General features: G+C 45.9%; 94 protein-coding genes and 1 tRNA gene (1 of these 95 running past the window's edge). 52 read left to right on the top strand and 43 right to left on the bottom strand.

The window, feature by feature from the left end; genetic code table 11:
- From A3EU_RS0110240 to A3EU_RS0110225, 3 genes are all read left to right on the top strand, one after another.
- Positions 1 to 652: the 3' portion of a glycosyltransferase family 4 protein gene (locus A3EU_RS0110240; RefSeq protein WP_020536066.1), read on the top strand. 464 nt of this gene lie to the left of the window's left edge; 652 of the gene's 1,116 nt are visible here — the last part of the coding sequence; the start codon falls outside the window, past its left edge; the stop codon is at positions 650 to 652.
- A 314-nt stretch (positions 653 to 966) separates the two neighbouring features.
- Positions 967 to 6,834, top strand: a complete 5,868-nt coding sequence (locus A3EU_RS0110230) for a hypothetical protein (RefSeq protein ID WP_020536064.1) — start codon at positions 967 to 969, stop codon at positions 6,832 to 6,834.
- Between the two features lie 125 nt (positions 6,835 to 6,959).
- Complete coding sequence (locus A3EU_RS0110225; protein WP_020536063.1) at positions 6,960 to 9,038, top strand: fibronectin type III domain-containing protein; 2,079 nt, start codon at positions 6,960 to 6,962, stop codon at positions 9,036 to 9,038.
- A gap of 1,923 nt (positions 9,039 to 10,961) precedes the next feature.
- Here the strand turns inward: A3EU_RS0110225 and A3EU_RS0110215 are convergent.
- Together A3EU_RS0110215 and A3EU_RS0110210 are read right to left on the bottom strand one after the other, a co-directional pair.
- A complete protein-coding gene (locus A3EU_RS0110215; protein WP_020536061.1) occupies positions 10,962 to 12,122 on the bottom strand; it encodes a prolipoprotein diacylglyceryl transferase in 1,161 nt (386 codons plus the stop codon).
- Positions 12,123 to 12,201: 79 nt separating this feature from the next.
- A complete protein-coding gene (locus tag A3EU_RS0110210; RefSeq protein ID WP_020536060.1) occupies positions 12,202 to 12,696 on the bottom strand; it encodes a c-type cytochrome in 495 nt (164 codons plus the stop codon).
- A gap of 156 nt (positions 12,697 to 12,852) precedes the next feature.
- Here A3EU_RS0110210 and A3EU_RS0110205 point away from each other — a divergent pair, with 156 nt between their 5' ends.
- Genes A3EU_RS0110205 through A3EU_RS0110195 form a run of 3 tightly spaced genes read left to right on the top strand, consistent with a single transcriptional unit; the run spans position 12,853 to position 16,438 of the window.
- Positions 12,853 to 13,974 carry an alpha/beta hydrolase gene (locus A3EU_RS0110205; protein ID WP_020536059.1) on the top strand — a complete coding sequence of 374 codons (1,122 nt, stop codon included), beginning with the start codon at positions 12,853 to 12,855 and terminating at the stop codon, positions 13,972 to 13,974.
- 18 nt (positions 13,975 to 13,992) lie between these two features.
- Positions 13,993 to 15,489, top strand: a complete 1,497-nt coding sequence (locus A3EU_RS0110200; RefSeq protein ID WP_020536058.1) for a leucyl aminopeptidase family protein — start codon at positions 13,993 to 13,995, stop codon at positions 15,487 to 15,489.
- A gap of 4 nt (positions 15,490 to 15,493) precedes the next feature.
- The gene (locus tag A3EU_RS0110195) at positions 15,494 to 16,438 is read left to right on the top strand and encodes a GNAT family N-acetyltransferase (RefSeq protein WP_020536057.1); all 945 of its coding nucleotides are present in this window, start codon (positions 15,494 to 15,496) and stop codon (positions 16,436 to 16,438) included.
- Between the two features lie 83 nt (positions 16,439 to 16,521).
- Here the strand turns inward: A3EU_RS0110195 and A3EU_RS35260 are convergent, their stop codons facing one another.
- The 6 genes from A3EU_RS35260 to A3EU_RS32690 form a co-directional block, all read right to left on the bottom strand.
- Positions 16,522 to 16,728: a GDCCVxC domain-containing (seleno)protein gene (locus A3EU_RS35260; protein WP_071596856.1), complete on the bottom strand. Its 207-nt coding sequence runs from the start codon at positions 16,726 to 16,728 to the stop codon at positions 16,522 to 16,524.
- Complete coding sequence (gene merTP / locus A3EU_RS0110190; RefSeq protein ID WP_020536056.1) at positions 16,713 to 17,327, bottom strand: mercuric transport protein MerTP; 615 nt, start codon at positions 17,325 to 17,327, stop codon at positions 16,713 to 16,715. Before merTP ends, A3EU_RS35260 begins: the two co-directional genes overlap by 16 nt.
- On the bottom strand, positions 17,324 to 17,698 hold the full coding sequence (locus A3EU_RS0110185) for an ArsR/SmtB family transcription factor (RefSeq protein ID WP_020536055.1): 375 nt from the start codon (positions 17,696 to 17,698) through the stop codon (positions 17,324 to 17,326). The genes merTP and A3EU_RS0110185 overlap by 4 nt, the downstream gene beginning before the upstream one ends.
- Positions 17,699 to 17,819: 121 nt before the next feature.
- Entirely contained in the window at positions 17,820 to 19,082 is a 1,263-nt protein-coding gene (locus tag A3EU_RS0110180) for a hypothetical protein (protein ID WP_020536054.1), read from the bottom strand.
- A gap of 2 nt (positions 19,083 to 19,084) precedes the next feature.
- Positions 19,085 to 20,080 carry an HlyD family secretion protein gene (locus A3EU_RS0110175; protein WP_020536053.1) on the bottom strand — a complete coding sequence of 332 codons (996 nt, stop codon included), beginning with the start codon at positions 20,078 to 20,080 and terminating at the stop codon, positions 19,085 to 19,087.
- 4 nt (positions 20,081 to 20,084) lie between these two features.
- Positions 20,085 to 20,777, bottom strand: coding sequence for a DUF4956 domain-containing protein (locus A3EU_RS32690; RefSeq protein WP_020536052.1), 693 nt, complete (start codon positions 20,775 to 20,777; stop codon positions 20,085 to 20,087).
- Positions 20,778 to 21,000: 223 nt separating this feature from the next.
- Here A3EU_RS32690 and A3EU_RS0110165 point away from each other — a divergent pair, with 223 nt between their 5' ends.
- Together A3EU_RS0110165 and A3EU_RS0110160 are read left to right on the top strand one after the other, a co-directional pair.
- A complete protein-coding gene (locus A3EU_RS0110165) occupies positions 21,001 to 23,061 on the top strand; it encodes a S9 family peptidase (protein WP_020536051.1) in 2,061 nt (686 codons plus the stop codon).
- 193 nt (positions 23,062 to 23,254) lie between these two features.
- Entirely contained in the window at positions 23,255 to 23,602 is a 348-nt protein-coding gene (locus A3EU_RS0110160) for a VOC family protein (RefSeq protein ID WP_020536050.1), read from the top strand.
- A 68-nt stretch (positions 23,603 to 23,670) separates the two neighbouring features.
- On the opposite strand, the gene fumC is transcribed toward A3EU_RS0110160, so the two are convergent.
- Positions 23,671 to 25,062 carry a class II fumarate hydratase gene (fumC, locus tag A3EU_RS0110155; RefSeq protein ID WP_020536049.1) on the bottom strand — a complete coding sequence of 464 codons (1,392 nt, stop codon included), beginning with the start codon at positions 25,060 to 25,062 and terminating at the stop codon, positions 23,671 to 23,673.
- A 398-nt stretch (positions 25,063 to 25,460) separates the two neighbouring features.
- Between fumC and A3EU_RS0110150 the strand changes: the two genes are divergently transcribed.
- Positions 25,461 to 26,318, top strand: a complete 858-nt coding sequence (locus A3EU_RS0110150) for a DUF4349 domain-containing protein (protein ID WP_020536048.1) — start codon at positions 25,461 to 25,463, stop codon at positions 26,316 to 26,318.
- A gap of 92 nt (positions 26,319 to 26,410) precedes the next feature.
- Here A3EU_RS0110150 and A3EU_RS35485 read toward each other — a convergent pair whose 3' ends face one another.
- The 3 genes from A3EU_RS35485 to A3EU_RS0110135 all read right to left on the bottom strand — a co-directional run bounded on the left by A3EU_RS35485 (position 26,411) and on the right by A3EU_RS0110135 (position 34,249).
- Positions 26,411 to 28,207: a T9SS type B sorting domain-containing protein gene (locus tag A3EU_RS35485; RefSeq protein ID WP_425412674.1), complete on the bottom strand. Its 1,797-nt coding sequence runs from the start codon at positions 28,205 to 28,207 to the stop codon at positions 26,411 to 26,413.
- A gap of 4,612 nt (positions 28,208 to 32,819) precedes the next feature.
- Entirely contained in the window at positions 32,820 to 33,515 is a 696-nt protein-coding gene (locus A3EU_RS0110140; protein ID WP_020536046.1) for an SDR family oxidoreductase, read from the bottom strand.
- 20 nt (positions 33,516 to 33,535) lie between these two features.
- Positions 33,536 to 34,249 carry an SDR family oxidoreductase gene (locus A3EU_RS0110135; RefSeq protein WP_020536045.1) on the bottom strand — a complete coding sequence of 238 codons (714 nt, stop codon included), beginning with the start codon at positions 34,247 to 34,249 and terminating at the stop codon, positions 33,536 to 33,538.
- 201 nt (positions 34,250 to 34,450) lie between these two features.
- On the opposite strand from A3EU_RS0110135, the gene A3EU_RS0110130 reads away from it, so the two are divergent.
- The 3 genes from A3EU_RS0110130 to A3EU_RS0110120 all read left to right on the top strand — a co-directional run bounded on the left by A3EU_RS0110130 (position 34,451) and on the right by A3EU_RS0110120 (position 36,171).
- A complete protein-coding gene (locus A3EU_RS0110130) occupies positions 34,451 to 35,197 on the top strand; it encodes an MlaE family ABC transporter permease (protein WP_020536044.1) in 747 nt (248 codons plus the stop codon).
- A gap of 15 nt (positions 35,198 to 35,212) precedes the next feature.
- A complete protein-coding gene (locus tag A3EU_RS0110125) occupies positions 35,213 to 35,974 on the top strand; it encodes an ABC transporter ATP-binding protein (RefSeq protein ID WP_020536043.1) in 762 nt (253 codons plus the stop codon).
- Between the two features lie 113 nt (positions 35,975 to 36,087).
- Positions 36,088 to 36,171 (top strand) — tRNA-Leu (locus A3EU_RS0110120).
- A gap of 71 nt (positions 36,172 to 36,242) precedes the next feature.
- On the opposite strand, the gene purD is transcribed toward A3EU_RS0110120, so the two are convergent.
- Entirely contained in the window at positions 36,243 to 37,511 is a 1,269-nt protein-coding gene (gene purD / locus A3EU_RS0110115; RefSeq protein WP_020536042.1) for a phosphoribosylamine--glycine ligase, read from the bottom strand.
- Positions 37,512 to 37,684: 173 nt separating this feature from the next.
- Between purD and A3EU_RS32685 the strand changes: the two genes are divergently transcribed.
- Entirely contained in the window at positions 37,685 to 38,431 is a 747-nt protein-coding gene (locus A3EU_RS32685) for a glucosaminidase domain-containing protein (protein WP_156825721.1), read from the top strand.
- On the opposite strand, the gene A3EU_RS32680 is transcribed toward A3EU_RS32685, so the two are convergent.
- Positions 38,428 to 38,964: an SH3 domain-containing protein gene (locus A3EU_RS32680; protein ID WP_020536040.1), complete on the bottom strand. Its 537-nt coding sequence runs from the start codon at positions 38,962 to 38,964 to the stop codon at positions 38,428 to 38,430. The genes A3EU_RS32685 and A3EU_RS32680 overlap by 4 nt on opposite strands.
- 148 nt (positions 38,965 to 39,112) lie before the next feature.
- Here A3EU_RS32680 and dprA point away from each other — a divergent pair, with 148 nt between their 5' ends.
- Positions 39,113 to 40,210 carry a DNA-processing protein DprA gene (gene dprA / locus A3EU_RS0110100; protein ID WP_020536039.1) on the top strand — a complete coding sequence of 366 codons (1,098 nt, stop codon included), beginning with the start codon at positions 39,113 to 39,115 and terminating at the stop codon, positions 40,208 to 40,210.
- Positions 40,211 to 40,252: 42 nt separating this feature from the next.
- Positions 40,253 to 41,410 carry an alkaline phosphatase gene (locus A3EU_RS0110095; protein ID WP_245569349.1) on the top strand — a complete coding sequence of 386 codons (1,158 nt, stop codon included), beginning with the start codon at positions 40,253 to 40,255 and terminating at the stop codon, positions 41,408 to 41,410.
- A gap of 13 nt (positions 41,411 to 41,423) precedes the next feature.
- On the opposite strand, the gene A3EU_RS30000 is transcribed toward A3EU_RS0110095, so the two are convergent.
- The 6 genes from A3EU_RS30000 to A3EU_RS0110065 form a co-directional block, all read right to left on the bottom strand.
- The gene (locus A3EU_RS30000) at positions 41,424 to 41,849 is read right to left on the bottom strand and encodes a VOC family protein (protein ID WP_245569348.1); all 426 of its coding nucleotides are present in this window, start codon (positions 41,847 to 41,849) and stop codon (positions 41,424 to 41,426) included.
- 33 nt (positions 41,850 to 41,882) lie between these two features.
- Complete coding sequence (locus tag A3EU_RS0110085) at positions 41,883 to 43,184, bottom strand: M43 family zinc metalloprotease (RefSeq protein WP_169433338.1); 1,302 nt, start codon at positions 43,182 to 43,184, stop codon at positions 41,883 to 41,885.
- Positions 43,185 to 43,235: 51 nt separating this feature from the next.
- A complete protein-coding gene (locus tag A3EU_RS0110080) occupies positions 43,236 to 43,607 on the bottom strand; it encodes a nuclear transport factor 2 family protein (protein WP_020536035.1) in 372 nt (123 codons plus the stop codon).
- Between the two features lie 10 nt (positions 43,608 to 43,617).
- The gene (locus A3EU_RS0110075) at positions 43,618 to 43,947 is read right to left on the bottom strand and encodes a TfoX/Sxy family protein (RefSeq protein WP_020536034.1); all 330 of its coding nucleotides are present in this window, start codon (positions 43,945 to 43,947) and stop codon (positions 43,618 to 43,620) included.
- Between the two features lie 44 nt (positions 43,948 to 43,991).
- Positions 43,992 to 44,834, bottom strand: a complete 843-nt coding sequence (locus A3EU_RS0110070) for a TPM domain-containing protein (protein ID WP_020536033.1) — start codon at positions 44,832 to 44,834, stop codon at positions 43,992 to 43,994.
- A 98-nt stretch (positions 44,835 to 44,932) separates the two neighbouring features.
- On the bottom strand, positions 44,933 to 45,382 hold the full coding sequence (locus A3EU_RS0110065) for a TPM domain-containing protein (RefSeq protein WP_044085675.1): 450 nt from the start codon (positions 45,380 to 45,382) through the stop codon (positions 44,933 to 44,935).
- A 116-nt stretch (positions 45,383 to 45,498) separates the two neighbouring features.
- Between A3EU_RS0110065 and A3EU_RS29995 the strand changes: the two genes are divergently transcribed.
- Positions 45,499 to 48,786: a UvrD-helicase domain-containing protein gene (locus tag A3EU_RS29995; RefSeq protein ID WP_020536031.1), complete on the top strand. Its 3,288-nt coding sequence runs from the start codon at positions 45,499 to 45,501 to the stop codon at positions 48,784 to 48,786.
- 105 nt (positions 48,787 to 48,891) lie between these two features.
- Here A3EU_RS29995 and A3EU_RS0110055 read toward each other — a convergent pair whose 3' ends face one another.
- The gene (locus A3EU_RS0110055) at positions 48,892 to 49,656 is read right to left on the bottom strand and encodes a LytR/AlgR family response regulator transcription factor (RefSeq protein ID WP_020536030.1); all 765 of its coding nucleotides are present in this window, start codon (positions 49,654 to 49,656) and stop codon (positions 48,892 to 48,894) included.
- Positions 49,653 to 50,768 carry a sensor histidine kinase gene (locus A3EU_RS32675; protein ID WP_020536029.1) on the bottom strand — a complete coding sequence of 372 codons (1,116 nt, stop codon included), beginning with the start codon at positions 50,766 to 50,768 and terminating at the stop codon, positions 49,653 to 49,655. The genes A3EU_RS0110055 and A3EU_RS32675 overlap by 4 nt, the downstream gene beginning before the upstream one ends.
- 603 nt (positions 50,769 to 51,371) lie before the next feature.
- On the opposite strand from A3EU_RS32675, the gene A3EU_RS0110040 reads away from it, so the two are divergent.
- Together A3EU_RS0110040 and guaB are read left to right on the top strand one after the other, a co-directional pair.
- Complete coding sequence (locus tag A3EU_RS0110040; RefSeq protein ID WP_156825720.1) at positions 51,372 to 52,394, top strand: CotH family protein; 1,023 nt, start codon at positions 51,372 to 51,374, stop codon at positions 52,392 to 52,394.
- A gap of 192 nt (positions 52,395 to 52,586) precedes the next feature.
- A complete protein-coding gene (guaB, locus tag A3EU_RS0110035) occupies positions 52,587 to 54,065 on the top strand; it encodes an IMP dehydrogenase (protein ID WP_020536026.1) in 1,479 nt (492 codons plus the stop codon).
- Between the two features lie 74 nt (positions 54,066 to 54,139).
- Here guaB and A3EU_RS0110030 read toward each other — a convergent pair whose 3' ends face one another.
- Positions 54,140 to 54,733: a GIN domain-containing protein gene (locus tag A3EU_RS0110030; RefSeq protein ID WP_020536025.1), complete on the bottom strand. Its 594-nt coding sequence runs from the start codon at positions 54,731 to 54,733 to the stop codon at positions 54,140 to 54,142.
- A gap of 85 nt (positions 54,734 to 54,818) precedes the next feature.
- Here A3EU_RS0110030 and A3EU_RS0110025 point away from each other — a divergent pair, with 85 nt between their 5' ends.
- A complete protein-coding gene (locus A3EU_RS0110025; protein WP_020536024.1) occupies positions 54,819 to 55,436 on the top strand; it encodes a DNA-3-methyladenine glycosylase in 618 nt (205 codons plus the stop codon).
- Positions 55,437 to 55,471: 35 nt separating this feature from the next.
- Positions 55,472 to 56,770, top strand: coding sequence for a type IX secretion system plug protein (locus A3EU_RS0110020; RefSeq protein ID WP_020536023.1), 1,299 nt, complete (start codon positions 55,472 to 55,474; stop codon positions 56,768 to 56,770).
- 6 nt (positions 56,771 to 56,776) lie between these two features.
- Here the strand turns inward: A3EU_RS0110020 and lipA are convergent, their stop codons facing one another.
- From lipA to A3EU_RS0109995, 5 genes are all read right to left on the bottom strand, one after another.
- Positions 56,777 to 57,664 (bottom strand): lipoyl synthase, encoded by an 888-nt coding sequence (gene lipA / locus A3EU_RS0110015; RefSeq protein WP_020536022.1) that lies wholly within the window; start codon positions 57,662 to 57,664, stop codon positions 56,777 to 56,779.
- 171 nt (positions 57,665 to 57,835) lie between these two features.
- Positions 57,836 to 58,654 carry a hypothetical protein gene (locus A3EU_RS0110010; protein ID WP_020536021.1) on the bottom strand — a complete coding sequence of 273 codons (819 nt, stop codon included), beginning with the start codon at positions 58,652 to 58,654 and terminating at the stop codon, positions 57,836 to 57,838.
- A gap of 111 nt (positions 58,655 to 58,765) precedes the next feature.
- Positions 58,766 to 59,263, bottom strand: coding sequence for a Rab family GTPase (locus A3EU_RS0110005; protein ID WP_020536020.1), 498 nt, complete (start codon positions 59,261 to 59,263; stop codon positions 58,766 to 58,768).
- A complete protein-coding gene (locus A3EU_RS0110000; protein ID WP_020536019.1) occupies positions 59,260 to 60,075 on the bottom strand; it encodes a hypothetical protein in 816 nt (271 codons plus the stop codon). Before A3EU_RS0110000 ends, A3EU_RS0110005 begins: the two co-directional genes overlap by 4 nt.
- Before the next feature lie 15 nt (positions 60,076 to 60,090).
- The gene (locus A3EU_RS0109995; protein WP_020536018.1) at positions 60,091 to 60,387 is read right to left on the bottom strand and encodes a hypothetical protein; all 297 of its coding nucleotides are present in this window, start codon (positions 60,385 to 60,387) and stop codon (positions 60,091 to 60,093) included.
- 174 nt (positions 60,388 to 60,561) lie between these two features.
- Here A3EU_RS0109995 and A3EU_RS29985 point away from each other — a divergent pair, with 174 nt between their 5' ends.
- From A3EU_RS29985 to A3EU_RS0109950, 9 genes are all read left to right on the top strand, one after another.
- Positions 60,562 to 61,857, top strand: coding sequence for a polysaccharide deacetylase family protein (locus A3EU_RS29985; RefSeq protein WP_156825719.1), 1,296 nt, complete (start codon positions 60,562 to 60,564; stop codon positions 61,855 to 61,857).
- A gap of 91 nt (positions 61,858 to 61,948) precedes the next feature.
- On the top strand, positions 61,949 to 62,599 hold the full coding sequence (gene upp, locus A3EU_RS0109985) for a uracil phosphoribosyltransferase (RefSeq protein WP_020536016.1): 651 nt from the start codon (positions 61,949 to 61,951) through the stop codon (positions 62,597 to 62,599).
- Between the two features lie 260 nt (positions 62,600 to 62,859).
- Complete coding sequence (locus A3EU_RS0109980) at positions 62,860 to 64,665, top strand: HSP90 family protein (RefSeq protein ID WP_020536015.1); 1,806 nt, start codon at positions 62,860 to 62,862, stop codon at positions 64,663 to 64,665.
- 31 nt (positions 64,666 to 64,696) lie between these two features.
- A complete protein-coding gene (locus tag A3EU_RS0109975; RefSeq protein WP_020536014.1) occupies positions 64,697 to 65,770 on the top strand; it encodes a hypothetical protein in 1,074 nt (357 codons plus the stop codon).
- A gap of 55 nt (positions 65,771 to 65,825) precedes the next feature.
- Positions 65,826 to 66,560, top strand: a complete 735-nt coding sequence (locus A3EU_RS0109970) for a hypothetical protein (protein ID WP_020536013.1) — start codon at positions 65,826 to 65,828, stop codon at positions 66,558 to 66,560.
- A gap of 8 nt (positions 66,561 to 66,568) precedes the next feature.
- The gene (locus A3EU_RS0109965; RefSeq protein WP_020536012.1) at positions 66,569 to 67,123 is read left to right on the top strand and encodes an RNA polymerase sigma factor; all 555 of its coding nucleotides are present in this window, start codon (positions 66,569 to 66,571) and stop codon (positions 67,121 to 67,123) included.
- Complete coding sequence (locus tag A3EU_RS0109960; protein ID WP_020536011.1) at positions 67,113 to 68,336, top strand: hypothetical protein; 1,224 nt, start codon at positions 67,113 to 67,115, stop codon at positions 68,334 to 68,336. Before A3EU_RS0109965 ends, A3EU_RS0109960 begins: the two co-directional genes overlap by 11 nt.
- 18 nt (positions 68,337 to 68,354) lie before the next feature.
- On the top strand, positions 68,355 to 69,290 hold the full coding sequence (locus A3EU_RS32670) for a dioxygenase family protein (RefSeq protein ID WP_020536010.1): 936 nt from the start codon (positions 68,355 to 68,357) through the stop codon (positions 69,288 to 69,290).
- Between the two features lie 72 nt (positions 69,291 to 69,362).
- Positions 69,363 to 70,667: an APC family permease gene (locus A3EU_RS0109950; RefSeq protein WP_020536009.1), complete on the top strand. Its 1,305-nt coding sequence runs from the start codon at positions 69,363 to 69,365 to the stop codon at positions 70,665 to 70,667.
- A 79-nt stretch (positions 70,668 to 70,746) separates the two neighbouring features.
- Here A3EU_RS0109950 and purQ read toward each other — a convergent pair whose 3' ends face one another.
- The 3 genes from purQ to A3EU_RS0109935 all read right to left on the bottom strand — a co-directional run bounded on the left by purQ (position 70,747) and on the right by A3EU_RS0109935 (position 73,193).
- Positions 70,747 to 71,454 (bottom strand): phosphoribosylformylglycinamidine synthase subunit PurQ, encoded by a 708-nt coding sequence (gene purQ, locus A3EU_RS0109945; protein WP_020536008.1) that lies wholly within the window; start codon positions 71,452 to 71,454, stop codon positions 70,747 to 70,749.
- 52 nt (positions 71,455 to 71,506) lie between these two features.
- Entirely contained in the window at positions 71,507 to 72,496 is a 990-nt protein-coding gene (locus tag A3EU_RS0109940) for a hypothetical protein (RefSeq protein ID WP_020536007.1), read from the bottom strand.
- Positions 72,497 to 72,890: 394 nt separating this feature from the next.
- A complete protein-coding gene (locus tag A3EU_RS0109935) occupies positions 72,891 to 73,193 on the bottom strand; it encodes a hypothetical protein (protein ID WP_020536006.1) in 303 nt (100 codons plus the stop codon).
- 195 nt (positions 73,194 to 73,388) lie between these two features.
- Here A3EU_RS0109935 and A3EU_RS0109930 point away from each other — a divergent pair, with 195 nt between their 5' ends.
- The 7 genes from A3EU_RS0109930 to A3EU_RS29970 all read left to right on the top strand — a co-directional run bounded on the left by A3EU_RS0109930 (position 73,389) and on the right by A3EU_RS29970 (position 80,007).
- Positions 73,389 to 74,267, top strand: coding sequence for a T9SS type A sorting domain-containing protein (locus A3EU_RS0109930; RefSeq protein WP_020536005.1), 879 nt, complete (start codon positions 73,389 to 73,391; stop codon positions 74,265 to 74,267).
- 371 nt (positions 74,268 to 74,638) lie between these two features.
- Positions 74,639 to 75,211 (top strand): DUF1990 domain-containing protein, encoded by a 573-nt coding sequence (locus A3EU_RS0109925; protein ID WP_020536004.1) that lies wholly within the window; start codon positions 74,639 to 74,641, stop codon positions 75,209 to 75,211.
- 33 nt (positions 75,212 to 75,244) lie between these two features.
- Positions 75,245 to 76,138 (top strand): YndJ family transporter, encoded by an 894-nt coding sequence (locus A3EU_RS0109920; protein ID WP_020536003.1) that lies wholly within the window; start codon positions 75,245 to 75,247, stop codon positions 76,136 to 76,138.
- A gap of 250 nt (positions 76,139 to 76,388) precedes the next feature.
- A complete protein-coding gene (locus tag A3EU_RS0109915) occupies positions 76,389 to 77,024 on the top strand; it encodes a hypothetical protein (RefSeq protein ID WP_020536002.1) in 636 nt (211 codons plus the stop codon).
- A gap of 3 nt (positions 77,025 to 77,027) precedes the next feature.
- A complete protein-coding gene (locus A3EU_RS29975; RefSeq protein WP_083937351.1) occupies positions 77,028 to 77,585 on the top strand; it encodes an FKBP-type peptidyl-prolyl cis-trans isomerase in 558 nt (185 codons plus the stop codon).
- Between the two features lie 187 nt (positions 77,586 to 77,772).
- Complete coding sequence (locus A3EU_RS0109905; protein ID WP_020536000.1) at positions 77,773 to 79,521, top strand: alpha/beta hydrolase-fold protein; 1,749 nt, start codon at positions 77,773 to 77,775, stop codon at positions 79,519 to 79,521.
- A gap of 60 nt (positions 79,522 to 79,581) precedes the next feature.
- Positions 79,582 to 80,007, top strand: coding sequence for a lysozyme inhibitor LprI family protein (locus A3EU_RS29970; RefSeq protein ID WP_020535999.1), 426 nt, complete (start codon positions 79,582 to 79,584; stop codon positions 80,005 to 80,007).
- Positions 80,008 to 80,069: 62 nt separating this feature from the next.
- On the opposite strand, the gene odhB is transcribed toward A3EU_RS29970, so the two are convergent.
- Positions 80,070 to 81,296: a 2-oxoglutarate dehydrogenase complex dihydrolipoyllysine-residue succinyltransferase gene (gene odhB, locus A3EU_RS0109895; protein WP_020535998.1), complete on the bottom strand. Its 1,227-nt coding sequence runs from the start codon at positions 81,294 to 81,296 to the stop codon at positions 80,070 to 80,072.
- Between the two features lie 107 nt (positions 81,297 to 81,403).
- A complete protein-coding gene (locus A3EU_RS0109890) occupies positions 81,404 to 82,327 on the bottom strand; it encodes an SdiA-regulated domain-containing protein (protein ID WP_020535997.1) in 924 nt (307 codons plus the stop codon).
- A 384-nt stretch (positions 82,328 to 82,711) separates the two neighbouring features.
- On the opposite strand from A3EU_RS0109890, the gene A3EU_RS0109885 reads away from it, so the two are divergent.
- The 9 genes from A3EU_RS0109885 to A3EU_RS0109845 all read left to right on the top strand — a co-directional run bounded on the left by A3EU_RS0109885 (position 82,712) and on the right by A3EU_RS0109845 (position 91,669).
- Complete coding sequence (locus tag A3EU_RS0109885; protein ID WP_026211319.1) at positions 82,712 to 83,359, top strand: O-methyltransferase; 648 nt, start codon at positions 82,712 to 82,714, stop codon at positions 83,357 to 83,359.
- A gap of 180 nt (positions 83,360 to 83,539) precedes the next feature.
- Positions 83,540 to 84,742, top strand: a complete 1,203-nt coding sequence (locus tag A3EU_RS0109880) for an ATP-grasp domain-containing protein (RefSeq protein ID WP_026211318.1) — start codon at positions 83,540 to 83,542, stop codon at positions 84,740 to 84,742.
- Positions 84,743 to 84,750: 8 nt separating this feature from the next.
- Positions 84,751 to 85,668 carry a site-specific tyrosine recombinase XerD gene (gene xerD, locus A3EU_RS0109875; RefSeq protein ID WP_020535994.1) on the top strand — a complete coding sequence of 306 codons (918 nt, stop codon included), beginning with the start codon at positions 84,751 to 84,753 and terminating at the stop codon, positions 85,666 to 85,668.
- Positions 85,669 to 85,705: 37 nt separating this feature from the next.
- Positions 85,706 to 86,245: a TlpA family protein disulfide reductase gene (locus tag A3EU_RS0109870; protein ID WP_020535993.1), complete on the top strand. Its 540-nt coding sequence runs from the start codon at positions 85,706 to 85,708 to the stop codon at positions 86,243 to 86,245.
- 67 nt (positions 86,246 to 86,312) lie between these two features.
- Positions 86,313 to 86,879 carry a nucleotide exchange factor GrpE gene (locus A3EU_RS0109865; RefSeq protein WP_020535992.1) on the top strand — a complete coding sequence of 189 codons (567 nt, stop codon included), beginning with the start codon at positions 86,313 to 86,315 and terminating at the stop codon, positions 86,877 to 86,879.
- Positions 86,880 to 86,887: 8 nt separating this feature from the next.
- Complete coding sequence (gene dnaJ, locus A3EU_RS0109860) at positions 86,888 to 88,051, top strand: molecular chaperone DnaJ (RefSeq protein ID WP_020535991.1); 1,164 nt, start codon at positions 86,888 to 86,890, stop codon at positions 88,049 to 88,051.
- Positions 88,052 to 88,136: 85 nt separating this feature from the next.
- Positions 88,137 to 88,613, top strand: coding sequence for a gliding motility lipoprotein GldH (locus tag A3EU_RS29965; RefSeq protein ID WP_020535990.1), 477 nt, complete (start codon positions 88,137 to 88,139; stop codon positions 88,611 to 88,613).
- 224 nt (positions 88,614 to 88,837) lie between these two features.
- Positions 88,838 to 90,856, top strand: a complete 2,019-nt coding sequence (locus tag A3EU_RS0109850) for a T9SS type A sorting domain-containing protein (protein ID WP_020535989.1) — start codon at positions 88,838 to 88,840, stop codon at positions 90,854 to 90,856.
- A 138-nt stretch (positions 90,857 to 90,994) separates the two neighbouring features.
- Entirely contained in the window at positions 90,995 to 91,669 is a 675-nt protein-coding gene (locus A3EU_RS0109845) for a T9SS type A sorting domain-containing protein (protein WP_020535988.1), read from the top strand.
- A gap of 61 nt (positions 91,670 to 91,730) precedes the next feature.
- Here A3EU_RS0109845 and trmB read toward each other — a convergent pair whose 3' ends face one another.
- Entirely contained in the window at positions 91,731 to 92,423 is a 693-nt protein-coding gene (gene trmB, locus A3EU_RS0109840) for a tRNA (guanosine(46)-N7)-methyltransferase TrmB (RefSeq protein ID WP_020535987.1), read from the bottom strand.
- 176 nt (positions 92,424 to 92,599) lie between these two features.
- On the opposite strand from trmB, the gene A3EU_RS0109835 reads away from it, so the two are divergent.
- On the top strand, positions 92,600 to 94,021 hold the full coding sequence (locus A3EU_RS0109835; protein WP_020535986.1) for a hypothetical protein: 1,422 nt from the start codon (positions 92,600 to 92,602) through the stop codon (positions 94,019 to 94,021).
- Between the two features lie 530 nt (positions 94,022 to 94,551).
- A complete protein-coding gene (locus A3EU_RS0109825) occupies positions 94,552 to 95,292 on the top strand; it encodes a hypothetical protein (RefSeq protein WP_020535984.1) in 741 nt (246 codons plus the stop codon).
- A gap of 21 nt (positions 95,293 to 95,313) precedes the next feature.
- Here A3EU_RS0109825 and A3EU_RS0109820 read toward each other — a convergent pair whose 3' ends face one another.
- The 3 genes from A3EU_RS0109820 to A3EU_RS0109810 form a co-directional block, all read right to left on the bottom strand.
- Complete coding sequence (locus A3EU_RS0109820) at positions 95,314 to 97,044, bottom strand: M3 family oligoendopeptidase (RefSeq protein WP_020535983.1); 1,731 nt, start codon at positions 97,042 to 97,044, stop codon at positions 95,314 to 95,316.
- 81 nt (positions 97,045 to 97,125) lie between these two features.
- Positions 97,126 to 97,530 (bottom strand): DUF5606 family protein, encoded by a 405-nt coding sequence (locus tag A3EU_RS0109815; protein ID WP_020535982.1) that lies wholly within the window; start codon positions 97,528 to 97,530, stop codon positions 97,126 to 97,128.
- A gap of 221 nt (positions 97,531 to 97,751) precedes the next feature.
- The gene (locus A3EU_RS0109810; protein WP_020535981.1) at positions 97,752 to 99,746 is read right to left on the bottom strand and encodes an alpha-ketoacid dehydrogenase subunit alpha/beta; all 1,995 of its coding nucleotides are present in this window, start codon (positions 99,744 to 99,746) and stop codon (positions 97,752 to 97,754) included.
- A gap of 165 nt (positions 99,747 to 99,911) precedes the next feature.
- Here A3EU_RS0109810 and A3EU_RS0109805 point away from each other — a divergent pair, with 165 nt between their 5' ends.
- From A3EU_RS0109805 to A3EU_RS0109790, 4 genes are all read left to right on the top strand, one after another.
- A complete protein-coding gene (locus tag A3EU_RS0109805; protein WP_020535980.1) occupies positions 99,912 to 101,300 on the top strand; it encodes a Gfo/Idh/MocA family protein in 1,389 nt (462 codons plus the stop codon).
- A gap of 51 nt (positions 101,301 to 101,351) precedes the next feature.
- Positions 101,352 to 102,506: a Gfo/Idh/MocA family protein gene (locus tag A3EU_RS0109800; protein ID WP_020535979.1), complete on the top strand. Its 1,155-nt coding sequence runs from the start codon at positions 101,352 to 101,354 to the stop codon at positions 102,504 to 102,506.
- Between the two features lie 432 nt (positions 102,507 to 102,938).
- Positions 102,939 to 105,419 (top strand): T9SS type A sorting domain-containing protein, encoded by a 2,481-nt coding sequence (locus A3EU_RS0109795; RefSeq protein WP_083937347.1) that lies wholly within the window; start codon positions 102,939 to 102,941, stop codon positions 105,417 to 105,419.
- Between the two features lie 126 nt (positions 105,420 to 105,545).
- A complete protein-coding gene (locus tag A3EU_RS0109790) occupies positions 105,546 to 106,601 on the top strand; it encodes a sugar phosphate isomerase/epimerase family protein (protein WP_020535977.1) in 1,056 nt (351 codons plus the stop codon).
- A gap of 655 nt (positions 106,602 to 107,256) precedes the next feature.
- Here A3EU_RS0109790 and A3EU_RS0109780 read toward each other — a convergent pair.
- From A3EU_RS0109780 to A3EU_RS0109750, 6 genes are all read right to left on the bottom strand, one after another.
- The gene (locus tag A3EU_RS0109780) at positions 107,257 to 107,604 is read right to left on the bottom strand and encodes a hypothetical protein (protein ID WP_020535975.1); all 348 of its coding nucleotides are present in this window, start codon (positions 107,602 to 107,604) and stop codon (positions 107,257 to 107,259) included.
- Positions 107,605 to 107,748: 144 nt separating this feature from the next.
- A complete protein-coding gene (locus tag A3EU_RS0109775) occupies positions 107,749 to 108,843 on the bottom strand; it encodes a DUF695 domain-containing protein (RefSeq protein ID WP_020535974.1) in 1,095 nt (364 codons plus the stop codon).
- A gap of 948 nt (positions 108,844 to 109,791) precedes the next feature.
- The gene (locus A3EU_RS0109765) at positions 109,792 to 110,958 is read right to left on the bottom strand and encodes a ligand-binding sensor domain-containing protein (protein ID WP_020535972.1); all 1,167 of its coding nucleotides are present in this window, start codon (positions 110,956 to 110,958) and stop codon (positions 109,792 to 109,794) included.
- A gap of 466 nt (positions 110,959 to 111,424) precedes the next feature.
- Positions 111,425 to 112,471: a bifunctional transcriptional activator/DNA repair enzyme AdaA gene (locus A3EU_RS0109760; RefSeq protein WP_020535971.1), complete on the bottom strand. Its 1,047-nt coding sequence runs from the start codon at positions 112,469 to 112,471 to the stop codon at positions 111,425 to 111,427.
- Between the two features lie 279 nt (positions 112,472 to 112,750).
- The gene (locus A3EU_RS0109755) at positions 112,751 to 113,530 is read right to left on the bottom strand and encodes an ABC transporter permease (protein WP_020535970.1); all 780 of its coding nucleotides are present in this window, start codon (positions 113,528 to 113,530) and stop codon (positions 112,751 to 112,753) included.
- The gene (locus A3EU_RS0109750) at positions 113,527 to 114,444 is read right to left on the bottom strand and encodes an ABC transporter ATP-binding protein (protein WP_020535969.1); all 918 of its coding nucleotides are present in this window, start codon (positions 114,442 to 114,444) and stop codon (positions 113,527 to 113,529) included. Before A3EU_RS0109750 ends, A3EU_RS0109755 begins: the two co-directional genes overlap by 4 nt.
- Positions 114,445 to 115,211: 767 nt before the next feature.
- Here A3EU_RS0109750 and A3EU_RS35480 point away from each other — a divergent pair.
- A partial coding sequence (locus A3EU_RS35480) for a DUF4372 domain-containing protein (protein ID WP_020535968.1) occupies positions 115,212 to 115,343 on the top strand: 132 nt, incomplete at its 3' end.

Here is a 115,343-nt window from a genome sequence, read left to right as displayed (position 1 = left end):
TCATCAACAATACCAGATTCCACTGGGGAAAATTACCGTTGCCTGCAATGCGCCTTCTCCTTCTTTTCAGCCACTTCCAGTACTGGAAAAGGAAAAAATAAAACAAGCTTACGCACAGGGAGAGGATTATTTTTTCTACTTGGGAGCGCTTCACCCACGCAAGAATATTGTACGGCTCCTGGAAGCCTTTGCTTCGTTTAAACAACAAACATCTTCATCACTAAAACTCTTGATCGCGGGGCGGTTTGCTTGGCAAACGAGTGGAATTAAAGAAGCCTATGAAAACTCTCCGGTAAAAGAAGATATCCGTTTTTTGGGTTATGTCAGCGACGAAGAGTTACCGCGCTTGGTGGCTAGTGCGCTTGCTTTGACGTATGTTTCTCTTTTCGAAGGCTTCGGTGTGCCATTACTGGAAGCTATGCAGGCAGAGGTGCCGGTACTGACTTCATCTGTTTCTTCTTTGCCTGAAGTTGCGGGAGATGCTGCCCTTTTAGTTGACCCCACCGATATCTCAGCCATCGCTGTTGGGATGAAGCATTTGTACGACAGTGAAAACTTACGAAATGCTTTGGTTGAAAAAGGCACTCAAAGATTAGAGGAATACAGCTGGGAAAAGGCGGTGGCGGTGATAGAAGCTGCGTTAATGCTCTAAAGGCGGCCGTTTGAAACGTCAGACATTCATTAAATCTTGATAATCAATCTACTAGAGTACAATGTCCGACCTCGCCGAGGTCGCATATTCCTTACTGTATTCGCGATGATATGTGCATGTTTTTTGTGTAGGGAGATTAGCCCCACCAGAAGTAAAAAACAAACAAAAAGCCGCCCTGATTTCAAGCTTATCCACCGTTTGCCCCTCCCATTTTTACACTTTTTTACACTTTTTGCATTTTCGATAAACCTTTGACGACCCAAGGTCGGGCAAATTTGTAGTGCTTTTTATCCTGAACAAAAACACAAAGCACCATGCCCTTACGCAGTTATTCCCTTTTTCTTGGGCTATTTCTCTTCTTGGCGATCCGTGGTTTTGGCCAGTCGGTCAATGTGAGTCTTACCATTAGTCCTCCGTACCCTGTTTATCTGGAGGATTTGCTGGAGTTTCGTAGCCAAACGCTGGTGACGCTTACAAATACTTCGGCGACTACTGTGCAGGTTAAGCTATTAACAAGTATTGAAGAAGCTGGTGGAGAAATCAGCTTAGAAGTAAAAAACAGCTACCTGCCAGCCAGCCCGATTACGCTGATGCCTTTTCAGACTTTAAGTCTAAACGGCGCACAACTTCGCAACCTCAATCAGGGGGTCAATGAAAATGATGTCCAATACCAAGGTTTTGATCGAGAGCAGATCATCCAGAGTGGCGCGCTCCCCGAAGGCGTTTATACGATTTGCTTACGCGCAATGACCTACGAGGTCAACGGTGCGGCTTTGTCCAATGAATTCCAAGGGTGTACCAACCTTTTTATTACCCATTATGATCCCCCAATACTCCTTCACCCCCAAAATGAAGCAGCGGTCAACCCACAGCAGCCCCAGTTTTTGATATTCAACTGGACGCCTAGCGGGTTGCCACAGTATACCCGCTATCGTCTGGAATTGATAGACATGACGATGAATAATATTCCCAATCCTAATGATGCGTTTGAGTATCCGAGCATTGGCGTTTATTTTCAAAGGGACAACATCCTCTCCCCAAATTTAGTCTATGATGCAGGCTTACCGCCACTTATTGCTGGCCGAACTTACGCCGTGAGGGTTACAGCCTACGATCCTTCCCAGACGATTCAGTATCGCAACCAGGGCCATAGTCCTGTATCTGTTTTTCATTACGAAGCAGAAGATGGCGGGCTTGATAACAATGTGCCCGACGATGATGACGACATAGTAATCGTTAATCCACAACCCGATCCCAATCAAAGTTATCAGCCGCCTTGCTCGCCGGTAGATTGTAGCCCTGTGCTTCCTGTTGGCCCCGCGGTTAGTGGTGGTTTTGGTGTTGGTTCTACCCTCAGCCTTGGGTATTTTAATATGGAGCTAACCGAAGTAACTTGGGGCGGAAACAATATTACCGGCAAGGGGAAGATAGAAGTCCCGATGTTCAATACCTGGGTCAATGTTGACTTTGATAACCTTCAGGTCAATGCACAAGGGCAGGTTATCAATGGCCAGGCATTTGCCATCACCGATCCAGGAGCAACGGTTAACGAAGCCATGCGCAATACCAGTGGTCAACTTGCAGGCATCACTGCAACACAGGTGGAGCAAGTAAAGAATTACGTAGAACAAGGTCAGCGTTATACCGAGTTACTCAACCCTGACGGTGCAGCAAATCTCCCCTTCGCGCTCAAAACCGATGTGCAAGACCTGACCCAGTTGCTCAATATCACGGGCATGAGTTTTGGTCCTGATGGCGCTTTGCTCAATGCATTTCTACCTATAGAAATCCCCGAAGCGATCAACGAAATCTTGGCTTTTGGAAGTAAAGGCATTTGTTTTCACCCAACGGGGCTTTCCGCAGAAGGCTTACAAGAATTGACTATGCTGGGCACAGAAGTCGCGCTTCCATTTGGCCCCAATATTGATTTGGTGATAAAACCAGGGCAAGGCGAACAAACTACTCGCGTAAAGTGGGATTGCCAAGGCTATGAATCCCTTCAAGTAGCCGGAGCGTTTGTCTTTAATGGTAATATGCTCACTCCCGTGGAAGGTAATGACCCTGTAGCTGCCGATTTCTTCTTCCTCGCGAGTGTTTGGGGCGATTTTATTGGAGAACTGAGCATGCCCGCTTTTTATGTGAAAGGTCTCAAAGGCCTGGAAGTCAGCGAAGGTCAAGTGATGGTGGATTATTCGGACATTCGTGCAATTGACGGTATCCAGTACCCGGTAGGTTATCAGGGCAACCAAAGTGAAATATGGAAAGGTTTTTATTTTCCGCAGTTAGCACTTCAGCTCCCGACTTACTTACGTAAAAAGAACAATGATCGAATAACGATTAATGCCGAGGATCTACTCATTGATAAATTAGGCGTAAGTGGCGAGATATCTGCTGCACCCTTGCTAGCACTCAATCAGGGAAATCTCGGCGGTTGGCAATTTTCGATTGATCAGTTTCAATTGAAACTCGTGAATAACAGCTTGCAGGAGAGCATCTTCGATGGTGAAGTACGCCTGCCTATTAGCGATACTGGAATTGGCTACAGCTGCTCACTCAGCCAGACGGATCAGGATGTAGGGATGGAATTTACGATCAATCCCCTCGATGATATTTCTGTAGATATGTGGGCGGCTAACCTGACGTTGCTGCCTGGCTCCACGCTGTCGGTCACTGTTGAAGGTCAAGAGGTACTGACCGCTGCGGATATGAGTGGTTCACTAACCCTTGCTGGAGGCTTACCCGATCAGGAGGGCATGACGCTCGATTTTCCAGATATGGCATTTGAGCACCTTGTTGTTCGAAACAAAGCACCTTACCTGAGTTGTGAATTGTTCAGCCTGGCCAGTCCACAAAAGTCATTGAATGGTTTTGAAGTAAGTATTAATCCCGAAAATGAAGGAGAAGGCGTAGCGCTGGTCATCGACGATAGTAAAGCCAGTTTGCAGTTGGGTTTTAGTGTGAAACTCCATAATGCGACCAAATCCATTGAAGGCCTCACGCAGCTGAATATTTCTGGCTCACTGGTAGAGGAAGGCAACGTCCAGAGCTGGCAGTACGATGGTAGCCAACTGGAAAAAATTGTTGTAGATGCTGATCTTGGGTTCATGGATATGTACGGAGAAGTCAATTTTTACAATGGTAGTGACCCTACTTTTGGTAGAGGCTTTCGTGGTGATTTTTCAGCGACCGTCCAGCCTAGTGTGAGCATTGAGACCTTTACCGTGCAGTTTGGCAAAGTAGATGGCTACCGCTACTGGTTTGTGGATGCCAAGGCTATTATTCAACCAGGGATTGTAGTGGCGCCAGGTTTTGCCATCTATGGTTTTGGAGGCGGTGCTTATTACCACATGAAAGCTACAGGATTTCCTTCTGCGGAGAATATGAAAGGTAAGCCGGGAACTACCACTGCTGCCGGCCTCAACGAAGTGGGTGCAACCTCCTCCGGTGTTACTTACCTACCTGATGAAAATACGCTCTTTGGGTTGAAAGCTTCTGTGGTCATCGGTATTTCACCAGACCCCACGCCTTTCAATGCTGACATAGAGTTTAGTATGCAAATCAATAGCAATGGTGGCCTCGACTTTATCCGCCTGACAGGCGATGGCTATTTCATGACCGACATTATGGAACGCGACGACCCCAAGGTCATAGCGACCGTAGATATAATGTATACCCACCCGGATAAGACCTTTGAAGGCAACTTTGGGGTAGAATTCATGTACGGATCGGAAGAGAACCCGGTGCTGGTAGGCGAGGGGAACATTTATACGAAATTTGCCCCCGGTGTTTGGAAAATCCTGGCAGGTACGCCTAATGATCGTATGAACATGAAGATTTTCTCTGCTTACGAAGTAGGCACCTACATTATGATGGGGAACCAAATTCCTCCACCACCTGATTTACCACCTGGTTTTCAAAACAAAGAAGGACTAGAGAATTTCTCCCTGGTACGTAACCTCAGTGGAGATAAGGTATACGAAGGGCTGGCTTTTGGCCAACAAATCAATTTTGCTGCGAATGATTTGAAGTTCTTGATTTTCTATGCAGATATGGACTTGACAGTGGGCTACGATGTGGCTTTACTTAAAAACGCGATTAGCTGTCAAGGTATGGATGAGGTAGGCTTCAATGACTATTATGCTATTGGTAAAGCCTACGCAGGTTTTGATTTTACTTGCGGTATTGATATTGATACCTGGTTTTTGGAAACAAAAATAGAAGTGTTCTCCGCATATCTTTATGCTGCGGTTGAAGTTGGCTTGCCCAACCCCACCTGGGTGAAAGGTGCTGCAACGGGTGGCTACAGTGTGCTGAACGGAAAACTGGAAGGTAACTTTAACTTCAAGTTTGAGGCCGGACAGGTTTGTACACCTTCTTCCGGAGGAGCTTTCCAAGGATTGGAGATTATTGCGGACATGGCACCTAAAGGCAGCGGCGAAGATGTGTTTGTCACTCCTCAGATAGCTTTCAATTTACCTATTGGTAAAAATATATTACTGCAGGAAGATCCTGAAGATCCCAATAGTACGCACCATGAGTTTCGGTTTTTCGTCGATGATGTAAAGCTGGAACGAGTTGCCAAATGGCAAAATGGTCAGTGGGTAAACCTGGCTCAACCGGAAACGGTAGCAGGGAGTTTCTTCCTGAAGCAAACCCAATTGGCCCAGTTTCGCCCAGATGAGGCGCTGAAAGGCTATAGCAAATACCGCCTGACTGCCAAAGTATGGGGTGAGCACCGCAAGTTTAGCGTAGCAGAAATGCCTTGGAAAACCATCACGGTAGCTGAAAATGATCCTGCTACGGCTTACGAAATAAAATCACAGGAATTCACGACTGGCGCACGTCCCCAAGTGTTGACGAACAGCAATATCCTTGATACTTATCCTCGTCGCCACCAGCGGTATTTCTACAAAGGCGATGGAGCAAATGGGGTGATCCGCTTTAAGAGCTGGCCGAGTTATCTTTTTGCTACCCAGCCGAGTGATGCTGAAAATTATCAGTACCGATTTGTGGTTCGTTTCCATCAGATTAAGAATGGTGCGACGGTGGTAGGAGAGGTTCCTTTGCAGCTTGATCCTTCTAAGAAGCAAGTCACGTTCGAGATGCCTGGCCTTGAGCACGAGACCATCTATATGGTGCAGTTGTTGGCATTACTAGAAAAGAAACCTGGTGCATGGTTAGCCAATAACGAGGCTGCTTTGACCACCGAAACCCAGACCACCGATTTTGGGCAGGGCAACACTGCAAACGTCCAATATACTCGAATCAATAGTTCGGCCATTGGTGAAAACGAACACGAGTTGTACGCCCTATACTTTCGGACCAGTAAGTACTCGCATATTCTTACCAAATGGAACAATTACACCAACCAGGCTACTCAGGTCGCTGCTGGTAATGGAAGCATGAAGCGAAGAATTACAGCCACTTATACAGGTGACGAAGCCTGGGATTTTTATGACCTAAATCCAAGTGCTAATGCCTACGGCGCTGTAGCTCCATTGCTAGGTATTGGCCTTACCCGCATACACATCAATGGCGGTACTGGAAATGGAGTTCGCTGGCCGATTCACCACTATTATAAAACACCACTGCAAGAACTGATGGCCACGAATTTGGGGAGTTCGATTACCGCATCTCCTTACACTCGGAATGTACCTGGTGCCGGAGAGTATCCGCTAAATAGTAGCTGGCTGCACGGCAAGCCCATCTCAAATGGCATGGACTTGTATGCTATCGGCATCCGCTACACGGGCAACGGCCAAGACAATAAATTGACCAATAACGAAATCGTAAGCGCCTATAACCAAGGCGGCGGTGGCGTAAATATTCAAAACCTCCAAGTCAATAATGGCGGCGGTGGTGGAAATCTCCTGAATATGAATACGCTGCAACTGGCAATACCAGTAGTTCACAAAATGAACATTCTCTACGATCACGCGCACCATAGCTATTATGCCAAAGAGCAACTGAAGCAGATGATTACTCAAGGCGGCCTTACACCCAATTGGGGCGATGCTGGACAGTATACTCCTTGGAAGTTTTTTGTAGACCATGGCTTCAATCAGCAGTTTATCCCCAAGGTCGGACAAGAGAAATTGTATTACCGGGTTATTCGCAGTTTGCCAGCAGGCGTACAGCACAAGAGTGGCTTACAGAGCAAAGAAACCTACATCACTTATTAATCGGTGTTAAGCTAGTGCCTTGAGTACGAACCGTAGCTTGGGCTTCAGCCCGAGCGTGAAAATTACGCTCGGGCTGAAGCCCAAGCTACGGTTGGCAAACATCAACGGTGTGTCAAAAATAAATTATGAAAAATCTACTTTTCGTCCTTTTGTTATGTATCACTTCTGGTGGATTACTAGGACAATCGGCTACTACGCCAAGCATTAGTGTCATTGGTTATCAAGAGGGAGGCGTCAATCATTTACGTTGGGCCCCCGTAAATTATGCGAGTTGGCAGGTGTTGAGTCAGCAGGGCTACCATATTTATCGGTATCCAATGGGGGAGCGTGGCGCTGATTTCTCAGCAGGTGAACAATTGACAAGTATGCCACTGCGAGCTAAAAGCCTGGAAGACCTCAAAGCGCAATTTGGGCGCGACCATCAATTGGCGGCCATTGCTGCTCAGGGCCTTTACGGCAAAATAGAAATGGCCCCAGAGGCTGGCCTCGCTGGAGGGATCGTTGCTCGGCATACGCAAGAAGAAAACCTCTTTGGGTTTGCCATGCTTGCCGCTGATGCTGAACCTGAATTGGCGCTTGCATTGGCATTGAGCTGGGAAGACAAGACGGCTGTCGCTGGCAAAAGCTATATTTACGAAGTGGCCCCTGCAGTTGTGGAGAATGCAGTAGCTGTGCCAGGTAGGTACTTTTTGGAACCTACTGCTGAATTTCCGCTGCCACGTGTGTCAGCCTTGGAGTTGGTAGAAAAAGAACAAGAAATAAGCCTCCGCTGGAATCCCGCTGAGAACCCCTTCCCTGCTTCTGGCTACTGGATAGAACGCTCGTCGGATGGTGGTCGTAACTTTGAACGCCTCAACGAGGTTCCGTTTATCATTATTGAAAACAGTATCTCTGACTCGCTGGCTGGCGGGTGGGCCACCTTTCGGGTACCACTCACGGAAAATTATGTACCTGCCAGTTATAGAGTACGTCCTTTTGATGCCTTTGGCAGAGTGGCTGAAGATATTAGCTGGGTCGAAGGTATGGGCCGCGATCGTACGCCTCCATCAACGCCTTTGCCTCAGCAGGTACAACAACTTCCGGAGGGATCATTGATCAGCTGGCGGATGTTGGAGGAACCTGCAGATTTAGCTGGTTTCTTTGTGGCCTCGGGACCTACTGCCGAAGGGCCGTATTCGTGGGTCAATGAAAAACTGCTTACGCCCAACCAAAAAGCATGGTTGGATACCAAACCAGCGGCGCCTGGTGAAAAGCGTTACTATACCGTTACTGCTATTGATACCGCGGGCAACTTCGCACAATCACTACCTATCAATAATTTCTGGGTCGATAGTCTGCCTCCTGCTCCACCGCAAGGGCTAAAAGCACACATCGACACCACGGGGCTACTCTCCTTGGAATGGGCACCCAACCAGGAAAAAGACCTCATGGGCTACAATGTATTTTTCGCCAACGCGGATGATCACCTGTTTACCCAATTGAACAGTACGCCTGTAACAAACCCCAGCTACACCCACCATTTGTCACTTAAAACCCTAACGGAAGAAATCTACTACCGAGTGGTGGCGATGGATGGTTATTTCAACGCCAGTGACTATTCGCAGGTCTTAAAAGTGGATAAACCCGACCTAATCGCGCCGGTAGCTCCCCAAATTAAGCAAGTAACCATCGGCGCTACGAGTGTCGACCTACAGCTGCTACCCAGCCCTAGTAAGGATGTGACCCACACCGAAATCCGTCGCCGTGAACCAGGCCAAAGCAACTGGGAAAGCCTCACCCTACTGGAGGGCAAACCAGAGATTTACCAAGATCGTACGGCCCTTGCGGGGAAAACCTACCAATACAGTGTCAGGTGTCATGATGACGCGACGCTGTGGTCAGCTTCTTCGGCGGTTATGCAGGTTCAAATGACGCAGGCTTCCAACCCCGCTGGCATTGCGGCCATTCAATTGCAGATGACGAGCACGGGGAATGGCATCGAGCTTTCTTGGCAAAATCCCGTTGTACCATCCGGTTATCGGTTGTTGCTCTATCGCGCTGTCAATGAGGGGCCACTACGTTTGCTGAAATCATTGTCTGCCGAGGAGACTTCCTACCAAGATTTGAGCACCAATAGTGGTGACAGGTATCAGTATGGCCTGCAAGTAGTCTATGATTACGGCGGTGAATCTTTGCTGACAGAAAGTGAGTTTCTTCAATTTTAAGTTGAACTGTTTTAGGATGCATTAAGTCTCTTTATCCTTTGCCTCAAGGGGCGAAAGAGTCGTCTCGTGTCCCTATACTAAGTTATAAATCCCTATTATGAATTATTGGCAGTCTTCCTTTTTGTGTTTAGCTGTTTTCCTGTTGTTGTCATCAAATATTGCTACCCAGAACCTGGAAAACCTCGGGCAACAACCTGCGGTACAACTCAGTGGTAACTTGCAGTTGGGCACGCAGTTTTATCAAGCCAGTGGCATTGATGGGCGATCAACCTCCCCGAATTGGAACATGAGTGGCAGTGCCAACTTCCAATTGTACGAGGTGTCGTTGCCTTTTTCTTTCACCTTGGGGCAGCAAGGCCAACAGCTCAACTACCCACGATTTGCCCAGTTTGGGATGAGCCCAACTTACCGTTGGCTCAAGGTTCATGCAGGGTGGCGAAATCTCAATTTCTCGAATTACTCACTGGCGGGACACTCTTTCTTGGGGGTAGGCGTGGAGATGGACCCCGGTTTGTGGCGTATTGGTGCCATGTATGGGCGCTTGCGATCGGCACGGATGGCTACCACCAGTGTTGCAGGAGGACAGTTGCCTGCTCGTTACCAACGCAATGGAATGGCTTTCAAACTGGGCATTGGAGAAGATAATCAGTTTATTGACCTGATCTACTTTCAGGCCAAAGACGATCCCAATTCACTTCCTTCCGGAATGATAGATAGTACCTTGAAAGCAGCTGAAAATGCGATTGTGGCCTGTACCTGGCGGTTGCCTTTAGGCAAAAAGATAAACTTCACGGGCGAACTGGCGGGCAATATGCTCAATCGCGATCAGCGATCTAACCTCGCCGCAGATTACTTGTCTGCCAGTATTCCTACACCTTTGGAGGTACGTACTTCTACGCAGCTCAATTATGCCGTAAGGGGAGGGTTGGAGTTTGATTTTTCACCGGTATTATTACGCACAACTTTCGAGCGCATCATGCCCGAGTTCAATAGCTTGGGAAGTTACTTTTTTGCCAATGATTTACAGCGATGGCTGATTGCACCTAAAATCTCTTTTGCGCAACGGAAGGTAAACCTGTCGGGCTCACTAGGCCTGGAACGTAATAATTTGTTGGGTTACCGCTTAGAAACGACACGGCGGGTTGTTGGCAACGCTGTGTTAAACATCAACCCTAACCCGCGGTTTGGTGCGGATATTAATTTCACCAACTACAGCATTGATCAACTCGACAGTCGCTTGGATAATATCGACTCTGTAAGGGTAGCNATGGTGACGACCAACTACAGTGTCAGTCCGCACTGGCAATGGCAGGATAGCCTACGGTCGCAACAGATTTTTGTACTCGGGCAGTTTCAGGCGCTGAATGACCGCAACCCCTTTACGCGTGAATTCACGAACATGGAAACTTGGCTGGCGATGGTTTCTTATAACTTGGGAATACTCCCTAGCCAGTGGTCTTTCAATTTCTCATTACAAGCTCAGCGCATAGATGTTTACCCACTACGCACCAATCGTTTTGGTGGCAGTTTCGGGGTGAATAAATCTACCAAAGATGGTCGTTGGAGCGTCTCGCTACACAATTCTGTGTTTAAAAACTACCTTGATCAGGAAGCGGATGGCCTGTTGTTAAGCAGTAGTTTGAACCTAAGCTTCGCACCAGCTAAACGGCACCAGTTGAGCCTTTACACCAGTTTGAACCACAATAAATCTGAACAGTTTGCTAACTATACGGAGTTGTTTGGTGGCATTCAGTACCAATACAGGTGGCGGTAATTTCTTTTGTAAAGCTATTTTTACTTTGACTTTTCTAGCCACAGAGGCACTAAGACACGGAGTTTTTTTTTAAAAAAAACATCCCAATAGAAACCTCCGTGTCACTGTGCCTCTGTGGCTAAATTTACTACAAAGTGAGTATGGCTGTGTTACACCGCATCCTGTTTCTTTGCCAACAGCAACCATCCCGCCCATACCACACCAATGCCCAGGAGGATCAAAGCAATGAATTCTGCCTGGGTAAAACCTCCCAGCCCTTCGTGGCGATCATTAACTCGGATGCCTTCAATCAGGAATCGCTCCGCACCGTTGAACATAAGGTAGATGGCGAAAAGTAAGCCTGGCCATGCTGTCGTTTTTTTGCGTAAGCTCCAAAGAATGAGCCCGATGGTGAAGGCCATCATGGTTTCGTAAACGGAGGTAGGGTAAACGGCCTCTGCTAAATGATTGCAGTATTTTCCAACACAATCTGCCATTTCAACGCCACGATTGAGCACATTTCGAGGATAATCTTGGGCCCATAGCCAGTCGGGAAGAAACCACCAGTCTGGTTGTGCTGCTGCCGGGATTCCCCAGTCGCCATCACCCGCCAAGTGACAGCCCATACGGCCTACACCATAAGAAACAATTAGCGCCGGAGCAACAGCGTCGATTACCGGTAAAACGGGAATAGCTTTGCGCCGAAGTAAAATATAGACACCCACGAAACCACCAATCAAGCCCCCATAAATCGTCCATCCATCTCCTGAGAAAAGCTGCCCCATAGGATCAGCCAAAAAGGCTTGTGGTTGCTCAACGACAGTAAATAACTTGGCCCCAATAATGCCTGAGATAACCGCCACCGTAGAAATGTCCATGATCCTGTCGTGCGGGTAGAGTGTTTTGAGTTCTTCTTTAATGCCTTGTTTTTTACGCTGGCTATCCAGATAGAAGTAATAAGCAGTAAGCAGGCCTGCACCTATTATTCCAGCCAGCCAGTTTCCCTTACCGGAAATAATGATGCTCGCAGGGTCTGCTTGCATGGCGTCCAGATTTTGGGCGATGTATACGAGCTTAAAACCAACGATAAAACCAAAAAACGCATTGAGTACATAGTCCTGGATGTCCAATGGTGCATTACTGATGATTTTGGCTGGAACACCTTGGAATTGACCGATTTCAGCACGCCGTTGGAGTTCTTTTTTTAGCAAAAATGCTGCTGTCAGTACTGCCATAGCAACGAGCAAACCAAAGGTCTTAAAGATGCTCAGCCAGTTGTCTGTAGCAGTGCCAAAGAGATCGTGAAAGAGGTAGGAAAGATCGGGGTACATGCGCTGTTGGTCTTGGTATTTGGGTAATTAGTAACGCAAGGATAAGATTTATTACCGTTTTTTAGAGAATTTCGGAGCCCTATGAGCTGATATTGTTGCTATAAATCCCCCCGTATCTCATTTCAATGTAGCCTATTACCGCATCAATCTCTTCGTCTGTCAGCTTTTCAAAGCTATTCATAATGGTTGGCCCCCACTCCTCCCAAAGCTTTTGTGCGCGTTGATTTTCGCCCGAAGCGATCATCTCTTGTGAGTTCCTGATCCATGCGTACAAGGCTGTGTCACCACCATGATCCCTCCAGTGCTCACGGATTTCGCCTAGTGCAGGCCCCGTTAGGTTGGTCTTCATGTCGTTAGCATGGCAGGCCGCACAATTGTTGCGGAAAATGCTTTTACCTAATTCTAAATCTTTGTACTTAGGGTCGTTCGCCCATTTTTCAATAGGCGACACGGTTCCACAATAAAAGATTTGTGAGGAGTTTGGTCTTTGCCATTCACTGAAGCACAGTAGGAAAAACAAGCCCGTGAGTAAGAGCCAGCATAAAGTGGCGATTGTTGAAAAGTGGCGTAGCATAGGTGTTTTGCTTTTTTCGGTTACCTTGGCAGATGGTTTTGCTCTACTTTTTACTATACAGAAGGTCAGCGAACCTAAAGTTAAAAGAGATTTTCAAGAATCATATAGCACACATCCCTGAAATCCCTATCTTTGTGAACTTTACGAAAACCAAACATGGCAAGTAACGTTTCAGCCAACAATGGGACAATTTTTACGCTCAATCTTCTGGCAACCAATGAAGAAGAGCAACCCATCTATGTTGTAGGTAACTTTAATCGTTGGCGGGTAGCTGATGAGCATTACCGGATGCGGGAGGTTGCTACAGGTCATTTTCGGTTGGAACTTCCACTCAACGACCTTCCTGAAATACTCGAATATAAATATGCTCGTGGCAGTTGGGATCATGTAGAACTCGACGATAATGGCAATGATCGCCCCAATCGACAGGTTTTGCGCTCCCATCATGAAGTCACAGATAAAGTAGCTCGTTGGAAACAGGACCGGTTTTCTTTCCCAGGGGCTTTCTTGCCCAAGATTGAAATCATCGAGAACGATTTCGAGATGCCGTCATCCGTACAGACCCGACGGATTGCAGCTTTACTTCCTCACGATTATTATGAAACAGATCGGCATTATCCCGTTTTGTACCTACAGGACGGGCAAAACCTTTTTGATGATTATGCACCTTATGGCAACTGGGCCGTAGATAAACGCTTGGCGCAACTACAGCAGGAAGGCCGGGGTGACGTCATCATTATCGCCATTGACCATGCCATGGATAAGCGGATCGTAGAGTTTACACCTTCTACCACTGAAACCCGCTTTGGTAAAGGACAAGGCCGTTCTTATGTCAAATTTTTAGCCGAAAGGCTCAAACCCTATATCGATCAACGGTTTCGAACCCTTACTGATGGCCATAATACCGGTATCGGAGGCAGTTCAATGGGTGGACTGATCAGCATTTATGCTGGTATGATGTACCCGGAAGTCTATGGCCGCCTGATGGTCTTTTCGCCATCACTTTGGGTTACCCCCAATATTCCTTTCCAGCTGCTGAACCTGAAAGATCCTTTTTCAGGAAGGGTTTATCTCTATGGTGGTAAAAAGGAAAGTGCCACAATGATCCCTAACCTGCAACGATTAAAGAAAGCTTTGGAAAATCAGGCTTCAAGAACAAAGCCGGAATTTTTCCTCTCCGTCGATCCAGAAGGGGAGCACAATGAATCCCGCTGGGGAGAAGAGTTTCCTATGGCATTGAGCTGGCTTTTCTTTCACGATCAATTAACCACCACCTAGGATCCCAAAAACCTAAAAATGACGCTACAATTTCAATCGGATTTCCAACAACAAGCACAGCAAACAATTATTATCCCGGTCAGTCAAGACCAGGGACAAATAGCTGCTGCTCCACTTGCAAAGATTAGTCAATTACTTGGGCAACAGAAAGATGTGATTCTTCGCAGCTTTAAAGCTGGAGCCAAAGAAGTGATGAGTCTTCCCAGTGGCGACCAATTATTTGTCCTTCTAGGCTTGGGTGCTAACGTCAATTTTAGTAAAACCTTACAAGCTTTTCAGCACCTTTCCAGCAAGCATAGTCATTTGCTTACTGCAAAGACGACCCTTCTGTGGCCAGCCACGGAAGGAGATGATTTATTTGGGTTGCTTAGTGAAGCTGCTGTCAACGGGCTGTGGCAAGGGAGCTACCATTTAGGGCGTTATAAGACCAGTAATGGTCAATCTAATGTCGTGCAAGGAGCCGATTTCGAACTGAGCATTGTTTTACCTGAAGACCAATTAGCTGCGGCTAAAGAATACTGCCAACGGGGATTAATTATCGCCCAGGCACAAACGGAAGTGATGGCGCTCGTTAATGCGCCCGCAAATTATAAACATCCTCATGACCTTGCAGCTTGGGCAAAAGCTTCGGCAGAGAAGTACGGCTATCAGGCGACCATCTGGGACAAAGACCAGATTACTAAAGCTGGGATGCACGCTTTGTTGGCCGTTAATTATGGAAGCCCTGAACCACCGGCTTTTATTTTTCTGGAATACAAAGGCCCTAACCGTAATGGCACCCAGCCCAAAATCGGTTTGGTAGGAAAAGGCGTAACCTTCGATACTGGTGGCTTGTCCATCAAGCCTTCCACCAATATGCACTACATGAAGAGTGATATGGGTGGCGCTGCAGCGGTTCTGGGAACGATGGAAGCTGCTGCGCGGTTAAAATTGCCAGTACATTTGGTCGCAGCGATTCCTTCGACGGACAATTCCGTGGATGCCTTGGCAGTAAAGCCTAGTGATGTTATTTCCTCTTACAGCGGTAAATCCATCGAGATCATCGATACGGATGCAGAAGGTCGCTTGATTTTAGCTGATGGTTTGTCGTATGTCATCCGTGAACACGCACCACAAGTCATCATTGATTTAGCAACTCTCACGGGCTCTAGCGTTCGGACTTTCGGTTATCAGGCAGCAGCTTTGTTTAGCAATGACGACCAACTGGCGCATCATCTAGAGCAGGCTGGCCGGCAAACCGGCGAACGGGTATGGCGTCTACCTATTTGGGAAGAATACGGCGACGATATGAAATCGGATGTCGCTGATATCAAAAATTTCAGTGGCCGCCCGGTGGCAGGTGCGATCACCGCTGCCAAGTTTCTGGAATTTTTCACGGATAACCACCCTTCTTGGGCACACCTCGATATTGCGGGCACCGCTTTTGGCGATACACCTTACGGGAAAGGCAAGGCAGCTACGGGCTATGGCATACGGCTATTGATCCAGTTTTTGATGTCGGTTACGCAAGAGTAAGGGTTTGGAGATTAGCTATTCCAAAGAAGATTATACGGCTTTTTGTGCCACTTTGCCAGACTTACCACTCTGTTGCGAGCCTTGGTACCTGGATGCCGTTGTGGAAGAGGGACAGTGGTCGGTAGTGTTGGTGATGGATGGGAAGAAGGCACTTGCCGCCTTTCCTTATTTTCACAAGCATCGGATGGGATTGCATTACGTGACGATGCCTTTGTTTACCAAGTATATGGGGTTTATTCCTGGTCTGGAGCTTAGGCAGCATCCATCCCAAGAAGTCCTAAGTTCACTCTTAAAAGCACTACCGCGCTTTGCTGGGATTGACCAACAATTTAGCCCCTTGGCTAATGATTTTATTCCACGGCTTCCAGATAGTTTCCAGACATTCGCCTATCACACGCACCGTCTATCGTTGGGCCAAGGGCAGGACTGGCGCTCGGGGATTAACCGAAATATGCGCCGGAATATTCGCAAGGCCGATGCTTTACTTACGCTAAAAACGGAACTTGATCTTTCTACTTTTCATCAAATAAACGAACTGAGTTTTACTCGGCAGGGGCTCGCTCTTCCTTATTCTTTTGCGCAATTAGAGCGCCACGATCAAGCTTTGGCTAAAGCCGGAAGAAGGCAGATTTTTGCGGCAGTGGATGCAGACGATAATATTCACTCCGTTGCTTATGTGATGTGGGATAAACAAGCAGCTTATTACCACCTTTCCGGCGATGACCCTGAGCTGCGCAACAGTGGATCAGGTATCTGGCTCATCGCCCAGGCCCTTGATTTTACCCAGCAGCAATTGAAATTACCCATCTTTGATTTTGAGGGAAGCATGATTCCAGCCATCGCTGCGATCCGGGAACAATTTGGCGCTACTAAGACCACTTATTACCGGGTGCAGCAGCAACGTTCTTATCTGTACCGTGCATTGAAATGGTGGAGGAATAGGAGGTGATATTTACCGTCCTCGTGTATGCGACATTGCCAGCTTTTGCTGTGTATGACTGTTGTATGCCTTGTGGGCATTCGTTTTTTTTATTAGCAACAAGATTTGTTTTCTTGGATAGGTGGACAAGGAACTGTTCCGTATGAGCAATAAACACAGCAATCTCCTTCTTTTGGTTTTAAAACCGTTTTACAATTCTCACATTCGTAGAAAAATTGACAAGCATTTGTTGGCATATCTTCTACCTTTTTATGTCCGCATTTTGGACAAGTAATTTCTGATTTTAATTGGACTTCCATTCGTTTTCTTTTTTGTCGGTTACTTTATAACCTGTTGAGTTAATTGCTTTCTCGATTTCCGTTTCGTTGGTTTTGGTTTTGTCAAATTCAACGATTGCATTTCCATTTTCGTAGGATGCTTTTGAGTTCACAATTCCGTTGAGTTTATTTACTTCGTGATTTACGTGTTCTTCACAACTCGCACAAGTCATTCCGCTGATTTTAAATTCAGTCGTTTTAATGTCCAATCTGTCAACTACGATTATTTGCTTGTCTGTGTTTGGATAGAAAATTCCTGAATAGTAAGGGAAAGCCAACATCACAATTGCAAATACAGTTACGATTCCTAAAAAGGTTTTTGACTGAATAAACTTTGGTTTTTCGTCCGTCTCACATTCACAGTCAATTTCTTTTTGGGGGTTTAGTTTTTGATACCAAGCAAAACCAAGAACCAAAATTGTCAGTCCAATTAAATAAGGTCTAAAAGGTTCAATCCAAGAAAATGTTGAAGCAATTCCGCTTGTTCCTGCGATTAGAGCCAAAACTGGTGTAATACAGCATAAAGAAGCTGTAATTGCAGTTAATAAACCTGCACCAATTAGGTTATTTTCATTTTTCATATCGTTTCTGAAATTTTGTTTTTGTCAAGTATTTCAAAAAACGGGTTTAGCATTTTTTTGTATTCATCCGTGAGTGAATAAAAAATTGTTTGAGCTTCTCTATCCGTTTCCAATAGATTTCGGTCTTTCATTTTTCTCAAATGTTGTGAAATGGCAGAAATATTCATTTCGAGAATATCGCTTAAATCACAAACGCAAAGTCTTTTTTCTTCAAAGAGTAGGTAGAGGATTTTTAGTCGAATGCTATTTCCGACTAATGAAAGTCCATTTGCCAAATAGTCGAACGATTCATTTAATTCTGAAACCGTGTCTTTGCAACGATTTATTTGTTCAATATCAGCCTGTTGTCTTATGCAAGAGTTATTTTTCATATGGCAAAATTACACTAATTGCTTATTTAAGCAAGTGCTAAAATAAAAATTTTAGTTTTTTCTAATGAAATACAACCTGTTTTTACACGCTCACTTATACACCCCGCACAAAAAGCCGCACCTACCGACCAATCCCCTCCCGCTCAACACTCAACCAATTTCGATACGGCGCCTGACCAAGGCGGCCAGAAAGTAAGAGTACCTCTAAATAATCCTGATAAAGCTGCTGCTGTTCTTCCAGCAAAAGCTGCTGTCGGTAAAAGATACCTCCTTGAGCACGCAGCAATAATTCAGGTTCAGAAACGCCCAGCTCCGCCAAACGCTGAGGAGCAAATTGATCTATGTAGCCCTCCAGGCTTGTTTTTGCCCGGTCGTAACTGTCCAGCTGGCTGGCGAGCTGCCCCTCCGCTGAGCGTAATTTTTCCAGCCAGCTTCGGGTCTTCTCGGCTTCTTGCCAAGCTTCTTCGCGCTGCTCTAGCAAAAGGTATTGGTTTTTCACACTCCGGGCCGACCGAAAAGGCAGTGTGACGCCTACGCCCAGGGTAAGTTGTTCCTTAAGAATAGGATTGTTATCTCCCTGGTAACGGACTTGAAGAAAGTTGAGCCGGTTGCGTTTCTCCGCCTGTTCCGCGGCCAATTCCAGGGAGACCAATTCTTTCTGTGTCTTTTGTGCCTGCACGGACCAAGGCAAAACGAGCGTATCCAATTGCCACTCTTGCCAGTAAAGGGCAATGTCTGCTGGTGTAGGCAAAGCCGGAAAGACGATACTGTCAACTGGAGTATCCAACCAGTTATTACCAAGTCTGGTCAGGAGTTGTAGCTTTTGGCTGCTTTCTGAATACTGCTGTTGGAATGCCAAACGATCATCCTCGAGTTTCAGAAGATCATCATAACTACGCTGCCCATTTTGGGCAATGCGTTGCCTGATGAGCTGTTCCTGATCCTGATACCAGGGCGTTTGTGTGTTTGATGTTTCCAACTGTTGCTGATGATACCAGACATCAATCAACAATTGGTAGCGATGGAACAGCAACTCTTCCAAGTAGGCTTGTTGTGCATAGTAGCGAAGGGAGCGCTCTCCTTGATTGATCCCTTTTTGCACCTTGACTTGCCGCCGCGAGTTGAATTTGAATCGCAGCGCATACTCCTGTAGGTTGGGGTCAAATTCATGGGTTTCTGTACGAAACTCCAACTCCTCTAAATAGGGGATGTCAAGCGGTGATTGGTTAAAGAAAGCCTCGTTGCCTAGTTGCTGTTGGTAGGCTTCGTCTTGTAGTGCAGTACCGAGGATGTCAGTACTGGTGGCCGTTTGTTGAGCGGAAACAAGAAGGCTACAAATTATCAGGATAGACAACATCAACCCTTTGTGCAAATTCTTCATCATATCTAGTCTATAATTTGTTCAATCAAGACCCGTTCTCCCTGCATCAAGAGGTTGTCTACAGGGATCTTTAACAAAACCTCTCGGCCCCAAGCCTGAACCGTAGGGTCGCGCCGCATTCGGACAGGCAGCTCGCGGATTTTGTTGCCCAAACCAATGATTTGACCACTGATAACATACTCCTGATCCTGGACGGAACGCACGACCAAGGTGTCTCCTAATGCTAGACTTGTCAGTTGGCCTTCAGGGATATAGGTCGTCACCTGATCAGGGTGCAGGCGGTAGATATTGAGGAGTGTTTCGCGCGCAGAGGGTTGTTCGCCAGGGACAAAATTGACTTTCCCAATAACTCCGTCGATGGGGGATTTAAGCTCCAGTGTCTGAAACTCGCGTTCTAACTCCGCTAGTTCCAGGTCTACCTTTTCCAGTTGTGCCGTCAGGCTATTCAGCTCAGCCTGGGTTTCTTTTTGCAGGTTGCCTTTTTGCAAGATATAAGGCTGGGCTACGGTTGCTTGTTCGGCACGGAGCGCAGCGATTTCTGGGGTCTCGCTATTTGTGGATGCACTGTTAGTATTAATACTTTCGAGGCCCTGAACCAGGCGGTCATTTTGTGCTTGTTCGGCAGTGAGTTGCGTAAGCTGATTTTCTAGTTCAAAAACAGCAGTTGTTTGGGCCTGGTCCAGTTCTTGGCGGCGATTTCGATTTTTGATCAGTATCTCGTCTCGCTCCGCGTTTAGTTGCTTCTTTTCTTGAATTAAACTGGCTCGGAGGAAAGGAATATTGGTGCGCTCCAATACCATTAATAATTGGCCGGCTTCCACGGCTTCGCCTTCCTTCACCAAGATGCGCTTGACCAATACAGCATACTCCAGGCTGAGGTCAATATCTTGGTTTTCGGCAATGCCATAAAAGGCGGTAGGTCGTTGCTGAATCTTTCGCGCTATTGGAACAAGAACGAGCAATCCAATCAACATCAGAACATATACTGGGTTGATTTTCATAAGACTAAAGCACTTCGGTTTGTTGTTTGCGGTTGATTTTTACGTTGAAAAGCACGCCAGTTCCTAAGATATCTTCCAGCAGGTTTTCCTCCTTGGCTTTTGATTTTAAGACCATTATATATTCGTAGCGAAAAAGCTCTCGTTCGGTAAACTCTTCCACCGAAAGTTGTAGCTGACTAAGCTCAATGCGTTCGCAATATCGAAGTAAGATGGTTTCGATATCTTTTTCATCAAAAGCATTTTCCCGATCGCGTTTAAAGCGGATACTTCCCAGTTGCTGGGTTTTTCCGAAAGGAGAATAGCGCAAGACAAAAGCAGCTCCACAAAAGGACATCATCCCCGCAAAGGCCGCATTAAAGCCATAAACACCACAAGCAATACCTGTAGCCAGCGCCGCAAACATAAAAATGATATTACGAGGATTGCTGATAGAAGTACGAAACCGGATAATAGCGAGCGCACCCAGCATGCCCAACCCTCGCGCCAAGCTGTCACCGATAGCATGCATAACGGTAGCTGCTACAATAGCACCCAAAATCATGGCTTGCAAAAAATGGTGAGAAAGCCGGATTTCGGCAGTCGTTTTCTCATAAGTAAAAGCCAGTAAGCACCCTAGAATGAAAGCCAGGAGCATGGCGTAGGCCGTGGAAATGAACGTAGGGTTAGCAACGTTGGTTTGAAAAAGGGAAAAGTCCATTGTTAGTATTTACGATAACTTGGCGCGCAAGTTAAATAAATGTAAAGAGTTTGTTTTCTATTTGTTATGTTATGACACCAAATCATTATATATCCTTTGACCAAAGCCCACTTATCTGAATTTTTTTTTTATAAATTAGGACTTTTACGTTTCATCGGGAATAAGAAGGGCTTTGAATAGCTCTACCTTCTACTACATACATTCGCTAAAAATCAATGTTCAAATGCTTATACGTACCTTTTTCTTACTACTTGTCAATTTCTTGTTTATTCAGGAAGCGGCCCTGCAAACAACGGAGCTTTCTCCTTTTTCCTATCTCGATGTTTTTGAGTTGGAATACGCCAGTGATCCACAAATTTCACCAGACGGTGAGCACATCGTCTATCGCAGAATGGGTTTTGATATCATGAAAGACCGCTCTGCCGGGCAACTCTGGATCATGGACGCCGACGGCAGTAATCACCAAAAATTAAGTACCAGAGAAGGTAGCGAGTCTTCACCACGTTGGTCACCCACCGGTGATCGCCTCGTGTTTACAAGTAGTACCGATGAAGGCTCTGAAATATATGTTTATTGGGTAAACACCAGCCGTATTGCCCGCTTGTCGCAGTTAGAGAACAGCCCCGGTAGCCTTAGTTGGTCTGCTGATGGCACCATGATCGCATTTACCATGATGGTCAACCAGTCACCGCCAGTAATTGCTAGAATGCCCGCCAAGCCCAAAGGTGCCAAGTGGGCGGATAGCCCTCGCATCACCGACCGCCTCAAGCATGAAGCCGATGGGCGTGGCTACCTAAAGCCAGGGTTTACCCACATTTTTGTCATTCCTGCCGAAGGGGGCAGCGCTCGTCAGTTGAGCAGTGGCGATTTCAACCATCGTGGGAGTCTTTCCTGGTCACCAGACGGGGAGTCGATTTACTTCTCTGCCAACCGCAACGAAGATTGGGAATACGATTTTCGCAACAGCGAGATATATCAATTAGCGGTAAATACCGGCGAAATTACTGCCCTTACAGAAAGAAAAGGCCCTGATTATAGCCCTCAAGCCTCGCCTGATGGCAATACCATCGCTTACCTCAGCTACGAAGATAAGGTGCAAGCCTACCAAGTGACCCATTTGTATTTGATGGATAAGAAGGGCGAAAACAAGCGCAATATTTCTGCAAATATCGACCGCAGTATCGGGGACATTCAATGGGCCAAAGACGGCAACGGGCTCTACTTTACCTACGACGATTGGGGCGACACAAAAATAGGGTACATCAGCACCAGTGGAGCACAAAAAGACTTGGCCAACCAAATGGGCGGCACCACGATCGGCCGGCCGTATGCCAGCGGCTCGTTTTCCGTCGCTACTGATGGAACCATCGCTTTTACACATACCAGTACCAGTAGGCCAGCCGATATTGCGCTTCTCAACAAAGGGCAAGCGGAACCCAAATTGCTCACCAAGCTGAACAATGACCTACTTACTTACCGAGAGCTAGGTCAGGTGGAAGAAGTAAAATACACTTCCACCTTCGACGGACGCACCATCCAGGGCTGGATCGTTAAACCACCAGCGTATGACCCGACCAAAAAGTATCCACTCTTGGTAGAAAATCACGGCGGCCCCATCCTCAATTACGGCGCTCGCTTCTCGGCGGAAATGCAACTTTATGCGGCGGCGGGCTACCTTGTGTTTTATCCCAACCCACGCGGAAGTACCGGCTATGGCGAAGAATTTGCCAATTTACTCTTCAATAATTACCCTGGCGAAGATTACCAGGATGTCATGGATGGCGTAGATTATTTACTGAAAGAAAACCTCATCGACGAAGACCAGCTCTACGTCACGGGTGGTAGCGCTGGTGGCATCATGACGGCCTGGATGGTCGGCAAAAACAATCGTTTCCGCGCGGCGGTCGTAGCCAAGCCAGTCGTCAATTGGATCAGCAAGACCCTGGTGGCAGATAACTATTACGGTTACGCCAACTACCGCATGAAGGGCCAGCCCTGGGAAAATGTCGAGGATTACTGGCGCTTCTCACCATTGTCATTGGTGGAAAACATCCAAACTCCCACCATGGTGATGGTAGGCATGAACGACCTCCGGACGCCACCAAGTGAAGCCAAACAGCTGTATCATGCCCTGAAATTGAGAAAAATAGAGACCGTTTTGGTAGAAATTCCTGGTGCTAGCCACGGCATCGCTTCTCGCCCTAGCAACCTGATCACCAAAATAGCCCACACCCTGGCTTGGTTCGAAACCTATTCCGGCAAGGAGGAAGAAGAAGGGGAGTAGTATTTTATGGGGCCATGCCTTCGTGCCTTGGCACCAGGCTGTCTGCCGCACTGCTCCATAGGGTCGGGTTTGAAACCCGACCCTATGGAGCAGTGCGGAACCCCATTTCTTGCCCTTAGTTCTCGACTAGAAAGTCGGTACGCCTCACGCTTCAGCCGTTGGCTTGAGCACGAGATAAGTTGAAATTAAAAGAATGAAAATAAATTTAATAGTAATTCGAAGCGATAAGCCCAAAGAGCTATCAGCGTTTTATGAGCAGATAGGAATGGTATTTGAATACCACCAACACGAGAAAGGACCGTGGCATTTTTCGGCGGAAATTGAAGGGACTGTATTTGAAATTTATACTTTGATGAAGAATCAAAAGACTTCAGACAGCTCCCTAAGATTGGGATTTACTATCGAAAATTTGGAGGAAACAATATCGAACCTAAAGAAGAATAAGGTTGAAATTCTCAGAGAGCCCAAAGATTCCCAATGGGGATACTTTGCCATCATTAAAGATTTAGATGGCCGAAAAATTGAGTTAAAAGAGAAATAAAAATCACCACATAGTCAAATTAGGTTTTCCTCAAAAAATCTATGTGACTATGTGGTGAAAATAAAAAACTACAAACTCCCAATCATATCCTCAGGTCGTACCCACTCGTCGAATTCTTCGGCGGTAAGGTAGCCCAATTCCAGGGCCGCAGCCTTAAGGGTCGTGTCGTCGTTATAGGCTTTCTTAGCGATTTTGGCCGCTTTATCGTAACCAATTTTGGTATTCAGTGCCGTCACCAGCATTAAGCTGTTGTTCAAGTGTTCCTTGATCCGCTTCTTGTTGGGTTCTATGCCAGCCGCACAATTGTCGTTAAAGCTGACTGCCGCATCACCAATCAAGCGAGCCGACATCAAGAAGTTGAAGATCATCATCGGCTTGAAGACGTTCAATTCAAAGTGGCCGGTCATACCGCCAACGTTAATAGCAACATCATTACCTACCACCTGAGCCATAGCCATCGTGAGGGCTTCCGACTGAGTAGGGTTGACCTTGCCCGGCATGATAGAAGACCCAGGCTCGTTGGCCGGAATGATAATCTCTCCAATACCAGAACGTGGCCCGGAAGAGATCATCCGAATATCGTTACCAATTTTCATCAAAGAACAAGCTACGGTCTTCAATGCACCGTGAGCTTCCACAATAGCATCATGCGCCGCGAGGGCTTCAAACTTATTCTCAGCGGTGACAAAAGGCAGCCCGGTGAGGTCTGCAATGTTTTTGGCAACCAATTCGGAGTATCCAGGAGGGGTGTTTAACCCTGTACCTACAGCAGTACCCCCAAGGGCAAGTTCTGCCAAGTGAGCAAGGGTGTTTTTGATCGCACGGATACCATGATTCAGCTGGCTTACATAACCACTGAACTCCTGTCCTAGCGTCAATGGAGTTGCATCCATAAAGTGAGTACGCCCAATTTTTACAACATCCTGGAGCGCTTCTGATTTTGCCTGAAGGGTGTCCCGAAGTTTTTCGAGGCCGGGCAGCGTCGTTTCCATAATGGCTGTGAATGCAGCAATATGCATAGCCGTAGGGAAAGTATCATTAGAAGATTGGCTCTTGTTGACATCGTCGTTGGGGTGGAGAACCTTGTCTGCATCCGTAAGTTTACCTCCCTGCATGACGTGGCCTCGATTGGCAACCACTTCATTGACGTTCATATTACTTTGCGTACCAGAACCTGTTTGCCAAACCACTAGCGGAAACTGATCATCTAGTTGTCCAGCAGTAATTTCGTCACAAACCTTACCGATGAGTTCCGATTTTTCGGCAGCAAGAACTCCGAGTTCAGCGTTGGTTTTAGCCGCAGCCTTTTTAAGAATAGCAAAAGCGCGGATAATTTCGATAGGCATTTGCTGCCCGCCAATGCGGAAATTTTCGAGAGAGCGTTGGGTCTGTGCTGCCCAGTACTTATCAGCAGGTACTTCTACGGGGCCAATACTATCATGTTCAGTACGAAATTGCATACGAGATGGAGGTTGGTTTTTTATTCAAATATAAAACGCGAAGGTAAGGATTTCGGTTTTGATTTCGATGGTGATTTATGTTTGTGAGAGGAGTCGTCATTGAGTGAGGTGTTTGAGCGAGGGCTGGCCCACCTCCGTCCTTTGGACGCCTCCGCCCGAGCGGAGGACAAGGCGGTCTATTTGCTAGCAGTTTCTGTGTTTGCGGAGAGTGGGCCGTTTGAGCGACGATGTTCTCTTTCGTGCCTTGGGAAGGAGCAAAGGACAGCACTCCCCTACTGTGTCCCGCTGGCAGGACCGGTTCGCAGAACCGAGGGTGGGCATTGACACCTCATTAACAATGCCGCTTGTGCAAAATCATGACCAACTGCATCTATCCACTCGAAATAAAAAACACCACTATGTATTTACGAAATATCCTTTTTATCGTAGCGCTGAGCACAAGTCTATTCGCTTGTTCGCAAGAAGCTGCCAGTTATGATTCCCAATCTGCTCCCAGCGAAATGGAAGAGTATAATGCTAAGAGCTACGAGGGCGATCAAGAACCTCCTCGTACTTCACAGACGTCGACCCCAGCACCGCCCAGCGAAGTACAAGAACGAGTGCTCCTCCGTACCGCCGAATGCCGAATGGAGGTCGTTGATATCAACCAACGCGTGAAAGCCATTGAGCGATTGGTAGAACAAAAAGCAGGCTACCTAGGCGATTTGAACTGGCAGCATTATTCCTATCAGGAACAAGTGTCGTTGAGCTTGCGCGTACCTGCCCAGGATTTTCAGTGGGTGCTGGACAGTATTATGAAGATGGCGGTTGAGGTCAACTATCAGCAAGTAACGACCCAGGATGTAACCGAGGAATATATTGATGTAAAAAGCCGCTTGAAGACCAAGAAGGCAGTGCGGGATCGTTACGAAGAAATTTTGCGTACAAAAGCAAAAACAGTGGAAGAAATCCTGCTAGCAGAAGAGCAAATCCGGCGCTTACAGGAAGAAATAGAGGCACAAGAAGGCCGCTTGCGCTACCTAACACAACGGTCAGCGATGAGTACTATTCAATTAGAGCTTTATGAGCAAAAAGAGGAACAGGCAGCCAGTCCATGGTGGAGTCGCTTCGGGGATGACATCGGTGACAGCCTTAGCTTCAGTGTATCGATCATCAAGAACCTGTTTTTGGGAATATTGAGTATTTGGCCTTTGTTATTACTACTTGGCGTATTGGTTTGGCGTAGAAAGGCCATTTGGAATAGATTGCGCCGCTAGAGCAGTATGTAAGTATAAAACGAAGAGAGGTTGAGTAAAGTCATGACTTTACTCAACCTCTTTTATAGCAATCAGGTAATGCGTAATTGCGCTTAGCGCATGAGCACCACGTCTCCTTTGTAGATCAAGGTTTCTCCGTCTGAGAAGAGGATTTCTGCCACGTAAATGTATACACCAGCGTTAAGCATTTCTCCACGGTGGCGACCATCCCAACCTTGGCCAGGACTGTTAGGTAAAAAGCCAAAGCCTTCGTACATGGATTCTCCCCAGCGGTTGAAAACATAGAAAGACTTGATTTCTACCACATCGCTATCGGTATAGATCATGAATATATCGTTGGTGCCATCATCATCTGGTGAGAAGGCATTAGGGATATATACACCGCGATCTTTTCGAACATACACATTCAACCGATCCGTGGCGGTACAGCCATTTTCATCGGTAACCGTTACTGCGTAAGCAACAGATTCTAAAGGCTTGATAAATGGAGTAGCACAATCGGCACAATCTTCAATAGGACCTCCAGACCACTCGTAAGTTACTACGGGGTAAGAAGTTTGTGCAAACAACTCCGTGCTTTCGCCATAAGCCAAGTCATCATCATCCACTTGAATGCTTACTGTCAGTTCTGGCGCTTGCTCAACAGTAGCAACCGTTTCGTAAGTACAGCCATTGATATCCTGTACGCTCACAAGGTGCTCACCGATACTCACATTGCCAAAGAAAGAGGCTGTAGTATAAGCTGCTCCATCAATGGAATAGAGGTATGGGCCATTGCCTCCCTCTACCAGCGGTACACTCACGATCCCTCCGAGATCATCGAAACAAGGAGGGGATTCTACAATTAGGCTCGCGGCTAATGGTGCAGGAGCTTCCAGTACGTCACTGGAGGTAATTGTACAGCCATTGGCGTCGGTCACAACCAAATCGTAAGCACCAGCAGCTAGGTCGCTGGCTGTTTCCGTTGTAGCACCATTACTCCAGGTATAACTGTATGGCGGTGTACCTCCGGTTACTGATGCAGTAAGGCTACCATCGGCAGCACCAGGGCAACTGAGTTCGTAAATACCAAAACTACTTGCTTCCAGTTGTAATGACATCGCTGTAGGTTGACCTACGTTGATGTTTAGTGTTGCAAAAACATCATTGGCATCCGTCACTTCAATCTGATATGCACCTGCAGGTAATCCGGGGATTTCCACAGTTACATCATTGTCATCAATAGTACCTGTGCCAGTTTGTGGACCAGCGATCGCATTCCAGGTATAAGAATAAGGAGGTGTACCAATGGTCATGGTAAAGCTAGCAGAACCATTTTCACCGCCATTACAATCATTATCCGTAAAGCTGGTTTCATAAATAAGCGTACAGGGCGCAACTACTAGATTTAGAATGACGGTACTGTCACAACCATCTACAGTAGTTAAATCAGCTTGAAAGGTTCCTGTCTGGTCATAATCAACACCACCTACAGTGAAGACATCGTTGAGACAAATATCCTCGTTGAGGGTAGTGACAAAGGTCTGATTAACGGTAAGCGCCAAATAAACGGTACTGTCACATCCTGTACTTGGCGAAGTCAACACAACAGTATAATCTCCAGTAGTTGTAAAGACCTCTGTTCCAACAGTATAGTCGGTGTCATCACAAATTTCCTCTGTTAGGAAGGTTTCAATTGGAGCCAAAACCGTAAGGTCTAAGGTCACAATAGAATCACAACCGAAAGAAGAGGTGAGAACATCCGTATAGGTTCCTGTCACGTCATAGGTAGATGAACCTACGGTGTAAGTTTCACCAGCACAGAGTGTCTCCGACAAGTCGGTACTCAATATAGGTAATACGGTCAATTCCAGCGTTACAAGTGAATCACATCCGTCTACGGTATTCATGAGCGTAGGCCAGGTTCCTGTCGTCGTATAGGTGCTGTCGCCAACCATCACCGACTCTCCATCACAGATGGTTTCGCTGATCATCTGGTCGAAGACGGGGTTTACTGTAAGGTCTAGGATGATAGTAGAGTCACAGCCCGTTACAACAGAAGAAATAAGCTCCTGGTGAATACCTGTTGTACTGTAATCTACACCACCGATGTTAAATACTTCCCCTTCACAAATTACTTCGGTCAATTGGGTCTCTAATAGCGGATTCACCGTGAGATCAAGGTAGACGATAGAGTCACAACCGCTCACAACGGAGGTGAGTACGTCTGTATATTGTCCTGTAGTCGTATAGGTATTAGTGCCTACGGTGATGGATTCACCATCACAGATAACTTCCGTTAATGGCGTTTCCGGTATCGGAATGACATTCAGGTTGAGTGTTACAATAGAATCACAACCCTCTGTTGTCGTAAGTGGAGTGAAAAAACTACCTGTCGTGGTATAGGTACTATCCCCAACCATGACAAACTCCCCATCACAAATCGTTTCCGAAATGGTGACATTTTCATTGGGATGCACCGTTAGGAAAAGCGTAATAACCGAATCACAACCAGTTACCTGAGAGGCGATGGTTTCAATATGCTCTCCCGTTGTACTATAAGGTACTCCGGCAATAGAGAAGCTTTCTCCTTGACAAAGTTCTTCAAAAAGCGTATCCCGCAAGATAGGATTAACAGTAAGGTTAAGGTTGACAACGGAATCACAACCATCTTGTGAGGTGAAGGTGTTTTGATACATCCCGGTCATGGTATAGGTGTCGGTGCCTACAGTATAAGATTCTCCCTCACAGCGATTAATACTGAGGTTAGTCTCATAGAAATCAGTGACAAACAGGTCAAGAATAATCGTACTGTCACAACCATCTACAGACAATAGGTCTACCATGTATTGTCCGGCTACCGTAAAGGTACTGTCCCCGACTGTATAAGATCCACTGTCACAGATAGAAGCATTAACAGGTGTATCAGGAATATCAACAACGGTCAAATTCAGGGTAATGACCGAATCACAACCAGATGCAGCATCTATTGTGGTGGTATAAATACCTGTTTGGTCGTAATCCGTTCCTCCAGCATTGAATACCTCGCCGGCACAGATGCGGGTGGTAATACTGCTAAATACGGTAGGTATAACCGTAAGACTAAGCTGAACAATACTATCACACCCTTCAAGGGTAATAAAGGCATCTTCGTAATCCCCGGTTAAGGTATAATTGTTTCCTCCTACGGTATAAGATTCTCCTTCACAGATGGTCTCATCGAGTATGTTGTAAATGGCATCCTCAACCAGTAGAGTTACCGATACGACGGAGTCACAACCAGCCGCAGACGGGAAAGTGTAGGTGTAATCACCTGCAACGGTAAGTTCATCGCCACCAATTTCAAAGCTTGTCCCTGTACAGATGGTAGGCGTGATAAAGGTTTCAATGATGGCAGTGACCGTCAGATCCAAATTTGCAATACTATCACATCCCAAGGGAGTAACAAGAGCACTAGTATAGCTACCTGGGTTCGTAAATACCTGACCATTGAAGTTGTACGACTCTCCTTCGCAAATAGTAATCTCTGTGAGGCTAACGGGCGGGTCTGTTACGGTTAAATTAAGGTTGACCGTAGAGTCACAACCATCGGCGGCTGTGAGCACAACAGTGTACATTCCTGTCATGTCAAAGGTTTCCGTCCCTACGGTATAAGATACTCCTTGGCAAATGGTCTCGTCTAGGTTAGTGACTATTGGATCGCCTACCGTGAGGTTAATCGTTGCCAAACTGTCACAACCACCAGCAGAGGTAAAAGTGAAATCAAAGGTGCCAGTTGCGTCAAGGGTCATTCCATCGACCATGATCGATTCTCCGTCGCAAAGCACGATATTTTCAGTACTGGTAATTTGATCGGAAACGGTCAAATTAATGGTTGTAATAGAATCACAGCCGTTAGATGCAGGTAAAGTGACAACATAAGTGTCTGTAGTGGAATAATCATTCCCCCCAAAGCTAAAGATCTCCCCAGCACAAATATTAGGGTTGAGCGTTTGTGTAAACACTGGTAATACGGTAAGCGTTAGACGGAAAATACTGTCACAGCCATTAGAAGCGGTATATGGCAAATCGTAAGTACCACTTGTAGTGAAGTCATTGCCATCGACGGTGTAGGTTTCGCCGTCACAGATAGAAGCTGCACCATCTTCGATGATGACACCTAAAACAGTGAGGTTAAGATTGACGATAGAATCGCAACCGTTATCTGCAACCAATGGTACAGCGTAATTACCCGTTGTTGAGAAGTTACTTGTTCCGACGGTGAAGGACTCCCCGTCACAAATGGTTTCGTTAAGCGTTTGTGAAACACTAGAGACCACCGTCAACGCGAGATTGGCGACACTATCACATCCGCTTGGTAGGGAAAAGACGTCCTGGTAATTTCCTGCTGCGGTATAATTGGTACCATTAAAGAGGTAACTTTCGCCAGTACATATCGTCGCACTGGTGAGGCTGCTAGGGCGTGGAAATACTTCGAGGAAAAGATCGACTAAAGAGTCACATCCTACTTCATCTGTTAGTTCGTAAAAGTAGCTGCCTCCTGTGGTTAGTTGGTCGCCGCCAATGGCGTAGCTATCTCCTTCACAGATGGATTCGACCAATAGTGTCGTTTCTTCCGTACCAATGACCGTAAGGTCGAGGTACACAACCGAGTCACAGCCGGTTGCTGGCGATTGTAATAAGACCTCGTAGGAGCCTTCTTCAGAGAATTCCTCGTTGCCCACCATAAAGAAGTCGTTCACACATATTTCTTCTTCAAGAAAAGTTTCGGCTATCGGGATGACATCAAGGGTAAGCTCAATGATCCGATCACAGTCGCCATTAACTGTAAGTACAATATCATAAACATCAGCCTCGGTATAGTCTTCGCCAGCAAGGCTGTATTCTTCACCTTCACAGATGATAGCATCTAATTGTTCTGGCACCGGAGGTACAACCTCAATGTCGACACAGCCTTCTACGCCTTCACTACATGGATNGTAGGGAAACACACACAGGGTGTAGATGCCAAGGTCTGTAGGGAACTGGATGGAAGATTGTTGATCTGTGGCTACTTGATCTCCATCGAGAGACCATATATAAGCTCCAGCACCAAAGACATCGTCTACGTCTACATCTAATACTCCACCTTGGCAAACGGTCAGGTCGGAGTTGATGTTTGGAACGTCCTGGTCTACATCAGGAGCAGTAGTACTACCATTGGTAACATCAATCGTAAAGTCACATACATCACCAAAAGCACCATCCAAAACGACGAAGTAAATTCCACCAACAGTGAGGCCGTTAGCCGTGAAGTTTTGAGTAGTATTATCAAATACCTGGTCATCACAATTACTGACTAAGTTAAAGTTGGCACAGTCGGTTGTATTGTAAATACCAATTTGCAAGCCTTCATTAGTACCATTGCCATCTTGGTCTACTGTACAATTAAAAACAGAGATGGCTAGTGTGAGGCTCGTAGAGTTGGCTACAAAACCGACCCATTGAGTATTGTGCAATTGGCCAGCACAGAATCCCGGAGGAGCTTCACCCAAACCAGGAAGCGAATTGGTACCACTATAGCCGTCGATGTCACAAATTACACAGGCATCGTCGCAAAAACTGGCCAATGTAATTTGTGTTTGATCCATACACTCTTCAATCTCCAGTTGTGCATAAGCTGCATTTACTCCCAGGCATGCAAACAAAAACAGTAAAAGTCTTCTCATTTTTCTCGATTATTCCTGTGTGAAAAATAGTTTTCTCAAAGGGGGCATCATTTGTTATCAATGATTTCACCTTTAATCACGCTCTGTTTATTTCTTTGATTTAGAGAAACAACAGTGTAATAAGCACCTAGGCTGTTGCCTAAATGCAGGTTTCATTTTGTTGGTTCACTTTATATTGGGGAAAGAGCTAAAGGGAAAATTCGGGTCTAAGGTAGATTCCCATCCGTTTTACCTTGCAAATATATAGATTGGTTATGTTTAATTTTTGCTGCCTGAGGATATTTCTCTTATAAAAGAAATATGCGAGACACACCCGGTGGCGAAAAGGGTGATGTTTAATTCTGCCTCTATAGTCTTTGGCCATTTATAGTGTTGTGACATTTAATTTCAATAGAATATTAAACGAGTAAAACAGGCCTTGGTTACATTTTTCAAGGAATATAAAAACATGCAAACTTTATATTACCCATTAATCATTGATAACCTGCCATGTAGTTGTTTTTTTCGTGACGGTTGATACTCAGAGGGTATTCGGATAAATATAATTAAATTCAGCTAGTAGTTAAAGTGATGTTTATTTTATCTATGTCACAAATACAAATAACTGACACATATATGTATAATTAATAAATATATATTTGTTCTGTATTCAGTCTGTAACAATATTGTGCTTAACCTACAAACACCAATGTCATGACTACTATCATGATCTGTTCTCACGTAGAACGACTTCAAGCGGAATATCACATGAAAAGTTGATCGCCTTAAGTACTTTACTTTGGGCGATTTTTTTTGCCCCTAATGGATATTGACCTTAGGGTGTACTTACAGATACAGGTAATACCTTCCCGTTAAAAAAATGGTGACCTTCTCTTAAAAACCAAGCGACCATTTCTCCCATCTTTTCACTACTTACTGGAGCTTCAAAGCCAGGAAAAGCAGTTGCAAGCATTTCTGTTTGTACGGCACCAGGTGCCAGACAGTTACATCGAATATTATTGGATTTCCATTCTTCTGCCAAGCATTCCGTTAAGTTTGCCAGAGCAGCCTTGCTTGCACTGTATGCAATTAATCCAGGGAATTTTGAACTTCCCTGATAGCCGCCCATACTTCCTATGTTAAGGATGTGGGTACTTTTCATAATGGGGTAAAGTCCTTGTAACAAGCGCACGACTGCAAAGAAATTAACATCAAACGTCTGCTGCCAAGTTGCTGCTGTTGAATCGAGGAAGGATGCTTTTAGCAAAAGCCCGGCATTGTTGACCAGTCCATGCAAATAACCAAAAGGTTTGATCCATTCTGCAATATCGGCAACGTCAACATTTCCAAGGTCCGCAGCCATCACCTCCACATTAGCGTGACCGTATTGATCTCGGGCAGTATCAACAAGTAGCGCCAAGCCTTTAGAATTACGACTTAAAGCGAAGATTTGATCATTGGGCTGGCTAGCCAACGCTAGGGCAGTAGCAAAGCCTATTCCTTGGCTGGCGCCAGTAACGAGATAGTTCATAGCAGGTTTTTATAAAAAAATCAACTTCTTGGCCGGAGGCATACCTCCTCCAAAATTTCATTGGGTGGCAAAAGAATTAACTGTGCCGCTAGAGCGGCTACTCTATCTGCGTCTAATAGTAAATTTGGATCGATAGCTATACCATCCCACGAGCTGGTAAAGGTCGCTCCAGGTCTAAGGAGGGATGTGCGAATGTTTGTTTCCGCAAGTTCCTTACGCAGTTGACGGTGCCAGGCTTCCAGGGTCTGTTTACTCAAAGCGTAGGCTGCAAGATCTGTTGGCCAGTCCGTAGAGGCTACAGATCCAATGGTGAGGATATTTGCGAGTGCTGGTTTTTTCAACAATGGTAAGCAGGCGCGAGTGATGCGGTGAGCACTCAGTACGTTGGTGGCAAGAAAGTGTTCTAGTTGGTCGTCAGGCCCTTCTAAGAGTGTACCGGGCGCAAAAATTCCCAAATTATGTACCAGCGCATCAAGCTGTGAACAATATTCTTTAAGATATGCTCCCCAAGCTTGGCAGTCTTTGGCCAAGCTGAGGTTGCCTGCAAACGTCAGCAGGGGGAGCCAATCATTGGTTTTCCATTCGTCTTGTAATTGGATCAGGGCTGCTGCTGAGCGAGCCGCAATGGCAACTTGCCAGCCATTTTCAGCAAAACGTTTTGCGATGGCCAAGCCAATACCCCTGCTGCCCCCACTGATGGCAATTACCTGCTGGGGCGTACTTTTTGTTGACAATTATTTGACTTTTTGTTAGCGAAGTACAACCTCTGCTTCAACAATGTTGTTGAGAGGAGTGGAACAAAAATAGGCAAGTACCGCTTATTAAACGTGATTGCAAAGGGTTAAAAGCTGAAACCATGATGATTTCTGCTGCCTATCTGCTTGCTTTTACCTAATTTTACCGTTCCGCTTAAAACAGACCCTCGAAATTTCAGCATGATTATTAATCGTTTTTTAGCTCACGTTGGTAGGTACTTCCAGTTGTTAGGAACAGCTATTGCCCGCCCTGAGAAAGCCTCCATGTACTATCGAGAGACGATGCGTCAGATGAATGATATCGGCGTGGGCTCATTGGTGATTGTAGTACTCATCGCCGTTTTTATTGGTGCAGTAACAGCTATACAATTCGCTTATCAGTTGCAGGATAGTTTTGTGCCTCGTTACTACATTGGATACATTGTTAGAGATACTACCATCATTGAATTGGCACCTACTATTACCTGTTTGGTATTAGCTGGCAAGGTCGGGTCGAACCTTGCTGCCGAAATTGGGGGGATGCGTCAAAAGGAACATATTGATGCAATGGAGATCATGGGCGTGAATACCGCCGCGTATCTGATTATGCCCAAAATAATTGGTGCCTTAATTATGATCCCTATGCTGGTGGCTATTGCCGCTTTTGTAAGTATTCTTGGTGGGTATTTAGCTACGGTGCCAGTAGGCTTAATCTCGCATTCTGAATATGAATTGGGCGTACGTTCCTACTTTATTCCGTACAATATCACCTTGATGTTTATCAAGTCTTTCGTCTTTGCCTTTATTCTTACTTCTGTTCCTTGTTATCAGGGCTATTATGTAAAGGGTGGCAGTATCGAACTTGGCCGCGCAAGTACCAATGCTGTGGTGTTCAGTGATATCCTTATCCTTCTATTTGACTACCTGATTGCCGTAGTTTTCACCTAATAAGCTCCTCAAAAAATGATCAGAACTGAAAACTTAATCAAGGCGTTTGGTGATACTACCGTTTTAAAAGGGATCACTACGGAGTTTTACCCAGGAAAGACCAACCTTATTATTGGCCGCTCAGGAGCAGGTAAAACTGTACTTCTGAAACTTTTGGTTGGCCTACACAAACCTACGGATGGTTGTGTTTGGTATGGCGATACAGACTTTTTCTCTCTGGATAAAAAGGCAGTACGTGCTATTCGTATGGAAGTGGGGATGCTTTTTCAGGCTTCTGCATTGTTTGATTCCATGACGGTAGAAGAAAATGTGCGCTTCCCGCTTGATATGTTTACCAACATGACGGCAAAAGAAAAATTGATGCAAGTCAATAGTTGCTTAGAGCGTGTGAGCCTGGAGGGAGCCAATAAGAAATATCCCTCTGAGACGAGTGGTGGGATGCAAAAACGAGTAGGTATCGCCAGGGCTATCGTCCTTGACCCTAAGTACCTCTTTTGCGATGAGCCAAACTCTGGCCTTGATCCTAAAACCTCAATCGTTATTGATGAGTTGATCAAAGACATTACCGTCGAAAAAAATATTACTACAGTCATCAATACGCACGATATGAACTCTGTGATGGAGGTTGGTGATAATATTATCCTTTTGTATAAAGGAGAAATAACCTGGAGAGGTAGTAAGGAAGACGTATTGGAAAGTGATAATGAATACCTACAGGACTTTATTTTTGCCAGTCCGTTCCTACAACGTTTACGGGCTCGTGCTTTGGGGAAATAGTATCGTTTTTTTTGTCTTTATTTTTTTTGCATCATTATTTGTAAAATCAGCGCTTTTCCTATCTTTGCGAAACTTTTGGAAGAAGAAAGAAGTTTCTTCATCAGAATACAATTGCCCAGGTGGTGAAATTGGTAGACACGCCAGCTTGAGGGGCTGGTGCTCGCAAGGGCATGCAGGTTCAAGTCCTGTTCTGGGCACACCAATAATAAAAGCGGCGTTCAACTTCAGTTGAGCGCCGCTTTTTCTTTGCAGTAACACTGCGCTTTAATTAAAGGTCAAATCCAATGTCCTTTCTATAGTAAACACCGTCAAACTCAATCTTGGCTGCATTCGCTAAAGAAGTCTCTAGGGCATCTTGGAACGTTTCTCCATAAGACGTTACTGCTAAAACACGGCCACCGTTGGTCAATAACTGTCCGGATTCCTCACGAACACCTGCTTGGAATACAAGGCTTCCTTCTACCTTCTCCAATCCTGTGATAGCTTTGCCTTTTTCGTAACTGCCGGGGTAACCACCAGAAACTAGAATAACAGAAGCAACAGAACGTTCGTCGATCTCGATAGCTACTTTCCCCAACTCTCCGGCAGCAGTAGCACGGCATAATTCTACAAGGTCAGTCTTTAAGCGTGGGAATACCGATTGGGTTTCCNGGTCGCCCATCCGGCAGTTGTATTCAATAACGAAAGGTTCGTCTTCTACACTGATGAGGCCAATGAAAACAACGCCACGGTAGCCTAATTGCTGTTGTTGTAAGCCTTCGATGGTAGGCTTGATGATTCGGTCTTCAACTTTCTGCATCATCTCTTCATCAACAAAAGGAGGATGTGAAACAGAGCCCATGCCTCCTGTGTTAAGTCCCGTATCTCCAGCACCAATACGCTTATAATCCTTTGCGACCGGCAAGACCTTGTAGTCTTTGCCATCGGTGAAAACAAATACAGAAAATTCTATTCCGGAAAGGAACTCCTCGACAACAACAGTTGCTGATGCTTCTCCAAACTTCCCTTCCAGCATAGCTCGAAGTTCTGCCTGGGCTTCCATAACATCATCGAGAATCAATACCCCCTTGCCCGCGGCTAAGCCATCTGCTTTTAGAACATAAGGAGCGGGTTGCTCAGTGAGGTAATTCAATCCATCTTCCAGTTGGTCAACGGTGAATTCCCGATAGGCAGCCGTAGGAATATCCTGATCATCCATAAAGGCTTTGGCAAAAGCCTTACTGCCCTCTAGCTGCGCACCTGCTTGGCTTGGCCCCATAAATAGGACCTCCTTCAAATCAGTATCAGCAGCAAAATAATCCTGAATTCCTCGAACAAGAGGTTCCTCAGGGCCGCAGATGACCAGATCGACTTGGTTTTCCAATACGGCAGCCTTGACTGCGGGGAAATCATTTGGATTGATTGCGAGGTTAATGCCATGTTGCTTTGTCCCGGCATTACCTGGAGCAATAAATAAGGCTTGGCAAGCTGGGCTTTGGCTTAGTTTCCAGGCGAAGGCGTGTTCGCGGCCGCCATTACCCAAAAGTAGAATTCGCATACTGTTGCTTGGTATTTTTTATTTTTTGCGCAGTGCATTTGTGCGAAGATAGTTGTTGTGCAAAAAACAAAAACCTTGTAAAATGTTTCTTTTTAAAACAATTTGGTTTAAATTTGCATTATTACTTTGAGGTCCAGCATTTTTCTGTGACCAGTATTCAAAAGAAATCAGCCATGAAAAATGAAACACGTTCGTTCGTGCTGGGCAGGCTATGGCCTGTACTGAGCCAACATTGGTTTAAAATAGGGCTCGTCTTCCTCGCGCTTTATGCGGTACTCAGTAAAGACTTGTCTTTTAATATTAACATCCAGGCTCCTGAAAACCCTGCTACTCAGCCACTGGAGGAGTACCAAAGTCGTCGTCAAGTAAGAAAGGAAACACTTACCGATAATGGTGAAATTCAGCCCCAAGCGACCAATCGGTTTAACTTTCTTCCTTCTTGGGGAACAGATGATTCCAAATACTTAATTCTACGACTAAATCGAATAGAAGAAACACAAGTCGATGAGTTTATTCAACGCTTTTCTCATGTAGCAGAAGCCGAGCAGGAAAAATTTGGTATCCCTGCCAGTATTACGCTTGCTCATAGTCTATTGTATAGCCAGGCCGGACTTAATCCTTTGGTGGGTAAGGGGAATAATTACTTCTGTCTACCCTGCACCGATGATTGGCAGGGCCAAACCCAAGATGGTGAGAAAGGAGAATGTTTGCGTCGTTATGACAATGCGTGGATGAGTTTCCGAGACCACAGTTTATTCTATACAACTGGTCAGCACGCCAGTTTGCGCCAGTTGTCTGGAAAACCCTACCGAACTTGGGCTAAAGCCTTGGAGCAAAGCCCTGTCAATACCACTAAAAGGCTGGCAGAGCAACTTTTGGAGCTCATCGATAAGTTTCAATTGGGACGGTTTGATGCTTAGTCTAATCCCTCAAACTTATACTTGTAGTATTCGACACCGGCACCGTATACCCAGCCGTCGCGACCTTTCTCATTACGGATTTTCACCCAGGGCTCAACAGCAGTGATGGTGCCCAGCTTGATGGAGTCTCGCGTGAGGGTAACTTCATTAAGGAACTTAACCTCCTCGTATAGCTTTAGCCGGCTGAGGATCTCAAAATTAAGACCTGGCCCTTTGCGCATGGCCAAGTTCTCGATGGTAACATAAAGAGGAGTGACTCTTTCCCGAATCAATTGCATCTGCCCGCCACGCAGGGTATCACGTTGAACGCTGTTATCTGCCGGTGGCGGTGGTGGAGTATTCGTCTGGGTAGCTTCCAATAAAGCTGCCAGGCTGTCTGCCCGAGCGGTAGCCTCGTTGGTGATTTGTTCTGTTTCGGCTTCTGCTGTACTTCGGTTGCAGCTGCGGCTGGCCCATACAAAGAAGATCAATAAGAGCACACCGAACAAAATGAACTGTGCTTTTACCAGACGCGGAGCTTTTTCTTGGGCCATTTTACCAACATTTAGTACTTAAACGATTATTATTTATACCAAAATTAGTAATTTTATGCATTAATAAAACGCGCCGAAAGGGATTATCAGCGGTAATTCATCTTTTTCATAGGTTTTCTACCCCATTTCCGGCCATTGATCAACATTTATGGAAAATCTACTTTATCAAGTAGCACTTTCCCTCATTGAGGGGGTAGGTCCTATTACCGCACGTCTATTACTTTCTCATTTTGGTGATGCAAGGTCTATTTTCGAGGCCCGTCCACGCGAGTTGGCTGCATTTTCGGGCATCACAGAAACGATCGCCCGGAGTATTTGCCAGGGTGAAGCACTTCGACTGGCTGAGCGGCAGTTGCATTGGATTGAACGCTACCATATTACACCCTTGTTTATCAAAGACCCTGATTACCCGGAACGACTCCGCCGGATAGATCAGGCTCCAATTCTTTTGTACTACAAAGGGAGTTGCCCATTTAATAATTTACGCACGGTCGGTATTATTGGCACTCGGCAACCNTCTACTCAAGGCCTGATTCAAGTAGAAAGGTTGGTGGAAGAGTTGGCTCCTTATCAGCCTATGATCATTTCAGGGCTTGCCTATGGCATTGATATTGCGGCGCATCGTGCAGCCCTCCAGTACCAGCTACCCACAATAGGTGTATTAGGGCATGGTTTACAGCACCTTTATCCTGCTCGCCATAAAAAAGTGGCTCAGGCTATGCTTGAAAACGGTGGCTTACTCACGGAATATCCCTTTACAACCAAAGCTGATCCCCGCCATTTTCCAATGCGAAATAGGATTGTAGCTGGCCTTTGCGACGCGCTCATTGTCGTAGAAACAGCCCGTAAAGGAGGCTCCATCATCACAGTGGAATACGCCAATAGTTTTAATCGTGATGTATTTGCAGTCCCTGGTCGTTTACATGATAAGACCTCAGCTGGCTGCAATTGGCTCATCAAAACCCATAAAGCTGCTCTCCTGGAATCCGCTAGCGATATAGGTTATGTCATGCGCTGGGATGCACACAACAAACCTCCTGCAGAACAGCTTCAACTCTTTGAAACCTTAAGTGAAGATGAAAAATTAGTCGTAGCTTTGCTAAAGGAACATGAAAATCTAGCTATCGATCGCTTAAGCATTGATTCCCAGTTACCAGCAGGCACTTTGGCCACCGTTTTATTGGAAATAGAATGTAAAGGATTGATACGCACCTTGCCCGGTAAACGCTACATGTTGATAAGATAAAAGCTTCGTTTGACATTTCTTTATCAACTAAAATTATTGAACATGCTTAAATGGAGTATTGCTTTTCTGACTGCAGTTTGTTGCCTGGGGAGTGCCTGCGAGTCTTCGAAAACAACTACTAACACGAGAACACCTACAACTACGGTTAGTAGGAGCCCTAAACTTAGTCCGGCCCAACGGCCCACTAATATTATTTTAATGATTGGCGATGGTATGGGCCTTACCCAAATAACCGCTGGTATGTATAGCAATGGCAATATGTTGAACTTGGAAAGGTTTCCCGTTATTGGCTTGCATAAATCCTACAGTTCAGACAACCTGATAACAGATTCAGCTGCAGGGGCGACAGCTTTCAGCGCAGGTCAGAAAACGTATAATGGTGCGATAGGGGTTGACAATGATTCTACAGCACTTTATACTATACTTGAAGAAGCTGAAGCCAATGGCCTCGCTACGGGGATGGTTTCTACCTCTACCATTGTACATGCTACACCTGCTTCTTTCATCGCACATCAGGCGCAGCGTAGCTACTATGAAGCCATTGCAGCTGATTTTCTTAAAACAGATATAGACTTGTTTATTGGAGGAGGGAAGAAATACTTTGACCGCAGAGACGATGAGCGAGATTTACTTACTGAATTCAAAGCCAAAGGCTATCAGGTGAGTCATTATTTCGAGCAATCATTGGATAAAGTCAATGTAAATTACCAAACAAATTTTGCGTACCTCACGGCTGATAGTGACCCCCTAACGGTGGAACAAGGACGCACCTACCTGAAGCCCGCTAGTGTTATGGCTTGTGACTTCTTGGATAAGCATATCAAAGACGCTGGCTTTTTTCTAATGATCGAAGGAGCGCAGATCGACTGGGGTGGTCATGCCAATAATTCTCAGTACATCATTACCGAGATGATTGACTTTGATAATACGATTGGAGCAGTATTGGATTTCGCTGCCAAGGACGGAAACACACTCGTGATTGTTACTGCCGATCATGAAACCGGGGGGTATGCCATCAATCCAGGATCCACCCATGACAGTATTATCGGGGCATTTACCAGTGATTACCATACAGCGGCACTTATTCCTGTATTTGCTTACGGCCCTGGTTCAGAGCTGTTCAATGGTATCTACGAGAATACCGAAATCTACTACAAAATGAGAGATGCTTTTGGTTTTATGAATAAACCAACGGAGTAGTAAGGAAGGCCTGCTACTTATTGGCCCGCCCTTGAGAATACTCCGTGAAAACCCGATCTACGGGCTCCCATAGTTCTATCTTATTGCCTTCAGGGTCAAGCAAATGAACGAATTTTCCGTAATCATATACGGCGATTTCATCTAGCATCTCGTGGCCAGAGGCTTGGAGTTGCTCCACCAGGGCTTCGATGTTTTCGACCCGGTAGTTGATCATAAATGGGCTTTTCGATGGTTTGAAATGATCGGAATTTCGTGACATGGTTGACCATTGGAGGTAAGCAACCTTATCAGGATCCGTAGCTTTGCGGAATTCAAACAAGGCTCCGTATTCATCGGTTGTTAAACCGAAGTTTTCAGCATACCATTCTCGCATTTTATTGGGATCGTCGCACTGAAAAAAGACGCCACCAATGCCGGTAATTCTTCCTTTTGCCATCATTTTTGTTTTTGCTAAGCTTGGCTAAAGTCAAGCTTAGCGACTGGTTTCTACATCAAGAACCTCTCCTCCGTTAACCAACGTCAAAGTACCTTCTTGTTGGCCGTTCTTTTCTACGCGAATCCCTTGCCAGGTACCCCCACAGTCTTGGTGGAGATAACCACCATCAATAATGAGCTCGCCGCCGGGCTGAATGGTCACCAATCCATCCGCTGGGATCGATACTCGGCAGCGGATAGTCAACCGTGCCCCAGTAGCAATCGTCAGATTCCCGTGAAGATCATGCATGCTGGGCCAATCGACCTCGTCCCGGATCGTCATATCCATCTCAGGGTTCCGGGTACACCAACGAGGTTCTAGGAATTGCCTTTGCAGGTATCGGGAGTTTGCAAATCGGCGATTCACTTTCGCTATTTGGCAAGGTGTCCACGCCAATTGGAGCGAATTGTAATCCATCACATTATTGGATGCCAGCGTATCACAGCCTGGCCCAGAGCCCGTACTATAACAGCGATTAGGGTGTACCGGCGTATCGTCGCACCCATCCCCACGGCTCCAGGCGTGGCTAATACCCAAAATATGCCCCACCTCGTGGTTGATCACACCCCGGTAGCGCCAGTGCGTGTTTTTAGGATCACGGGCAAAGTCTTCTTTCCAGGGAGCCGCAACTTTTAGCGCGTTTCGCAGCGCTACACCTACGTTGTCAGCCTGATAAGTAGGCGAAGCCACACTATCGGGCTGATGTGGCATCATGAAAAAATTGAGGACCGTATCCAGTTGCACACCGTATTTGTCAAATACGGTACGGTCGTACAAGTTGGAATCTTTTTTACGAAAATGTACGTAGTAGTAAAGAGAATCGTCATAATGATAGTAGATGCCATCATCCTCCGGATCACCTGGTCTACCGGTAAGCACATAGCGAAAATTGATGGGATGCACCGGCGTAGTATTACCGATGGGCAGGAACATTTTCTTGTTGTTTTCCAACGCATAATTCATCGCGTCTACAATCCTTCGCGTGTGTGCTTTCGCTTCCTGTTCGGGAACATTCTGCTGCCCGTCTTCACTGTTCATCCAGTGGATGTTTATCCGGATATACTGCATAGGATAATCCTCCAAGCGGGTGGTGTCTATGATGTAATTATCCTGGCTGGTACAAGGATCGCGGGGATCTACTCGTCGATTTTGAGGAGTAGCGTCAAAAGCGGTGGGCAGAATGCCCATTTCTTCGGCTGAAAGTAAGCGAGATTCTAGCTTAGGAGAACAGGTAAAGATTCCCAAAATAATCATCGGAAGGATTAAAGCCACCCACTTTATGTTGAAATGTATCATCATGGTGTATATCTGAAAACAATTATGCCCCATCAAATTCAACTGCTTGAACCACTAATACATTGTATTGCCATTCAGGCTTTCGTCTGGAATTTGTTGCATAGCATCCCAATGTTCAACGATTTTCCCTTGAGTATCAAATCGAAAAAAGTCCATGGTTACGTACTCGTCATTTCCTGGCCAAACCTGGTGCGTGTGCAGAGCCACCAAGTCTCCTTCACTGATGGCACGTACAAATTCAATTGATTTGTCAGGATACTCCGCCTGCATTTTTTCAAAGTAGGAAATAAAAGGTTCAGGCCCATTACCTACCAGTGGATTGTGCTGGATGTATTCCGCCCCGACGTAAAGCTCCACTGCTTTGCGAGGGTTACCTTCGTATGCCATTTTGTAAAAGGCAATTGCATTTTCTTTGTTGGTCAACATTGGTATGAGTTTATTTTTTTGCAGAACGTTGAGCAGCAGCAAAAGATTTTTTTGCCCATACAGCTAGAAGTGTACAGTCTTCTAATATTTCAGCAGGAACTTCCCAGTAGGGCATTCCTTTTTTCTTCGTTTTTGAAGCATATGGCTGCACCCCTAGGTTTTCAAAGTCGGCTTGGTTGTGTTCGTCTACTTTGAGTCGAAAGATATCACTTCCAATCATACCAAACATTAGCCCTTCGTGAAAGATGCCAATACCTCCAAACATTTTCTTTAACTCCACTGTGCCGAATTCTGAGAGTTGTTCTTCTACATAGGTAACGTATGTTGGATTGACGGCCATGTACTTTATTTCTCTGAATTACTTCCCTTCTAATATTTGTTGGTTTACCAACTTCCGCCAGCACCACCGCCGCCGAAGCTACCGCCGCCAAAACCGCCGAAGCCGCCGCCACCGAAGCCGCCAAAACCACCACCGCCACTACTGCCTCCGCCACCACCACGTGACCAACCTCCTCCTCCGGGAAAGATAATTGTACGTCCGCGACGACGATGCCGCCGCTCTGGCATATCATAACGACCGCCACGATAATAACCGCCATCGTCATCATCGTCATCATTGTGCGTAAGCCAAGAGATTACCACGATCAGGAGGATTAGGAATACAATGATGATCCAACCTGGGACACTCTCTTTATTGTTGCTACTGAAACCATCTCCTTCATACTCGCCACGCCCCAGGTCCATGATAGCGTCGGTAGCCCGATCCAAGCCTTGGTAGTAATTTCCGGAACGAAAAGCCGGAACAATAATATTTTCAATGATTCTTTTAGCCGTGATATCTGGTAGGAAGCCCTCTGTGCCTTGACCGGTTTGAATTCGCACCTGGCGGTCTTGTTTTGAAACATAGATGAGAATACCGTTGTCATTTCCTGCTCCGCCAATGCCCCATTTGGTTGCCAATCGCTGAGCATACTGAAAAGAATCGTCTCCTTCCAGCGATTCTTCGGTGACAATGACGATCTGTGTAGAAGTTTCTCCTACGTAGTCGCGCAGTTTATCCCCCAAGGCAACGACCTGCGAACGATTGAGCAACCCTGCATAATCATTAATCAGGTACTGAGTGGGTTCTGGTACCTGCTTTTGCCCCGTAAGGGAAGGTACTAGTAGTAATACCCCTGCGAGAAGTAACAAAAAACGAATTTGGAATAACTGTTTGATCTCTTTCACTTTTATATGATCCTATTCTATGGACGATAAATTATACGATAGTAACTTATCTCAAAGAAGTCTACTTATCAAATGTTTTCGACAAGCCTTTGGTTGTCTTAGCCTAAATGCTCGTCGTTATTTCCATAGGAAATATCATCTGATAGCTCGTTTTTATCCTCTTTTTCGTAAGGGAAATAGGCTTTTAGTTTCTCCCCAATGAGATTGATAGCTGCGACAAGCCCGGCACAAAAAGCACCCTTTTTAAAGTAACCTGCCAGCAGATCGCGTTCGCTTTCCCAAAAATCACCTTCGACAACCTTGTCAATGCCTTCGTCACCAATGATCGCAAATTGCTTTTGCTCGGGGGCTAATAAAATAAGCACGCCATTGCGATCTTGTGTTTTGTGCATACCTAGTCGAAAGAAAGTGCGCTTGGCTTCTTCCAAAGCTTCCTTGCGGGGATTTTCCTCCAGGTGTACTCGGATTTCTCCGGAAGTCTGCATCTCCGCCCGGCGGATGGCCGCAATAATCAAGGTTTCTTCTTCGGGCTTAAAGAATTTAATCATAGTTATAAGGTCAGATTGTAAAGTATTGCGCAAAAAATCAATTTTCCATTCTCTGAGTTTTTTGCAATAACCGACACGCTTGAAATGTAAGGCTTAGTCAATTATTACAAAAACGAATGGAAAATTTATTTTTGTGCTGTTTCAAAGATACTACTTTTACAGGCATGAATCTCGAGCAGCTCAAAATCATCTCGGCAGGTGCCGGCAGTGGAAAAACATATCGCCTAACCCAGGAAATGGTCGCCCTACTACAAGGTGGTCATGCCCAGCCTAGCGGAATTATAGCTACGACCTTTACTCGTAAAGCTGCTGCTGAACTGCAGGAACGGGTGCGCGTCAAGCTGCTCAGTAGTGGCCTGACCAAAGAAGCCGACGAGCTCACCAATGCTTTGATTGGCACGGTTCATGGCTTGGGTGTGAAATTACTCAAGCGCTTTGCCTTTGAAGCTGGTGTTTCTCCGCAAGTAGATATTCTCCCCGACGGCGAGCAGCAACAAATGTTCAATCAAGCTTTGGCTGCTACCCTCCAGTTGGAACTGATCGAAGAGATGGACGAACTTTCTGATCGCTTGGGGCTCACCAAACGAACAGGCTTCTTTGATTGGCGTAAAGAGGTTCGTCAGCTGGTGGACGTCGCACGTGCCAATGATTTCTCGATCACCGATTTGCAAAAAAGTCGGGACCTCTCTTGGGCTTCTTTTGCTGAATTCCTCCCTGCCGCTGGAACAACGACTAAAGAAGAGGCTCACAAGCAACTCGCAGAATCGCTAGAGGATACCATCTACGCATTAGACAACGGCGAAGACACCACTAAAGTGACCAGTACCGCTAAAGATCGACTGCGTAACTTCCGCCGGGAAATACAACTGCGAGGCTATCTCTATTGGCACCAGTGGGCTACTATCGGGAAGCTGGGTGTGGGAGCCAAAAGCCGCGAAATAGTAGAACCTCTGCAAACTTTTGCCTGGACACACCAGGAATTACCCGCTTTTCAGCAAGACATCCGCCAATTTATTGCTGGGCTTTTCGATACCGCAGTATCGGCGCTTCAGGAATACGACGAGTACAAAAAACGGCGCGGCCTAATTGACTATACTGATATGGAAGTATTAGTCAGTAGACTCTTGAATAATGAACAGGTGCGAGATGTTCTTCGTGCCGAATTGGACCTCTTAATGGTAGACGAATTTCAGGATACCAACCCCATCCAATTGGAAATTTTTCTAAAGTTATCGCAGTTGGCTAAACACTCCGTATGGGTGGGTGATCCCAAGCAGTCGATCTATGGCTTCCGGGGAGCAGAACCCCGGCTGATGGCTGCGATCATTGATGCCGCAGGAGGAATCAAACAAGAAAATATACAGATCAAATCCTGGCGTTCACGTGCTGATTTGGTAGACATGGTGAACGCTATCTTCTGCCAAGCTTTTGAGCCAACGCCTCCTGAACAGGTCGCGCTGGAAGCGGTACGGATACCCGCAGGAAACGAAAATAGCCCCGCCGAACCTGCGGAGATGGAAGATGCTATCATCCATTGGCATTTTTCACCAGAGGAGGGTCGCCGCGCACCAGGTAAACCGTGGATAGAAGAATGTATCGCGCGGACCTTGCAAGAATGGCTCGCGAGTAAAGTCATCATTCAGCCCAAAGGAACCAAAGGTTTTCGTCCGGCCCAGCCCGGAGATGTAGCCATTCTTTGCCGTAGTAATCGTGATTGTGCTACGGTAGCAGAATCTTTACATCGGGCAGGCTTAAAAGCGGCTATCGCTCGGGCGGGTTTGTTGGCTACTGCCGAAATTCGCTTGGTGCTTGCTTGTTTGAAGTACATTCTACATGCAGACGACTCGCTTTCTGTTGCTGAAATTCAGGTATTAGCTGCCCGCCTACCGTTGGAAGAGATCGTAGAGGATCGGCTTGAGTATTTGGAAAAACATAAGGAAATTCCTTATTACAAGCGCCCCAACTGGGCTGAGGAGAACGGTTATATTAAAAAATTAGACAAGCTTCGTCCGGAGCTGGCTGAAGCCTCCGGGGCCGAGACCCTCCATCAGGTATTGGAAGAGTTGGACCTGCGCCGCTGCATTGTTGTTTGGGGAAACAGCGAGCAGCGCCTCGCTAATGTTGACCAACTGCGCAAACTGGCTCTGGAATACGAAAACAACTGCAACAATACCCATACCGCTGCCAGCCTTAGTGGTTTTCTTTTGTGGCTTAACCAGCTTTCTGCGGATGAAACAGACCTCCAGGGTGCAGGAGAAGATCCGCAAGCAGTCAATGTACTTACTTACCACCGTAGTAAAGGTCTTGAATGGCCCGTCGTCATCTGTCATAATCTAGAGCAAAATCTCCGAGCTGATCTATGGGGTGTAGATCTGGTAGCTGAACAGGAAACGGTAGATTTGACACAAGTATTGAAAGGCCGTTGGCTTCGCTACTGGGTGAACCCTTACGCCGATCAATCAGCACGAACCCCACTCCTGGAAGCATTGAGTACGAGTGAAGCACAAAAAAACAAAACAGCGCAGGCTTTGGCCGAAGAAGCACGTCTGATGTATGTGGGGCTGACCCGCGCACGGGACTACCTCATTTACCCGACTCAGGAAGGCCGATCGAGCAAGTGGCTCAATCGGGTGTGGAGTAAAGGCGATGAATCTATTCCTGCCCTGGATGCCACTACCTCTGACACGCCTTGGGAGTGGAAGGGGCGTTTTTTGGATAAAACCATCCGTGCGCAGACCTATCCCCGCCAGTTTCCTGTGGCGGAATCAAAGTATAAGGCTTCCCGTTTTATGCCGCCGGTTTTTGGGGAACAAGAACACCCTCTTGCTGTAATGGAAGCCGTTGAGATACTCGCTCCGCTCGGCACAAATACAACTTGTGGAGATAACTATACCTATTTTGCCTCGCTGCAAGAGGAGGAAATCAGGCCCGAGGTGCTGGTGAAAGTCCAGGAACACTTTCTCAAAGCGAGCGCTTACCTCAAGGAAAGTAGTCAGCGTCGCTTGCTGGCTCGTGAGCTTAGTCTTCGTTTTGGTTTACCGGACACTTTCGATACAGAACAGTTGGTAGAGCAAGCCGCGGCATGGGAAGCCTGGCTGGAACAGCAGTTCCCACCTTTATTTGAGTGTTTTTCCAGCCAGACTATTCACTGGTCGAAGGAGGGGCGCACCTTTCGTACGACGGTGGGTTTGGTCATCGAAACGCCAACACAACGGGTTTTTATTCAGTACAATCCCTTCACGGGAGGAGACCACCAACGGCCAGCCTTGGACACGGGCCACCAGTTGTTGGCTGCCGGGCTGGCCTGGGAAGCCAGTGGCAAAGGAAAAGTCGATCAATATTGGGTACATTTTGTAGGGAAAGGAGAAGTGGTGGAAATTTTGCAGGAGAGGCAGGCTTCCTAAATAGCAATAGTGTTATTTAGAAAGCCTGGGATTAGACGAATTTAAGAATCCTTACCAACGATAAGTCACTGCTACCGCAGCACTCAGTTGTACATCTTTAAGATCCTATAACTTCAGCCGCTTAAAAAGCGCCTCCTTATACGACTTACTCACCCGAAAAGTCTTTCCATCTTTCATCTTTGTGACGACATCTCCGGCACCGGTGTGTTGGATTTCGGAAAGAAAATCTGTATTAATAATGGTAGATCGGTGAATACGGATGAAGTTGGGCTTGCCCAGTTGCTCCAGCATATTGGTCATAGATTCGCGTAGTAGCAGGCGCTTGCTCTCGCTGGTATACACTTCTATGTAGTAGCCGGAAGCTTCGATGTAGCGAATGTCTTCTAGTTGTACCAAGCTGATTTTACTACCTTGTTTCAAGGCCATCGGCTCAGGTTTTTCCTGCTGCTTTTGTAGGTAATTAACCAATTCTTTTAACTGATCTACTCGCTGCTCTTGCTCCTCTTCCTGTTGCAATTGTTGAATCGCTTTATCAAGAGAAAGATAGAAGCGCTCATTCTTAAAAGGCTTGAGTAAATAATCAAAAGCGAATATATCGAAGGCTTGAATGGCGTATTTGTCGTATGCGGTTATGAAGATGGTCAATGGCCAGCTGTTTTCAGGTAAGGACTGCAGGACGTCAAACCCCGTCATATCTTTCATCTGAATATCCAAGAAGATGAGGTCTGGCTGGTGTTCTGTAATAGCCTGGATAGCTTCTTTACCGTTGCGGCACTCTTGCATTATTTCAACATCACTACGTGTTTCCAATAGCTTGCGTACCCGTTGGCGGGCTAGTGCTTCGTCATCAATGATTAATGTTCGTGTCATTCTTTTTTTCTTATTGGTATTGCCACTTCACTGATTACGCCAGGATGGGTATTGTATACATCGAAGCGAAAATCTTTGTCGTACATGGTACGCAGGCGTTCACGGGTATTTTGCAAACCCGTTCCTTGTTCGAAAATGGCCTCTTTTTCTTCTTCCAAAAAACCTTGTCCGTCATCGCTAACCCTTAAGATCAGATGGCCGTTTTCACGGGATGCTGCAATTTTTATTTTTAACTCCAGGTGATCCGAAGAGAACCCGTGATGAATAGCGTTTTCTACCAATGGTTGTAATAATAATCCTGGTACTTTTACATCGGTTACGGTTTCGTCAATCTCCCAGTCTACACTAAGGTCTTCGCTGAATCGCATTTTTTCAATGTCTACATAGCGCTGTAGTAAAGACAATTCATCTTTGAGGGTCACTTTTTGGGTGTCTTTCCAGTCTAATACTTTTCGTAACAAATCAGCCAAGTCAACAATCATCACTTGGGCCTTTTTTACATCAATATCCATCAGGCTGTTTACGCTATTGAGGGTATTGAAAAGAAAGTGTGGGTGCAACTGGGAACGCAGCATTTTCATGCGTGCTTGTAGCACTTTGGTTTCCATTTTTGATTGTTGCAACTGGTTTTCGTTATCCCTGCGTACATAATAATAGGTGTAGGTCACGGCTACGGCTAGCAAATACACCATTGTCAGAGTATTTGCATTGAGGAGGTAACCGTAGACCAGGTCGTCCACGTTTTGTTCGCAATCCTGAAATACCTGACAAAACCATAGGGCTACCCGGCCAAAGACAAAATACCAGCAAAAAGTAATGGGTACGACCATCAGCATGTGTGCCACAATGATGCGGAACCCTGGCCAGTTTCTTCTTAGGAAATACCGTGAAATGGTAACGATAAGGTAAATAAAGGTGAGCCCTACAATGGTAGCGATGAGGCGGTCGCGGATTATTTCGCTACTTGGACTATTTAAATTATCCAAATAATTGAGCGCATAAACACGGGTAAGTGTTGTCAATTGGATAAAGGCATACATAATACCTATACCAATGAGGAGGGGTTTGCCCGACCAAGCTTCAGCTGGTTGATGTTTTGGTGTTTTGGCCAAAATAGTTATTGCACTTAATTATGAACGGTTTCTTACAAATTACCCCAAAATTACGGGAATTAGTAAAGGTGGACTATTTTATCGCTGCGCTCCGGCTTCATTTGGCTGCAAGCACTTCCTTGTTCACAGCATCGGTCCCTGTCCTTTAAGCAAAAGTTTTATGTTTGGTGAGAAATCAAGTGTATTCTGAATGTATATGTATAAGTGGCAAAAGCCGGAAATCACCTGACAAATTTATCTAAGACTGTTTTTGGGGAAGAATACTTTACTTTATCCCCTTGGTTTTTAGCCAACTTTACTAAAACCAGGCAAGCGACCGTATATATAATACGTGTCGCTTGCTTTTTTTTGCTTATTGCCGGCGGTATATAAAGTTCTCTGAGCTTCATCCGAGAAAAAGGGTCGTTCATCGAAAGGCAATTCCATTCACTCCCAATTTGGTGGTATTCGTCGCATATTTTGAGCAGTTCAGGTAAAATTATTGGGGGTAAGGGGCAATTACATGCATCTTTGTTGCAACCAATGAGGGAATGACCTCGTCTATTGTTTGAACCCGATTATAAAAAGGAAGTGTTAGAAGCACTTCTTAACCCGACTGAAATTATGAAAGCCCGATTCCTGTATCCAGCAGTACTGCTTGTACTGTTAGGTGGACTGTTTATGTCTGCTGCACCCGAAACAACTGCTACTGTCAAAGGTCAACAAAGTTTTTTTGACCGCCTGGCTACCCCTAACGACATCACTCGTTTTACTTTAACTTTCGATATTGATGGGCTTCCAGACATGAAGCGTTCGGAAGATTACTTCCCGGCTACATTTTCTCATCAGGGCGAAAATTGGGATGCTAAAGTTAAAGTTCGCGGTCGTTACCGTCGCCGGGTATGTGATTTTCCGCCTCTTAAGTTGAAGTTATCTAAAGACATGTTGGAAGCAGCTGGCTTACAGCGCCACAACAAGTTTAAGTTAGTAACGCACTGTTCTGATAACTTTGATAATGCCGACAACGTTTTACGTGAGCAATTGGCCTATGATATGTACCGTCTGATTACTGGGGAAGGTTTTCGCACCCAGCTTGTTCAAGTAACTTACCGTAATGCCAAGACTGGCGAATCTGTAGAACGCTTTGGTATTCTGATCGAAGATACTGACGAAATGGCGCAGGCCTTGGGAGGTGAAGAATGTGATGAATGTTTTAACTTGTCTCAAGAAAAGTACGTGCCTGGCAACCTTGAGCAGGTCGCTTTGTTCCAGTACATGATAGGCAACGCGGATTATAACGTGAAAATTCCTCGCAATGTAAAGCATGTACAGCAGCAAGCTGGAGGACAGTTTAAAATTGTTCCTTACGATTTTGACTTTTCTGGCTTGGTAGATGCAGAATATGCCATACCTAACCCCAATCTTGATCAAAGCCACATAAAGCAAAGAATGTGGATATGGGAATTTGCGGCAAGTAGCAATACGCTTGATACGACTGTTCAGCAGTTCTTATCCAAAGAAACAGCGGTAATGCAGTTGGTAGACAACTACCCTCATTTGAGTAAATCCAGCAAGCGACAAGTCACTAAATATCTAGGTGATTTTTACGACAGCTTACAAGACGGTAGTTTTATGGCAGGCGTGTAATAGATGTAATGATAATTGACTAAAAGAAAGGGTAGAAGGACATTGCGCCTTTTACCCTTTCTACATTTTTATGATTGGGTGCCGGGGATAGTAGCATAGGACAAGAGGTGCGGTAGCGCTAAAAAAAATCCGGATTCAACAAAAAAAACGATTCCTGCTTGTACCATTCCAAGGGTTGTTCTATCTTTGCGCATGGAAACAATACAAGCTCAGTCCGACAAATTTATAGGTGAAGGGCTCACCTTCGACGACGTCCTGCTCGTCCCTGCTTACAGCGAAATTCTACCCCGCGAAGTTGACATTTCTACCCAGCTTACACGCTCGTTGCGGCTAAATGCGCCGATTTTATCAGCAGCTATGGATACCGTTACCGATAACAAACTTGCCATCGCCCTTGCGCGGATGGGGGGTATTGGTATTATCCATAAAAACATGACCATTGAGGAGCAAGCTGAAATGGTACGTAGTGTAAAGCGTAGTGAGAGTGGTATGATCGTTGACCCGGTTACACTTAGTGCTTCTGCTACGGTAGGGGATGCTCAAGCGTTGATGCGCCGGTTTAAAATTGGTGGAATTCCTATTGTAGATGACAATCAGCGACTAGTAGGTATTCTTACCAACCGTGACTTGCGGTTTGAAGAAAATATGGCAAATTCAGTAGAGTCTTTAATGACGTCTAAGAATTTGATTCTTGCCCCGGTAGGAACCACACTGGATCAAGCCCGTGAGATTCTCCAGAAGCATAAGATTGAAAAATTGCCAGTGGTCGAAAATGATCGCCTTGTGGGACTTATAACCTATAAGGATATCATGAAGGTGCAGGATTTTCCTAATGCTTGTAAAGATGCACTTGGCCGCTTGGTCGTTGGTGCCGCAGTAGGTGTTACACACGACATGATGGACCGGGTAGAAGCACTCGTTAAAGTAAACGTAGATGTTATCTGTTTGGATACCGCTCACGGTCATTCCAAAGGTGTATTGGATGCAGTTCGCCATGTAAAAAGCACTTATCCCGACCTTCAGGTGATTGGCGGTAATGTTGCTACCGGAGCAGCAGCCTTGGCATTGGCTGATGCTGGTGCTGATGGCGTAAAAGTAGGTGTAGGTCCTGGTTCTATTTGTACTACCCGGATTGTAGCCGGTGTAGGTGTTCCTCAGCTTACGGCCATTCGCCAGGCAGCTCTTGCATTGAAAGGGCGGGGTATTCCTATCGTTGGTGATGGAGGTATTCGCTACTCTGGTGATATCGTCAAAGCACTTGCTGCTGGTGCCAATACCATTATGGCTGGTAGTTTGTTTGCAGGCGTAGAGGAAGCACCGGGAGAAACAATTCTTTATGATGGTCGTAAATTCAAAGTATACCGAGGAATGGGCTCTTTAGGCGCAATGAAAAAAGGGTCTAAGGATCGCTATTTTCAAGACGTAGAAGACGATATCAAGAAGCTGGTTCCTGAAGGTATTGAAGGGAGAGTTCCTTATAAAGGAACGCTTGCAGAAGTTGTTAATCAGTACCTAGGTGGATTACGTGCCGGTATGGGATACTGTGGTGCTCCTACGATTGATGTCTTGCAGGAAGCACGTTTTGTGAAAATATCTAATGCGGGTATGACGGAAAGCCATCCGCATAATATCACGATCACAAAAGAATCGCCTAATTACTCAAGAAGGTAATTAAAATAGGAGTCACTCTGGATCTTGGCTTAGGCCAAAATTCGGGATGACTCCTATCTGTTTTGTGTCGTTTTTTACTCTACGACCAAGCTCTGATTACTCACCTGTTTGGTCAGTTTTGCACCATTACTATTGATAGTAGCCACCGACTGGCGGTTGGCTTGAACGTTGATCACGCCAGACTTCAAGTCTTCCGCATTAACAATGGACTGTGTGTCGAGTGATAAATCAAAATCATCGGCATTGCCACTCAAAGTTAAGATGCTCTGACTTTCTACTTCTGCATCTAGGTCCTCTACATCTACTTCTAATGCGACGATTGATTGTGAACTGATCGTGAGGTCTAGGTTTCGGGCTGCAAAAACGCCTTGGCCGTTAATGATAACTGATCCGGTGGTTTCAAGTGCTTCCAGCTGTGTTACGGTTACCCTTACTTCAGGAGTGTCTTGGTTTTTGCGGTAACGGGCCATGATAACGAGCGCTTTACCATTTACTTCCCAGTTTACCTGGTTTTCTCCTTTAAGGATGGTCACGCCAGGTTGTTCGCCGGCTACAAGCTCAATAATTACAGGGCCATCAATTTCAATTTGAGTGAAGTTATTCACTTTGCTTTGAGCGATGAGGGCAACGGATAGTAGCATGAACGTGTTTAAGAGCCAAATTTTCATATTTCTTGGGTATTAATTAGTTTTGTAATAAGATCAAGCAAAAAGACAGTAGGTAAAAATCATTAGTTGCAAAACCAGAATGCATATGACTATTCTTTCTGCTGGCTTTTACTGTCGTGAAGATACGGTGCAAATTGCAAAGGAGCTTATTGGTAAGGTAATCATCACGGAATTTAACGGTTTGCTTACCAGTGCACGGATTGTAGAGACGGAAGCTTATAAAGCTCCTGAAGACAAAGCCTGCCACGCTTACCTCAATCGTAAGACCAAGCGTACGAAAACGATGTTTCTCCCCGGTGGGGTAGCTTATATCTATCTTTGTTATGGCATCCATCATCTGTTTAATGTGGTTACAGGGCCAGAGGGGGCAGCTCATGCGGTATTGATCCGGGCGGTAGAACCTCTAGCCGGACAGGAAATCATGCTCCGACGACGAGGGCTAGATAAACTTAAGCCACAATTAAGCGCTGGCCCGGGCGTTATGTCAAAGGCTTTGGGGATTGAAAAAGCTTATGATGCGATCTCATTGACCGAGCCTAAGGGACTCATTCGGATCGCTGACGCTCCAGTACTTCCTTTTTCTGAAATTATTGCCGGGCCTCGAGTTGGTATTGATTATGCAGAAGAATGTGTAGATTGGCCTTGGCGATTTTACCAGCGTGATTGCCCCTGGGTAAGCAAAATCCGCAAGAAAAAGTCCTGAATTATGCCTCTGATAGAGGCCGAGAAAACTTACATATGTACAAATATTTTTTTTACTCCTTCCTTTTTTTAGCTCTGAGTAGCTCTACTCTGACAGCTCAAGATGTTGAATATCAATACTCTAACCAGACTTATGTAGATCATTTACAGACCATTGTTTTTGGTCCTACGGGGTATCCTCATCTGTTTCCTGTGATTACACTGGATGGTGATGAAACACTTTCCCTTAGTTTCGATGACATGGAATCTGATGTACGCAACTATACCTATACGGTTATCCATTGCGATCGTGATTGGCAGCGTTCCGGACTGGCACCGTTAGAATATATTAATGGTTTTGAGGAAGAGAATATCCCTACTTTTAATTTCTCTTCCCGCACATTACAAAACTATATTAACTACTCGCTTACATTTCCTAATCGCAATATGTCGGTGACCAAGTCGGGGAATTACCTCCTCGTTGTTTTTGAGGATGAAGATGAAAAGCGGGCTGTAATAAGCCGCCGTTTTGTGGTTGCAGATCGCCAAGTAGGTGTCAGTGCTGAGTTTGTTCGCCCTATGGAAGTTAGTAAGATTCACACTCACCAAGAAGTCGATTTTGTTGTTAATTTTCAGCGACTGAGTGTTCGCAACGCTATGGCTGAAATGAGTGCTTCGGTACTTCAGAATCAACGTTGGGATAATGCCATTACGGGTATCAAGCCCAAATTTCTTTCTGCAGATCAGGCGATTTTTGATTATCAGGGGGAGATTGTTTTTCCTGGTGGTAGTGAATTTAGGCTTATTGACTTGCGAAGCTTACGGATTCCTCATCGGGATATTGAATATCTCGATGTGAATACCGATAACCAAATGGAGGCTGAACTTCTGCCGGTTATCAACAGATCCAAAGCGCCTCATTTATCCTTCATTGATTTTAATGGACGGTTTTTGATTGAAAACCTGGATATGGCTATTGCTGATTTACAGAGCGAATATGTTTATACGCTAATTACGTTCAAGGCTGATGAACCACTTTTCAACGATCATGTCTACCTGTTTGGTGCTGTCACGGAATGGCAGCTTAAAGAAGAGTACCGGTTTCGCTACAATCCGGCTATCTCAGCTTATGTTGGTCGCTTCCCGTTTAAGCAGGGTTATTATAATTACTATTTAGCTACAGCTCCTTCGAATTCCGATCCCAAGCAGCCGCTGGTTCCGTCAATCATAGAAACGGAAGGCAGCCATGCTGATACCGAAAACGATTACCATGTATTGGTTTATTATCGTCCTTTTGGTACTCGCTACGATCAGGTTGTTGGCTTTTTACAGATAAATTCTCAGCAGACAAATTAAGATTGCTTATTTTTTGCTAGCGAAAACATGTTTTTCAGCGTGGTAGCTCGAGCGTACAAGTGGGCCACTTTCAACCATGTCGAATCCTTTTTCGAGACCTACTTCTTCGTACATTTTGAAAATATCGGGGTGGATATACTCTGCTACTTCCAGGTGCATTTTGGTAGGTTGCAGGTACTGGCCAATGGTGAGTACATCACAGCCGTGGGCCACGAGATCGTCCATTATTCTCAAAACTTGTTCTTTGGTTTCGCCGAGGCCTACCATGATACCGCTTTTGGTACGTTTGCCGAAGTCTTTGGTGCGTTTGATCTGCTCAAGACTACGGGCGTATTTGCCTTGGGGGCGCACCTTGCGGTAAAGCTCTTCAACGGTTTCCATGTTATGTGATACGACCTCTTGTCCTCCTTCGATCATACGTTCGAGAGCATCCCATGTAGCTCGTACATCGGGGATGAGAGTTTCGATAGTGACGTGAGGGGTACGATCTTTAACCTGGACAACGGTTTGATACCAGATTTCTGCTCCCCGATCCTTTCGCTCATCGCGGTTGACGGAAGTGATAACGGCGTGTTTTACGCCCATCAGGTCAATGGCTTCTGCCACGCGCCTTGGTTCATCTTCATCATACTCAGGTGGCCGACCAGTTTTGACGGCACAAAAGCTACAGGAACGTGTACAAGTGTTGCCTAGAATCATAAATGTAGCAGTACCAGCACCCCAGCATTCTCCCATGTTGGGGCAGCTTCCACTTTGGCAGATAGTATGCAACTGATACTCATCAACCAGTGAGCGTACCTTTTTGTATTTAGGTCCGATAGGTAGTTTAACTCGCAGCCAATCTGGCTTTTTGCGTCGGGCTTCCTTGGATTCTACTATTGGTAATTCCAGCATGAATGATTGTATTTGTCGGCGTCTATCGCACTGCAAAGTTAGGCAAGAATTGCCAAAAAGCTCTTACTTGTCTTTGTAAATACGCTGGAGTAGGCAAAAAGTTTAGCGATACTTATACTCCACTGTCGCTTAGTGTACTAGAGAATAGAGCGTCAAGCAGAGGGCTAGCCGTTACCAACGCTTACCGAGTTGCAGGTTTAAATAAAGATTAAAAAAGATAGGGCTGTTTTGCAGGTGGGGTACTTCTGGGCTTTCAATCATAATTGGCAGGTCTTTGAAATAAACATCGACCTGTATACCGGCTTCGAAAGCTTTTACGAGTTCATCAAATGCACCCCAGTCAAAATGTGCTGCTGCTTTAGCGTGGAAACCGGGCATAATGGCCAATTCATTCAGTCCCTTCGAAAAGGAAGCTGCGCCGATAATGCGACTGAGGTCAAGAAAAATGTTTTCGTTCGCATCACTGTAACGTTCTTCGCTAACATAAAACTGGGTAGAACCAGAGCCAGGGTCACGTGAGCGTAGTACCTCTAGGTAATAAGGCTTAACCAGGCCAATATTAGCACCCAACTGGTAGCTCATGCCAATGGCTAATCCACGAGTTTTGGCTTTCTCCGAAAAATAACGTTTCTCGCCAATACCTGCTCTTAAGACGAAAGCGCTATTTTGTTTGCCATAAATGAATGCACGGGAAACGCGGTTAGAAGGTCCAAACTGGAAATCAAAACTTTGGCGATATTCTTGAGGGTGACGGATGTCTCCAAATTCGAAATTGTAAAAACGAGTCCGGTCATAACTCTTGAGTTCGCCGATATTAACACCAAATGCAAAAGAACGAGGGGTGAGTAACCGAAAGTCAAAGCTCAACTCCTTGTTATAGACGATACCTACATTGGCATCATTATAGTAGTTCTGTCCGGCAGGTAATGATTGCTGAGCAATAGCATAGCAGGCACTTAAACTAAATAGTAAGGAGAAGAAATATTTCATAATGACCAAGAGCTGTTATCCATGTAATTTACTATAAATTAATGAGTCTTGTTGGATAATTGTTCTCTGATCAGTACAGAACCTGCAATAAATGACGGTAAATGGACGCTTTTATTCCGGATTGCTGAATGGCCTCAGTAATTTACGAGCAATTCCTTCGAAGAGCTCTTCTACATTTTCGCCAGTACGAGCACTGGTAAAAAAGTGAGGTTGGGTTTGTGCGCGGATATCTTTTAGGGTTTGATCTGAAACCAGATCCTTCTTGTTGCCAACCTTTCTGATTAAAACATTGGGCAATACAGAGTTGATATAGACCAGATCATCTTCTAAGCGGCTAAATGTAGCCGGCCGACTAAGGTCAAAAACATAAATAATGGCACTAGCCCCCAAAAAATAGGAGCGAGGAACCTTCTCCTGGGAAACTTCTCCTGCCAAGTCCCATATTATCAGGGATATTTCCTCTCCATTAACAATGACACTTTTTTTATCTACGCGAACACCAATTGTTGTAAGGTACTTTTCATTAAAAGTATTGGTAATAAAGCGATTAAAGAGAGAGGTTTTTCCAACCCCAAAATGCCCGGTAATGACTACCTTTTTACTGATCATTGCGGCAAGGCTTTGTAGGGTTTAATAAAATAAGCATCTAGTTCTTTTTGCATGTGAGCATAAAAAGCAGGTTCTGGTTGTTGCAAGTCATGATTAAGTTCACGTGCAGCAAACGCCAATATTTTTTCTGCCAATTCATCACGTTCTTGTTCGCTAATCGTACCTGCGATAGCTAGTGCAATGTAGTAATTAAAAAAGTTATGAACCATTATTTCATAATTACCATATTGGATGCCTCGGAGTTCTTCGTCTGTTCGCTTGAATGCATCTTCCACAAAAGCCTTGATCGCTGTTAGCATCCCGGCGATCATGTCTTTATCTGCCGTTTCTGTAGAGGATGCACTGCCTAGTAGTAGACCTGACTCGTGACTGATGATATAGACTTCTTCTACAATAGATGGGCGAAGGTCAATAATGATTTCATCTGCTGTTTTACGTTTCCAAAAGCGTAAATAGGAGTAAGACTCTTTGAGTACCTGATCAAGGCGCTCGCGGAGTAAGCGAAATTCGTTGTTGATGTATTTTCTGATGAGTAAGCCTAAACGGGGGTACAAGATGTTGATAAGCTCATCTTGCTTTTGCCGCATCCGCTGGTCGACAATTTTTTGAACAACTTCGATGTATGGAGCAGGGAAGTTTTCTTCAAGCTCCTTCATGTGAGCAGTAATAATGGGGTTGATCCGCTTGGACAATTCTTCTTTGCTCTCTACGATATGCTTTACCTCAGCTACCGACTGGCGGTCTTTGCTGAGGAGTGCATCCCGAAGACGTTCCAAAAGAATTTTATCCTGCGTTGATCCTGTTGTGCCCATAATCCTGTTTGCTGGTTAGCGCTTGAGTTCTTGTCCCAAAGAAAGGAACAGTGCGCTCAACGACTGGCGATCGTCGTTCATTTTGTTTTCGAAATGAGTGGCGAGGTGAGTACTTTTTTGTTGTAGCAGCTCGTCTAGCGCTTTGATACGTTCATCAAGCGCTGCTTCTTTGGCCTCCAAGGATGCTTTTTGCGCCTTGAGTTCAGCTTCTACTATTTCGAAACGTTCATTGTATTCACTAATAATTTCGCCCATCAGAATATCTCTGATGGTCATCAATTCAGTGAGGGAGGTAGGTTTTGATGTTGCCATGCACAGTGTGTTTTTACAGAAACTAAGGGCTTGTTGGAATAACAGTATTTTTTTTGACAGGCCTCTTTATGGAAGCAAAGTCTAAATATTCCGACAGGCTCTAAAGTAAACATTTTTTATAAAATTAAATCTAATGGCTTCGCTTTTGGGGGCTAAATGCTTAAAATTGAGGTTATGGAGGCAATTTTCTATTGTGAGAAGCCTAGTGCAAGGCTTACTTATATTGTGGATTATGTTTTTACTCATTTGCTGGGTCTTAAGGTGCGTGTGACGCATCAGGCTATTGACTATCAGTCTTTTAACGGGATTCACTGCAATTATTCAGGTGCGCCTATTTGTAGTAAAGAAGTGCATATTAAACCTCACGGCCTACTCCATGAGCGAGGGATTAAAGAACAGTTTGTTACTTCTTTTCTTGTTGGTGATCAGCCTGCTTTTTTTGCTTCTGGCCCGGGCTATGATCTTCCTTTTGACGTGTTTTCTGCAAGTTTTTTCCTTTTGAGCAGGTATGAAGAGTATTTCCATTTTGAACCAGATATGCATGGTCGTTTTCCTGCTAGAGCTTCTTGGGCGGCGCGTAATAATTGCCTTGGATATCCTGTTTTATGGGAATGGAGCAAGCTTTTGAGAGCTGTATTTTCGCAAAAACACCCTCGTTGGCAACCGAAACCTCCCGGGTATGTCTTTGTGCCAACCTATGATATTGATTTACCTTGGGCTTACCTCCATCGTGGATTGCGAGGCTGGGGTAGAGTAGGTTTAGATTTGCTGAAAAGAGACTGGCGGCAGGTGCATGCACGTTGGCAGGTTCAACGGCAAGGTAGGGCTGATCCTTTTTTTACCTTTCCGCGTTTGCAAAAACTACATAATGACACTGGTATCCGTCCCCGGATTTTTTGGTTGTTGGCCAATAGGACGCGCGAAGATATCAATCCATCCTGGAAGCTAGACGCTTACCAAAAGCTGATCAAGGAGGTCAGCGAATGGAGCGATCCTGGTATTCATCCTTCTTATTACAGTTGGCAAGCTACGAGTATCATTGAGCGTGATAAAAAACGCTTGGAAACGATTACCGCCTCGGAAATTACTCATAGTCGGCAGCATTTTTTACGATTACGCCTGCCGGATACTTACCGGGCATTATTGGCTGCTGGAATCCGCCATGATTATTCGATGGGCTTTGCCGCAGAGCCAGGTTATCGAGCAGGAACGACAGAGCCTTTCTTCTGGTATGACCTGAAGGAGGATAAAGTGACTGAGCTGTTGGTTCATCCTTTTGGGGTAATGGATGTAACACTTAAACAATATTTGGGGTATTCCGCCGAAGAAGCTGTCGGGGCGTTGAAAGATATGCAGGAGTATTGCGAAAAAGAAGGATTGGAGTTTTGTACGCTTTGGCACAACAGTAGCTTTTCCAGCCTTCACGGATGGGATGGCTGGTGGGAGGTTTATGAAGGATTACAAAAATGATCATAAGAAAAGAATAATGAAGAGGAAAAAGTTTAGCGGCCCTCCATCTTTACTACGGCTTGCTTATCTTTAGCCAAAATAAATACATTTTATGCTCCATTTATTGAGTGATACTCCTTCTGTTGCTAATCAATACGTCGCCCAGTTGCGAGATGTTAATGTTCAGGCAGACAGTATGCGCTTTCGCCGGAATATGGAACGGTTAGGGGAGTGTATCGGGTACGAATTGAGTAAAGAGCTCAATTATGTAGAATATTCGATAGAAACTCCGTTGGGGCAAGCACCTACCGAATTGCCTGCAGAGGAACTCGTGCTGGCAACTATTTTGCGAGCAGGTTTGCCGTTGCATCAAGGCTTGCTTAATGTATTTGATGATGCAGGAAATGCCTTCGTTTCGGCTTACCGAAAACACCATAAAGACGGAACTTTTGAAATAGAAGTTGAATACCTCAGTTGTCCTGATCTGGAAAATAAAGTATTGATTGTTTGTGACCCAATGCTGGCAACTGGTGCCAGTATGGTATTAGCGACCCAAGCCTTGTTAGCTTACGGAAAGCCTAGTGCTATTCATTTTGTAGTTGCTATTGGTGCGCGCCTGGGCTTGGAGCATTTACAACGTAATTTCCCTGATGCTCACATCTGGCTAGCGGCCCTCGACGAAGAGCTAACCGCCAAAAGCTACATCGTACCGGGCTTGGGTGATGCTGGCGATTTGAGCTATGGCGCGAAATTGCAGGATTGATCAACGGGAACTTTTATACTTCGGCAACCCTAGGTTTGTGATTTTTGTCTTGCTCTTTTTTCATCCGGCGGCGTTAAAAAGCCTCGCCTTAGCTTAGGCTATGGCTACTTTTTTTGCCTTGCCAGCTAAAAAAATAGCGTTGCCAAATTTTCACAAACCTAAGCTTGCCGAAGTATAGATAACTATCTGGTTTATGAGCGTGTTGTTCTTTCCGTTAGCATCGGACGGAACTGTCTCTGCATTTTACTAAACACCAACCTATGCCTGCACCTCAAAATTTTCAGGTCCACCTTTCAGGGATCATCAATTTATTAAGTGATCACCTGTACAGTAGTGACCAGGTTTTTGTCCGTGAGTTATTGCAAAATGCAGTGGATGCCTGTAGTGCAAGATTCGTACTAGAGCCGAATTTTCAACCATCTATTAGTTTCACCTTTTTGCCTGACACCTCTACCCTGCAAGTTCGGGACAATGGTATTGGGCTAAATGAAGAAGAGATTACGACTTTTCTGAGCAGCATAGGTGCAAGTAGCAAAAGGGAGTTGGGCGCTCAGAGAGAGCATTTTATTGGCCAGTTTGGTATTGGTTTACTCTCTTGTTTTATGGTGTGCGAGAATATTGAGTTGCAAACACAGTCGTTCGCTGGTGGGCCAGCCTATAAATGGACGGGGTCAGAAAACGGTACTTTCCAAGTAGAGGAGATTCCGCCATTGGAAGAGGCCGGGACATTAGTGAACATTCAGCTCAAGCCTCATAAAGCGAAGAAATTCGATGCGGAGAGTATACCTCGGTTGTTAAAGCATTATGGTCAACTTTTGGCTTATCCCATCGATTTTTACACATTCCTCGATGGACGGGAAGTAAGTGAGCAAATCAATACACGGTTTCCTTTCCCAGAGGATATAAAGGCTGCAATTAGTAATGATCGGCAGGAGTTGCTTCAGTACGGAAAGGACCTTTTTGGGTTTATGCCACTTGATGTGATTGCACTGGAGACACCTTCGGGTGATACACAAGGCATGGCTTATATCTTGCCTCATGAATGCAATCCTGGTAGCCGGCCGATGCACAAGGTGTACCTCAAGCGGATGTTGTTAAGTGATAAAATAGATGACATCTTACCGCCTTGGGCTTTCTTTGTACGTGCGGTTATCAACTCCTCTGAATTGCAGCCAACGGCTTCGCGCGAGCGTTTTTATGAAAATGAAACCTTAGAAAAGGTACGGAAATCACTTGGGCGATGTATTCGTTCTTATCTTATTCGTCTTCATGACAATGATCCTGTTATTAGAGACAATATTTTCTTTAATCATCAAAACGCCATCAAGCAGATGGCAGAGCATGATGAGGAACTTTACCGCATTATGATTCCTCATTTTACCTTCCCAACAAGTGGAGGACAGATAACGATACGTGAATACCGGCAAAAAAACGAGATCATACGGCATGTTTATGACTTGGATGAATACCGTAAGATTGTCTCTTTGGCCAAACAATCTAATGACTTGATTATTTTATCCCGTTATAATAATGATCGTAAGTTGCTAGAACGCTTGCCGCTTGTATATGAAGGGGTGAAGATTGAACCTATAAGTACGATGTACTTTATGGATCGCTTTGGAGAATTATCTTTTCAGGATCAAGCCCGATGGGCCGATTTTTTAGCCACCGCCAATGAGGTACTCGACGAGTATGGCTGCCGGGTACAGCTTAAGTATATTTCGCCAGATAACTTACCTTCCATTTTGAATGTTACCCAAATGGGGCTGATGAAGCGAGGACTTTTACAGGCAGATACTGACCCCGAACTTCCACAGCTCCCCGGTGTTTGGTCGAATATAGCCAACGCACTTCACCAGGGCTCAGGGCAAAATGCCAGTCTTTTTCTAAACATCAACAATGAATTGATACAGCAGTTGTTAACCATAAAAGCATTGGAGACGCAGGAGATGTTTGTGAAATTTCTGTACCTGCAAGCGCTGATGCTAGGGCGTTATACCCTGATGGAGGAAGAATTGGCCATGCTCAATGATGGAATAATGAAACTCATGCTTGCCCATTCCTAAAAATTAGTCAGAGAATCAAACTATCAAGCTCATGATTTTGGATGCGTTCGATGATATTGCCAGCAAGTATCCCCATTTGGGTAACCATTCTCTTTCGGGTGATATGGAGGAAAATATCCAGTTTTTGCTGAAAGGGCAAGCCCTTAATGCACCAGACGGAGTAGATGGTTTGGAGTTGGGCGTTAAGATCGCCGGGATGTTACTCTTTTTGACGGTTCGTACGCAATATACTGATCTGGGTTTACCTGCACTTAATTACTTACGTAGCTATTACGGTCATCCAGCAGCGCCGGATGAATTAGGGGATGAACTTGCAGCCTATCTAGTGGAATACCTTCCCTATCTGGCTGAAGTGATGAGTATTAGTAGGGGACAAATGGAGGAGTTAATTGCCGATGCTCGGGTTATAATAGAAGGGAGTAAAACGCAGGTAGAATTGCTTTCTTGTTATGAATTGTTGGCACTCAAAGCGATGGGCCAAGCCGAGGAAGCAGAACGCAGATCGAAAGAATTGCGAGCGATTGGTTGGAGCAAGGAAGCAACAGGATGTAAAAGTTGTAATCAAACCATAAAGGTAAATGTTGCCCTTGCCTACGATGATTTGGAGCAAGCTCATCAGCTTACCGACCAGTGGATGAGCAAAGAAATATCCAGTTGTACGCGCGGGCCACAGGATATTCTTGGGGAAATGGCATGGCGCAGTTGGCAATCAGGGGCTACTGATTTGGCACGTTTGTACGCTAATGAGCAGGAGAAATGTTTGCTTGAATCGCAGAAGATGTACACTCGCAAGGCTGTTCTGCCCTTGCTGGAATATTATGTCGCTACCGAAAATTGGGAAAAGGCAGATCATTGGTTCAATGAGTTGGCAGAGGGGCTGTTTTCTACGGTCTTTGCCCTACAGCGGTTGCGGTTTCTTAAGGTGAGCTACGAGTTGATGGATCATTATGAAGCGATAGAGAAAACCGAGCTGTTTTTCCCAGAAAAAATAGCGCCTATCCCATTACAAGCTAATGGGCTATTAAGCGTAAGTGCTTTTAAAGAATGGTTAGTTCAAGAAAGAGATGCGTTAGCCGAAATAATTGACAAAAGAAATAATATTTAGCGCCCCAGGCAACCCCTGTTCCTTCGAATCCGTGTAGTAAGTAAAAAGCAAGATTATGAATCGTATATTATGCTTTAGCTTACTCTTCTGTTTGGCTACATCTTGCCAGAAATCTATCCTACAGGAGGCACAGAATGTTGAAGAAGTACAATTAGCAAATTACTATCTGGATCTGGATATCCGTAATATAGACTATATGAGTGCCGATGATCAGGATGTCACTCATGTCGATGCGGATCAGGACCTTGATTTTGAGTTCACGTTTAAAGAGGTGGCCTCTTTAGATCGATACCTCTACTTTGCTAGCAACCAAAATATCTCGTCGGATTCTCTTGCCATCATAGGCAATATTCGTTTTATACAGTCGCCAGGGTCGGCTTTTCCTGAGGATCTTTTTGACCTGGAATTTGTTCTGACGGAAGCGCTAGAAAATTTAGCGCAAAATGCTGATGGTACCTATGTTTATATTGATAAACAATTACTAGCAAATCGTTTGGTGACCGAAAACTTTGGAAATAACAGCTTGTTTGCGGGTTACAATGTCAACCAGATGATGCTTACACTTCCGCTACCGCAGGAGCCCTTGCCTGGATGGGGAGACATGGTGGTTTCGAGTAACGGCTTCTATTTTCCGCATGAAGTCCTTGATTTTTCGGAGGTTAGCTATCTTGCTGAAGAGGACGCGATTGTTGTTGGAGGAACCTTTGAGGTAGAGTTGAAAGTCATGAGCTGTGGGTTTTATTCTTTTTATTCCGTCCAGGAGGCCTCTTTTCGCGCACTTATTCAATAATAGATAGTTTGAGTGATCACGAACTCGCACTGCTGATTGAGGGTTGCCGTGAAGGTGATGCCCAATGCCAGAAACGGCTGTTCCTGCAAATGTATAATTACGGGATGTCGGTGGCTGCGCGCTATGGTCAACATTTACAGGAAACGGAAGAAATTGCTAACGACGGGTTTTACAAGATGTTGGAGAATATTCATCGCTATAGGCCGGAAGTACCCTTTAAGTTGTGGTTGCGGAGGATTATCATCAATTGTGGTATTGATTATTACCGCAAGCAGCAAACCCGTGAGCGGGCGCAAGCGTCGCAACCCATCAGGGGTAACATTCGTAATGCTGGTGCTGATGAACTAGACCGTGAATACCTGCTACAATTGGTGAGACAGCTCCCTCCTCAGTACCGTATCGTGTTTGTGCTCCACGTCATTGAGGGGTATAACCACGAAGAAATCGCAAAACAGTTAGGCATCAGCCGCGGGACGTCGAAATCTAATTTGGCGAAAGCCAGAAAGAAGCTTCAGGCACTGGTCATATTGCACAACCGTCAAGTCACGGAATATGGAAAATAGAGAATTGGATCAATTGTTTAAGGCGGGGCTTGAAACAATGGCAGATTTCCATACCCCTGAAGAGCAGTGGGAGGTTGTTGCCGCTCGTTTGGCTGCTCCTAACCGTCGCAAACCAATATGGTGGTGGCTTCTGGGTACAGGTATTGGTGTCGTTGTGCTGTGTCTGGCGCTTGCGCCGAAGTCAGGTGGGTCAATGCCTGTTGTTGGTGCGTTTCAAATTCCTATAGCTACAGAAATCGAAACTTCCTCTCATCAGATAGCGCCATTGCGTATTCCTTTTGAAAAGGAAGCGGCGAAGGGAAGAGATGGTGGCGAAGAGAAGTTAGCCCCCGTTACTATATATGAGGAGAAAGAAAGCCAGAGTTTGCCTACTTCAATTCCTATATTTGGGAAGGAAGGTACCGCAGAAACAATTGTAGAGAAGGTTGCTGAAAAGCAACTAGGCGGCAACTATACTTACCATTATCCAGCGGCTTTTCCCACGATTAAGGAACCGATCAGTACTGGAGCAGTAAGGAATATTGCGACGTTGCCTTTTATAGATCTAACAAGTAAGGATGCATCAGTGAAGGAAAAGCCATTGGCTATTTCGTATGAAAAACCGATGACCTCGAAGGCTAAAGTGGATAAGTGGGCACTAGAAATGGGCGTACAGCAGGATTTTATCTCTGCTAGTAGGGTTGGTAGTCCTGATTTGTCCTTGCAATATTATGGAGCGGTAGCTGTGAATTTTTCACCCAATTGGCAAGCCCGAATGGCCTACGGCCAAGGGGAAGTTCAGCGTACGATAAGCGGTGACCCAAATACTTATAATGTTCCCGTCGTAGATGTTCCTTTGGACGAAGATTTTCCTTCAATTACGAAACTTCAGTATCACAATCAAAATCTGGATGTTCAGTTGGCATACCATTTGCACAAGCTGAAAAAACTGACCATTTCTATTAATACAGGCCTTCAATGGAACAAGGATACAGGTATGAATGCCGTTTATGATTATGATGGTGTTTACCAACCGGTTACAGTAGAGGCCCAGCTTCCTGACACTAAATTCTTGCTATCAGACCTTACTGCGGGGGTCAGACTTGGTTATTCGTTAACCAGTGCTTACCATTTTCATGCCGGTTTTCAACAATACTTCTCGCTTGACCGGAGTGGTACTTTTCGTTGGCCCTTGAGGCGGCGTGTGCAACTCGGGATGAGCTATCAATTTTAACTAACACCCCTTACTATAATGACTAAAGACAGAAGAACATTCCTCAAAAATACGGCACTGGCGACCCTTGGCCTTGGCTTAGGTTCCTCTGCCCAGGCCGCACCTGCTGGAAGTAAGCCTTCCTCTTTGCTTACCTGTGACAGAACCACGCTTGATTATTACGGAGAAGGCCCGTTCTATACGGAAAACCCTCCCATGTTGGAGGGGAACCAGCTGGCAGAAATGGATGAACCGGGCGAGCGAATGATCATCAGTGGGCGGGTACTCAACCTGAGTTGTTCGGAGTTTATCCCCAATACAGTGATAGATGTTTGGCATGCTGACAACGAAGGAGCCTACGATAATAGCGGTTATAAGTTGCGTGGATTTACCCGTACCAATGAGCAGGGTTTTTATCTGTTTGAAACGATTAAGCCGGGGAAATACCTCAACGGTAGTAGCTTTCGTCCAGCGCATATTCATTATAAAATTACGCCCCCTGGTTTTCCTCAACTGATTACTCAGCTCTACTTTGCCGGGGATACGAGTATTCCTGGTGATGCAGCGGCTTCGATCACTTCAGGTACCTATGATGCTACTAATCGGGTCATTCCGCTGGTGGCAAATGCGGAAGGTGTACTGGAAGGTACTTTTGATATTACGATAGACGGTGAAGGTATTGCTGTTGGCACCAGTGATTTGCACCTTAGCACGGGGATGGTATATAAGGTGTCTCCCAACCCATTTACGGCGGAGCTAACGATCCACTACGGGGTGTTTAAAAGAGCTAAAGTAGGCTTGGTGGTGTTTGATCTGGCAGGGAGACAGGTAGCAGTGCTGGAAGATAGTGAGAAGATGCCTGAAAAGTATTACGCCACTTGGCAGCCTGATAGTGCCTTGCCAAATGGACATTACTTTGTGGCATTAAAAATCAATGATTTACAAGTTCATTATTTGAAGGTGGTGAAAGTGTAGGCGATTGTCAAAAAAGGGATTTTTTAACAAAAAAAGCTATCTTACTAGCTGGACAACCACCACTATCTAGCTATGAGTCAGTTGCAACGCCGCCTTACCCTTTATGGCCTTACTATGATTGCCGTTGGCAGTTGTATTGGTGCTGGTATCTTTGCTACTCCCGGCAAGATCGTTGCAGATTTTCCTCACGCAGGTTGGGTGGTCGTTGTTTGGGTTGTTGGCGGGTTGGTGACGCTGACAGGCGCACTAACGTTTGCTGAACTGGGAGGGATGTTTCCTAAGGCAGGTGGTATTTATGTTTATTTGCGTGAAGCCTATGGCGAACTCACGGCTTTTCTCTATGGGTGGGTTACATTGCTGGTGGTGAATACGGGGTCTTTGGCCGCATTGGCACTTATTTTTGCCAAGTACCTCACTTTTTTTGTGCCTTTAAGTGAAGCCGCTCAGGTACTTGTGGCGGCGGGCACTATTATTGGGCTTACGTTACTGAATATTCGCGGAATCAATACCAGTCAGTGGATCATCAATGTGTTCACGACGACCAAGCTATTGGCTCTGTTATTGATTGTGCTGATTGCTACTATTTTTCGTGACCAAGTTACGCATCAGCCGATTTGGTCTTTGCAAAGTAATTTGCCGGATAATTGGGGAAAGCTCTTACTGACGGCATTGATTGGTGTTTTGTGGTCTTTTGGCGGTTGGCACCACGCTACTTATCTGGCGGGCGAAACGAGGCATCCACAGCGTAATGTTCCTCGGGCAATGTTGCTGGGAGCTGTTATTGTAACGTTGACCTATGTTTTGGCCAACTTGGCTTATCTATGGCTTTTGCCTATTGAACAACTGGCGGGTAGTGAGCGGGTAGCAGGTGATGCGCTGGAGGCTGTAATGGACGGTGGCGGCCGGGCTGTTGCTTTATTGATTGGTGTCTCCGTATTTGGGACGATTGCGATTTATACCATGTCGGCACCCCGGATTTATTTTGCGATGGCCCGTGATGGTGTCTTTTTTAAAGAACTGGCCAAAGTACATTCGCGTTTTCAGACCCCTGCCAATGCCATGATGGTGCAGGCTATATGGGCTGTTTTACTGCTCTTGGTTTGGGGGCAGTTTCATGATTTGATTACCTATGTTACGTTTATTGATATCGGCTTTATGGCCTTGGCCGCTGCGGGTATTTTTCTCTTTCGTAAGCGTCTTCCTAATGTTAGCAGACCTTATCGTGCTTGGGGCTACCCTTTTATCCCAGGCTTGTACCTGTTAATAACCACCTTGTTTTTGTTGAATACTTTACTAGAGCGGCCAAAGCAGTCTTTGGCTGGGCTACTGGTTTTGGGCTTGGGCATAGTGTTATTCTATCGTTTTAAGAAAGAATAATCAACGTTAAAACTTCCTGTACTGGTAATAAAACCGAGGTACAGTGACCATAATAATGAATATCGTAATTGGTTTACGGTTATACCGCAACCTCTGTACTGGCAAGCAAGCTGGTAAAGAGGTCGAGTCCGTCAGTGTTGCCTAGCAAGTCTTCTGCGGCACGCTCGGGGTGAGGCATCATGCCAAAGACGTTACGTTTTTCGTTGCAGATGCCGGCGATATTACGTAGTGTGCCATTGGGGTTGGTGTCGGCAGTAACCTGGCCACTTTCATCACAATAGTAAAAAAGTACCTGCTGATTGGCCACTAATTGGTTGATGGTAGCTTCATCGGCGTGAAAACGACCTTCTGCGTGAGCAATAGGGATTTTGTAAGCTTTGTTCTGATCCAGTTTAGCCGTAATTGCTGATTTATCGGTAGCAGGCTTCAAGTACACGTTTTTGCAAGTAAAGCGTTGGGTGTCGTTGTGTAACAATACACCGGGCAGTAGGCCTGCTTCGCACAAGATTTGGAAGCCATTGCAGATTCCCCAGACGTATCCACCAGCATTAGCGTGCTCGATAACGGCTGTCATAATCGGAGAAAAACGGGCAATGGCTCCGGCACGCATATAGTCGCCGTAAGAGAAACCACCTGGTAGGATGATGCAGTCATCTGTTGTCAGGTCGCCAAGGCTTTCTTCTTTGTGCCAAAGCTTACGAACGGATGCACCTACAACGTCACCTAAGACGTGGATCATGTCATCATCACAATTAGAACCTGGGAAAACGACTACGCCAAATTTCATAATACTTGCAATCTAGTACGTGAATTGAATAAGCCGCAAAAGTAGGCAAAATCTACCATATAGGTAGCTTAAGCACGGGAGCAAAATTCAGATAAAAAAGAACAATTAGCAATACTAGGTGCCATGCCTCAGCTGTTTGTGATCGTGCTTTGGTGAAATTGAAGCTTAGTAAAATACCTGCGATAGGTACGAGGGTCTGCCACTGTTGCATATTCCAAGGCATGAACCACCAAATGGATAAACCCGCTCCGAGCAGCATCCAATAAAGGATATCGATCTTTATTTGGACTTCCATTTTGGTCTTTGCCAGATAAGTTCGGCGACTGGTGAGTATAATCAGCAACAATGCGGCCATTGTGATATTCGCGAAAATTGGGATTTCAGACCATGTTATTGTTTGTGGCCATGAAAAAGCAGAAGACCATTGCTGTTCCCAGAAAATGGGCATCATATCAAACCAGTAATACCCAATTCCGACAAGGTATAGTGGCACGATAGCACCAATGGTTATGATCAATTGGTCTCTGAATTTTCCTGATTTTAAAATGGGTAGCATAGCGCTGTATGCCAGTAAGAATATGAGGTAAGCAGGAACAAACAATGCCGCTATTCCTATCCAAAACCCAGCATTGAAGATGTGATCAGCAGCAGCATTGACCCTGAAGGCCTTGAGGTAAGAACGTAGAGATAAGAGCAGAAATACATTGGCTACGAGATAGCCGGAATAAGTATGAAAATCCGGTAATAAAGACCCTATCAGGACGACAAATACGCCAGGAAATAGGTTGACGGGACTACTGATACGATGTGCGAAAATAATGGCGTTGGCAAATACTGCTTGAAGAAAAAGCAAGGCAACGACTACTCCTAAGCTAAGGTTAGGGGAAGCGTCTAGCCAGGGAGTTACCCAGGTGTTGCCTAAGCCAGGCATAGGAGTAAGCGGTACCGTACTTTGCCAAAAATCGGCCAAGTGCAGAAAAAGGGCGTACCCTAAAATTACAATACCAGCTAAAAGCTGATTGGTTCGAAAAATACTTAACACGCTCGCTATATTGTGAAGTTCAAATGTAGGTAAAACGACGCATCTCTACGGGAAAAATGTGTTTTTTTCACAAGCGTAGGCTATTTAGCCACGTTGCGTTTGTTGGGGAGTAGCGTATAGTGATGCTTGGTAGCGACCGCTATTAAGTGTATTGTACGTAGATGAAGGGAAAGTGTTTTGCTATTGCTTTAGGGGGCGGCGAATAATAACTTCCTCCCTTTAATACTGATCTTTGGTCGCTGAACTTCGTTACTTACTCATCCTTTGCGTAGCTTAGGCTATGCGCAGTCTTCGCGCCTCGTTCAGTACCCAAATATCTAGCCTGAAATGGGGAACTTATTATTCGTCGCCCCCTTAGTATAAATGCCAATAATGTTGGCGCAAAAACGTGGGCCTAGTTGAGCGAAAACCCTTGGGTTTCGTTGCATGCGAAGAAACTAAGCTCAATAATTTTAAGTTCCTCTCTTTCGCACCAAGGTAAACTTGCTACCATTTCGCGGGCATGCCATTCGGTTTGGGCGGGTAGAATAGCCCACCAGAGGCCTTCTTCTTCAGCGACAGCATATTGTAATATAGCACCACTCAATAATAAACGATCGACAGCTACCGCTTGGGCAGTGGCTAGCTCTGTACCCGACTCATAGGGCGGGGTGTAAGGGAGTTTGCAACGAACTAAAAAGTGAGCAGGTGTAAACATAATTGGTGTTTAGTAGCGCTTAGTAAGCCAGTAGTACAAGGTGTGCTAGTAGCTTTGCCAACAAAGTTATTTTTTTTTATAATTTCCATTGAGAAAGGAAGCATGATTGTCGGATAATTTACGTGGAAAGCGCACTTTGTGTCTGCATTGGTCGTAAATTTGGCATTTCATTTTATTGATAATAATCCCAAAAATATGAAACGCATCCTTATTCTATTTGCTTTTGTACTCCTTGCATTCTCTTCTTTCGCACAAGGTTATATCCCGGTCGTAATTAACGGGGAGGTTTTTTTTAGCACGGAATTAGAGACCGTGGAGGGTATTGTGCCTGCAGAAGTGACGGTAGCTAATTTCGAGAAAATTGATGGACAGCTCTATAATAGAGTGTTTTTCAAACGTAATTTAGAGGCGGATATGTTCATTGGCTACTTGCGGGAAGACCCCGGTGCCGGAGAAATCTATTTTCGTACAACGACCAATCCGCAGGAATACTTGGTGTATGATATCAGCCTAGAAGTAGGTGAGAGTATTGAACTAAGTGCTCGTTGGTGTGATGGCCTGTCTGGCGATGTAGCTACGGTGGTGAGCGTAACCGAATTGGATGGCTTGCGCGAAGTCGTTTTTGACCGTGAAGTTGGTGATGACCAAATTTGTGAACCTCTCACCTTCATTGAAGGAGTGGGGCCCAGTGCCAGTTTGATTTTTCCCATTTTCCGGACGGCTATTGCTGAAAACGGTGTAGCTCAAAGTCTTTGTCATGCTTCACATGAAGCGGTTATTTATTACCCCGCAGGTACGGATACGGACCTTTGTGGAGGCGGAATCACAAATACAGATGTTATTTCGGTAATTGATGAAATAGAAGTGTTTCCTAATCCGGTAAGTAATATGCTTCAATTACGGGGGCTGCCAGAGGGAAGCATCGTTACCGTAAATAATGGCTATGGTCAGGTGATGCCTGTAATCTTCAATGGTTCTAGCGTCGACAGTAGTAGTTGGCCTGCTGGGCTGTATATCGTAGTGATTGAGTTGCCGGAAGGTGGACGTTTAGTGCGGAAGGTGGTGAAGCGGTAGGTTTTGAGTTTTTTGTATGGTCGCACTCTACGGTTGGGACACATTTAAACTATATAGGCTTCCCGACCTTCTTGGTCGGGATAGTCCCCAGACCAGCGTAAAAATGCGTTAATGCTGATTGCTGGTCAGGGGACCAGCGGAATATGACATGTTAGTTAGGGAACTAACATGAGCAATAATGTTGGAGATTAAGATTTTTCAATGTTCCACCTTTCCGAGGTGTTTTTTTTGATTCTGCTATTGTTTTTCTAAGATGTGCCCCAACCTTAGATTGTATTGGTATGATTACATCCTCGCTGTAATGTTTTTCATATTTTTCAAAACAAAATGAAAACAAGGTCGTTTTAATACTCCAACTAAGCATTAACCCTATGCGTGCCCACCTCCGACAGCCAAGCGACACACAATTACAGGCTTATTTGACCGATCGCAGTTATCAATCTTTTTCTTATAAGGATGTAGGGGCTAGCAAGGGAGTGTTTCCTGCCCATTACCAGCAGCACAGTAATCGTTTTTATTTGGGAGAAGGTCCTTCTTGCTGGCAAGGTGCCAAAGATGCGATTGACCAATGGCAGCCATTCAATAACGGTTGGGCAAAGGTGTTTCCTGTAGCGGCACCTATTGACGAGAAGGCCGTGGTGGTGGTGTGCTTCCGTATTTTGGGTGTTTGGTGGAAGAATGCCTGTCGCATTGTGTATGTAGCCAATACTGACCATACTTATGGCTTCGCTTATGGGACGCTACCTGGCCATGTAGGGCGGGGCGAGGAATATTTTGGGGTAGAGCGTGATGAGGATGGGAAATGTTGGTTTGTACTCAAAGCTTTTAGTCAGCCAGATTATTGGGGAGCGCGGTTATTTCCCTGGTTTTTGCGCTGGCAACAGCAGCGGTTTGTGCGTGCTGCTGCAAAAAGTATGCGACTAAGTGTAGAAACAAGCTCTTAACGGGCAGTCGTAACTCGCCTTCAACTAATTAACATGTTAAAAGGAATATACTCACCCTTGCCTTGGGCAGCCTTACTCCTGTTTGTGAGTAGCTGCTTATTGTTGCCGATACAACCGCAATGGGGGCCCGCATATTTGTATTGGATACTGTTAGCTGGTCCTGTGTTGTTTGTCCCTTGGGGCTTGGGGTTGCTGACGGAACAGTGGCCTACTCAACAGTTGATGATTACTCGTTTGTTACCGTTTACAGGGTTAACGTTGGTTGCAGCTTTCTGTTTGCCAGCAGGCTGGATAGCGGCGAGTTTGGCTGGCTTGTGGTTGCTAACTGTTGCAGGGATAGGAATATGGGCGGTACGACGATTTCGGGAACTGCCCTTGGCTGGGTTGCTGGCCGTACTATTCCTTGGGGTGGCCGCGGCTTGGGCCTTTGCTGATCGGTGGGGATGGCAGCCGCTGGGGTTTGATCCCTTGATTGTATTGTTAACGGCGATCCACTTTCATTACGCAGGGTTTGCACTGGCATTGATGACGGCATTGTTGCCAAAAAGTAGCTTGCAGGCAGCCCTGAGTAAAGGATTGGTTGTAGGTGTAGGAGGCGTAGCGGTGGGGATTACGAGCACGCAACTACAAGGGCCGGCTTGGCTGGAGGTAGCTGCGGTAACACTGATGGTACTGATTGGCTGGGGAATAGCTGCATTGCAGTGGCATGAAGCAAGGAATGTACGCCAGGTAGGGCGTAAAATACTATTGAGGTTGGGTAGTCTAGCGCTGTTTTGTGGTTTGTTATTGGCCTTGCTATATGGTTGGCGATTTGCTCACCAGTGGTCGTGGCTGACGATTCCGTGGATGTATGCCACGCATGGGGTGCTGAATTCGGTGGGCTTTACGCTGCTGACTTTTTGGGGAAGAAGCATAAAGGAGGAATAACGCTGCGTATGAGGATACCCCGCGCAAGCTGCCTGGAAGGCACGACCGAAGGGAGTGGCCCCGACCTAAAGACACCATACTTGGTGGTTTTAGGTCGGGACGGAGCGAATAGCGAACCCTGTAAGGGAGCGACCCGATCCCGATGAATCGGGAGAGGGATGCGCCCAAAAAACATTTAGGAACCAGCTGCCTGGTGTAGGATAAATTAGAAACTACTGTATTTTTACAAAAAATAAATACCTAAACGACGATGAAGAATTTGTTATTAGTAATGCTATTGATGTTTTCGTTGACCCTGGGTTATGGGCAGATAAAAGCCGTTACCGAAAACGGAGACGAGGTGACGCTGTATGATGACGGAACCTGGGCCTATGATGATATGGAGATGATGGAGGCTGAGGAAATAATGATGAATCCTGAGACTTTTACGAAAGGGGAGCGTGCCAGTTTTTTATTGAAGAGTAGCAAGAATGATTTTGGATTTTATCTGAATCCGAAAGATTGGACCTTTATGAAGGATGGTAGCAACCCGGCTGCTGAGTATGAGTTGCACCTGAAGTCGGGCGACTTGTACGGGATGATTATCTCTGAGCAATTGGAAATTCCATTAGAAACCCTTCGGGGGATTGCGCTGAGTACCGCCAAGGCTGCAGCGCCAGATTTGAAGATTGTCAAGGAAGAATACCGGATGGTGAATGGCTTAAAAGTACTGCATTTGCAAATGGACGGAACGATGCAGGGGATCAAGTTTTCGTACTACGGCTATTATTACTCTAATGAAAGCGGGACGGTGCAATACGTGACTTTTACTGCGCAGAACTTAATGGACAGCTACCGTGAGCAGTGCGATGCGCTACTTAATGGCCTGGTAGTGATAGAGAAATAACAGATGAAGAGAATAATGATTTTGCTGTTGATGGTGGGCCTGCTGGTAAGCTGTGGGCAGCCACCACCAGCGGCAGAGCAGGAGCCACCGCCAGTACTGGTAAATGAAGACGATTTGCTGCTGCGTTTGTCGGCCTATTTGAGTACAGATACGAGCAGGGTGGCACGCGAGCAGAACGAGATTGTAGACTACGCGATTGAAAACCTGCTGGATGTGCAGGTGAGTAACTCTGGCTTGTTTTATGGTGTCCGGCAAGAGGGAGGTGGCGAAGCTATTTCCTGGGGGGATTACCTGAAGGTACATTACAAGGGGTATCTGCTAGATGGTACCGTCTTCGCTGATTCGAGAGAACAAGATCGTCCGCTCTCGTTTTATGTAGGCAATATGATTCCGGCCTGGAATGAGGGGCTTACTTATATAAAAGTAGGAGGAAAGCTGCTATTGCTGGTGCCTAGCCATTTGGGCTATGGTGCTGATGGCTTGAAAACAAGCAAGGGGAGGGTGATCGTGCCACCTTATCAAATTTTGGCGTTTGAGGTGGAAGTGCTGGAGAAGGGGTAGTAGTAGTAGTAGTAGTTTCACCACATAGGTACTGTGTGATAAAAAGGTATCTGGATTAACTTCATCACATAGCCATATCGTTTTCTTTCACAAACATTCTATGCACCTATGTGATAAAAACCCGCGAATACGCTGTTCTTGTCCTATCTTGGAAGTACCAAAATCATCAGAGAACAAAATTAACGCCATGCAAAAGCCATACTTGTTTACATTACTAATCGCCCTGGCCTTCGGCCATTGGAGTTGTACCTCGACTACCCCTGCCGAGGAAAGCACCTCTACCCTGCCCTCCTTTGAGGTGACCCTCCCCGCGGAGTTGGCCGACCAAGCGCTAGACGGGCGTTTGCTCGTGATGCTCTCCACCGAAGACGAAGGCGAACCTCGCTTTCAGATTTCTGATGGACCTGATACCCAGCTGGCTTTCGGGATGGACGTGGAAGGTTGGGAGCCTGGCAGCACCCTCACCTTCACGCCCAACACGCCCGGGTATCCCTTGGCCAACCTGGCAGATATCCAAGAGGGTGATTACCGCGTACAGGTATTACTGCACAAATACGAGACCTTCACCCGAAGCGATGGCCATACCGTGAAGCTACCTATGGATCGTGGCGAAGGCCAGCAATGGAACCGGGCGCCTGGCAACCTCTTGAGTACACCCACAAAAATGAGCATAGCAGCAGGCAAGACCCACCAACTGACCTTCGACCAAGCGATTGCCGAAATCACCCCACCCGAGGACACCGAATGGATCAAGCACATCAAAATACGCTCGGAACTCCTGAGTGAATTTTGGGGGCGCGACATGTATCTCGGCGCTCACGTACTGCTCCCCAAGGGTTGGGCAGAGCACCCCGATGTGAAATACCCACTGGCCATTATGCACGGGCATTTTCCATCCGATTTCGGAGGTTGGCGCACTACACCTCCTGATACTTCTACGCCCTGTGAATACAGCGAACGTTTTCAGCTTGATTGTTACAACCACATCGTAGAACAAGAACAGTACGCTTTTTATGAATCATGGACAGGAGATGACTTCCCCCGGGTTATCGCCATCGAAATACAGCATGCCAACCCTTTTTATGACGATAGCTACGCTGTCAATTCAGAAAACCTCGGCCCTTACGGGGATGCCATTACCAATGAATTGATTCCTTACATCGAGGAGCAGTTTCGTGGTATTGGCGAAGGTTGGGCACGCTTCCTCTACGGCGGATCTACTGGCGGATGGGAAGCCCTGGCCGCACAAGTCCTCTATCCTGACGACTACGGCACTTGCTATGCTGCTTGCCCAGACCCCATTGACTTTAGGGCTTTTTGTTTGACCAATATCTATGAAGACAAAAACGCTTATTTCCTACAAAGTGATTACAAGAAGACAGAGGTTCCTGGCCACCGCGATTATCTCGGCAATGTACATAGCACCTTGCGGGAAATGAATCAACGCGAGCTTGTACTCGGCACCCATAGCCGTTCTGGCCAGCAGTGGGATATTTGGGAAGCCGTTTACAGTCCAGTAGGAGAAGATGGTTACCCCCAACGCATCTGGGACAAAATCACTGGCGAGATCAACCCCGAAGTCGCTGAATTCTGGAAAGAAAACTACGACCTTGCCTACATCATGAAACGCGACTGGGCAACGTTGGGGCCAAAACTCACCGGTAAAGTTCACATCTACTGTGGCGACATGGATAATTATTACCTCAACAATGCCGTCTATTTGGCAGAAGAAATCCTCGAAGAAACGACCGCTCCCTATTACGACGGCGAGGTGGATTACGGCGATCGTGCCGAGCATTGCTGGAATGGCGACCCTACCCAGCCAAATGCCATCAGCCGTTTGCGTTACCACCAGATGTTTATCCCCAAATGGGTAAAGGAAGACATGCCAAAGATTGCGCCACAAGGGGCGGATGTTCGGTCTTGGAGGTATTAAAAAAGTGTAAGGGTTTGATTAGTGTAAAAGTGTAAGGGTTTGCCCTGGAATATTTCAATTATGCGTAGTTGGTACTTCTTATTAATGCTTTTATATACGAGTCTCGCCATTGGGCAAGATACAACCGATGTATACCGTCTGAGCAAGATGAGCTATATGGAACTGCCTTATGCACAGCGCATAAATTGCGACAGTACTCCGGGCGATAACCTGAGTCATCGTATTTGTTTAAACTTGGCTTTTCAGGAGGCTGATGAAGCAATGAATGCTCAATTTATCAAACTGCTTGAGCAGCAGGAGAACGACTCCTTGCGGCAGGAAATCGTCATCTACCAACAAGCGTGGGTAATGCACCGCCGCCGACATAGCCATTCCGCTGCGGATGGTTATCGGGGCCACCTGCTGGGCATCATTTATCTCGACCACATGCTGCAAATAACCCGTATAAGAAAAGAAGAATTGGACTTTCTATTGAGACAGGAATAACGCAAAAGGGCCAAACGTATTCTCTACGCTTGGCCCTTTGCTTATCTAATTCCCTTTACTGTTTATACATCCAGCAACAGCAAATTAGGGTTCTCCAAGAGTTCCTTCACGCGTACGAGGAAGGTTACCGAAGTACTACCATCAACTACGCGGTGATCGTAAGACAGTGCCAAGTACATCATCGGACGAATCTTCACTTCTCCGTTGATGGCCATTGGGCGATTGAAGATACCGTGCATACCTAAAATGGCCGATTGTGGCGCGTTTAAAATAGGTGTGCTCAGTAAAGAACCAAAGACACCACCATTGGTGATCGCGAAGGTTCCTCCCTGCATTTCGTCCAGGGTCAGCTCACCGTTGCGGGCGCGACCAGCCAGGCGCTTAATTTCTAATTCGATTTCGGCGAAGTTCAGCGATTCTACATTTTTAACGGGAGGTACAACCAGGCCGGTAGGGGTAGAAATTGCGATAGAGATATCTGCGTAATCGTGATATACCAACTCATTATCGTCGATGAAGGCGTTCACGTCAGGCTTTTCCATCAGTGCTTTGGCACAAGCTTTAGAGAATAAAGACATGAAGCCTAGCTTAACGCCATACTTTTCGACAAATTTCTCCTGAACCTGTTTGCGAAGAGCCATCACATTGGTGAGGTCTACTTCATTGAAGGTCGTAAGCATTGCCGTTTCGTTCTTCGCTTTGGTGAGGCGACTGGCGATCGTGCGCCGCATACGGCTCATTTTCTTGCGAGACTCTTCTCTGCTGAAATCAGCACGTGGAGCGGGTGTAGGAGCCGCCGCCGCTGGAGCCTTGGGTGCAGGAGCGGTAGCTTTGTCAGCGTCGGCTTTCGTGATTCTGCCGTCGCGGCCGGTGCCTTGAACGTTTTCGGCAGCGATATTTTTTTCCGCCAGGATCTTATTCGCGGCGGGGCTTGGATGCCCTTTAGCGTAAGAATCAGAGGCCACAGCAGGCGCGGGAGCTTCTTCTTTCTTAGTGGGGGTTTCTTCTTTAGCAGGAGCAGCATCTCCACTTCCACCTTCAGGGGCAGCAACGCTGGTATCAATTTTGGCAACCAGTGCTCCAATCTCGAGGTCCTCCTCTTCGGCAGCTACATGGATGAGTTTACCCGCAGCTTCAGCAGGAAATTCGAGGGTAGCTTTATCAGATTCGAACTCACAGATGGGTTCGTCAAGTGCAACGTATGCTCCGTCGGCTTTCAGCCATTGAGAAAGGGTTACTTCTGTGATGGATTCCCCAATAACGGGGACTTTCATTTCTACGATACTCATGAGGTGGAAATCAGTCTAATTAATGCGCAAACTTGCGGCCTTTGATTGAGAATACAAAATCTAACCCTGACAAATTTGTAGTACCAGATTTTTGTATGGTCTCTTAATTAACGCTCCGTAGTGCGATTTGGGTCATAAAGATAATAATGAATTAATGGAGGCGTGTCTTTTTTTTGTTCATTAGAGATATAAAGATTGCCGGCAAGGTCAAAACACAAGCCTTCAGGTTGGCGATGCAACGCTTTAGGCAACTTATCAATATGAAGAATCTCGCCAGCACTATTGATAACGATTAAGAGGTTTCCCTTCGACGAAGTAAGATAAAAATTATCCGTTAATGGATGAACAGCCAAAGCTGCCGGACTCAGGTCAAAATCTTCTTTCTCTGGATCAAAAATATCGCATAACTTGTGGTGGTCTGGCCCAGGTTTACAATCCTTGAGGTAGGCGCTCACCGCTTCGCGGTCTAGCAACAACAAAGGTTCCGTAAGAAAGCTTTTTGTTTCTAAATCAAAAGCATAGATGGCTTTATAGCGATTAGGGTCCAGTTCCCCTCCTGGTTGTGCTTTACACGCCAACAATAACTGATTACGTGCCGGCCAATAACTCAAGCCTTCGATATCATTGTCTCCCGTTAAAAAGCCGTTGTATTTTTCTACCGTCTGCTCACTGGTACCAGCGTGAGCTACTTCGTAAATAGTGCCCGTGCTTTTCACAACATAAACCGTAGACCCGACCTGCTCGATCCCTTCATAATCACCTTCTTTCCAGAAAGGAATTTGCTGAACAATTCGCCCAGTCATTTTATCCAACACAAACAACTCCCCCAACTCATCCTGTACAGCCAATAGATAAGTTCCCGTCGGCTCAACGGATAGCCCTGAAATTTCTATTAGCTTTTCGTCCAGTGAAAAACTTTGTGCAGGGTTATCCCAATCATAAGGATCTGCATGATTATGATGCTCCTGACTGAAGGATACGGTGACAAAAAAACAGCATATAAAAAGGATAAACAAATGCTTCGGAGTCATGCACTTTGGTATTTGGTTAGGCAACAGGCTATGATTTCAATTCGCCTCGCATAAAACGAAAAAAAAACGGCCAATTAGTACGAATTCAAAATAAGGAACAGCACAAAAAAATAAGGCCGCATGAAGAATAAACATTAACAACTATACCAATATAGCAACTTTAACGTTTGAGTACACTAACATTTGAGTGACTTTATACGTTCTAAAGTCGTCAAACCATTGTTTTGAATATCCCCAAGAACATTTTTTCGCTCTAGCTATAAAAAATCATGCTTACCATAATTATTGTTACGCTTATTTACAGATGGGTAATTACCCGTTTTTTCCGCAATACGCAATAATCATATTGCGCAGAAATAAGCTGAGCTGTCTTATCTTTGAGCCATGAACCAATGGATAAGAGAAATTCACCAATATTGTCAGCGGCATTCTTCACCACCGCCAGCTACTTTGCTAGCACTTGAGCGGGAGACCCACCTCAAAACGCTGGCTCCTCAGATGTTATCGGGTGCTTTGCAAGGGCGTTTTTTAGCCATGCTAAGTCGAATAATGCGCCCTCAACAAATCCTTGAAGTAGGTACTTTTACAGGCTACGGCGCACATTGCCTGGCCGAAGGTCTACTCCCCACCGGGCACTTACACACCATTGAAGGCAACCCCGAGATCGTCTACCTCATCAAGAAGCACCTTACTGCTGCAGCACTGGATGAAAAAGTAACCGTTCATCAAGGTGACGCTAAACTCATTATCCCTACTATCTCCGGCAACTTCGATTTGGTTTTTCTTGATGCCAACAAACGTGAATACGACCAATACTTCGACGCCCTTGCTGATCGTATCAACCCCGGCGGAATTATTCTGGCAGACAATGTTCTTTGGAGCGGTAAAGTAGTCAGCGGAGCAACCGACCAGGATACCCAAACGCTGGATGCCTTTAACAAGAAAGTACTCGCGGATGAACGTTTCACCAACCTGATCCTTCCCCTTCGCGATGGCTTAATGATGGCCCAACGTAAATATCCCGACAACTAAGTGGTTTGGGCTTTTGCCCAAACACTTCAGTCGGGATATACCGATCAAAGTAATTTGGGCAAAAGCCCAAACCACTTTAAGATCGGTATAGATTAAAAAAATGGCTTTTTCCTTCCTTTGAAGTTTGGCAATTCCCGGGAATATGACCTATCTTTCCTTTCTTCTCAAACTCCTTTTGCTATGACCTTTCTTTGTATTTCTTTCTATTTTAAAGGTACCCGCTTTCTAGAAGCATGTGCCGCCGCTGGTAATACAGTGTATTTGTTGACCAAAAAATCATTGGAAGACAGTCCTTGGCCCAGAGCATCCCTCAAGGATGTTTTCTATTTAGAAGACGATGCCAATACGCCAAAGAATTACGAGGAAATGCGCAAAGGTATCGCTTGGCTTTTGCAAGAAAACAAAGTTGATCGCATCGTAGCCTTAGATGATTTTGATGTCGAAAAAGCAGCCTATCTTCGGGAAGAATTCCGAATTCCGGGAATGGGGCAAACCACTGCTCGCTATTTCCGAGACAAACTGGCCATGCGCATCAAGGCTCGGGATGCGGGCATCCCTGTACCTCCTTTTTCTGCGCTGTTCAACAATGAGGAAATTAATGAATACGCTGCTACTGTAGCTCCCCCTTGGGTTGTGAAGCCTCGGGCAGAAGCCAGTGCCCTGGGGATCAAGAAAGTTCATTCTGCTGAAGACCTCTGGAAGGTTGTCAATGAGCTGGGTGAAAAACGTAACAACTATCTCGTTGAGCAATTCCTTCCCGGTGACGTTTATCACGTAGATGTCATCTCTAGTGAAGGCGAAATAGCCTTTTGCCAGGTATCCAAATACCTCAACACGCCTTTTGAAGTAGCTCATGGCGGTGGTATTTTTCGGTCTCAGACGGTTCCCTACAAAGGTGTTGAAGACGAAGGGCTACGCAAGCTCACTGGCGATGTAATGAACGCTTTTGGCATGAAATTCAGCGCCAGCCATACCGAATTTATTCGTTCACACGCGGATGGTCACTTTTACTTCCTGGAGACTTCTTCACGCGTGGGTGGTGCTCACCTCGCTGAAATGGTGGAATACGCTTCGGGCATTAACCTCTGGGCAGAATGGGCTAAACTAGAGACAGCTGTCGCTAAAGATGAGGTCTACGAATTGCCTACGGTACGAAAACACCATGCTGGCATTCTCATTTCTCTTGCCCGGTATGAGCATCCAGACACCAGTGGCTTTCAAGACCCCGAGATTGTTTGGCGTATAAACAAGCCCCACCACGTTGGTTTCATTGTACAATCTACCAGCCGCGAGCGAGTGACTGAACTTCTGGATAGCTATGCCGAGCGGGTTTTCAATGAATTCCATGCCAGCGCACCAGCACCAGATAAGCCCACCGATTAACTCCCTTCATGATCTGGGAAATTACTATCCGCGGGTTTAAGGCTTTTCTTCGTTTAGAAAAAGCATTATCATCTCACAGCATTGTGGCTTACGAAAGAGACGTTCGCAAGCTGGTCACGTTTTTGGAATTACACAGTGACGAAACACCTCCTCGCAAAATAACCCGGCAGCAATTAGAAAACTTCCTGGAATGGCTCAACAGTCTTGAACTCGGCGTTCGCTCTCAGGCACGAATCCTCTCAGGTATTAAAACCTTTTATACCTATTTACAAACAGAAGAAATTTTAGATAAAGACCCCACCGAGCTGTTGGAAGGCCCAAAACTAGGGCGCTACATTCCCGAAGTACTTACCTACGAGGAAATCCAAGCGATGCTTGCAACTATTGATCTGAGTACTGATCACGGGCTCCGAAATCGGGCCATGCTGGAAATGCTGTACGCTAGCGGATTAAGAGTGAGTGAATTGACGCAGCTCCCCCTTCGGCACGTCTACTGGGAAATGGGATTCCTGAAAATCATTGGCAAAGGAGATAAAGAACGCCTGGTTCCTATCGGGGAAGACGCCATCAAACACCTTCGCTTTTACCTGGAAGGTGTTCGGCGACACCTCAATAATATCAAGCCCGAAGCTCGGCACCTGATATTCCTCAATCGCAGAGGGGGAAGCCTTAGCAGAATAATGGTTTATAACATCGTAAAAAAGTGTGCCAAAGAAGCGGGTATTGAAAAAAACGTAAGTCCTCACACTTTTCGTCATTCATTTGCGACACACCTTATTGAAGGCGGTGCAGACCTTCGAGCTGTTCAGGACATGCTGGGGCACGAATCAATTCTGACTACTGAAATTTATACGCACCTGGATTCAGATTTCCTGAGGGAGACTATCTTGCAGTTTCACCCCCGCAATCGTCCTATTGAGGAATAGACTTGTTCTAATAACTAGAGAATCAAAAATCGACTTCATGATTAAGAAATATGGATGGCTTATCACCTTATTATTAGTTGCTGCTTTTTATATCGGCCGCTACTTTTACTTCCAACCCAAATACACGAATGGCAAGCCTGCACCGGCTTTTACCGCCCAACTCCGTGACGGCAGCCCTTTTGCGCTCAGCGACCTGGAAGGTAAATATGTTTTGCTTGATTTTTGGGGTAGCTGGTGTGGCCCTTGTCGTGCTCAAAACCCTGGTATCGTAGCGTTGTACAATGCTTATCGCGAACAACAATTCAGCGACGGAGAAGGCTTAGTAATTCTCAACATAGGCGTAGAAAAAGACAGTAGTCGATGGGAGCAGGCCATCCTCAGGGATCAATTAAACTGGCCCTATCACATTATGGACCACTCTACCAGTTTGAAATTTTTCAATGGAGAGATTTCTAACCTTTATGGCATTGCAGAAGTGCCTACTTCTTATCTTATTGATCCACGCGGGCAAATTATTGGCGTCAATATGACGGCAGAACAAATGGCACGCTTACTGGATCAGCGGCTGTCAAAATGACGCACCTTCCGTGCTTGGCAAAGTAATTGCTATTGATAGTATGATGTTTAAAAAACTTCGACACTCAATGAGTAAGAAACAAGATAAAGAAACGCTTGACGAACAGTTGAACGATGCGCAAGACGTGGCCGAAAACACCGACCAAGAAAGCACCGAACCAACTGATAACCAAAGCGATAACGACAGCAGCGAAGCAAAACTGAAGCAAGAACGAGACGAATTACGCGACAAGTATCTCCGCTTGATGGCAGAGTTCGACAACTTCAAGAAGCGTAATATTCGCGAACGGATGGAGCTGATGAACACCGCTGCCCGCGACACCATGACAGCATTGCTGCCTGTATTGGACGATTTTGACAGAGCACAACACCTTCCAGAGGACCAGAAAAACTCTCCGGCCTTTCAGGAAGGAATTGAACTCGTTTATCACAAACTATTTTCTATCCTCAAGCAGCGAGGCCTGGAACCAATGGAGAGTACCGGCCTTCCTTTTGACCCGGAACTACACGCTGCAATCACTGAAATCCCTGCTCCGACAGAGGAATTGAAAGGAAAAATTGTCGACACTATCGAACGTGGCTACACTTTGAAAGGGAAAATTATTCGTCACGCGAAGGTAGTTACTGGCAAATAACAAGTAAGATGGCAAAGAGAGATTTCTATGAGATTCTGGGGTTAGACAAGTCAGCTGACGCGGCGGCCATTAAAAAGGCATACCGCAAATTGGCGATCAAGTTCCACCCCGACAAGAATCCTGACAATAAAGAGGCGGAAGAAAAGTTCAAAGAAGCAGCCGAAGCTTACGAAATCCTTAGTGATGAGGACAAACGTGCTCGCTATGATCGCTTTGGACACGCTGGTGTGGGCCAAGGTGCTGGTGGCGGTGGTTTTGCTGGCGGTGGCATGACCATGGATGATATTTTCTCTCAGTTTGGCGATATTTTCGGTGAAACCGGAGGAGGCTTTGGCTCTTTCTTTGGTGGTGGCCGTACCTCTACCCGCAGTCGCGGGGAACGGGGTAGCAATCTTCGCATCAAAGTTTCCTTAACCCTTGAGGAGATTGCGAAAGGAGTTACCAAAAAAATAAAAGTTAAGAAGCAGGTTGGTTGTGACCAATGTGGTGGTAGTGGTGCTAAAGACAGTTCTTCGGTATCCACTTGTAATACTTGCCGTGGATCAGGTATGGTACGCCAGGTACGCTCTACCATTTTAGGGCAAATGCAAACCACTACGACCTGTCCTACCTGTAATGGTAGCGGCCAAACCATCAAGGATCGCTGTACCAAATGTAAAGGTGACGGCCGGATGTACGCCGAGGAGACCATTGAGATTCCTATCCCAGCGGGTGTGGAAGCTGGTATGCAGCTTAGTATGCGTGGCAAAGGCAACGCAGGTCGCATGGGTGGCCCCGCTGGTGACCTACTCATCAACATTGAGGAAAAAGCACATGACGATCTCCAAAGAGATGGTATGAACCTCATTCATGACCTTTACCTCAACTTTGCCGATGCTGCACTGGGTACTTCTGTTGAAGTTCCTACTATCGACGGTCGGGTGAAGATCAAGATCCCGCCAGGCACTCAGTCCGGGAAAATTTTCCGCCTCAAAGGCAAAGGATTGAGTAATGTTCAAGACTATGGCCAGGGTGATCAACTCATCCACGTAAATGTCTGGACGCCTAAAAAACTTACCGACGAAGAGAAAAAAATGATGGAAAGCCTCCGTACCAAAGAGAATTTCCACCCACAACCTGGCAAAAGTGATCGCGGCTTTTTTGACAGGATGCGAGATTACTTTAAGGGGTAATTTTTGAGCGCCAAGTACCTAAATGAAAGTACTTGGCGCTCCTTGTTTTACGTTCTATTCCCCGGCAATAACTAATCTTCTTTGTATGAACCGTCTATTCTACCTTTTCTCTTTCGCTGCATTACTTGGACTTTTTGCTTGTGGGCCTAACTACGCTTATGAGCAAGCGCTGGAAATACCCGAAAACGGTTGGTCTTACGAAGACAGCTTGCTGGCAACTTTCGAAATTCCGGATACGAATACCATTTATAACCTCCACTTATTGGTAGAGCATACGACCTTCTTTCCTTACCAAAATTTCTACGTACAAGTTAGCACTCAATTTCCTAACGGAGAACGGCTTACGGAACAGGTTTCGTTGGAGCTATCAGCTAAAGGAGGAGTCTGGTTAGGAAATTGCAGTGGAGAGACCTGCACTTTAGACATTCCTATTCAGCAGGGAGCCTATTTTAATCAAGCTGGCACCTATGAATTGAGTGTCCACCAATATTCTCGCCGCGACCCTCTCCCAGAGATCAAGTCGATACAATTTGCTTTAGAGGAGACTGACGAAACCCGTTAACCCGTATCTTTTCACATTAAATTACTGATTTGATGCTGGTTAGACATGAGATAATTATATAGATCAAAACATTTAGCCAAAAATGTTCCCAAACGAGTTGTTTTTTTCTGTCCGCTATCTTGCGCTAAAGTAAAATTTGTTTTGGCAAAAAGGTCCGAGTAGCGACTAAATATTAACTTTGTCGCGTAATTTGAAAATATTCACTTTATCAATCTAATGTATCGATGCGTAAACTTCTACTTCTCGCACTTGCGTGTGCGCCTATCTTTTTGCTGGCACAAGCTCAGCGTACCGTTTTGATTGAGCATTTCACCAATGCTTCTTGTCCACCTTGTGAAGCCCAAAACCCGGCTTTCAATGCACTAATTCGTGCCAATCCAGACAAAGTCATCTCTGTTAAATATCAGGCTCCTTTCCCTGGTTTCGATCCAATGAATCAGCAAAACCCTGGCGAGGTAAATACTCGTGGTGATTACTATGGCCTTTCAGGTGTACCTACTGCTTGGATGGATGGTTTCACTGGCGACAATGACTATGGTGGTGGTATTGGAGACTGGAACATAACTGCTACCAGTGGTTATGCCGGTGGCCCTTACGGACACAACCAAGCTGTATTTGACTATGCAGCAGATCAGGCAACGCCAATTAGCATGGTGCTGACCCATGAATTAAATGAAGATGCTACTGAGCTGACGGTTAACGTAGCCATCACGAATGAAAGCACCGAAGACTTCACTATGGCTGACGGACGCCTACACGTAGTACTTGTAGAGCGTGATATCGTTTTCCCTTCTCCTCCTGGCTCTACCGGAGAGTTTGAATTCCAGGATGTGATGCGTAAGATGTACCCAAATGCAGAAGGTACTAATCTAACGACGATTGCTGCTGGTGCCACTTACGAAACAACCATCACTGGTGCTATCCCTGATTACATCTATGGCTTGAATGAAATGCGCGTAATTGCGTTCGTACAAGATCATACCTCTAAAGAAGTATGGCAGACTGCTTACACTGAACCTCAGGAAATTGCTAATGCAATTGACGCTGGTTTTGGTGGCAACCTCACTGCTGATCCTGTAGGATTATGTGGCGCGACCATTACACCTATTGTGGAGTTTGTAAACGGAGGTACTGTAGACATTACCCAAGCTACTGTAAATGCTTTAATCAATGGTTCTGTTGTAGGTACTGTTGAATACGCTGAAACATTGGCACCTGGTGAAACGACTACGCTTACTTTTGACGAGATCATCTTGGCAGAATCTAACAACGAACTTACTTTCGATATTGCTGAAGTAAACAACGGTGTAGGTATTGACATCAACGGTCTGAACAACTCTACCGCAGCTGTTTCTTACGGTTCTTTGTCTGACACACCAATCGGCACTGAATTGATGGAAGACAATGAGTCTTACAACGCTATCTACCCAGAAACGGGCTTGGTAACTCCTGGTATTCCTTTAGGTGAATTCGGTGGTAACTCTTTCGTTGTTTACGCTGCGGCAGATCTACCTGCAGGTGGTGACGGTGGCCCTATTGGTGGCTACGGAACATCTGATCGTTCTATCTTCATCAACTTCTACCAGTGGAACCCTTCTGGTACTGCTCCTAGTGCATCTTTGACTTACCAGAAGATTGACTTGACCAGCGCTACTACGCCTGCGTTGATGTTTGATCGTGCGAGTGCGAGCTACCTTGGTGATGGTGTATCAGGTGACCGCCTACAGATATTGGTATCTACTGATTGTGCTGCTAGCTTTGATGTTGTTTGGGATGCTGCTGGTGCTGATTTGAATACAGCTCCTGCTTCTGATCCATTCTATATTCCTTCTGCTGGTGACTGGGCTACGGAAACGATTGACCTTAGCGCTTATGCTGGTCAGGAAATCAATGTACAGTTCAAGGCTTTCTCTGCTTGGGGTAACAACTTGTTCCTTGACAATATCAACGTTAGTAACTTTGTTGCTACCGAAGAATTGACGGAAGTAACTGAAATCAGCCTCTTCCCTAACCCGGTTAAGGAAATGATGAAGGTTGACTTTACCTTAGCAGAAGCTTCTCAATTACAGGTGGAAGTATTCAACGCTACCGGACAGCGCGTACAGCAACTAGGTGTTGCTAACTACGGTGCTGGTCGCAATCAGATCAACATCGATGCTGCTCAATTGAGCAATGGCATGTACTTCTTGCGCATGTTCAATGCTGATCGTGAATTGAACCGCCGTTTCATCGTTCAGCACTAATATCTATTAGTTTTCTGAACGACGGTGTTTAAGACACTAAAGTATCCGTCGCGTCAGCTAGCTGACGCGACGGATTTTTGTTTTTGGCAGTCTAAGTATTTACGTTACTTTTGTATAACATAGAAAAACATCTATTTTATGAAGCAAAATATACTCTTATTACTCGCACTCTGTTTAACAAGCTCCATTGTGGTAGCGCAAAACATCGAGTTTAGCGAAACTCCGGTTATCGTTTCTAATATTGCAGCTAGCGATTTCGAAGGTATTGCCCACTCAACAGTGACCAATACTGCCGACGCATCACGTAACTTCACCTGGGTTCGTAACGTGCTCGAAATAACAGATGGGTGGCAGACCGCCGTTTGTGACAATGTGCAGTGCTATTTTCCTACCGTAGGAACAGAAAATTTTGTACTTGACGCAAATACTGCTGGCACCATGGATATCCATGCCTACCCCAACGGTGTTGATGGCAGTGCCGTCGTAGAAATCGTAGTAACAGACAGTGATGACAGCTCACTGACAATGTCTAACCTGTACTACTTTAACACTGGTCCTTCCAGCACGACAGAGGCCAGCCGCCAAACCATCAAGGTTTACCCTAACCCTTCTAACGGACTCTTTTCTGTTAAAGGTAATAAGCAGATTGCCAACGTAGAGGTGTTCAGCCTTACTGGCCGTCGGGTAAAATCGTTTAATTACAATGATGGACAGTGGTATGATATTTCTGACTTACCTACTGGTACTTACCTGGTTCGTTTGATCGATCGTGACTCACAGCAGCTCGTAACCAAGCTGATAAACAAGCTCTAAGAACTTTTAGTTAAAAAAAAATGCTCCTTTCGAATATGTCGAAAGGAGCATTTTTTTTGCCTTACTTCAATCGTATTCGGACATACTTGATGGTCAACCCCTTTCGTAAGTGGCGGTTTTCGTAGTAGGTCTTGAACGCTAGCTCTGGCATGACGAGTTCCTTGCTGTAGATATCATCCTGGTGCAACTCCAGCGTAGCATGCTCATACGTTTTCATCACAAGGAGGGTGTGCTCATACAATTCCGGAGAATCCGTTTTGAGGTGAACCAGCCCTCCGGAAGGGAGCATTTTGCGATAACTATCCAAAAATCGTGGACTCGTTAGTCGTCGATTAACTTTACCATTTTCCAGAAAGGGGTCAGGGAACGTAATCCAGATTTCACTCACTTCTCCCGGATGGAAAAAATGGTGTAGCTGCTCAATGCGCGTACGCACAAAAGCAGCATTATTTAATTCATTTTGGAGCGCATACCGAGCACCTTTCCAAATACGTGCTCCTTTTACATCTACCCCGATAATATTGCGCTCTGGATACATCTCTGCCAAGGCCAAAGTATATTCTCCCCGACCACATGCCAGCTCAAGTGTGATCGGATTTTCATTTTTAAAATGTTCACTTGCCCATTTTCCCGCACGTTCTACTGGCGCTCCGCCTTCACCCAGTAGGTGGGGATTGTCGTAATGAAAATTTTCATAGACATTAGGGAAACGTTGAATATCTGCAAACCGCTGAAGCTTATTTCTCCTACTCATCTTATTTTTTAGATTCTCTGACCATTCGAGTTGCAAAGGTAAGGTGATTTACAAAATTGCGTAGCATTCCGCCTGTACTTGCCTATATAAATAACAACTTATCGCGCTAAGCCTACGTTTTATTTTTAGATAAGCGTATTTTGATCAATGTCTGCCAGGTTCAAAGATTAATGATTATGAAAAAGATTCTTTTACTACTCCCCTTTCTTGCGTGCTATTTCTCCACAATAGGACAAGTGCTCACTGTTTCAGAAGAAATTCCGCTGAGTTCAGATGTGGCCTATGAAGTCATCGGAGAAATGGGTAACCATATCCTGCTTTTTCGTGACCGAAAGACAGAATTTGAAATCCAGGCCTTTAATCCTCAAATGCGAAAAAGCTGGTCTAAGGAATTGATACTGGATCGGCGCCTACCTTCTGTCCTAGGTGTTGTTCCTACCCAGGAGGACTTTACGCTGCTTTATTCCTATCGACACAAAGGGAATACCTTAATCAAAGCACACCGCTATGACCCTGCAGCCAACCTAGTAGACTCTTCCCTGCTTATCAATCTGGGCTACCTTTTCTTCACTCCTCGTTTTGAACTTGTCCGTTCTGAAGATCGATCCAAACTTCTGATGTTTTACGTTGAAAATCAGGATATCTTACACGCCTATTCTTTTGACCTGCCTACTCAGTCAATAATATGGGAACACAAGTTTCCGCTGAACGATTTCTTGTTCAGTAGAGATTTTGTACAAGCTACTGTCGATAATCGTGGCGAGGCCAGTTTCATTTTTCAGAAAGATAATTTCCGATCCAGGCGTAAAGAACATTTTTACCAAATACATTCCTACAACGGATCCGGAGAGCCTACGCTCACCAATATCCCCATGGGCGAGTACCTCTCCTATGATGTGTTTTTTGAAGCAGACAACCTCAACAATCAAATCATTGCTGCTGGCTTATATTCCGATGATAATACCGAACGCGCAATGGGCTTTTTTTACTTGCGGTTTACGCCTAGAACAACTGCTCAGCCCATGGTCAAGTTTACTCCATTTACAGAAGAGTTCTTGCAAAACTTACTAGGACGAGATTATCGCGAAGGGAAGGGCGTAAATGAAACTTCTGTGCAAGAAATTGTTCTGAGGCGAGACGGAGGAGCATTGCTAATTGCCGAACGAAACAAGCAACTGCAACGCCGAACCAGTACTACTAGCCGAGTCTATTATGACCCGACAGAACGCAATCTCGTCGATTTCTATTACGAAGAAGTCTTTGTCCTTTCGATTCACCCTGATGGTCAGCGCCACTGGGAAACCATTCTACATAAAAAGCAGTATAGCCAGGATGACAACGGGATGTTTTCCAGCTACTTTCTGTTTGAAACACCAGGTAGGTTACGCTTTCTGTTTAACGATGAAATCAGGTATGAAAACACCGTTAGCGAGTACGTTATTAATGGTCTGGGAGAGTACGATCGCAACAGCTTGTTCAGTACGACCAACTTAGACCTTCGGCTGCGTTTCCGAGCAGCTACCCAAATAAGCCCCACAGAATTAGTCATTCCAAGTGAAAGAAGAAATCGCCTCAAACTGGTACGATTGACCTACTAAACTGATAGGAATAGCCTGATTTAGAGGATAAAAAGCTTTAAAGAGGGGATGAATTACAAGCTTCTTATTTTAGGATTAGGATGTCAAAAAAAAAGATCGGTACAATAGTACCGATCCCAAAATAAACACCTAAAACCCTATTAACATCTTTCAAGCCAAATTGGCTTTTATTTCTTTCCCGGAAGATAAAATCCGGCGATTAATCTGTTAGAGATTTGAACACGTTCGCAAATGTACGGTATAAAAGTATATGTACCAACATTTTTTCATAAAAAAGCTTTTTCCTTGGCTATCCAAGCTTTATAGCTCGTTATTAATTCAATGTAAAGAAAACGTTGGTTTAAAAAGAATAGATGCAGCGGAATCGTCAATAAAATGTCATAAGTATTACCTTTTGCAAAAGAAAAATGCTGACAACCTGCCTCTGAATCTACTTTTTTGATTTGATTCAATTCTCCCGATTATTAAGAAAGCTGCTTTAATGACAAACAAATTGCCCTCTAACTGGTTCGGTTTAAAATAGTTTCCTGATGAAAAAGATATTAAAGTTTTTAGGCTTAGGGCTTGCAGTATTGATCGTAGCAGCGGTTATTGCTGGTTTTATTGCCAATGAGCCCATGCCAACCCAGCGAGAAGGTGGTACCGCCGCAGATGAACTTGCACGAAAAATGGAACGCGCTGTCAATAAAACAGCCTGGGACCAAACCCGCTTTGTGAGTTGGAAATTCCTCTCTGGCACCCGTTACCTCTGGGATAAAGACAAGAAGGCTGTTTTAGTAGAATGGGGAGATAACAAAGTTTTGCTTAACACAACTGACCGTACTGGCTTGGTCTACGTTAATGGGCAACTGGTAAACGATACCGAAGCCACGCAAAAATTGATTGATAAAGCTTGGTCACAATTCGCAAATGATAGTTTTTGGCTGTGCGCACCGATGAAGGCTTTCGATCCTGGCACTAGTCGGGAGATCGCAACCAATAAAGCAGGTGAAGAGGGCCTTTTGGTACACTACAGTTCTGGTGGCGTTACGCCCGGCGATAGCTATCTGTGGTTACTCGATGACTCCGGAAAACCTAAAGCTTGGCAGATGTGGGTAAATATAATCCCTGTTGGTGGATTGCAATTTAGCTGGGAAGACTGGAGCGGTGGTACCAATGGCCCACAGATTGCTCAACAGCACGACGGAAAACTATTAGATGTGCCAATTATTGACCTTACCTACCCTAGCTATACCGATGAGAACAGCCCCTTGAAGGCGCTTTGGGAATAGTGGCCCTTGTCAGGTTTGCCGCTAATACTCCTTCAGTAGTGAGTCAATTTCGCTCTTGATAAATTGCCCCAGTTGGTGCACGTAGTCTTTTGAAAAATCAAAAGAAATGCCCGCCGTACTATAGATATCTCTGATATTGCGGGTATATCCTAGCCGTAGAGCTGTACGGTATTTTTCTACCGTTTGTGCCGGGTGAGTACGGTACTGTTGCCAAATGGCAATTGCCCCCAATTGGGCAATACCGTATTCAATGTAATAAAAGGGTACTTCAAACAGATGGAGTTGCTTATGCCATAAGTGAGCAGCATATTCCTCTAAACCATCATGATCGATATGGGCTGAATTAAACTCCTTAAAGCACTTCAACCAAACTTCTTGCCGTTCTTCTCTACTATGGTTAGGATGGGTATAGACCCAGTGCTGGAACTTATCAATGGTGGCAATCCAGGGCAATACCTTTAACACCGTTTCTAACTGCTGCAAACGGGCACGTTGTAAATCCTCCTTTTTAGGGAAGAAAACATCCCAGTGATCCATCGTGAGCAACTCCATACTCATGGCAGCTAACTCAGCGACCTCTGAAGGTACACGGCGGGTAAAACTAAGGGGTAAGTCACGGGTCAGGTAAGAGTGTACCGCGTGGCCACATTCGTGGAGCAGAGTACGCATATCTCCCAATGAGCGGCTTGCATTCATAAAAATAAACGGCACCCCCGTAAGGAGTAACGGCATATTATAGCCTCCTGGCCTTTTACCTGGACGAGAATCCAAATCCAGGTGCCCAAGTTCTCGCATCGTTGTCAAAACCTCCCCAAACTGAGGATGAACCCTTTGTAGACAGCTCGTAGATTTACGTACCAAATCATCCATATTTTGGAAAGGACGTAAAGGTTTTTTTCCACTGGAATCTACGTGCAAATCCCAGGGACGTAGCTTTTCCACCCCCAGTGCTTTCTTGCGATGAAGGTAAAGTTGTTCGACCAATGGAAGGATTTCATCGCGGATAGCATCATGAAAATCAGCACAATCATCTGGTGTATAATCAAACCGTCCCAATTTCCGGAAACGATAATCTCGGAAATTATCAAAACCAGCATTCAGCGCAATCTGATGACGCTTTTGAAGTAACTTATCATAAAGCCCTTCCAGGTCTTCTGTATCCTCCTGAATACGACGGTTGATCTTATGATAAATTTCTTCGCGGTATTCACGTCTGGGTTCCTCTAAAAGCGCACCAGCTTTTTGAAGAGTGAGCTGTACATCATTGATACCTACCGTCATCTCGGAAAAGATCTTTCCGTGAACCTTACTATCCAGTTGGACTTCCGTTTCGAGTTGGATATTTTTTTTCCGAAAAAGGTCGACCAAATTTTTTACTGCTCGCAGATAAATTCCATAACGGGTGGGATCAAGCTGATTAATCAAGGGTGTATTGACCAGCTTTGAATTGAGCTTATGAGAATAGTCTGAAATACGTGGAGAAAGCTCCTGTATAGCATAATGGTAGCTGTCTTGAGCAGCGGCATCAGTGCTATCACTGGATATGTTGATATAACGCCATGCAAATGACTCGCTAACGAAAGCGTCAAGTTCACTGCGATCCAGGAGCCACTGCTCAAGGTCTTTCAATGTAAATAACTTCCTTTGCAGCAACTCTTCGTAAAATGGCTGCAACCGCTCCCAAACGGTCAACTTGAACCTTATCGGAAGATAGGTTCTCGCTTTGGATCGCGGTAGTGCAGTTGCTCTCATATAGATGACTTGTTGTCCGTCGTATTATGAATTATTCACAATACATAACTACTGACAACAACGGCACTCCGCGAGAGAAGGTTACTCCTCTTCGTCCGTTTCTGTCAATAGTCCGTTTTCTTTTAAACTATTAAACCACTTAATAACTTTTTTAACGTCACCAGGGTACACACGGTCAGGATCGTAGTTGGGTAGAATATCAGTAAAGTAGTCAAATAACTCATCCGACTTTACTGTTGGGTCTACCGGTGGGCGGTCCTCGAATTGGTCACGCATATTGCGAAAAACATTCGCAAGCTCAACGGAGTCTCCGTCATCGGTAAAGATGGCTATCGATCCCAGAGGCGTAAACTGGTGTTTGCGGGCACTTACAAAGCGCCGCTTCCCCGAATCCAGATCTTCAACGATCAATCCGTTACTGCGGTTAGCTGCCATGCGGAACAAGCCCGGCAAGCCACTTACTGCGATCAGATTATCAAGGTTCATACTATTGTAATTTGGTATTAAAGCACAAAAGTACAAACTAATCGTTCATGTAGATGTCTGGAGTAAAAAAGTAGGTATGTAGAAGAGTAACAAAACCTCCCTAAGGGGTTTTGCTGGCAAGTATATTTCAAAGCTCTGTCCAAAAGTACACCTTTTTCCTAAAAGGTGAAAAAAATGATATATGAAAATCCTCCTAAGACCGTTTTCTAAAAAAATACCACCTAATAATCGCGTAAAATCACCATTTGCTCACGGAGTCGCTCTTGCGGCAAGAAGGCTTTTTCCAGATTTGCAGCGAAAGGAACAGGTGTATCCAGGCTAGCAACCCGCACAACAGGTGCATCCAAGTGCTCAAATAAATGCTGACTAATATAAGCAGAAAGTTCTGCTCCTATTCCTCCCAACAGGGTTGCTTCATGCAAAACAAGGGCCTTGTTTGTCTTTTTCACGGTAGCTGCAATCGCATCGTAATCCAGCGGCAACAAACTCCGCAAATCCAGAATATCTACATCCATACCTAGCTCTTCCGCCGCTTCGCGGGCCCAGTGTACACCCAGCCCATAAGTAATTATAGAGAGCGTCTCTCCTGCTTGCACCAAATTTGCCTTACCAATCTCTGTCGTATAGTAACCTTCTGGCACCGGAGCTGTAATTTTCCGGTAGAGGCCCTTGTGTTCAAAAAACAAAACTGGATTAGGATCATCTAAAGCCGCCAGCAGCAAACCTTTGGCATCTTCCGGGGTAGATGGATAAACCATCTTGAGCCCAGGTACGTGGAAGAACCACGCTTCATTGGCTTGGCTATGAAATGGCCCGGCTCCTACCCCACCGCCAGTAGGCATTCGTACCACTACGTCGGCGGTTTGCCCCCAACGGTAATGGATTTTTGCGAGGTTGTTCACAATTTGGTTGAATCCTACACTGACAAAATCAGCAAACTGCATTTCCACCATGGCTTTCCAGCCTTTGATGCTCAAGCCCAGCCCAATACCCAGAATGGCGCTTTCGCACAGTGGTGTGTTACGCACTCGTTCCTTGCCAAATTCGGCGACAAAACCATCCGTAATTTTAAACACCCCTCCATAGTCGGCGATATCCTGCCCCATCAGTATCAACTGATCGTGGCGCTGCATTCCTGTCCGAAGACCATCACTGATAGCATCTACAAAACGGATTTCCCGTCGCTCTTCCCCCGCAGGTGCAGGCGTGGGCGTCCAGGGAGCATAAACATCTTGCAATTCTTGTTCTATATCAGCTGTGATCGGCGCTTCTGCAAAAGCAAGCTCCAGGCCTTCTTCTATCTCTGTTTTAATTTGCGCCCGCAGGCTTTCTATCTTCTTAGTGGTTAGCACTTTTTCGTCCAACAAAAATTGCTCAAAATTATCCAACGGATCGCGCTGTCCCCATTCATCAAAATACTCCTGAGGAACGTATTTTGTACCAGAAGCTTCTTCATGCCCACGCATCCGGAAGGTGCGGCATTCTACCAGCACTGGCTCGGGGTTTTTCCTCAATTCTTTAGCCAGCTTATTGAAGGTATCATAAACCTCGAGGATATTGTTACCATCAATAACCACCGAACGCATACCGTAACCAAGTGCTCGATCAGCGAGATTTTCACAACGATATTGCTCACTGGTAGGTGTAGACAAGCCGTAGCCATTGTTTTCGATAACAAAAATGACCGGCAATTGCCAAACCGCTGCAGTATTGAGTGCTTCATGGAAATCGCCTTCACTCGTGCCACCTTCACCTGTAAAGGCAAGTGACACTCGGCCTTCCTGTCCCAATTTATTGGCAAGTGCCACACCGGAAGCCAGTGCCAGTTGTGGCCCCAAGTGGCTGATCATCCCTACGATATTTTGCTCTGGCGCTCCGAAATGGAAAGAACGGTCACGGCCTTTGGTATAGCCACTCATTTTACCTTGCCACTGTGCAAACATACGCTCTAGTGGTAACCGCCGGCTGGTAAAAACGCCCAAATTGCGGTGCATGGTGAAGATATATTCATCTTCCAGAAGCGCATTCGTAGCTCCAACGCTGATAGCCTCCTGACCTATGCCGGAAAACCACTTACTAATCCTTCCCTGCCGTAGCAAGATGAGCATTTTCTCTTCGATCATACGGGGACGAAGCAGGTCTTCGTGCAGCTTTAAAAGTAGCTTTTTAGAAAATCCTTTCTTCTGAAAAACCATAGCAGGAGTGGTGGTGGCCATTATTTGGTGGCTTTTAATTATCTATCCGGTAAAACGAATCTGCAAAGGTAACAGACCCTTCTTACAGCACTAAGGATTCTTTCAAATTTCTCTCGCTATTCATCTTTTTTTCGTATAATTAGAGCCGAAATTATCGTAGAATTCGCATAATATCCAACTGTACCAATGAAGCCACCTACCAATTCACGCCGCGAGGCACTCAAAGCATTGGGTTTAGTTTCCCTGGGTACTACCTTAGGGGGTGTTGCATTTGGAAAACCTGTTGACCAAACCCTTCATATTGCCCCTGCGGAACCGACCGCCCCGAACCTAACAAAGACGATAAAAGCCATTGTAGTAGGTGCAGGTAATCGAGGAAACGTTTATGGAGGCTACGCCTTAAAGTACCCGGATCAGTTGGATATCGTAGGAGTGGCGGAACCCATTCCTCTCCGGCAGCAACGCTTTGTCGATAAGCACAAAATAAGAGAAGATCGCCGATTTGTAACTTGGGAACACGTCTTTGACCAACCCAAATTTGCAGACGCTATCATCATTACCACACCAGACGACCTGCATCACGGGCCGGCTATGGCTGCACTGGCATTGGGATACGACTTGTTGTTGGAAAAACCCATTGCTCAATCCTGGCAAGAGTGTAAAGAGATCAGAGACCTGGCCGAAGAAAAAGGGCGCATCGTAGCGGTATGCCATGTTTTACGTTATTCACCTTATTATCAAAAAATAAAAGCCGTCATTGACAGTGGCGTATTGGGAGAATTGGTGAGCATGCAGCACTTTGAGCCGATCCAGCATGTTCACATGAGTCATTCTTATGTTCGAGGCAACTGGCGAAGAGAGGCCGATACCAACCCGATCATACTGGCCAAATCCTGCCATGACCTTGATATTATGCGCTGGTGGATCGATCGCCCTTGCGAATATGTTTCTTCATTTGGGTCACTAAAATGGTTCCGCAAAGAAAACGCTCCTGAAGGAAGTACCAAGCGCTGCACCGATGGTTGCGCCATAGAGGCGACCTGCCCTTATTCTGCTAAAAAGATTTATTACGATAACCGCACTTGGCTCCATCACTTTGATTTACCACAAGAGGAGCCCGCACGAGGAGAGGCGATCTTAAAAAATATAACAGAAGGCCCCTATGGGCGGTGTGTATACCACTGTGACAATGACGTTGCCGATCACCAGATCGTTTCGCTCCAGTTTGCAGATCAGATTACGGCTAATTTCAACATGGAGGCCTTCACGCATTACCAAGGTCGACGAACCCGCGTGATGGGTAGTATGGGAGACATGGTAGGTGACGAAACCGATTTATTGATTACCGATTTCCAAACAGGAAAACAAGAGAAGTGGAATGTTCATGATAACGCATCCCTTGATTCCGGGCATGGCGGCGGCGATTGGGGCCTTGTTCGCGACTGGTTGCAAGCTGTAGACCAACAAGACGGCACATTATTGACTTCCACCTTGACAGCCTCTATGGAGAGTCATCAAATGGGATTCTTAGCCGAAAAAAGCAGGCGCAACCGTACAGTGGAAAGTATTGGATAAGAACTTCTAACAAGACCCAACAAACTAAAAAAAATAACTGTTAAGACAACGATGAGCAAACGAAAGATACGCATGGGGATGGTCGGTGGAGGCCGAGGTGCATTTATTGGCGGTGTACACCGGATGGCTGCCGCACTGGATGGCCAGGTAGAGCTGGTCTGCGGTGCCTTTAGCAGTAACCCTGAGCGCTCGCGCCTTTCTGGCGAAGATTTCTATTTACCTACGGAACGGGTCTATGGCTCTTATGCCGAGATGATCGAAAAAGAAAAGCAATTGCCCTTGGGCGAGCGGATGGATTTTGTATCCATTGTCACGCCTAATCATGTCCATTACGGCCCTGCAAAAATGGCGCTGCAAAATGGTTTCCATGTCGTTTGCGACAAACCCCTGTGTTTCAACATGGAAGAAGCGGAGGAACTGGTAGCACTCGTAGAAGAAACAGGTTTGATTTTTGCTCTTACCCACAACTATACCGGCTACCCTATGGTCAAGCAGGCACGTGCAATGATCGAGGCCGGTGAGCTTGGAGACATCCGAAAAGTAGTTGTTGAATACCCTCAGGGCTGGCTAAGTACCAAGCTTGAGGACACCGAACAGAAACAAGCAGATTGGCGTACCGACCCCAGTCGTTCAGGTATTGCTGGTGCGATGGGGGATATTGGCACCCACGCTGAAAACCTTGCCGAATACATTACCGGCCTGGAAATCACGGAGCTTTGTGCCGACCTCACAGCTTTTGTGCCGGGCCGCCAACTCGATGATGATGGCAACGTTTTGTTGCGTTTCAACAATGGCGCCAAGGGTATTCTTCACGCTAGCCAAATCAGTGCCGGTGAAGAAAACGACCTCAACATTCGTGTTTATGGCACAAAGGGAGGATTCCATTGGCGGCAGATGGAGCCTAACACCTTATTGGTAAAATGGCTAGACAAACCCGTTGAAGTTCGCCGCACCGGCGTTGGAGATTTATACCCTACAGCTACAGCCCATACCCGTATACCTGCCGGCCACCCGGAGGGCTATCTTGAAGCTTTTGCAAACATCTACCGCAATTTTGCTCACTGTGTACAGGCAAGACTTGCCGGTGAAACACCAGATCCCCTATTGATGGATTTTCCTGGTGTAAAAGATGGCTTGAGGGGTATGAAGTTCATTGAAAAAGTAGTAGCTTCAAGCAACAGTAAAGAGAAATGGACTAAATTTTAGTCTGTGATTTTATAAGAAGTAATGGATTAAGGGTAGCTAGATGAAATCGTTTGGTTAGAAAAGCGTAGGCTGGACTTCAGTCCGGCCACAATCGCAATATTTTCCTGCTCGGACTGAAGTCCAAGCCACGTCTTAAGCATTCAACCCCAAACGATTTCATCTAGCGCCGATTAAGGACGACCAGAAAAAGACCAGAAAAATGATTCTCTGACAATTTTCATGTTTAGCGTCAATCGAAAACAAAAATCACGTTCCTTACCCCGTAGGGGATGCCTATGGCATCAGTCACTTACGATTTTTGCTTTAGCTTGACCACAAAAATTGTCAGCGAAGGAAAAAATTAACCGTACACGCTCAGTATACTAGTATCGAAAAACGCTTTCCTACCTAGTACTGTCCCCGTGTGCTTTCATTTACTTAATCCAATTTTTCATGCGATTATTTTACAAAATTTGCCTATCTGTAATGGTGCTCTTGGGGGGCTTATCTCTGTATTCCCAGGGTGATGTTACCTTTTCTGTCAACCTCAGTGGCGTTGACGTTAGTCCGGATGGTGTCTCGGTAGTTTTCGCTGCCAGTGACGCTTCCACAATTGCCGATGTCTCAGTTGGTGCCCTAAGCGATGGGGATGGGGATGGTATCTATACCGAAGCCTATTTCATATCGGATGATGCCATCAATTATTTCTTTGTCAACGGAGCAATAAGCGATCCGATGAACTTCGAGATGGTTCCTGAGGAATGCGGGGCGCTTATCGAACTTATTGGGCTTACTGCCAACGCCCGATCACTGGTAGTTGACGCAGCCACTATTGTTCTGGATCCTGTTTGTTTTTCGGGTTGTGGCGCTTGTGCCGTCACTGATTGTGACAACCCTGCCGTTGTTTTCACCGATGACGCCAGCAGCTATGACTTAGGGCCATTGGCGCCTACAGGCCCTTGGTCTGCGTGGCCTGGTGGTGCCGCCACTTTTGAAATCGACACCATCGACGGAGACAATGTCTTTGCTATCGTTGGTAGCCCTACTACCCAGGATGCCTATTTTGATACAGGAGACTTGACCAGTGGTCATTACTTCTTCTCTTGGAATATGTACATCCCCGCAGGAAATTCCGCTTATTTCAACGTCCAACACCAGGATCCTACAACGACCGCAGGTTTCTGGGCATTTGATGTGTTTTTTGATGGTGATGGTGTAGGTGTATTAGATTTGAACGACAATTCTGGCACCGATGACACCACTTATGGCTTTGACTACCCTGAAGACGAGTTCTTCTACGTTGCGCTAATCATTGATATAGACAACGATCAGGCTCGCCTTGTTGTAGGAGAGTACACGATTGCCTCATGGGTATTTAGCGAGGGTGTTACCAATGGTAATGCAGAATTCGATCTAGCTCAATTCTCTGGTATCAATTTCTATCCCATTGATGACACCCATGTTTGGTTCCTCGACAATATGTCTTGGTTAGAGATTCCTGCAGCGGGTCCAGACCAGTATTGCTATACTGCTTCTGTGATTGAGCCCGGTACGCACACCGTGAATGAGCTTAGCTGCTTTGGTGGTGGTATTCACCATGACGCTGGAGATGGATTCTCTGCCCAATGGTTCCAATACACGCCTGCCGCTGATGGCTGGATCAGCATCAGCAGCTGTGAAGGTGGCGCTGATACTCGGGGTTGGATTCTACGAGGCGATTGTAACAGCCTGGAAATCATTGGTGTCAATGATGACCAGTGCGCAATAGAAGAAGGGTCTGACAATCTTTGGGCATCCTACCGAGAAGCAGTGGTACAGGGTGGCCAAACTTATTATATCATGTGGGAAGATGTTTGGGATGACGCTGGTTTCGACTTTGAACTATCCTTCTTCGATACCGAACTGGTAGAGGGGGATTTCTGTGAATCGGCAGCTGTTATTCAGCCTGGTGAGTTTGAAATTTTGGAATTCACAGGAAACGCTGCCTACACTGGGCCAATCATTGACAACAGAAGTCAGGGACGGTCTCCTACCCCTTATGCACAGACGGAATGGTACCAGTTTACCCCTACCGTAGATGGCACCATTTCTATCAGTTCTTGTGAGTTGAGTGCAAGTGATACTCGCGTTTGGGTTTACACTGGTGAGTGTGGCACGCTGAGCAGTCTGACACTTGTAGCAGTTAGTGACGATGACTGTCCTGAAGGTGCAGCCTCTTTCATTGGCGACTTCCCTGTAACCGCAGGCACCACCTACTATATTGAGTGGGACAACGGTTGGTCGAGCGACGGCTTCGGCTGGGAGTTGATCTTCAACGCACCAGTAGTAACTTCGGACGTTACTTTCCAGGTGGATATGAATCGGGAGGACATCAGCCCTGATGGTGTTTTCATCGCAGGCGGTTTCAGTGATTTCATGAATGTAGCAATGGACGATGCGGACGCTGACGGTATCTATACCGTTACCTTGCCATTGGAAGACAATACCATGTATACCTACAAGTTCAAGAACGGCCCCGACGGTTGGGAAACTATTGACACCAGCGTTGGTGACGATTGTACGACAGGAGACTTCGCTGATCGCTTTATCAACACCGGCGATATGGATGTAACCCTGGATGTGGTATGTTTTGGCTACTGTACTACTTGTGATCTGATAGATAATGTTGACGAACTGACGTTTGCGCAAAGCGTAGACTTGTTCCCTAACCCTACCGATGGGCAGCTACAGGTACGTATCAATCTACCAGAAGCGGTGGATGGTTTACGTTTACGCGTAAGCAGTATCCTTGGCAACACCCTGATTGATCGCCAATTGGGCAACTTGAGTCAATACAACGAACAAATTGACCTGAGTGCATTCCCTGCTGGTACTTACGTGGTAACACTTACCAACGGAAGTTTACAGGTAAACCGCAAGGTCGTAGTTAAATAGTACTTTGTACTCAGTATTCAAGCTTTGAACTCGAATCCCGGTGAATGTCCATTCATCGGGATTCGTTTTTTTTATCTACCCGAAGTATATTATCTTAATGCCCGGATCAACAAAAGCTATCTGTACATGAAGACGATCAAAGGCCCTGCCCTATTTTTAGCCCAATTTATGGGTGATGAAGCTCCTTTCAACAGCCTCGATGCTATTTGCCAGTGGGCAGCCGACCTTGGTTACAAAGGGGTACAGATTCCTACCTGGGAAAGCCGACTAATTGACCTGGAGAAAGCAGCAAGCAGCAAAACTTATGCTGATGAGTTGAAAGGTAAAATCGCAAGCTACGGGCTGGAAATCACAGAGTTNGCAAGCCACTTACAAGGGCAGCTCGTAGCGGTGCATCCTGGTTACAATAGCATGTTTGACAATTTTGCGCCGAAGGAAGTACATGGCAGCCCCAAGGCTCGCACAGAATGGGCCGTACAGCAAATGAAATGGGCAGCCAAAGCCAGTCAAAACCTTGGTCTGAATACACATGTAAGCTTTAGTGGAGCGCTTTTATGGCCTTTCGTTTATCCCTGGCCACAGCGACCAGCCGGACTGGTAGAAGAAGGATTTTCGGAATTGGGCAAGCGTTGGAAACCTATCCTCGATGCTTATGATGACGCGGGTGTCGACCTCGGTTATGAGTTGCATCCTGGCGAAGATTTACACGATGGCGTTTCCTTCGAAATGTTTCTGGACGCCGTGGACCAACACCCTCGTGCAGGGATCAATTATGACCCTAGCCACTTCGTTTTGCAGCACCTCGACTACCTGTCTTTCATTGATATTTACCACGAACGCATCTTTGCTTTCCACGTCAAGGATGCCGAATTCAACCCTACCGGCAAGCAGGGCGTCTACGGCGGCTATCAAGGCTGGAAAGAGCGTGCCGGTCGCTTTCGCTCCCTAGGAGACGGGCAGGTGGATTTCAAAGGCATTTTCACGCGCCTGTCTCAATACGGCTACGACAGCTGGGCAGTCCTGGAATGGGAATGCTGCATCAAAAGCCCCGAACAAGGTGCCCGCGAAGGTGCCCCCTTCATCCAGCAACACATCATAGAGGTAACCGAAAAAGCATTCGATGATTTTGCAGGTGCGGAAACCGATAAAGCAGCTAATCGGAGGATATTGGGGTTGGGGTAAAAAGGGTACTTGGTATTGGGTAGTAGGTACTTGGTATCAAAACTATGCTTTCTGCAAGTTAGTTTTGAGCAACATAGAATAACCGTAATGCATATTGTATTTGGAATAACAAGGTTATTGGCCGGCTTATTATTAGGGTATTATGTACTTTACCCTGATAAAACGAGCAGAAATAAAACACTAATTAATTACCCAACGGCCACAAAGGCTCTATCCATCATATTGATTCTATCAGGGTTTTATAGCATTTCTTTAAGCAAAGGAACCTACGATTTAAATCATTCTACTTGGTCAAATAGTAATAAAGAGGCTATGATCAACAATTGTCTACGAGACTCCGGAGACATGAAGGACAAATACCCTAAGGCAATGAAAAAATATTGCCATTGCTCGACTGAAGGGATCGTAAACAATGTTCAGCTAGATGAATATTTGCGCATTTCAAAAATGGACATGGAAGATCAAAATGAACTATTATTAAAGTACTACGAACCTTGCTTGAACACATTGAGGAATGAAACAAAAAATGAATGAGCTAAGACCGTACCAAGAGTAAACTCATCCCCCTTGACATAAAGGAGAACATCTCGAAGAACCCACATCGAGAGCTAGTCCAGTAATCCCAACAACCGACCTCAGAAAGCGGCGCTGGTCACTAAACAAACATCCGCACTGCATACAACAACACCAGCAGCACCCATACGGAGAATCCTTCTTCTACAGCATCCAGCCAGAAGCGCTTAGAGAATAATATTTCATCCGTAGATTTGAAAAGGCGGCGGATCAGCTTGATCACAATCCCCAGCCCAATGCACATCACCTGAAAGATAAAGGACTCCACCACCAGGTTCCACAAATCCTTGTCGATCATACCTGGCATGAGGTACCTGAATACGGCTACACCGCCAATCAGCATAATCAGGGAATAGATGAAAGCCTGACGATCTTTCTTTCTTAAATCCGGCGGTGGATTGTTTAAATCGTTATCAAGGACATTTTTCATTATCGGTCATTTATTGGCCCAGTACAAAGCATTTTGGCAGCTAAAAACGCACAAGAAGCTTGATACGTGGTATGGCCTCCATTTTGGGTCAACCAAGCCTCTGCCCTCTCTACTAAGTACCTAATACACGGAGGTAGCACTCGATTATTCGGGCAAAAACCGGCCCCAGGAACGCCAGTACTTGTCTTTATAAATATCGTAATCCATATCTATTTTATCAGCGTATTCCTGGCGTATCTGATCTACGATTTTTGAGGATTTTTTGAATTCCTTACAAGCAAAATAAATACCTCGGGTGTCTGCGCCCGTCTGGCGGCCCAGGTTCAAGTAGCCGTCTTGGTCTTTCAACTCGGCCATTAGGCGATCTTCTATTTCTTGCAACAAGGCGCTCGTCTGCTCATCTGGCAGCCCGCCATTGGCGTACCCATCATAAGGCAATTCCACCATCAGCATCCAAGGGTGCGAGGCGCGGCCATCCCACTCCATCAAGTCCATATCTGCCGATATAACCAAGGGGCTTCCATCCTCAAGTTCTGCCTCTAGCAAAGCAAATTCGTCGTCGGCCGTATTCTTCTTTACGGCGTCGTACTTCTCTATAAACTCCTTTTCTCGCCAGGCCAAAAACGCTACTATTTCCGTGATTGGCACCAGTTCTTTTTCGGCCTCCTCCGTACTTTTCACCACCACCTGGTCGATCTGGGTAGCAAAATTCCACTCGCCCAGCAGGTGATCCAAAAAGAGGTAAGTGCCATGTGTGATCACCTCCCTGATCTCCTCCGTTAGGTCCTCGTGTACCAACACAATATTCACCTCATCGGGGTATGCTGCATCTTCGGCTTCATAAAAGGAGATATTCTCTTTCGTAAATGTATGTTCGCCGAGGCTGATCCCCTTGGTCTCCAAATCCATGGTCTGGCGTAGTGCCACAAACTTCCACCTCTCCAATTCGGGAGCAGCAGCGATAATTTCGTCTATAAACACCATGTTTTTCAAATCGCCATTTGCCGAAAAAATCAGTTCTACAACCTCCTCATCCGGCATGCCTGTCAGCAAATGAAACCCTTCTCTCAAATCTCGCAGGCGCGGCAGTGCTTTACCTAGAAATTCACCAGCTACATTACCTCCCCCTTTCACCAGCTGATAAAACGTGGGCTCATGTTGCATAAACCAGTTCCAGAAATCTTCGTAAGAACGCATCTTTTGCTCTCCTCCGGAAAACAGCTTTTTCCAAAAACTCATCTATTGCTTTTTTTAGTGTTTTGGGCCTCCCTGCGGGCGCTACGTTGCGCAGCTCCTTATTCAGTCGGCCACCGCTCAGGCGGTGTCTTGCCCTTGCCTTTGGCCGGGCCACTGCTCCACATCGCTAGGCCAGGGTTTCACCAAAGCTCAAGATAAGTAATAAGCATATATCTATCCTTCTGCATTTCTATTTATCGCGACAACTGAGTCAAGCGCCTTGGGGGCAGCGCACCGTACTATATTTCCCAACCTTTAATAAAACCATTGAAGGTAGACCATTCTGCCGAATAGAGTACGGTGCGCTGCTCCTCACATAAAAACCTAAAAGATGGCTGTAGAGATAGGCGGTACGCTGTACCTTTCATGCCAAGAGGTCGCGAAGAATAAGTTCATCATTTCAGACGAGTCATTTTTTACCAGGCAATCGGGCTGAAGCCCAAATTACGCCAAAGTGTGAATACGCCCGAGCTAAAACCGGTAAAACGGACTTTAGCCCGTTCTGAAGGTGCGTAGCGAATAGCGAAGCACTGCGCAGGGACGAGCAGCAGCAGTGATAGCAGCGGTATGCAATGCGCAGCACTGCATGAGAGCGGATAGCGTGGTGGCGAGCCAGCAGGCGATGCCAGCTGCCCAAAGCATTGGTAAACTTGTTATAAAGACCAGTCTTTTGGTGTGAGTAACTAAAACAGTAGTTGCCTCGTCGAAAAGAATCGATAAAGCTTTTTTAGAACGTCATCTCTGCTACGATTTCCCCATCAAACTTCCAAAGGTTATTCCTGCCACCGAACCAAATATTACCTTGAGTATCTGGGGCAAAAACAAGCACGCCAGCAAAACGCTGGCAACAAGGTTAAAAAGCACTTTAGACTCCAGGAAGAATAGGGCAATGTGTTCATTTTGTTCTTAGTTGTTTTTACAAGATTAGTGTGAATGCATTTATACGAATAGCTACTGCCAAGGCCCCTCCTTGGTCACATTCACAAAATAGCTCCCCTCCAGGCGGAAGAGGCCGCCAGAGAAACCAAACCACAGTTGGCCTGCTTTATCTTCCAGGATACTTTGGATACAGTTATTGGTAAAACCAACAGCGCCGTAACGCTCCTTAAAGTTGGTGAACGTCTTACCGTCGTAGCGGAATGCGCCGTAGTGCATGGAGGCTATCCAGATGTTGCCGCTGCGGTCTTCATAAATAGGACCAATTATTTTGCCGTGCAGACCGTCGGTATTCATAAAGGTGGTAAACGTTTTGCCGTCGTAGTGGGTTAAGCCAGCATCCGTAGAATCTACAAAGGAATTAGGGTTCCCTTCTTCTGGTATTCTCGTATGTCTGGAGCCGAACCAAAAATGGCCTTGGCTATCCTCTAGTATACTGAGGATATTGTTGTTGCTGAGGCCATCTTTCCGAGTGTAATGGGTAAACGTTTTGCCGTCATATTTGGTGACGCCAAGGCCGTCTCTACCAAACCAAACATTGCCATTACGGTCTTCTATCATACACCACACCAGCTCAGTTGAAAACACGTAACTCACGTTATCAATCTCAGGTTCGGGAAGGAGAAAATCATAAAAAACAGTGCCATCATAACGGCTAACGCCGCCCATGGTACCCACCCAAACAGCTCCTTGGCTATCTGCCATGATGCTCCAGGTACTATTATGGCTTAGCCCTTGTTCTACTGTAAAGCTGGTAAAAGACTCCCCATCGTATTTAGACACTCCTGATGTAGTGGAAAACCATAGGTTGCCCTCTTTATCTTCGGTGATGTCGTTGATTTGATTTCCCGCCAAGCCGTCCTCGGTCGTAAAATAAGTGAGCGAAGTTCCGTCATAACGGGCGACACCATAGGCCAGTGTGCCAAACCACAAGTTACCATCTTTATCTTCGAATACCTCGCGTAGGTACTCTCCAACTTGGGTAGCAGGATCAGGAGAGGCGTGTTGTGAGAAAACACCTTCAAAAAGCTTATCAGTTGCCTCGTTTTGCCCCCCTAGGGCGTCTACCTTGTTTGTAGTAGCAGGAGAGCTTTCTTTTTTTGATCCTGACGTTTCTTGCCCATTGCAAGAGGTAATAAAAAACAAAAGACAGGGGACTAGGTACTGGAAAATTAATTTCATATCGGGATGTTTTTTTTGACCAATTGTCTATCAATAGCGCAATGATAAGCATCCCTAGCGGCTATTTTAAACGCTTAACAGGCTCGTAACAAGTGACAAATCTAGTGTGGGACGAACAGCGAAATGCACCTTTCTATCGAAAGAGCAGACAGCGTGGTAAAAAGCCGGCAGGCGATTCCAGCTGCTCAAAACATAGATGAATTTATTATAAAGACCAGTAGACCCGTCTTTTGGTGCAAGCAACTAAAGGCTTAGTCACTCAAGAAACCCTACACCTTAGGGTTTCCAATCTGGTGCTTTTCTGATGCGACCGATTTTAGCGCTTTCTTGACAGGCTAAATTGCCAGGTAGAGTTGCCCTCTGCTAAGTTGCGCGGTCTTCAGCCCGCCCCCCTAGAACGGAGAGAACTCGTTGCGGGCTAAAGCCACGCGTAACCTGAATTACCAGCCAGGTTGGACAGCCTACCCTACGCCTCCCCCATCTCTAGGTCAAGCAGCCATTGCTTCCTGGCCAGACCACCAGCATACCCCGTGAGGCTGCCGTCGCTACCGATCACACGGTGGCAAGGAATGACGATGGCGACCCGATTGTGGCCATTGGCGGAGGCTACAGCTCGCACGGCCTTGGGGTTACCTATACGGATGGCTTGCTCTTTGTAACTCCTGGTAGCGCCGTACGGAATGGTCTGCAGTTCGTGCCAAACTTGCTGCCGAAAGGGGGTGGTAGGCGTATCTAGCGCCACAGAAAACTGCTGTAATGTGCCCGCAAAATAGGCGCTCAACTCGGTGCGAAGTTGCTGTAGATGAGCGTTGCTTCCCGGCAGTATAACCGCATCAAGGCGCTTGCGCAAGTCCTTGAATTCTGTTTCTAACATCCGGCGGTCGGTAAACTCTAGCAAACAAATCCCCTTGTCAGTAGCGCAGGCGTACATAGGCCCCAGTGGTGTAACGATGCGGTCGATATGAATGACCTGCTTGCCTTTTTGGTCAGAGGGCTTACCTTGAAATATTTGCTTGAAACGTTCATTGAATCCACTGAGGGATTCGTAACCGTTGCCGAAAGCTGCATCGGTGACGGAATGCCCATTGGTGATGTGGTGATAAGCACTATTGAGGCGCATCATGCGTTGATAGGCCTGGAAAGTCATGCCGTGTTCTTTGTTAAACCAACGTCGTATTTGGCTAGGTTCAATACCTCTGGCGCGCAGGTCGGCATCGCGGATTTTCAGCTCTGGGTCTTCGCGCAATTCGGTAAGCAAGCCCTGAATATAATCTGGTGTAGCACCGGGTTCTTCCAGTGGTTTGCAACGCTTGCAGGGGCGGTAACCGTGGAGGATGGCGGTTTTGGCCAAGGGAAAGAATTCTACGTTCTCAGGTTTTGGTTTACGCGCCGTGCAGGTGGGGCGGCAAAAGATGCCGGTGGTCTTCACTGCGGTGTAAAACACGCCTTCGTAAGTTGCNTCTTTGCGTACAATCGCCTGGTACTGCTCCTCAAAAGTCAAGCTGTTACTCATTTGTTTCTTGCGTTTACACAAAGGTAAAGTAAGGCTTTCCTTCTTGCTACCGAAAACTGGACAGGGAATTTTTGGAGGGGTTATCTAATCGTTTCCCGCTATTTCTTTTTCTTTTGTTTCTTGGCAATTTCTCCCATGACTTTCTTCATTTTTTGAACGGTGCGGACGCTTAGAAACCATTTAATATAAGAATATGCTCCTATTAAGAACCCACAAAGTAGAACAACACCAAAAAACTCCTAAAAGTTAACCATTAGCTGCCAGTAATGATTTCAGGTACTAAACCACTCTCTTCCGCACCATATCCAAGCCCGCCAGCACAAATACTACAGCTGCTAAACCTACACTTCGATAAACGAACTTTAGTTCACTCAGCCATTCGTAGGCAGGGTCCTGGTAGTTGCCGAGGCCCAACATTGGGAAACCGTAAGGGTGGTATTCTACATACTTCCAGCCTTGCGACAAGATGAGAAAGGAGATCCAGCCTCCGATACCTATCCCCAACGGCAAAAGCAGGTTTTTCCACCGTTGGCTCATCCAAAATTGTAGGGAAGCATAGCCGAGTGTTGCCAAAAATATTTTAATGGCCAGCTGAAAAAAGAGGCCCATCCCAAAAGCTTGATCAAAACCCAAATCTGGCACCATCACCTTGAGGGAAAGCCCTACCAATATAGTGAATACACTAAACAGCAGGAGGCTAAACAACAGCATGAGCATAAAAACAAGCACCTTGGAGGTATACACCACCAATCGGGAAAGCGGCTGTGTATAAATCAGCTTCCAGGTATTGGAATTCTGTTCGATACTACTGACGAAAAGGGCTACGATCATCACAAAAAAGGTGAATAGAAAGTTGCCGGGATCAATACTCATTTGCACAAGTCGCTCCCAGGGGTTATCGTCTGGGCCCACCAGCTCATGGCCTTTTTTCACAAAGATCATCAGGTTGATAAACGGAACAAAGGCGGGCGCCAGTACCAAAAACCAGAGGATGAAGGTTCTTCGGAATTTGTACAGTTCTGCACCAATTCCTCTTTTCAGAGCGGTTACACTGTTCATTGGTCGAGCTTTTTGGTGAGATTTAGAAAGACAGCTTCCAAATTTTCTTGAGAAGAGGACAGTTGGTAAACCTGCACGCCACTGGCGACAAGTAGCTGGTTGATTTCTGCGATCTCCTGCTTCGATTTGATCGTCAGTAGCAGTCCATTGTGGTAGGTTTCCGTAATGGCGAAACCTTGCTTTTGCAGGACTTTGGTGGCGGTATCGACGTGATCTAATTCAATGGTGAGCTGTAGGGAGCTGCCTTCGTTTTTGAGTCCATCTAATTTTCCTTCGTAGAGAATTTTGCCTTGGTCGATGATGGCTACATCGGTGGCCAGTTTTTCTATTTCCGAAAGGATATGGCTAGACAGAAAGATGGTCTTGCCGTGATCTTTATTCAAGCGGAGGATCAGCTCTCGCATTTCGATGATGCCGCTGGGGTCGAGGCCATTGGTGGGTTCATCGAGAATCAGTAATTCCGGGTCAGTCAACAGCGCGGCGGCGAGGCCAAGTCGCTGGCACATCCCTAAGGAGTAATTTTTGGCCTTTTTATCGGCATTATCCACGAGGCGAACGATCTTCAGCACTTCCTCCACCCGCTCTTTTTTGCCGCCCACCATTTTACGGACGACCTCCAGGTTTTGTCGCCCCGACAGGTGCTTGTAGATAGAAGGGTTTTCAATCAATGCCCCAATCTTGCCGAGGATTTCTTCCCGGTGATCGAGCAACTCTTTCCCAAATATGCTAACCTGGCCCCGCTGTGGGTGAAACAAGTCTAGCAGTACTCGAATAGTGGTAGTCTTCCCCGCGCCATTGGGACCAAGAAAGCCATAGATGCTCCCGCGTGGCACATTCAAGCTGACCTGATCAAGGGCTTTGAAATCTTTGAAGTAGAAATCCAGCCCTTGGGTTTGGATAATTGGTTCCGACATCTTTCGCGATTTATTAGAAAACTAAAGGTCAGCAGTTCCCACTTTGCAGAAGAATTGGCCACAGAGGCACGGAGACACGGAGTTTTTTTAGAAGGATTCCTTCAATTCCTACTATCATGCTCTTCGGCTAGGGAAAGTCAAAGTGATAATGACTGACTAAAGGTCATAAATCTGGCGGTGATGGAATTTTAAACTATACGAAGGAAGGAGTTTTGTCGATGAAGGAGGGTATGCGCTGGCGAAGCCTCGGTGCTTACGCAGCGTTGAGTTGGTTCTAAATGCGCCCATCTCCAAACAATCAAATCCACTCTGAAATACGCCTCCTCTCAAAACCAAATCCCTGTCCTCCACCGGGGGAGGTGTCCGAAGGACGGAGGGGGCAGCCCTATCCGCAAGGGCTACCCCTCCCTCGACCCTGCGGATCGGTCCCTCCAGCGGGACACATTTTGATGGCGCCAGTAGCAACAATATCAATGACTACAAAGATGGCATCCTATTAATTTGGCCTTGAGGAGTAGCTCTTTTAGAAATTTGGTAGAACCAATCAACTCTAGGAATTCACCGTGGGGGCTTGCTACCTGCGGTAGCTCACGGGACTGCGAGACAAAGGGAAGCTTATAAAACAACTAGGGATCAGTAGTGTCCGGTTAAAAAACAAGGAACCTTCATAAGGTTTCTGTTTATCAATAAGTTACAACGGTTTTCTTCGGAAACGATTTGAATCGCCTGCGAAGAAGGCCAAATTAGCGCCCAAAAGAGGGTAGCTAATGAATCGAGGTAAATATGTCTTTGCGCAGTTGATGAGTTTGATCAATCACAAAGAGTTTACCAAGTATGTTGACAAGTACGGCGGTAATTATCGAGTTCGCAATTTCACCTGCTGGCATCAGTTTTTGTGT

The organism is Lewinella cohaerens DSM 23179 (assembly GCF_000379805.1).
In the GTDB taxonomy this organism is placed as follows: Bacteria; Bacteroidota; Bacteroidia; order Chitinophagales; family Saprospiraceae; genus Lewinella; species Lewinella cohaerens.
This window is presented reverse-complemented; position numbering and strand designations above follow the sequence as displayed.

Excerpts from the sequence above, each read along its gene's own strand:
- A3EU_RS0109845 (WP_020535988.1), top strand. The coding sequence starts at position 90,995 with ATGAAGCAAAATATACTCTTATTACTCGCACTCTGTTTAACAAGCTCC.
- A3EU_RS0109750 (WP_020535969.1), bottom strand. The coding sequence starts at position 114,444 with ATGTCGGAACCAATTATCCAAACCCAAGGGCTGGATTTCTACTTCAAA.
- A3EU_RS0110180 (WP_020536054.1), bottom strand. The coding sequence starts at position 19,082 with ATGATGAAGAATTTGCACAAAGGGTTGATGTTGTCTATCCTGATAATT.
- A3EU_RS0109800 (WP_020535979.1), top strand. The coding sequence starts at position 101,352 with ATGAGCAAACGAAAGATACGCATGGGGATGGTCGGTGGAGGCCGAGGT.
- A3EU_RS0109925 (WP_020536004.1), top strand. The coding sequence starts at position 74,639 with ATGCGTGCCCACCTCCGACAGCCAAGCGACACACAATTACAGGCTTAT.
- A3EU_RS0110185 (WP_020536055.1), bottom strand. The coding sequence starts at position 17,698 with ATGAAAAATAACTCTTGCATAAGACAACAGGCTGATATTGAACAAATA.
- A3EU_RS32685 (WP_156825721.1), top strand. The coding sequence starts at position 37,685 with ATGAAAAATGAAACACGTTCGTTCGTGCTGGGCAGGCTATGGCCTGTA.
- A3EU_RS0110205 (WP_020536059.1), top strand. The coding sequence starts at position 12,853 with ATGGCAAGTAACGTTTCAGCCAACAATGGGACAATTTTTACGCTCAAT.
- A3EU_RS0109825 (WP_020535984.1), top strand. The coding sequence starts at position 94,552 with ATGAAAAAGATATTAAAGTTTTTAGGCTTAGGGCTTGCAGTATTGATC.
- A3EU_RS0109815 (WP_020535982.1), bottom strand. The coding sequence starts at position 97,530 with ATGAACCTTGATAATCTGATCGCAGTAAGTGGCTTGCCGGGCTTGTTC.
- xerD (WP_020535994.1), top strand. The coding sequence starts at position 84,751 with ATGATCTGGGAAATTACTATCCGCGGGTTTAAGGCTTTTCTTCGTTTA.
- A3EU_RS0109950 (WP_020536009.1), top strand. The coding sequence starts at position 69,363 with ATGAGTCAGTTGCAACGCCGCCTTACCCTTTATGGCCTTACTATGATT.
- A3EU_RS0109920 (WP_020536003.1), top strand. The coding sequence starts at position 75,245 with ATGTTAAAAGGAATATACTCACCCTTGCCTTGGGCAGCCTTACTCCTG.
- A3EU_RS0109915 (WP_020536002.1), top strand. The coding sequence starts at position 76,389 with ATGAAGAATTTGTTATTAGTAATGCTATTGATGTTTTCGTTGACCCTG.
- A3EU_RS0109810 (WP_020535981.1), bottom strand. The coding sequence starts at position 99,746 with ATGGCCACCACCACTCCTGCTATGGTTTTTCAGAAGAAAGGATTTTCT.
- A3EU_RS0110095 (WP_245569349.1), top strand. The coding sequence starts at position 40,253 with ATGCTTAAATGGAGTATTGCTTTTCTGACTGCAGTTTGTTGCCTGGGG.
- A3EU_RS0109780 (WP_020535975.1), bottom strand. The coding sequence starts at position 107,604 with ATGAAAAATGTCCTTGATAACGATTTAAACAATCCACCGCCGGATTTA.
- A3EU_RS32690 (WP_020536052.1), bottom strand. The coding sequence starts at position 20,777 with ATGGACTTTTCCCTTTTTCAAACCAACGTTGCTAACCCTACGTTCATT.
- A3EU_RS0109795 (WP_083937347.1), top strand. The coding sequence starts at position 102,939 with ATGCGATTATTTTACAAAATTTGCCTATCTGTAATGGTGCTCTTGGGG.
- A3EU_RS0109970 (WP_020536013.1), top strand. The coding sequence starts at position 65,826 with ATGAATCGTATATTATGCTTTAGCTTACTCTTCTGTTTGGCTACATCT.
- A3EU_RS0109935 (WP_020536006.1), bottom strand. The coding sequence starts at position 73,193 with ATGTTTACACCTGCTCACTTTTTAGTTCGTTGCAAACTCCCTTACACC.
- A3EU_RS0110000 (WP_020536019.1), bottom strand. The coding sequence starts at position 60,075 with ATGGGCACAACAGGATCAACGCAGGATAAAATTCTTTTGGAACGTCTT.
- A3EU_RS0110230 (WP_020536064.1), top strand. The coding sequence starts at position 967 with ATGCCCTTACGCAGTTATTCCCTTTTTCTTGGGCTATTTCTCTTCTTG.
- A3EU_RS0110165 (WP_020536051.1), top strand. The coding sequence starts at position 21,001 with ATGCTTATACGTACCTTTTTCTTACTACTTGTCAATTTCTTGTTTATT.
- dnaJ (WP_020535991.1), top strand. The coding sequence starts at position 86,888 with ATGGCAAAGAGAGATTTCTATGAGATTCTGGGGTTAGACAAGTCAGCT.
- A3EU_RS0110150 (WP_020536048.1), top strand. The coding sequence starts at position 25,461 with ATGTATTTACGAAATATCCTTTTTATCGTAGCGCTGAGCACAAGTCTA.
- A3EU_RS0110055 (WP_020536030.1), bottom strand. The coding sequence starts at position 49,656 with ATGACACGAACATTAATCATTGATGACGAAGCACTAGCCCGCCAACGG.
- A3EU_RS0110075 (WP_020536034.1), bottom strand. The coding sequence starts at position 43,947 with ATGGCCGTCAATCCAACATACGTTACCTATGTAGAAGAACAACTCTCA.
- upp (WP_020536016.1), top strand. The coding sequence starts at position 61,949 with ATGCTCCATTTATTGAGTGATACTCCTTCTGTTGCTAATCAATACGTC.
- A3EU_RS0110215 (WP_020536061.1), bottom strand. The coding sequence starts at position 12,122 with ATGTACCCCGATCTTTCCTACCTCTTTCACGATCTCTTTGGCACTGCT.
- A3EU_RS0110080 (WP_020536035.1), bottom strand. The coding sequence starts at position 43,607 with ATGTTGACCAACAAAGAAAATGCAATTGCCTTTTACAAAATGGCATAC.
- A3EU_RS32680 (WP_020536040.1), bottom strand. The coding sequence starts at position 38,964 with ATGGCCCAAGAAAAAGCTCCGCGTCTGGTAAAAGCACAGTTCATTTTG.
- A3EU_RS0110140 (WP_020536046.1), bottom strand. The coding sequence starts at position 33,515 with ATGAACTATCTCGTTACTGGCGCCAGCCAAGGAATAGGCTTTGCTACT.
- guaB (WP_020536026.1), top strand. The coding sequence starts at position 52,587 with ATGGAAACAATACAAGCTCAGTCCGACAAATTTATAGGTGAAGGGCTC.
- trmB (WP_020535987.1), bottom strand. The coding sequence starts at position 92,423 with ATGAGTAGGAGAAATAAGCTTCAGCGGTTTGCAGATATTCAACGTTTC.
- A3EU_RS0110040 (WP_156825720.1), top strand. The coding sequence starts at position 51,372 with ATGAAAGCCCGATTCCTGTATCCAGCAGTACTGCTTGTACTGTTAGGT.
- A3EU_RS0110025 (WP_020536024.1), top strand. The coding sequence starts at position 54,819 with ATGACTATTCTTTCTGCTGGCTTTTACTGTCGTGAAGATACGGTGCAA.
- A3EU_RS0110175 (WP_020536053.1), bottom strand. The coding sequence starts at position 20,080 with ATGAAAATCAACCCAGTATATGTTCTGATGTTGATTGGATTGCTCGTT.
- A3EU_RS35260 (WP_071596856.1), bottom strand. The coding sequence starts at position 16,728 with ATGGAAGTCCAATTAAAATCAGAAATTACTTGTCCAAAATGCGGACAT.
- A3EU_RS29975 (WP_083937351.1), top strand. The coding sequence starts at position 77,028 with ATGAAGAGAATAATGATTTTGCTGTTGATGGTGGGCCTGCTGGTAAGC.
- A3EU_RS0109820 (WP_020535983.1), bottom strand. The coding sequence starts at position 97,044 with ATGAGAGCAACTGCACTACCGCGATCCAAAGCGAGAACCTATCTTCCG.
- A3EU_RS0109880 (WP_026211318.1), top strand. The coding sequence starts at position 83,540 with ATGACCTTTCTTTGTATTTCTTTCTATTTTAAAGGTACCCGCTTTCTA.
- A3EU_RS0109980 (WP_020536015.1), top strand. The coding sequence starts at position 62,860 with ATGCCTGCACCTCAAAATTTTCAGGTCCACCTTTCAGGGATCATCAAT.
- A3EU_RS0110020 (WP_020536023.1), top strand. The coding sequence starts at position 55,472 with ATGTACAAATATTTTTTTTACTCCTTCCTTTTTTTAGCTCTGAGTAGC.
- A3EU_RS0110210 (WP_020536060.1), bottom strand. The coding sequence starts at position 12,696 with ATGCTACGCCACTTTTCAACAATCGCCACTTTATGCTGGCTCTTACTC.
- A3EU_RS29965 (WP_020535990.1), top strand. The coding sequence starts at position 88,137 with ATGAACCGTCTATTCTACCTTTTCTCTTTCGCTGCATTACTTGGACTT.
- A3EU_RS0110085 (WP_169433338.1), bottom strand. The coding sequence starts at position 43,184 with ATGATGATACATTTCAACATAAAGTGGGTGGCTTTAATCCTTCCGATG.
- A3EU_RS0109890 (WP_020535997.1), bottom strand. The coding sequence starts at position 82,327 with ATGACTCCGAAGCATTTGTTTATCCTTTTTATATGCTGTTTTTTTGTC.
- A3EU_RS29995 (WP_020536031.1), top strand. The coding sequence starts at position 45,499 with ATGGAAAATTTATTTTTGTGCTGTTTCAAAGATACTACTTTTACAGGC.
- A3EU_RS0109755 (WP_020535970.1), bottom strand. The coding sequence starts at position 113,530 with ATGAACAGTGTAACCGCTCTGAAAAGAGGAATTGGTGCAGAACTGTAC.
- A3EU_RS0109850 (WP_020535989.1), top strand. The coding sequence starts at position 88,838 with ATGCGTAAACTTCTACTTCTCGCACTTGCGTGTGCGCCTATCTTTTTG.
- A3EU_RS0110005 (WP_020536020.1), bottom strand. The coding sequence starts at position 59,263 with ATGATCAGTAAAAAGGTAGTCATTACCGGGCATTTTGGGGTTGGAAAA.
- A3EU_RS0110030 (WP_020536025.1), bottom strand. The coding sequence starts at position 54,733 with ATGAAAATTTGGCTCTTAAACACGTTCATGCTACTATCCGTTGCCCTC.
- A3EU_RS0110065 (WP_044085675.1), bottom strand. The coding sequence starts at position 45,382 with ATGATTAAATTCTTTAAGCCCGAAGAAGAAACCTTGATTATTGCGGCC.
- A3EU_RS0110160 (WP_020536050.1), top strand. The coding sequence starts at position 23,255 with ATGAAAATAAATTTAATAGTAATTCGAAGCGATAAGCCCAAAGAGCTA.
- A3EU_RS0109765 (WP_020535972.1), bottom strand. The coding sequence starts at position 110,958 with ATGAAATTAATTTTCCAGTACCTAGTCCCCTGTCTTTTGTTTTTTATT.
- A3EU_RS0109905 (WP_020536000.1), top strand. The coding sequence starts at position 77,773 with ATGCAAAAGCCATACTTGTTTACATTACTAATCGCCCTGGCCTTCGGC.
- fumC (WP_020536049.1), bottom strand. The coding sequence starts at position 25,062 with ATGCAATTTCGTACTGAACATGATAGTATTGGCCCCGTAGAAGTACCT.
- A3EU_RS0110200 (WP_020536058.1), top strand. The coding sequence starts at position 13,993 with ATGACGCTACAATTTCAATCGGATTTCCAACAACAAGCACAGCAAACA.
- A3EU_RS0109805 (WP_020535980.1), top strand. The coding sequence starts at position 99,912 with ATGAAGCCACCTACCAATTCACGCCGCGAGGCACTCAAAGCATTGGGT.
- A3EU_RS0109930 (WP_020536005.1), top strand. The coding sequence starts at position 73,389 with ATGAAACGCATCCTTATTCTATTTGCTTTTGTACTCCTTGCATTCTCT.
- A3EU_RS32670 (WP_020536010.1), top strand. The coding sequence starts at position 68,355 with ATGACTAAAGACAGAAGAACATTCCTCAAAAATACGGCACTGGCGACC.
- merTP (WP_020536056.1), bottom strand. The coding sequence starts at position 17,327 with ATGAAAAATGAAAATAACCTAATTGGTGCAGGTTTATTAACTGCAATT.
- A3EU_RS0110010 (WP_020536021.1), bottom strand. The coding sequence starts at position 58,654 with ATGAAATATTTCTTCTCCTTACTATTTAGTTTAAGTGCCTGCTATGCT.
- A3EU_RS0110130 (WP_020536044.1), top strand. The coding sequence starts at position 34,451 with ATGATTATTAATCGTTTTTTAGCTCACGTTGGTAGGTACTTCCAGTTG.
- odhB (WP_020535998.1), bottom strand. The coding sequence starts at position 81,296 with ATGAGTATCGTAGAAATGAAAGTCCCCGTTATTGGGGAATCCATCACA.
- A3EU_RS0109865 (WP_020535992.1), top strand. The coding sequence starts at position 86,313 with ATGAGTAAGAAACAAGATAAAGAAACGCTTGACGAACAGTTGAACGAT.
- lipA (WP_020536022.1), bottom strand. The coding sequence starts at position 57,664 with ATGCTGGAATTACCAATAGTAGAATCCAAGGAAGCCCGACGCAAAAAG.
- A3EU_RS0109975 (WP_020536014.1), top strand. The coding sequence starts at position 64,697 with ATGATTTTGGATGCGTTCGATGATATTGCCAGCAAGTATCCCCATTTG.
- A3EU_RS35485 (WP_425412674.1), bottom strand. The coding sequence starts at position 28,207 with ATGAATACCGTAGACGGATGTGATTCACTTGTAACGCTGGAATTGACC.
- A3EU_RS0109960 (WP_020536011.1), top strand. The coding sequence starts at position 67,113 with ATGGAAAATAGAGAATTGGATCAATTGTTTAAGGCGGGGCTTGAAACA.
- purQ (WP_020536008.1), bottom strand. The coding sequence starts at position 71,454 with ATGAAATTTGGCGTAGTCGTTTTCCCAGGTTCTAATTGTGATGATGAC.
- A3EU_RS29970 (WP_020535999.1), top strand. The coding sequence starts at position 79,582 with ATGCGTAGTTGGTACTTCTTATTAATGCTTTTATATACGAGTCTCGCC.
- A3EU_RS0109775 (WP_020535974.1), bottom strand. The coding sequence starts at position 108,843 with ATGAGTTTTTGGAAAAAGCTGTTTTCCGGAGGAGAGCAAAAGATGCGT.
- A3EU_RS30000 (WP_245569348.1), bottom strand. The coding sequence starts at position 41,849 with ATGATGGCAAAAGGAAGAATTACCGGCATTGGTGGCGTCTTTTTTCAG.
- A3EU_RS0109835 (WP_020535986.1), top strand. The coding sequence starts at position 92,600 with ATGAAAAAGATTCTTTTACTACTCCCCTTTCTTGCGTGCTATTTCTCC.
- A3EU_RS0110225 (WP_020536063.1), top strand. The coding sequence starts at position 6,960 with ATGAAAAATCTACTTTTCGTCCTTTTGTTATGTATCACTTCTGGTGGA.
- A3EU_RS0109870 (WP_020535993.1), top strand. The coding sequence starts at position 85,706 with ATGATTAAGAAATATGGATGGCTTATCACCTTATTATTAGTTGCTGCT.
- A3EU_RS0109995 (WP_020536018.1), bottom strand. The coding sequence starts at position 60,387 with ATGGCAACATCAAAACCTACCTCCCTCACTGAATTGATGACCATCAGA.
- A3EU_RS29985 (WP_156825719.1), top strand. The coding sequence starts at position 60,562 with ATGGAGGCAATTTTCTATTGTGAGAAGCCTAGTGCAAGGCTTACTTAT.
- A3EU_RS0110125 (WP_020536043.1), top strand. The coding sequence starts at position 35,213 with ATGATCAGAACTGAAAACTTAATCAAGGCGTTTGGTGATACTACCGTT.
- A3EU_RS0109885 (WP_026211319.1), top strand. The coding sequence starts at position 82,712 with ATGAACCAATGGATAAGAGAAATTCACCAATATTGTCAGCGGCATTCT.